The sequence below is a fragment of the Arthrobacter sp. AFG20 genome, assembly GCF_002892795.1.
In the GTDB taxonomy this organism is placed as follows: Bacteria; Actinomycetota; Actinomycetes; order Actinomycetales; family Micrococcaceae; genus Arthrobacter.
This window is the reverse complement of the sequence record NZ_PJMC01000007.1, coordinates 56361-166655: the sequence shown is the minus strand read 5'-3', so window position 1 is coordinate 166655 and position 110295 is coordinate 56361. Positions and strand designations below refer to the sequence as shown.

The 110295-nt window shown below is 66.7% G+C and carries 112 protein-coding genes, 1 pseudogene and 1 riboswitch (2 of these 114 running past the window's edge); of the genes and pseudogenes, 66 read left to right on the top strand and 47 right to left on the bottom strand.

Annotation, left to right across the window (positions count from 1 at the left end; translation table 11 throughout):
* From CXZ05_RS10635 to CXZ05_RS10605, 7 genes are all read left to right on the top strand, one after another.
* Nucleotides 1–126, top strand: partial view of an ABC transporter ATP-binding protein gene (locus CXZ05_RS10635; protein ID WP_102972572.1) — the 3' end only. 819 nt of this gene lie to the left of the window's left edge; only the last 126 of its 945 coding nucleotides appear in the window; its start codon lies off the left edge, out of view; its stop codon occupies nt 124–126.
* Between the two features lie 4 nt (nt 127–130).
* Nucleotides 131–1009 (top strand): ABC transporter, encoded by an 879-nt coding sequence (locus CXZ05_RS10630; RefSeq protein WP_102972571.1) that lies wholly within the window; start codon nt 131–133, stop codon nt 1007–1009.
* A 19-nt stretch (nt 1010–1028) separates the two neighbouring features.
* Complete coding sequence (locus CXZ05_RS10625) at nt 1029–2387, top strand: sensor histidine kinase (RefSeq protein WP_180987354.1); 1359 nt, start codon at nt 1029–1031, stop codon at nt 2385–2387.
* A 49-nt stretch (nt 2388–2436) separates the two neighbouring features.
* On the top strand, nt 2437–3162 hold the full coding sequence (locus CXZ05_RS10620) for a response regulator transcription factor (RefSeq protein ID WP_180987353.1): 726 nt from the start codon (nt 2437–2439) through the stop codon (nt 3160–3162).
* A gap of 74 nt (nt 3163–3236) precedes the next feature.
* The gene (locus CXZ05_RS10615) at nt 3237–4106 is read left to right on the top strand and encodes an intradiol ring-cleavage dioxygenase (protein ID WP_102972569.1); all 870 of its coding nucleotides are present in this window, start codon (nt 3237–3239) and stop codon (nt 4104–4106) included.
* Between the two features lie 21 nt (nt 4107–4127).
* Nucleotides 4128–5462 carry a M18 family aminopeptidase gene (locus CXZ05_RS10610; RefSeq protein ID WP_102972568.1) on the top strand — a complete coding sequence of 445 codons (1335 nt, stop codon included), beginning with the start codon at nt 4128–4130 and terminating at the stop codon, nt 5460–5462.
* Between the two features lie 242 nt (nt 5463–5704).
* Nucleotides 5705–7138, top strand: a complete 1434-nt coding sequence (locus tag CXZ05_RS10605) for an amino acid permease (protein WP_102972567.1) — start codon at nt 5705–5707, stop codon at nt 7136–7138.
* An 85-nt stretch (nt 7139–7223) separates the two neighbouring features.
* Here the strand turns inward: CXZ05_RS10605 and CXZ05_RS10600 are convergent, their stop codons facing one another.
* The gene (locus CXZ05_RS10600; protein WP_102972566.1) at nt 7224–7559 is read right to left on the bottom strand and encodes a YnfA family protein; all 336 of its coding nucleotides are present in this window, start codon (nt 7557–7559) and stop codon (nt 7224–7226) included.
* A 117-nt stretch (nt 7560–7676) separates the two neighbouring features.
* On the opposite strand from CXZ05_RS10600, the gene CXZ05_RS10595 reads away from it, so the two are divergent.
* The 5 genes from CXZ05_RS10595 to rplI all read left to right on the top strand — a co-directional run bounded on the left by CXZ05_RS10595 (nt 7677) and on the right by rplI (nt 12183).
* Nucleotides 7677–10175 carry a hypothetical protein gene (locus CXZ05_RS10595; RefSeq protein WP_102972565.1) on the top strand — a complete coding sequence of 833 codons (2499 nt, stop codon included), beginning with the start codon at nt 7677–7679 and terminating at the stop codon, nt 10173–10175.
* A gap of 224 nt (nt 10176–10399) precedes the next feature.
* A complete protein-coding gene (gene rpsF, locus CXZ05_RS10590; protein ID WP_102972564.1) occupies nt 10400–10705 on the top strand; it encodes a 30S ribosomal protein S6 in 306 nt (101 codons plus the stop codon).
* Nucleotides 10706–10760: 55 nt separating this feature from the next.
* Nucleotides 10761–11342, top strand: a complete 582-nt coding sequence (locus CXZ05_RS10585; RefSeq protein WP_102972563.1) for a single-stranded DNA-binding protein — start codon at nt 10761–10763, stop codon at nt 11340–11342.
* Nucleotides 11343–11472: 130 nt separating this feature from the next.
* Complete coding sequence (rpsR, locus tag CXZ05_RS10580) at nt 11473–11712, top strand: 30S ribosomal protein S18 (protein WP_003800144.1); 240 nt, start codon at nt 11473–11475, stop codon at nt 11710–11712.
* A gap of 18 nt (nt 11713–11730) precedes the next feature.
* Entirely contained in the window at nt 11731–12183 is a 453-nt protein-coding gene (gene rplI, locus CXZ05_RS10575) for a 50S ribosomal protein L9 (RefSeq protein WP_102972562.1), read from the top strand.
* Between the two features lie 122 nt (nt 12184–12305).
* Here the strand turns inward: rplI and CXZ05_RS10570 are convergent, their stop codons facing one another.
* Complete coding sequence (locus CXZ05_RS10570; protein ID WP_102972561.1) at nt 12306–12728, bottom strand: DUF1801 domain-containing protein; 423 nt, start codon at nt 12726–12728, stop codon at nt 12306–12308.
* 108 nt (nt 12729–12836) lie between these two features.
* On the opposite strand from CXZ05_RS10570, the gene CXZ05_RS10565 reads away from it, so the two are divergent.
* Nucleotides 12837–13463, top strand: coding sequence for an FMN reductase (locus CXZ05_RS10565; protein ID WP_102972560.1), 627 nt, complete (start codon nt 12837–12839; stop codon nt 13461–13463).
* A gap of 37 nt (nt 13464–13500) precedes the next feature.
* Complete coding sequence (locus CXZ05_RS10560) at nt 13501–13863, top strand: zf-TFIIB domain-containing protein (RefSeq protein WP_102972559.1); 363 nt, start codon at nt 13501–13503, stop codon at nt 13861–13863.
* 23 nt (nt 13864–13886) lie between these two features.
* Here CXZ05_RS10560 and CXZ05_RS10555 read toward each other — a convergent pair whose 3' ends face one another.
* Nucleotides 13887–14453 (bottom strand): hypothetical protein, encoded by a 567-nt coding sequence (locus tag CXZ05_RS10555; protein WP_102972558.1) that lies wholly within the window; start codon nt 14451–14453, stop codon nt 13887–13889.
* A 2-nt stretch (nt 14454–14455) separates the two neighbouring features.
* The gene (locus CXZ05_RS10550) at nt 14456–14866 is read right to left on the bottom strand and encodes a hypothetical protein (protein ID WP_102972557.1); all 411 of its coding nucleotides are present in this window, start codon (nt 14864–14866) and stop codon (nt 14456–14458) included.
* A gap of 717 nt (nt 14867–15583) precedes the next feature.
* Here CXZ05_RS10550 and dnaB point away from each other — a divergent pair.
* A complete protein-coding gene (dnaB, locus tag CXZ05_RS10545; protein WP_102972556.1) occupies nt 15584–16966 on the top strand; it encodes a replicative DNA helicase in 1383 nt (460 codons plus the stop codon).
* Between the two features lie 10 nt (nt 16967–16976).
* Here dnaB and CXZ05_RS10540 read toward each other — a convergent pair whose 3' ends face one another.
* Nucleotides 16977–17951: an acyl-CoA thioesterase gene (locus CXZ05_RS10540; protein ID WP_102972555.1), complete on the bottom strand. Its 975-nt coding sequence runs from the start codon at nt 17949–17951 to the stop codon at nt 16977–16979.
* Between the two features lie 271 nt (nt 17952–18222).
* On the opposite strand from CXZ05_RS10540, the gene aztD reads away from it, so the two are divergent.
* Entirely contained in the window at nt 18223–19485 is a 1263-nt protein-coding gene (gene aztD, locus CXZ05_RS10535) for a zinc metallochaperone AztD (RefSeq protein ID WP_258006538.1), read from the top strand.
* 187 nt (nt 19486–19672) lie between these two features.
* On the opposite strand, the gene CXZ05_RS10530 is transcribed toward aztD, so the two are convergent.
* Nucleotides 19673–20107, bottom strand: a complete 435-nt coding sequence (locus CXZ05_RS10530) for a DoxX family protein (RefSeq protein WP_102972554.1) — start codon at nt 20105–20107, stop codon at nt 19673–19675.
* 157 nt (nt 20108–20264) lie between these two features.
* Between CXZ05_RS10530 and CXZ05_RS10525 the strand changes: the two genes are divergently transcribed.
* The 3 genes from CXZ05_RS10525 (at nt 20265) to CXZ05_RS10515 (ending at nt 22779) form a co-directional block, all read left to right on the top strand.
* The gene (locus CXZ05_RS10525) at nt 20265–21617 is read left to right on the top strand and encodes an MATE family efflux transporter (RefSeq protein ID WP_102972553.1); all 1353 of its coding nucleotides are present in this window, start codon (nt 20265–20267) and stop codon (nt 21615–21617) included.
* Between the two features lie 48 nt (nt 21618–21665).
* Nucleotides 21666–22259, top strand: a complete 594-nt coding sequence (locus tag CXZ05_RS10520; protein WP_102972552.1) for a hypothetical protein — start codon at nt 21666–21668, stop codon at nt 22257–22259.
* A gap of 112 nt (nt 22260–22371) precedes the next feature.
* Nucleotides 22372–22779 carry a hypothetical protein gene (locus tag CXZ05_RS10515; RefSeq protein WP_102972551.1) on the top strand — a complete coding sequence of 136 codons (408 nt, stop codon included), beginning with the start codon at nt 22372–22374 and terminating at the stop codon, nt 22777–22779.
* A gap of 46 nt (nt 22780–22825) precedes the next feature.
* On the opposite strand, the gene CXZ05_RS10510 is transcribed toward CXZ05_RS10515, so the two are convergent.
* The gene (locus CXZ05_RS10510; RefSeq protein ID WP_102972550.1) at nt 22826–23371 is read right to left on the bottom strand and encodes an ABATE domain-containing protein; all 546 of its coding nucleotides are present in this window, start codon (nt 23369–23371) and stop codon (nt 22826–22828) included.
* Nucleotides 23372–23474: 103 nt separating this feature from the next.
* On the opposite strand from CXZ05_RS10510, the gene CXZ05_RS10505 reads away from it, so the two are divergent.
* Complete coding sequence (locus CXZ05_RS10505; RefSeq protein WP_258006540.1) at nt 23475–24503, top strand: DMT family transporter; 1029 nt, start codon at nt 23475–23477, stop codon at nt 24501–24503.
* A 93-nt stretch (nt 24504–24596) separates the two neighbouring features.
* Here CXZ05_RS10505 and CXZ05_RS10500 read toward each other — a convergent pair whose 3' ends face one another.
* Nucleotides 24597–24866 carry a WXG100 family type VII secretion target gene (locus CXZ05_RS10500; RefSeq protein WP_102972548.1) on the bottom strand — a complete coding sequence of 90 codons (270 nt, stop codon included), beginning with the start codon at nt 24864–24866 and terminating at the stop codon, nt 24597–24599.
* Nucleotides 24867–25075: 209 nt separating this feature from the next.
* Between CXZ05_RS10500 and CXZ05_RS10495 the strand changes: the two genes are divergently transcribed.
* A complete protein-coding gene (locus tag CXZ05_RS10495) occupies nt 25076–25348 on the top strand; it encodes a DUF2277 domain-containing protein (protein WP_102972547.1) in 273 nt (90 codons plus the stop codon).
* Between the two features lie 11 nt (nt 25349–25359).
* Here the strand turns inward: CXZ05_RS10495 and CXZ05_RS10490 are convergent, their stop codons facing one another.
* The 4 genes from CXZ05_RS10490 to CXZ05_RS10475 form a co-directional block, all read right to left on the bottom strand.
* Entirely contained in the window at nt 25360–27711 is a 2352-nt protein-coding gene (locus tag CXZ05_RS10490; RefSeq protein WP_102972546.1) for a cation-translocating P-type ATPase, read from the bottom strand.
* Nucleotides 27712–27768: 57 nt separating this feature from the next.
* On the bottom strand, nt 27769–27999 hold the full coding sequence (locus CXZ05_RS10485) for a heavy-metal-associated domain-containing protein (RefSeq protein ID WP_102972545.1): 231 nt from the start codon (nt 27997–27999) through the stop codon (nt 27769–27771).
* 59 nt (nt 28000–28058) lie between these two features.
* The gene (locus tag CXZ05_RS10480; protein WP_102972544.1) at nt 28059–28415 is read right to left on the bottom strand and encodes a metal-sensitive transcriptional regulator; all 357 of its coding nucleotides are present in this window, start codon (nt 28413–28415) and stop codon (nt 28059–28061) included.
* A gap of 284 nt (nt 28416–28699) precedes the next feature.
* Nucleotides 28700–29206, bottom strand: a complete 507-nt coding sequence (locus CXZ05_RS10475; RefSeq protein WP_102972631.1) for a universal stress protein — start codon at nt 29204–29206, stop codon at nt 28700–28702.
* Nucleotides 29207–29383: 177 nt separating this feature from the next.
* Here CXZ05_RS10475 and CXZ05_RS10470 point away from each other — a divergent pair, with 177 nt between their 5' ends.
* Nucleotides 29384–29584: a hypothetical protein gene (locus CXZ05_RS10470; protein WP_102972543.1), complete on the top strand. Its 201-nt coding sequence runs from the start codon at nt 29384–29386 to the stop codon at nt 29582–29584.
* 41 nt (nt 29585–29625) lie between these two features.
* Here CXZ05_RS10470 and CXZ05_RS10465 read toward each other — a convergent pair whose 3' ends face one another.
* The 4 genes from CXZ05_RS10465 to CXZ05_RS10450 all read right to left on the bottom strand — a co-directional run bounded on the left by CXZ05_RS10465 (nt 29626) and on the right by CXZ05_RS10450 (nt 33535).
* The gene (locus tag CXZ05_RS10465) at nt 29626–31029 is read right to left on the bottom strand and encodes an alpha/beta fold hydrolase (RefSeq protein WP_219726544.1); all 1404 of its coding nucleotides are present in this window, start codon (nt 31027–31029) and stop codon (nt 29626–29628) included.
* A gap of 79 nt (nt 31030–31108) precedes the next feature.
* Complete coding sequence (locus CXZ05_RS10460; protein WP_102972541.1) at nt 31109–31813, bottom strand: DUF2306 domain-containing protein; 705 nt, start codon at nt 31811–31813, stop codon at nt 31109–31111.
* 113 nt (nt 31814–31926) lie between these two features.
* The gene (locus tag CXZ05_RS10455; RefSeq protein WP_102972540.1) at nt 31927–32856 is read right to left on the bottom strand and encodes a DUF4389 domain-containing protein; all 930 of its coding nucleotides are present in this window, start codon (nt 32854–32856) and stop codon (nt 31927–31929) included.
* 97 nt (nt 32857–32953) lie between these two features.
* Nucleotides 32954–33535, bottom strand: a complete 582-nt coding sequence (locus CXZ05_RS10450; protein WP_180987352.1) for a DUF4386 domain-containing protein — start codon at nt 33533–33535, stop codon at nt 32954–32956.
* Nucleotides 33536–33620: 85 nt separating this feature from the next.
* On the opposite strand from CXZ05_RS10450, the gene CXZ05_RS10445 reads away from it, so the two are divergent.
* The 4 genes from CXZ05_RS10445 to CXZ05_RS10430 all read left to right on the top strand — a co-directional run bounded on the left by CXZ05_RS10445 (nt 33621) and on the right by CXZ05_RS10430 (nt 36426).
* Nucleotides 33621–34295 (top strand): TetR/AcrR family transcriptional regulator C-terminal domain-containing protein, encoded by a 675-nt coding sequence (locus tag CXZ05_RS10445; RefSeq protein WP_102972539.1) that lies wholly within the window; start codon nt 33621–33623, stop codon nt 34293–34295.
* A 340-nt stretch (nt 34296–34635) separates the two neighbouring features.
* Nucleotides 34636–34923 (top strand): hypothetical protein, encoded by a 288-nt coding sequence (locus CXZ05_RS10440; protein ID WP_102972629.1) that lies wholly within the window; start codon nt 34636–34638, stop codon nt 34921–34923.
* Nucleotides 34924–34998: 75 nt separating this feature from the next.
* Entirely contained in the window at nt 34999–36129 is a 1131-nt protein-coding gene (locus CXZ05_RS10435; RefSeq protein ID WP_102972538.1) for a sialidase family protein, read from the top strand.
* A 9-nt stretch (nt 36130–36138) separates the two neighbouring features.
* Nucleotides 36139–36426: a MoaD/ThiS family protein gene (locus tag CXZ05_RS10430; protein WP_102972537.1), complete on the top strand. Its 288-nt coding sequence runs from the start codon at nt 36139–36141 to the stop codon at nt 36424–36426.
* A 5-nt stretch (nt 36427–36431) separates the two neighbouring features.
* Here CXZ05_RS10430 and CXZ05_RS10425 read toward each other — a convergent pair whose 3' ends face one another.
* Nucleotides 36432–36668, bottom strand: a complete 237-nt coding sequence (locus CXZ05_RS10425; protein WP_102972536.1) for a hypothetical protein — start codon at nt 36666–36668, stop codon at nt 36432–36434.
* Between the two features lie 160 nt (nt 36669–36828).
* Nucleotides 36829–38058: an ROK family transcriptional regulator gene (locus CXZ05_RS10420; RefSeq protein ID WP_102972535.1), complete on the bottom strand. Its 1230-nt coding sequence runs from the start codon at nt 38056–38058 to the stop codon at nt 36829–36831.
* Between the two features lie 152 nt (nt 38059–38210).
* On the opposite strand from CXZ05_RS10420, the gene CXZ05_RS10415 reads away from it, so the two are divergent.
* A complete protein-coding gene (locus CXZ05_RS10415; protein ID WP_102972534.1) occupies nt 38211–41357 on the top strand; it encodes a glucan 1,4-alpha-glucosidase in 3147 nt (1048 codons plus the stop codon).
* On the opposite strand, the gene CXZ05_RS10410 is transcribed toward CXZ05_RS10415, so the two are convergent.
* The 8 genes and pseudogenes from CXZ05_RS10410 to CXZ05_RS10375 all read right to left on the bottom strand — a co-directional run bounded on the left by CXZ05_RS10410 (nt 41354) and on the right by CXZ05_RS10375 (nt 49031).
* Entirely contained in the window at nt 41354–42208 is an 855-nt protein-coding gene (locus CXZ05_RS10410; protein WP_102972533.1) for a fumarylacetoacetate hydrolase family protein, read from the bottom strand. The genes CXZ05_RS10415 and CXZ05_RS10410 overlap by 4 nt on opposite strands.
* Before the next feature lie 111 nt (nt 42209–42319).
* Nucleotides 42320–43105, bottom strand: coding sequence for a 2-keto-4-pentenoate hydratase (locus CXZ05_RS10405; RefSeq protein WP_102972532.1), 786 nt, complete (start codon nt 43103–43105; stop codon nt 42320–42322).
* A 13-nt stretch (nt 43106–43118) separates the two neighbouring features.
* Complete coding sequence (locus CXZ05_RS10400; RefSeq protein ID WP_102972531.1) at nt 43119–44699, bottom strand: aldehyde dehydrogenase (NADP(+)); 1581 nt, start codon at nt 44697–44699, stop codon at nt 43119–43121.
* 69 nt (nt 44700–44768) lie between these two features.
* The gene (locus CXZ05_RS10395; protein WP_102972530.1) at nt 44769–45185 is read right to left on the bottom strand and encodes an ester cyclase; all 417 of its coding nucleotides are present in this window, start codon (nt 45183–45185) and stop codon (nt 44769–44771) included.
* Complete coding sequence (locus CXZ05_RS10390) at nt 45182–45739, bottom strand: flavin reductase family protein (RefSeq protein WP_102972529.1); 558 nt, start codon at nt 45737–45739, stop codon at nt 45182–45184. The genes CXZ05_RS10395 and CXZ05_RS10390 overlap by 4 nt, the downstream gene beginning before the upstream one ends.
* A 29-nt stretch (nt 45740–45768) precedes the next feature.
* Nucleotides 45769–46221, bottom strand: coding sequence for a flavin reductase family protein (locus CXZ05_RS10385; protein WP_258006537.1), 453 nt, complete (start codon nt 46219–46221; stop codon nt 45769–45771).
* A gap of 109 nt (nt 46222–46330) precedes the next feature.
* Nucleotides 46331–47593 (bottom strand): annotated as a pseudogene (locus tag CXZ05_RS10380) (flavin monoamine oxidase family protein); the annotation flags it as partial.
* Between the two features lie 40 nt (nt 47594–47633).
* A complete protein-coding gene (locus CXZ05_RS10375; protein ID WP_102972528.1) occupies nt 47634–49031 on the bottom strand; it encodes an LLM class flavin-dependent oxidoreductase in 1398 nt (465 codons plus the stop codon).
* Between the two features lie 300 nt (nt 49032–49331).
* Here CXZ05_RS10375 and CXZ05_RS10370 point away from each other — a divergent pair, with 300 nt between their 5' ends.
* The 4 genes from CXZ05_RS10370 to CXZ05_RS10360 all read left to right on the top strand — a co-directional run bounded on the left by CXZ05_RS10370 (nt 49332) and on the right by CXZ05_RS10360 (nt 52690).
* On the top strand, nt 49332–50693 hold the full coding sequence (locus CXZ05_RS10370; protein WP_258006536.1) for an MFS transporter: 1362 nt from the start codon (nt 49332–49334) through the stop codon (nt 50691–50693).
* Nucleotides 50694–50819: 126 nt separating this feature from the next.
* Nucleotides 50820–51623 carry an HpcH/HpaI aldolase/citrate lyase family protein gene (locus CXZ05_RS10365; RefSeq protein ID WP_180987351.1) on the top strand — a complete coding sequence of 268 codons (804 nt, stop codon included), beginning with the start codon at nt 50820–50822 and terminating at the stop codon, nt 51621–51623.
* Nucleotides 51624–51638: 15 nt separating this feature from the next.
* Entirely contained in the window at nt 51639–51770 is a 132-nt protein-coding gene (locus CXZ05_RS23690) for a zinc-binding dehydrogenase (protein WP_374754646.1), read from the top strand.
* Between the two features lie 98 nt (nt 51771–51868).
* A complete protein-coding gene (locus CXZ05_RS10360) occupies nt 51869–52690 on the top strand; it encodes an IclR family transcriptional regulator (RefSeq protein ID WP_102972526.1) in 822 nt (273 codons plus the stop codon).
* 42 nt (nt 52691–52732) lie between these two features.
* Here CXZ05_RS10360 and CXZ05_RS10355 read toward each other — a convergent pair whose 3' ends face one another.
* Together CXZ05_RS10355 and CXZ05_RS23095 are read right to left on the bottom strand one after the other, a co-directional pair.
* Nucleotides 52733–52972 (bottom strand): hypothetical protein, encoded by a 240-nt coding sequence (locus CXZ05_RS10355; RefSeq protein ID WP_146033083.1) that lies wholly within the window; start codon nt 52970–52972, stop codon nt 52733–52735.
* A 19-nt stretch (nt 52973–52991) separates the two neighbouring features.
* The gene (locus CXZ05_RS23095; protein ID WP_180987350.1) at nt 52992–53165 is read right to left on the bottom strand and encodes a hypothetical protein; all 174 of its coding nucleotides are present in this window, start codon (nt 53163–53165) and stop codon (nt 52992–52994) included.
* A 394-nt stretch (nt 53166–53559) separates the two neighbouring features.
* Here CXZ05_RS23095 and CXZ05_RS10350 point away from each other — a divergent pair, with 394 nt between their 5' ends.
* Nucleotides 53560–53832: a hypothetical protein gene (locus tag CXZ05_RS10350; protein WP_102972524.1), complete on the top strand. Its 273-nt coding sequence runs from the start codon at nt 53560–53562 to the stop codon at nt 53830–53832.
* Nucleotides 53833–53952: 120 nt separating this feature from the next.
* On the top strand, nt 53953–55719 hold the full coding sequence (locus CXZ05_RS10345) for an alpha-glucosidase (RefSeq protein WP_102972523.1): 1767 nt from the start codon (nt 53953–53955) through the stop codon (nt 55717–55719).
* A 6-nt stretch (nt 55720–55725) separates the two neighbouring features.
* On the opposite strand, the gene CXZ05_RS10340 is transcribed toward CXZ05_RS10345, so the two are convergent.
* Nucleotides 55726–57420, bottom strand: a complete 1695-nt coding sequence (locus CXZ05_RS10340) for an alpha-amylase family protein (protein ID WP_102972522.1) — start codon at nt 57418–57420, stop codon at nt 55726–55728.
* Complete coding sequence (locus CXZ05_RS10335; protein WP_102972521.1) at nt 57417–58388, bottom strand: TIGR03885 family FMN-dependent LLM class oxidoreductase; 972 nt, start codon at nt 58386–58388, stop codon at nt 57417–57419. Before CXZ05_RS10335 ends, CXZ05_RS10340 begins: the two co-directional genes overlap by 4 nt.
* 122 nt (nt 58389–58510) lie before the next feature.
* Here CXZ05_RS10335 and CXZ05_RS10330 point away from each other — a divergent pair, with 122 nt between their 5' ends.
* The gene (locus CXZ05_RS10330; RefSeq protein ID WP_102972520.1) at nt 58511–59578 is read left to right on the top strand and encodes an ATP-dependent DNA ligase; all 1068 of its coding nucleotides are present in this window, start codon (nt 58511–58513) and stop codon (nt 59576–59578) included.
* Between the two features lie 151 nt (nt 59579–59729).
* On the opposite strand, the gene CXZ05_RS10325 is transcribed toward CXZ05_RS10330, so the two are convergent.
* Nucleotides 59730–61049 (bottom strand): MFS transporter, encoded by a 1320-nt coding sequence (locus CXZ05_RS10325; protein WP_102972519.1) that lies wholly within the window; start codon nt 61047–61049, stop codon nt 59730–59732.
* 221 nt (nt 61050–61270) lie between these two features.
* Here CXZ05_RS10325 and CXZ05_RS10320 point away from each other — a divergent pair, with 221 nt between their 5' ends.
* The 12 genes from CXZ05_RS10320 to CXZ05_RS10265 all read left to right on the top strand — a co-directional run bounded on the left by CXZ05_RS10320 (nt 61271) and on the right by CXZ05_RS10265 (nt 73010).
* Nucleotides 61271–62101, top strand: a complete 831-nt coding sequence (locus CXZ05_RS10320) for an IclR family transcriptional regulator (RefSeq protein WP_180987349.1) — start codon at nt 61271–61273, stop codon at nt 62099–62101.
* Nucleotides 62102–62260: 159 nt separating this feature from the next.
* Nucleotides 62261–63142: a shikimate dehydrogenase gene (locus CXZ05_RS10315; RefSeq protein ID WP_102972518.1), complete on the top strand. Its 882-nt coding sequence runs from the start codon at nt 62261–62263 to the stop codon at nt 63140–63142.
* Nucleotides 63142–65070, top strand: coding sequence for a bifunctional sugar phosphate isomerase/epimerase/4-hydroxyphenylpyruvate dioxygenase family protein (locus tag CXZ05_RS10310; protein ID WP_102972517.1), 1929 nt, complete (start codon nt 63142–63144; stop codon nt 65068–65070). The genes CXZ05_RS10315 and CXZ05_RS10310 overlap by 1 nt, the downstream gene beginning before the upstream one ends.
* A 46-nt stretch (nt 65071–65116) precedes the next feature.
* Nucleotides 65117–66019: a protocatechuate 3,4-dioxygenase subunit beta gene (gene pcaH, locus CXZ05_RS10305; protein ID WP_180987348.1), complete on the top strand. Its 903-nt coding sequence runs from the start codon at nt 65117–65119 to the stop codon at nt 66017–66019.
* A complete protein-coding gene (gene pcaG, locus CXZ05_RS10300) occupies nt 66012–66602 on the top strand; it encodes a protocatechuate 3,4-dioxygenase subunit alpha (RefSeq protein ID WP_102972516.1) in 591 nt (196 codons plus the stop codon). Before pcaH ends, pcaG begins: the two co-directional genes overlap by 8 nt.
* On the top strand, nt 66599–68116 hold the full coding sequence (locus CXZ05_RS10295; RefSeq protein WP_102972515.1) for a lyase family protein: 1518 nt from the start codon (nt 66599–66601) through the stop codon (nt 68114–68116). Before pcaG ends, CXZ05_RS10295 begins: the two co-directional genes overlap by 4 nt.
* The gene (locus tag CXZ05_RS10290; RefSeq protein WP_102972514.1) at nt 68109–68927 is read left to right on the top strand and encodes an alpha/beta fold hydrolase; all 819 of its coding nucleotides are present in this window, start codon (nt 68109–68111) and stop codon (nt 68925–68927) included. Before CXZ05_RS10295 ends, CXZ05_RS10290 begins: the two co-directional genes overlap by 8 nt.
* Entirely contained in the window at nt 68924–69376 is a 453-nt protein-coding gene (gene pcaC, locus CXZ05_RS10285) for a 4-carboxymuconolactone decarboxylase (RefSeq protein WP_102972513.1), read from the top strand. Before CXZ05_RS10290 ends, pcaC begins: the two co-directional genes overlap by 4 nt.
* Nucleotides 69377–69454: 78 nt before the next feature.
* Complete coding sequence (locus CXZ05_RS10280) at nt 69455–70675, top strand: thiolase family protein (RefSeq protein WP_102972512.1); 1221 nt, start codon at nt 69455–69457, stop codon at nt 70673–70675.
* 3 nt (nt 70676–70678) lie between these two features.
* A complete protein-coding gene (locus CXZ05_RS10275; protein ID WP_102972511.1) occupies nt 70679–71368 on the top strand; it encodes a 3-oxoacid CoA-transferase subunit A in 690 nt (229 codons plus the stop codon).
* A 1-nt stretch (nt 71369) separates the two neighbouring features.
* The gene (locus tag CXZ05_RS10270; RefSeq protein ID WP_102972510.1) at nt 71370–72053 is read left to right on the top strand and encodes a 3-oxoacid CoA-transferase subunit B; all 684 of its coding nucleotides are present in this window, start codon (nt 71370–71372) and stop codon (nt 72051–72053) included.
* A 117-nt stretch (nt 72054–72170) separates the two neighbouring features.
* Nucleotides 72171–73010 carry an IclR family transcriptional regulator C-terminal domain-containing protein gene (locus CXZ05_RS10265; RefSeq protein WP_102972509.1) on the top strand — a complete coding sequence of 280 codons (840 nt, stop codon included), beginning with the start codon at nt 72171–72173 and terminating at the stop codon, nt 73008–73010.
* Nucleotides 73011–73029: 19 nt separating this feature from the next.
* On the opposite strand, the gene CXZ05_RS22835 is transcribed toward CXZ05_RS10265, so the two are convergent.
* Entirely contained in the window at nt 73030–74277 is a 1248-nt protein-coding gene (locus CXZ05_RS22835; RefSeq protein ID WP_146033082.1) for a hypothetical protein, read from the bottom strand.
* Between the two features lie 179 nt (nt 74278–74456).
* Between CXZ05_RS22835 and CXZ05_RS10250 the strand changes: the two genes are divergently transcribed.
* The 6 genes from CXZ05_RS10250 to CXZ05_RS10225 all read left to right on the top strand — a co-directional run bounded on the left by CXZ05_RS10250 (nt 74457) and on the right by CXZ05_RS10225 (nt 80924).
* The gene (locus tag CXZ05_RS10250) at nt 74457–75743 is read left to right on the top strand and encodes a Re/Si-specific NAD(P)(+) transhydrogenase subunit alpha (protein ID WP_102972506.1); all 1287 of its coding nucleotides are present in this window, start codon (nt 74457–74459) and stop codon (nt 75741–75743) included.
* Nucleotides 75743–76093, top strand: a complete 351-nt coding sequence (locus tag CXZ05_RS10245; RefSeq protein ID WP_102972505.1) for an NAD(P) transhydrogenase subunit alpha — start codon at nt 75743–75745, stop codon at nt 76091–76093. The genes CXZ05_RS10250 and CXZ05_RS10245 overlap by 1 nt, the downstream gene beginning before the upstream one ends.
* Nucleotides 76090–77463, top strand: coding sequence for an NAD(P)(+) transhydrogenase (Re/Si-specific) subunit beta (locus CXZ05_RS10240; protein ID WP_102972504.1), 1374 nt, complete (start codon nt 76090–76092; stop codon nt 77461–77463). The genes CXZ05_RS10245 and CXZ05_RS10240 overlap by 4 nt, the downstream gene beginning before the upstream one ends.
* 118 nt (nt 77464–77581) lie before the next feature.
* Nucleotides 77582–77782: riboswitch (cyclic di-AMP (ydaO/yuaA leader) on the top strand.
* A 3-nt stretch (nt 77783–77785) separates the two neighbouring features.
* Nucleotides 77786–78712, top strand: a complete 927-nt coding sequence (locus tag CXZ05_RS10235) for a LysM peptidoglycan-binding domain-containing protein (RefSeq protein ID WP_102972503.1) — start codon at nt 77786–77788, stop codon at nt 78710–78712.
* A 257-nt stretch (nt 78713–78969) separates the two neighbouring features.
* On the top strand, nt 78970–79383 hold the full coding sequence (locus CXZ05_RS10230) for a nuclear transport factor 2 family protein (protein WP_102972502.1): 414 nt from the start codon (nt 78970–78972) through the stop codon (nt 79381–79383).
* Nucleotides 79380–80924 carry a cytosine permease gene (locus CXZ05_RS10225; protein ID WP_102972501.1) on the top strand — a complete coding sequence of 515 codons (1545 nt, stop codon included), beginning with the start codon at nt 79380–79382 and terminating at the stop codon, nt 80922–80924. Before CXZ05_RS10230 ends, CXZ05_RS10225 begins: the two co-directional genes overlap by 4 nt.
* 20 nt (nt 80925–80944) lie before the next feature.
* Here the strand turns inward: CXZ05_RS10225 and CXZ05_RS10220 are convergent, their stop codons facing one another.
* A complete protein-coding gene (locus CXZ05_RS10220; protein WP_102972500.1) occupies nt 80945–81856 on the bottom strand; it encodes an ArgP/LysG family DNA-binding transcriptional regulator in 912 nt (303 codons plus the stop codon).
* A 69-nt stretch (nt 81857–81925) separates the two neighbouring features.
* Here CXZ05_RS10220 and CXZ05_RS10215 point away from each other — a divergent pair, with 69 nt between their 5' ends.
* Nucleotides 81926–82531, top strand: a complete 606-nt coding sequence (locus tag CXZ05_RS10215) for a LysE/ArgO family amino acid transporter (RefSeq protein WP_102972499.1) — start codon at nt 81926–81928, stop codon at nt 82529–82531.
* A 51-nt stretch (nt 82532–82582) separates the two neighbouring features.
* Here CXZ05_RS10215 and CXZ05_RS10210 read toward each other — a convergent pair whose 3' ends face one another.
* On the bottom strand, nt 82583–83932 hold the full coding sequence (locus tag CXZ05_RS10210) for a PLP-dependent aminotransferase family protein (RefSeq protein ID WP_258006535.1): 1350 nt from the start codon (nt 83930–83932) through the stop codon (nt 82583–82585).
* Nucleotides 83933–84095: 163 nt separating this feature from the next.
* Here CXZ05_RS10210 and CXZ05_RS10205 point away from each other — a divergent pair, with 163 nt between their 5' ends.
* From CXZ05_RS10205 to CXZ05_RS10195, 3 genes are all read left to right on the top strand, one after another.
* Nucleotides 84096–84992, top strand: a complete 897-nt coding sequence (locus CXZ05_RS10205) for a dihydrodipicolinate synthase family protein (protein ID WP_102972497.1) — start codon at nt 84096–84098, stop codon at nt 84990–84992.
* Nucleotides 84993–85003: 11 nt separating this feature from the next.
* Nucleotides 85004–86251 carry an MFS transporter gene (locus tag CXZ05_RS23400; RefSeq protein WP_258006534.1) on the top strand — a complete coding sequence of 416 codons (1248 nt, stop codon included), beginning with the start codon at nt 85004–85006 and terminating at the stop codon, nt 86249–86251.
* Between the two features lie 133 nt (nt 86252–86384).
* A complete protein-coding gene (locus tag CXZ05_RS10195; protein ID WP_102972496.1) occupies nt 86385–87302 on the top strand; it encodes a diacylglycerol kinase family protein in 918 nt (305 codons plus the stop codon).
* A 6-nt stretch (nt 87303–87308) separates the two neighbouring features.
* On the opposite strand, the gene CXZ05_RS10190 is transcribed toward CXZ05_RS10195, so the two are convergent.
* From CXZ05_RS10190 to CXZ05_RS10170, 5 genes are read right to left on the bottom strand one after another with little or no spacing between them, the layout of a single operon-like run.
* Nucleotides 87309–88037, bottom strand: coding sequence for an aspartate/glutamate racemase family protein (locus tag CXZ05_RS10190; RefSeq protein WP_102972495.1), 729 nt, complete (start codon nt 88035–88037; stop codon nt 87309–87311).
* Between the two features lie 9 nt (nt 88038–88046).
* Nucleotides 88047–89468: an amidohydrolase family protein gene (locus CXZ05_RS10185; protein WP_102972494.1), complete on the bottom strand. Its 1422-nt coding sequence runs from the start codon at nt 89466–89468 to the stop codon at nt 88047–88049.
* A gap of 49 nt (nt 89469–89517) precedes the next feature.
* A complete protein-coding gene (locus tag CXZ05_RS10180) occupies nt 89518–90330 on the bottom strand; it encodes an aspartate/glutamate racemase family protein (RefSeq protein ID WP_102972493.1) in 813 nt (270 codons plus the stop codon).
* Nucleotides 90327–91037 (bottom strand): GntR family transcriptional regulator, encoded by a 711-nt coding sequence (locus CXZ05_RS10175; RefSeq protein ID WP_258006533.1) that lies wholly within the window; start codon nt 91035–91037, stop codon nt 90327–90329. Before CXZ05_RS10175 ends, CXZ05_RS10180 begins: the two co-directional genes overlap by 4 nt.
* A 39-nt stretch (nt 91038–91076) precedes the next feature.
* Nucleotides 91077–92435: an MFS transporter gene (locus tag CXZ05_RS10170; protein ID WP_102972491.1), complete on the bottom strand. Its 1359-nt coding sequence runs from the start codon at nt 92433–92435 to the stop codon at nt 91077–91079.
* Between the two features lie 269 nt (nt 92436–92704).
* Here CXZ05_RS10170 and CXZ05_RS10165 point away from each other — a divergent pair, with 269 nt between their 5' ends.
* Entirely contained in the window at nt 92705–93688 is a 984-nt protein-coding gene (locus CXZ05_RS10165; protein WP_102972490.1) for an aldo/keto reductase, read from the top strand.
* A gap of 120 nt (nt 93689–93808) precedes the next feature.
* Nucleotides 93809–94342: an HPP family protein gene (locus CXZ05_RS10160; RefSeq protein WP_102972489.1), complete on the top strand. Its 534-nt coding sequence runs from the start codon at nt 93809–93811 to the stop codon at nt 94340–94342.
* On the opposite strand, the gene CXZ05_RS10155 is transcribed toward CXZ05_RS10160, so the two are convergent.
* The gene (locus tag CXZ05_RS10155; protein ID WP_258006532.1) at nt 94290–95255 is read right to left on the bottom strand and encodes an amino acid-binding protein; all 966 of its coding nucleotides are present in this window, start codon (nt 95253–95255) and stop codon (nt 94290–94292) included. The two genes, CXZ05_RS10160 and CXZ05_RS10155, sit on opposite strands and share 53 nt — an antisense overlap.
* Nucleotides 95256–95563: 308 nt before the next feature.
* Between CXZ05_RS10155 and CXZ05_RS10150 the strand changes: the two genes are divergently transcribed.
* Together CXZ05_RS10150 and CXZ05_RS10145 are read left to right on the top strand one after the other, a co-directional pair.
* Nucleotides 95564–96481: a hypothetical protein gene (locus tag CXZ05_RS10150; protein ID WP_308410999.1), complete on the top strand. Its 918-nt coding sequence runs from the start codon at nt 95564–95566 to the stop codon at nt 96479–96481.
* 165 nt (nt 96482–96646) lie between these two features.
* On the top strand, nt 96647–97723 hold the full coding sequence (locus tag CXZ05_RS10145; RefSeq protein WP_102972487.1) for an FUSC family protein: 1077 nt from the start codon (nt 96647–96649) through the stop codon (nt 97721–97723).
* Nucleotides 97724–97742: 19 nt separating this feature from the next.
* Here the strand turns inward: CXZ05_RS10145 and CXZ05_RS10140 are convergent, their stop codons facing one another.
* Nucleotides 97743–98204: a hypothetical protein gene (locus CXZ05_RS10140; RefSeq protein ID WP_102972486.1), complete on the bottom strand. Its 462-nt coding sequence runs from the start codon at nt 98202–98204 to the stop codon at nt 97743–97745.
* Nucleotides 98201–100639 (bottom strand): molybdopterin oxidoreductase family protein, encoded by a 2439-nt coding sequence (locus tag CXZ05_RS10135; RefSeq protein ID WP_102972485.1) that lies wholly within the window; start codon nt 100637–100639, stop codon nt 98201–98203. Before CXZ05_RS10135 ends, CXZ05_RS10140 begins: the two co-directional genes overlap by 4 nt.
* 170 nt (nt 100640–100809) lie before the next feature.
* On the opposite strand from CXZ05_RS10135, the gene CXZ05_RS10130 reads away from it, so the two are divergent.
* The 3 genes from CXZ05_RS10130 (at nt 100810) to CXZ05_RS10120 (ending at nt 103964) form a co-directional block, all read left to right on the top strand.
* The gene (locus CXZ05_RS10130; protein ID WP_102972623.1) at nt 100810–101559 is read left to right on the top strand and encodes an IclR family transcriptional regulator; all 750 of its coding nucleotides are present in this window, start codon (nt 100810–100812) and stop codon (nt 101557–101559) included.
* 130 nt (nt 101560–101689) lie between these two features.
* A complete protein-coding gene (locus CXZ05_RS10125; protein WP_102972484.1) occupies nt 101690–102874 on the top strand; it encodes a 4-hydroxybenzoate 3-monooxygenase in 1185 nt (394 codons plus the stop codon).
* Between the two features lie 58 nt (nt 102875–102932).
* Nucleotides 102933–103964: an FAD-dependent monooxygenase gene (locus tag CXZ05_RS10120; protein WP_102972483.1), complete on the top strand. Its 1032-nt coding sequence runs from the start codon at nt 102933–102935 to the stop codon at nt 103962–103964.
* 41 nt (nt 103965–104005) lie between these two features.
* Here the strand turns inward: CXZ05_RS10120 and CXZ05_RS10115 are convergent, their stop codons facing one another.
* From CXZ05_RS10115 to purB, 4 genes are all read right to left on the bottom strand, one after another.
* Complete coding sequence (locus CXZ05_RS10115; RefSeq protein ID WP_102972482.1) at nt 104006–104440, bottom strand: acyl-CoA thioesterase; 435 nt, start codon at nt 104438–104440, stop codon at nt 104006–104008.
* Nucleotides 104441–104514: 74 nt separating this feature from the next.
* Entirely contained in the window at nt 104515–105018 is a 504-nt protein-coding gene (locus tag CXZ05_RS10110; RefSeq protein WP_102972481.1) for a GNAT family N-acetyltransferase, read from the bottom strand.
* A gap of 104 nt (nt 105019–105122) precedes the next feature.
* Nucleotides 105123–105788 (bottom strand): histidine phosphatase family protein, encoded by a 666-nt coding sequence (locus CXZ05_RS10105; protein ID WP_102972480.1) that lies wholly within the window; start codon nt 105786–105788, stop codon nt 105123–105125.
* A gap of 130 nt (nt 105789–105918) precedes the next feature.
* Nucleotides 105919–107361 carry an adenylosuccinate lyase gene (gene purB, locus CXZ05_RS10100; RefSeq protein WP_102972479.1) on the bottom strand — a complete coding sequence of 481 codons (1443 nt, stop codon included), beginning with the start codon at nt 107359–107361 and terminating at the stop codon, nt 105919–105921.
* Between the two features lie 205 nt (nt 107362–107566).
* Here purB and CXZ05_RS10095 point away from each other — a divergent pair, with 205 nt between their 5' ends.
* Entirely contained in the window at nt 107567–107911 is a 345-nt protein-coding gene (locus tag CXZ05_RS10095) for a hypothetical protein (protein WP_258006531.1), read from the top strand.
* Between the two features lie 74 nt (nt 107912–107985).
* The gene (locus CXZ05_RS10090; protein ID WP_258006530.1) at nt 107986–109449 is read left to right on the top strand and encodes a PE-PPE domain-containing protein; all 1464 of its coding nucleotides are present in this window, start codon (nt 107986–107988) and stop codon (nt 109447–109449) included.
* On the opposite strand, the gene CXZ05_RS10085 is transcribed toward CXZ05_RS10090, so the two are convergent.
* The gene (locus CXZ05_RS10085) at nt 109403–109831 is read right to left on the bottom strand and encodes a phage holin family protein (protein ID WP_102972477.1); all 429 of its coding nucleotides are present in this window, start codon (nt 109829–109831) and stop codon (nt 109403–109405) included. The two genes, CXZ05_RS10090 and CXZ05_RS10085, sit on opposite strands and share 47 nt — an antisense overlap.
* Nucleotides 109832–109890: 59 nt before the next feature.
* Here CXZ05_RS10085 and CXZ05_RS10080 point away from each other — a divergent pair, with 59 nt between their 5' ends.
* Nucleotides 109891–110295, top strand: partial view of a histidinol-phosphate transaminase gene (locus CXZ05_RS10080; RefSeq protein ID WP_102972476.1) — the 5' portion only. The gene runs 714 nt beyond the window's last position; the window shows 405 of its 1119 coding nt (coding positions 1–405); it begins with the start codon at nt 109891–109893; its stop codon lies off the right edge, out of view.

Below are 110295 nucleotides of genomic sequence, written 5' to 3'. Positions count from 1 at the left end.
TACGAACTCACCCCGCTCCAGGCAAGCCTCGAAGAGGCCTACATGGAGCTGACCAAGGACGAGGTCGAATACCACTCGCTGATCACCACGGGAGCCCCGGTTTCCGCCCAGTCCGGAGGCAACTGACGCCATGAGCACATCGACTTCCACCCAGCCTGCCGCCGGTCCCGGCCGCGCCGCCGCCCGCAATGCAGCAAACCCGGGGCCCGGCCCAAGCTTCTTCCGGGTCCTGAATTCGGAATTCATCAAGTTCCGCACCCTCCTGTCCACCATGATCCTGCTCGCCTCGACCGCCGTCGTCATGGTTGGCTTCGGCGCCCTGTCCGCCTGGGGAACAGGGCAGTTCGCGGATCAGGCGGCCTCCGACCCCGGGGCGGCAGAAGCCATCGCTTCACAGGGCGGCGACCTCGCCGTCTCGGTCCCCACCTCCGGCGCGGCCTTTGCGCAGCTGATCCTGGGCTCGCTGGGCGTCCTGCTCATGAGCTCGGAGTTCACCACCGGCATGGCCCGCTCGACCTTCGCGGCAGTGCCCAAGCGGCTCCCGGCGTTCATCGCGAAGCTTGTGGTGGTGGTGGTCAGCGCCTTTGTCGTGACGGCGGTGTCCACCTACGTCGCCGGCCTGGTGTCGGTGCCGATCCTGGACAACTTCGGCCTCAAGCTGGACCTCGCAAGCTCGCAGTCGGTCAAGCTGCTGCTCGTCACCGGCGGCTACGTGGCCGCGGTGGCCGCCATCGGCATGGCACTCGGCACGCTGCTCCGGAACTCAGCTGGCGGCATCATGGCCCTCGTGGGCCTGTTCTTTGTGGCGCCGATCGCGTTCCAGCTCATTCCGGGCGAGTTCTTCGAGGAGGCCCGCAAGTACCTCCCCGGAAACACGATCACCCCGTTGACCGCCGTGGAGCACGTCCCGGACACGCTCGAAGTCTGGCAGGCGGCCCTCGTACTGGGCGCCTGGGTGGTGGTGCCGGTGGTCCTGGCCATGATCCTGCTGAAGAAACGGGACGTCTAGCCGCACTGCGGTTCTGCCCATGATGAATGCTGTTTCCGTGAAGGACGCGCCAGCCACCCCGGCTGACGCGTCCTTTGCCGAGCTTGCTGCCCGACGGCGGGGCCGGGTCCGGCGCTACCTGTACCGGCGTCCGCGGGTCATGGATGCCGTGGTGGTCGCCTGCTATGCGGTGCTGGTGGTGCCCACCGTGATCAACGCAGTGCATGCGGGCAGGTGGGCCGCGATCGGGCTGCTTGCCACCGTTGCGCTGTCCCTGTTCCTGCGGCGCCAGCGTCCGGTGGCCGTGGTGGTGTTCATCGCGTTGGCTGAAGTTGGCGTGACCCTGCTTCATCCGTGGGGATCCAACGTGTCGGCAGGGCTGTGGTTCTCGCTCTACGCCGTGGCCGTGGTGCACACGCGCCGCTTTGCCCTGGTCACGATGGCAGTGGCCTCAGCGCCGCTGGCAATGCTGTACTTTCTGGCCGCGGTGGGGCCGCTCGAGCGGGAACTGCCCAGAACTCCCTCCTCGCCCGAGGAGTTCCGCCTCGTAACCAGCATTGCGGCGGGCACCAGCATCGTATTCTCCAACATCATCGCCACGGGAATCGGCATCTCCGTCCGGCAGCGGCGCGAGCACGAGCAGGAAACTGCAGCGTGGGCGGCCCAGGCCGCCCGTCTGGGGTCGGTCAACGAACGCAACAGGATTGCCCGGGAGATGCACGACGTCGTGGCCCACTCGCTGACTGTCATGGTGGCCCTGTCCGACGGTGCCGCCGTCGTGGTCCGCAGGGATCCGGAACGCGCAGCGGAGGTCCTGGCGGAACTGTCCCGGACGGGCCGCAGCGCACTGGCGGACATGCGGCGGGTGCTCGGGGTCCTGCGGGATGACGCGTCCGCCGGCCAGGCGACCCGTGAGCCGCTCGCGGACGGCGCCAGCTTCGGGAAGCTGCTGGACGGCTTCCGGACCGCGGGACTTCCGGTCCATTACTCGCACGCCGGCCCGGCGCTGCCGGAGGACGTGGCCTTGCAGCTGACCGTGTACCGGATCGTGCAGGAATCGCTGACCAACGTGCTGCGCCATGGCCGGGCGCTAAGCCGGGTGGACGTGCTGGTGGTGCGCGAGGATTCCACGGTCACCATTGAAGTGCACGACGACGGCCGGGGCACCGTTGACGCCGTCACCCCCGGCGGGGGCAGCCCGGGCGGCGTCCTTGCTGCCGCACCGCTCGGGACAGGACAGGGCCTGACGGGGATGAAGGAACGGGCCGGAATCTACGGCGGTACGGTGGAGGCAGGCCCTGCCGCCGGCGGCGGCTGGCGCGTGCGGGCTGTCCTGGCACTGAACGGCGGCACGCTGAACGGCAATATGCAGACCGGCACAACGCCGGCGGCACGCTGACCGGCAGGATGCGGGACGGCTACTTGGAGAACGGCAAATGGGGGAACAAATGAACGAGTCCGGACGTCTCCGGGTCCTGCTGGCGGACGACCAGCCGCTGCTGCGGATGGGTTTCCGGCTCATCCTGGAGGGTGAGGACGGCCTCGAGGTGGTGGGTGAGGCCTCCGACGGGGCCGACGCCGTCCGCCAGGTGCGCCGGCTCGATCCTGACGTCGTGCTCATGGATGTCCGCATGCCCACGCTTGACGGGATCGAGGCTACCCGGGCCATCACCGGTTCAGGCTCGCGCGCCAGGATCATCATCCTGACCACCTTCGACCTGGACGAGTACGCCTTCGCCGGTCTCCAGGCCGGCGCCTCGGCCTTTCTGCTCAAGGATGTGGCACCCGCCGAGCTGGTGCAGGCCGTGCGGGTGGTGGCCAGTGGGGACGCCGTCGTGGCGCCCCGGGTCACGCAGCGGCTGCTTGACATGTATGTGCGCGGGACCGGGCCCGCCGCCGCGCCGGATGGTCCGGGCAGGGTGGCCCCGCCGGTGGCACCTGCTCCGCGTGACCCGCTGCTGGAGGACCTGACGCCCCGGGAAACCGAGATGCTGGAAGCGATGTCCGAGGGGCTGTCCAATGCAGAGATCGCGCACCGCTATTTCCTGTCCGAGGCCACCGTGAAGACCCACGTGCGGCGGATTCTGACCAAGCTGCACCTCCGCGACCGCGTCCAGGCCGTGGTGTACGCGTACGAAACAGGCCTGGTGACCCCGAGCAACCCCGACTACTGAAACCGGCTGCTCCCCACAGCTTCCACACAGGGAGGCCCTATGCAGGCCATAGCCGGCTGGAGTTGGATGGTGCCATGACAACCGCACCCCGCATCCCCGACGGACAGCAGCCACCGCACGAGCCGCATCCCAACCATGACCGCGGGCTCGAATTCGATCTTTCGACGCTTATGTCGCGACGCTCGCTGGGCATGTTCCTCGGCGCCGGCACGGCGGCCGCGCTGGCGGCGTGCACGCCCGGCGGGCCGTCATCGGCACCATCAGCAACTGCCTCGGCTTCAGCGTCCCCCACCGTGACCCGGGCGATTGCCGAGTGTGGCGTGGAAATACCGCAGGAGACGGCTGGGCCGTACCCCGGCGACGGCTCCAACGGGCCGAACGTCCTGGAAGCCTCCGGTGTGGTCCGGCAGGACATCACCTCAAGCTTCGGCACGTCCACCACGAAAGCAGACGGTGTGCCGCTGACTGTCACGCTGACCCTGCTCGACAACGCCAACGGCTGCGTTCCGCTGGCCGGCGCGGCGGTCTACGCCTGGCATTGCGACAAGGAGGGGCGGTACTCGCTCTACGATTCGGGGCTGGAGAACGAGAACTTCCTCCGCGGCGTGCAGGAGGCAGACGCTAATGGCCAGGTCACCTTCAAGACCATTTATCCTGGCGCGTACAACGGCCGCTGGCCGCACATCCACTTCGAAGTGTTCGAGTCCATGAACAACGCCACGGCAGCCGGGCAGGTGCTTACTGTCTCGCAGATCGCCCTGACAGACGCCGCCTGCCGGGAGGTCTACGCCTCCGCTGGCTACGAAACCAGCGCACGGAATTTCCCCAACACCACGCTGCGGTCGGACAACGTGTTCGGCGAGGACGGCGGCATCTACCAGCTGGCCGCCATGTCCGGTGCCGTCTCCGGCGGTTACACGGCAGGGCTGAACGTCACCGTCTAGCGCGGCGCTAGACTCGGAGCCATGCCTCTCCATTCCTCCGCTGCAGAGCACATCCGGGACCTGGGCGACTACGTCAGCGCCTCGCCGTCGAGCTTTCATGCCGCCCACGAAGGCGCCCGGCGCCTGGCGGAGGCGGGGTTCACCGGCCTGGATGAGCTGCAGCCCTGGGAGGCCACGGCAGGAAAGTTCTACGTCATCCGGGACGGTGCGCTCATCGCCTGGGTCACGCCCGGGGATGCCGGGCCCACCACCGGCTTCAACATCCTGGGTGCCCATACGGATTCGCCGTCATTTAAGCTCAAGCCCAAGCCGACCACTGGCCGCTTCGGCTGGCTACAGGCCGGCGTGGAGGTTTACGGCGGCCCGCTGCTGAACTCGTGGCTGGACCGGGAACTGCAGCTGGCCGGGCGGCTCGTGATGCTCGATGACACGCAGCACCTGACCGCCACCGGCCCGCTGCTGCGCTTTCCGCAGCTGGCCATCCACCTGGACCGGGCCATGAATGAAGGCCTCACCCTTGACAAGCAGCAGCACATGAACCCGGTGTTCGGGCTCGGTGATCCCGGCGGGGAGGACCTGCTGGCGGTGCTGGCCCGCCGCGTCGCCGGGGATGGAGTGCCTGTTGATCCGGCCCGGATCGGCGGGTACGACGTCGTCATTGCGGACACTCAGCAGCCTGCGGTTTTCGGGGTCAGGAGTGAGTTCTTCGCCTCCGGACGCCTGGACAACCTCTCCGCGACGCACGCGGGGATCACGGCGCTGATCGCGCACGCTGACGCTTCCGACGGCGGCCCCGAGGCTTCAGGGGGAACCGCGCCGATTGCAGTGCTCGCCGCCTTCGACCACGAGGAAATCGGTTCGGCGTCCCGGTCGGGGGCGTGCGGGCCGGTGCTTGAAGACATCCTGGTCCGGATCTCGGACGGGCTGGGCGCTTCGGTGAGCCAGCGGCGTCAGGCGTTCGCGGGGTCGTTCTGCGTTTCCGCCGACGCCGGTCACGCCGTCCACCCCAACTATGCCGAACGGCACGACCCCGTCAACCGCCCTGTCCTCAACGGCGGGCCGCTGCTTAAGATCAATGCCAACCAGCGGTACGCCACCGACGCTACCGGGGCTGCCCTCTGGGCGCGGCTGTGCGGTGAGGCCGGGATTCCCTACCAGGAGTTTGTGTCCAACAACGTGATGCCGTGTGGTTCCACCATCGGCCCGCTGACGGCCACCCGGCTGGGCATCAGAACAGTGGACGTGGGCGTACCCCTGCTCTCAATGCACTCGGCCCGGGAGCTTTGCGGCGTGGAGGATCCGCACCGCCTTGCCCGGGTGACTGAGTTGTTCTTTGGAGCCGCAGCGCACGCCTAGCGCACCCGTGACAGATTTCAGGCCGGTTACGAAAGTGCCTTGCAGGCACCGTTTGTTGTCTGTTGGGGTGCATGGCTGGAAGTGTGCCTGTTTTGGATTGCCGTAAACTGTAGCTTTGCACAGCCCGGACCAGCCCCCGGCTCCCTTAGTGTGAAACGCACAGTGTGGTCCCCGGCACAGTCTTCACCCTTTGCCGCCGGCCACCGCCCAAAACCTGCAATCAAAACGAGGATGGCGCAGCCATGCACGCTGACCAACAACTGTCGAAATCCCTAAAGCCCCGGCACCTGTCGATGATCGCCATTGCCGGTGTCATCGGCGCCGGTCTGTTCGTCGGCTCCGGCGCGGCCATCCAGCAGGCCGGTCCCGGCATCCTGCTTGCCTACATGGCCGCGGGCATCGTGGTCATCCTCGTCATGCGGATGCTTGGCGAGATGGCGGCCGCGAACCCCGAGACCGGATCCTTTTCCACCTACGCCGACAAGGCACTGGGCCGCTGGGCCGGCTTCAGCATCGGCTGGCTCTACGCGTGGTTCTGGATCATCGTGCTGGGCATCGAAGCCACAGCCGGTGCCGCGATCATGCACCGCTGGGTACCCGGCATCGACCAGTGGGTCTGGGCCCTGGCGCTCATGGTCCTGCTCACGCTGACCAACCTGGGCTCGGTGAAGTCCTACGGGGAGTTCGAGTTCTGGTTTGCCTCCATCAAGGTCACGGCCATCATCCTGTTCCTCCTTTTCGGCGTGGCAGCGATCCTCGGCCTGGTTCCGGGCGTTCCGGCGCCCGGCCTGAGCAACCTGACTGGCAACGGGGGTTTCCTGCCCAACGGCCCGGGAGCCGTCCTGGCCGGAATCCTCGTGGTGGTCTTCGCGTTCTTCGGTGCTGAGATCGCCACCATCGCAGCCGGTGAATCAGAAAACCCGGTTGAAGCGGTCAAGAAGGCCGTGAAGTCCACGGTCTGGCGCATCCTAGTCTTCTACATCGGCTCCATCGCGATTGTTGTCACGCTGCTCCCCTGGAACTCCGCCAACGTGGCCAAGAGCCCGTACGTCGCGGTCATCGAGCTGTTCGGCATCCCCGGCGCGGGCACCATCATGGACGTTGTGGTGCTGACCTCGGTGCTGTCCTGCCTGAACTCGGGCCTCTACACGGCCAGCCGCATGCTCTTCTCGCTCTCGCAGCGCGGGGACGCCCCGAAGTCCTGGACCCGCATCTCCAAGCGCGGCGTGCCCGCCGCAGCTGTGCTGGCCTCCACCGTGGTCGGCTTCATCACCGTCGGACTGAACTACATCGCCCCGGACACGGTCTTCCTGTTCCTGGTGAACACCTCCGGCGCCATCGCGCTGTTTGTCTGGCTGGTCATTGCCGCGTCCCAGCTGGTGCTGCGCCGCCGGATGGGGGCTGCGGCCAAGGACCTGTCGCTGAAGATGTGGTTCTTCCCCTACCTCACGTGGCTGGCGATCGGCAGCATCGTGGCGTTGATCATCGGCATGGTGATCCTGGATTCCACCCGCGAGTCGCTCCTGCTCTCCGTTGCCCTGGCCGCCGTGGTGGTCGGCATCGGTGTGTGGCGCTACCGCAAGGGCGGCGGTCCGGGCCGGCCTGGGGTGCCGGCAGCCTCCGAGACGTCCGCAGAAACCGCTGATGCAGGCGTGGGGTCCGGCGCGGCGTCGTAATCACGCCCCCACTCTGCGCACCTTGATGAACCATCCGCCCGGTCGGCCGTTTACGGCCTGACCGGGCGGATGTCTTCGTTCCGGGTCAGCCCTGCCTGGGCGCGAACATGATGACGGCGACGCCAACGAGGCAAACGACGGCTCCGATGAGGTCCCAGCGGTCGGGCCGGAAACCGTCCAGAAGCATGCCCCACACCAGGGAACCGACGATGAAGACCCCGCCGTACGCCGCCAGGACCCGGCCGAAATGGGCGTCCGGCTGGAATGCGGCCACAAAGCCGTAGAACCCCAGCGCCACGATTCCGAGTCCCGCCCACCACCACGCCTTGTCCTCCCGCACGGCCTGCCAGATCAGCCAGGCTCCGCCGATCTCCGCCATGGCAGCCAGGGTGAAAAGGAGCACGGATTTCAGAATCGTCATGGCTCCAGTATTCCGCGCCGGGAGTTGTCCACAGCCCCGGGTCATATGACTGGCGCCGCCGCCGGATTCCCCCTAGATTCACAGCATCAGTGAGAGTCCGACAGAAATCTGGGGAGAATGTCGCAACAACCGCCTGTTTCCGCGCCCGCCGTGCCCGACCTTCCGGCGCATCAACCTGGAACGCCACCCGGTCCGCGACCGGGCAATTCATTTTTCGATTTCCGCCTGCTCTGGACCGGCGCTGCCGCTGCGGCTGCCGCCTACGCCGCGGTGTACCTGTTCAGCCTCGCAGCCGTACTGCTGTCCCTCGCAGGCATTGCCGCCAGCCAGGGCAACCCGATTCCGGCTCTGGGCGGAGCAATTGCCGCGGAGCAGGCACCGGACGCCTGGTCGCAACTGGGCCAGCTAACCGCCCAGTTGGTGGCGATGGCGCATTTGGGCAGCGCGGGTACTGCCGTGGCAGGTGTCGTGCCCTTCCTTGGGGCCGTCCGGGGTGAGGGCCACCTCCATGCAGTCCCGGTGGCGGTGCTCCTGATCAGCGCTGTGGGCATCTATCTGGCAGGCCGTTTGGCCGAACTGCGGTTTCCATCCGCCGGCCGGCCGCAGCTTCTGCTTCAGTCCGCGGTCAGCGGCGCCGTTTTCGCGCTGCTGGTCAACGGTGTAGCCGCGGCCGCTGCCGTCCGTTTCCCCCCTGGGGGCGGATTCAGTGTCGATCCCATTTCAGCCGGCGGATGGTCGGTTTTGGTCGCCTTCCTTCTTGCTGCAGGACTGTCTGTACTGTCCCGGAACGCCATATATGCGCGGCGCGCGCCGTTCGCCGGCGCATCGCTCCTTCGCGGAAAACTGAACCTGCCGCTCGCCGCCGTCGCAGTACACACGGCAGTTTTTTCGGTCATCGCCATCCCCGCGGCATGGATCACCGCCGCCGTCTCCGGCGGCTGGGCGGCCCTGCTCTCAGGTCCGCTGCTGATGGGCAATGCGGGCGGGTACGGCCTTGTGGCCGGCCACCTCGGAGGCCTTCACGTGCTCTCGGAAACGACGGCGATTTTCGGCGCACAGGAGAGCCGGAACGAGGACCAGACAATCTACGGATTCGGTGCTGACGCAGCAGGAACGGACGCCGCGGTCGCTGCGTGGGCGGCGCTGGCATTGGCATTGGTCTGTACGGTCATTTCCGGCCTTTGTGTTCTGCTGCGCAGGGGACCGGTTTCCAACAGTGACCTCCGGTCGTGGGCGCCCGTGCCCGCCGGCTTCCTCCTTCTGGGACTGCTGCTGCTGCCTCTCCTGACGGTCCGCGCAGACTTTGATGCACCGGGACTCGCTTCCGGTCAGTACGTCCTGGCACCGGCGTGGTGGTCGCCGGCCGTCTTCCTCGCCTGGGGGCTGCTGGTTGAGATTTCGGCGCGCTTTCTGGCGCCCTATCTGGTGCCGGTGCTGCCGGCCAGGCTGCAGCGCGTGCTCCGCGTCCTGCCCGCCAGGCCTCAGGGAAGCCAGCCGGGTGCAGCCGGAGCACCGGTCCCTGTCACGTCCGGGGAAGGTCCGGCGGCCGCCGGGCCGGCTGCAATTGGCCCTGCCGCAACCCCTCCTGCTGAACGGCAGCTTACGGCCAAGGGCAGGAGGCGCCTGCTGGTTTCAGCCGCCATCGTTGGTGCGGTCGCGGTGCTCGCGGTGGGGTCGGTGGTCACGGTCAACGCGGTCAAACCGGGTCCGGACCAGCCGGTGAAGGACTACGCCCAAGCACTCGTTGACGGCGATGCGCGGAAAGCCCTGGAAATTTTGGATCCCGACGTGCCCAATGAGGAGCGGGTTCTCCTGACCAATGAGGTTCTCGGCGCTGCGGCGAACCGCATTGACGGCTTCTCGATTATTTCCACCAGGATTTCCGGTGACTCGGCGCAGGTCCGTGCCGAACTGAGGCAGGGAGGGCGCAAGTACGAGCAGACGTTCGCCCTCGTCAAGAACCAGCCCGAGCTCGTGGACGACCATTGGAAGCTTGAGGCGTTCCCTCTGCAGCAGGTCAATGCCTCCGTCGATGTTCCCCTGGCGGCCGTCTCGGTCAACGGAGTAACTGTCCCCGCGGGTCAAAATGAAGTCACTGCTTTCGGCACAAACATCAGTCTCCCTGCGTTTCCCGGTTCCTACTCGGTGGGTCTTCCGGACAGCGAGAAGTACCTCTCAGTCGAGGACCAGCAGGTAGTGGTCTCGGGCGGCTCGCTGCCACAGGCGCCGGAGACGGCCAGGCTCACGGTGAAGGCCTCGGATGCGCTGGTGGCGGAAACGTCCCGCCAGGTGGCTGCCGCCCTCGCCGCCTGCGAGAAATCCACGGACATTGAACCGGAGGGCTGCCCGTTCTCACGGTTTGCTTTCGGCGATGTCCGGAACGTTAAGTGGTCGATCACTGCCGACCCGGACTACGGGCTTAGCCGGTCGTTTGACGGCACCTGGCGGCTCAGCGGGGGTAAAGCCGGCGAAGCCACGGTGAGCTACGAGAGGAATACCTCCTTCAGCAAGACAGACCCCGAGTGGGAGAAGGAGACCGACCAGATGCAGTTCTATGTCAGAGGCAACGTCTCGGTCGATTCGGACAAGGTGCTGGTGAGCCTTTCGCGCTTCTGACGCCCCGGTTTTCCACATAGCCGGACCCGCACTTCCGCCCCAGCCTTCAGTGCTCATAGCCTTGGAGCTGTCCGAATCGCAGAAACCCTTCCCGATGCACTAGGATAGTGAAGTCTGTGCTGCGCCCTGGTCCTTCTTTGGCCACGGGCGTGCACGGCATCGCAAATGAACCTCCTGTTACGGAAATACCGTAACCGCTTAGCCCAAAGGAGGTGGGTTCACATATGCGTCCTTACGAATTGATGGTAATCATCGACCCCGAGGTCGAAGAGCGTTCCGTAGAGCCGTCGCTTCAGAAGTTCCTGAACGTCATCACCAACGATGGTGGAACCATCGAAAAGGTTGACATCTGGGGCCGTCGCCGTCTGGCTTACGACATCAAGAAGAAGTCCGAGGGTATCTACGCCGTGGTGAACTTCACCGCGACACCGGCTACCGCCAAGGAACTTGACCGCCAGCTGGGTCTCAACGAGACCATCATGCGCACCAAGATCACCCGCCCCGAAGAGCAGAAGGTTGTTGCTGAGTAATTTCAGCTATCAACTTTCATTCTTTACACCGCAGGAACGAACAAGGAGGCAGTAGATGGCAGGCGAAACCACTATTACGGTCATCGGTAATCTCACCAATGACCCCGAACTGAGGTTCACACCGTCAGGTTCGGCAGTAGCGAACTTCACCATCGCGTCCACGCCTCGCACCTTCGACCGCCAGTCCAATGAGTGGAAGGACGGGGAAACCCTGTTCCTCCGCGCTTCGGTCTGGCGCGAGGCAGCAGAGAACGTCGCCGAGTCCCTCACCAAGGGCACCCGCGTGATTGTTTCCGGCCGCCTGAAGAGCCGTTCCTACGAAACAAAGGAAGGCGAGAAGCGCACCGTTATCGAGCTCGAAGTCGACGAAATCGGCCCGAGCCTGCGTTACGCCAATGCCAAGGTCAACCGCACCCAGCGCTCCGGCGGCCAGGGCGGATTCGGCGGCGGCAACAGCGGCGGATTCGGTGGCGGTGGATTCGGTGGCGGCCAGGGTGGAAACCAGGGCGGCAACACCGGAGGAAACTGGGGCGGCAACCAGCAGCCCGCAGCGCAGGAAGACCCCTGGGCCACGCCCGGAGTCAGCAATGCGGGCGGCGGCTGGGGCAACGGCCCGGATTCCGAACCTCCCTTCTAAACAACAAACATAAGGTCCGGCGCAGCATCCGGCAGAGCGTTCCATATGGCACTCTCCGAGCAGGCCGCGGTCGGACCACCACCATCCCGTGGATCACGATTCACGGGCTCCCTAGAATAGGAGCTCCACGATGGCTAAGGCTGAACTCCGTAAGCCCAAACCAAAGTCCAACCCCTTGAAGGCCGCTGACATCACTGTCATCGACTACAAGGACGTAGCATTGCTGCGCAAGTTCATCTCCGACCGCGGAAAGATCCGCGCCCGTCGCGTCACTGGCGTTACGGTGCAGGAGCAGCGCAAGATCGCCCAGGCAATCAAGAACGCCCGCGAAGTTGCCCTGCTGCCCTACTCCGGCGCTGGCCGGGGCTAAGGAAAGGGATTAACTAACATGGCAAAGCTCATTCTGACCCACGAAGTAACCGGTCTCGGTGCTGCTGGCGACGTTGTCGAGGTCAAGGACGGTTACGCACGTAACTACCTGCTGCCCCGCGGTTTCGCCCTGACCTGGTCCAAGGGTGGCGAGAAGCAGGTTGAGTCCATCAAGGCTGCCCGCGTCGCCCGCGAGCACGCTTCCCTGGAAGATGCTCAGAAGCAGGCCGCCGCTCTGTCCGCCAAGCCGGTCAAGCTGGTTGTCAAGGCCGGCGAAAGCGGTCGCCTGTTCGGCACGGTCAAGCAGGCCGACGTCGCCGACGCTGTTGAGGCCGCAGGCCTTGGCAGCATCGACAAGCGCAAGGTTGAACTGCCGGCTCACATCAAGTCGGTTGGTTCCTACCAGGCCAACGTCCGTCTGCACGACGACGTTGCCGCTGTGATCGAACTCGACGTAGTCGCAGGCAAGTAGTAGGTCCGGCGTTTGCCGGATCTACTTCGCAGTCCTGAACTGCTGACGGCCCCCGTCGTCGGATTCCTCCGGGAAGCCGACGGCGGGGGCTTCGTCATTTCCGGCAGGTTTAGGCCGGCGGCCTACGGTTGGTGCAGGACCGTGGTGCAGTAGCGGTAGCCGATGCTGATCAGCTCGGCCAGCACGGCTTCTTCGACGTCAGCCAGCTTGTTGATATAGAGGCAGCCGGCGCCGGTCTTGTGTTTTCCCAGACGGTCGAGGAGCGCGGCCGACTCCGGCGCATTCGTCAGGCCGTACAGCGAGAGGCTGGCCTTGCGGGGAGAGAACCCCACCGCCGCAGTGTCCCCTTCGCGCCCGGTGGCGTACTTGTAGTGCACCTTGCCGAATCCGACGATGGTGGGACCCCACATCTCAGGTTCCTGACCCGTCAGTTCCGCCATGAGGGTACGCAGCCGCAGGGCGTCGTGCAGGCGCACAGGGTGCTCCACAGCCGCGATGAAGTCGTCCGCTGAAACCCCTGTCACTTGTGTCTTGTTTTCCGCCATGGACGCAGTGTACCGGGCGGTTTACCGTGTGGCGGAATAAAGGGCGGACCTGCCCGGTTGAGTGATTAGATGCAAATGCATATACAGCGCCAATCAGAGGAGACCGCCATGGAGACCCGCCGCATTACCGTTCTGTCCGCCGGACTGGGAGTGCCGTCGTCGACCCGCCTGCTGGCCGACCAGCTGGCCGCCGCCGCCACGCGGGAGCTGGCTACCGCCGGCTACGAGGTGACCACCGACGTCGTGGAGCTCCGCGACCTGGCCGTGGACATCGCCAACAACTTCGTCACGGGTTTTGCCCCACCCCGGCTGGCAGAGGTGATCGCCGGCGTCGAGGCCTCCGACGGCATCATTGCGGTCTCACCGGTGTTCAGTGCATCCTACAGCGGCCTGTTTAAGTCCTTCATTGACGTCCTCGACCCCAAGTCATTGGACGGCAAAGCGGCCCTCCTGGCGGCCACCGGCGGAACGGACCGCCACCAGATGGTGCTCGACCACGCCATGCGCCCGCTCTTCAGCTACCTCCGCACGCGGACCGCCGCCACGGCCGTCTTCGCCGGGCCCCAGGACTGGGGAAACACGGACGACGGCGGTACCCCCCTTTCGGTGCGGATAGAACGGGCGGCTGCCGAGTTCAGTCAGCTTTTGGAAGGGGGCCAGCCAGGCCCCAAACCCGCGCTGCTGGAGTCACTGCCCTTTGAACAGCTGCTGGCCGGGATCTCAGGCGGGCGGTAACGCGAACTAATCGCAGCACCCGCTCGTTGTGCCGGGCATGAAATGTCCCATTGATTCTTCAGACTTGGTCATGAGCGAACGCAGCGGCGTGGAAATTGACTACTGCCCGCAGTGCCGGGGTGTGTGGCTGGACCGCGGTGAACTGGACAAGATCATCGACCGCGTCAACACCGGGGCGCCGGCGGCACCTGCCGCGCCCGTTCCCCCTGCAGCGGCGTCACCTGCGCCTGGCACGGCACCTCCGCCGCTGTACCGCAACTTTGAACCGCGGCGTGACGAGCTGCGGCGGGACCAGCCGCGCCACGACGACCGGAACTACGGCAAGGGATACGACCGCGACTATGACCGCCGCCGCCATAAGAAGAAGGAAGGCTGGCTGGGGGATCTGTTCGACTTTTGAGTGGCTCCGGGCAGCGGCGGTAATTAGTCGTCCAGCAGGGCGATAAATTCGCGCGCCTGCTTCATGGTGATGTCCGAGTGCCGGGTCAGCGCAGTGGCAGCAGCTTCAACGTTGCCGCTCTTGGCGAGTGTGCGGATGCGGCCGTAGATCTCGTCATTTAGCATGTTGCTGCTGACCTCCCGGGTGACATCGCCCTTGCTGGCTATGGCCCGGTACCGGTACGGGAACCGCTGCGGTGGCTCGTCGTCGTCCTCGGGTTCGCTGGGTTCCTGGGCCGGCGAGCGGAAAGACTGCGGGTGGGCCGCCAGCGCGGCTACCGCGTCCCGTGATGCGCGCAAGCCCTGCCCTGACACCTCGTAGAACAGCTTGATCGCAGCCATGGCCTGGCCCTGGGCGATGAGCGCGTACAGCCGCCGGTGTTCATCCTCGGACAGCTTGGCTGCGGCTTCCCTTGCCAGCTCGGCGGACTCCACAGGCGGTTTGGCCGGTTCCCTGACCGTGCGCCGGCGATGGCCCAACGCACGTGCCGTGAGTGCCACGGCCACAGCAACGGCCACGAGGATCAGGAAGGGGATCAGGAGCGATTCCATTGTTACAGCCGATCTACATATTGCTTGGCGGTCAAAAGGTTGGAGTGGGTGGCCTGGCGCAAAAGCCTGATGGCCTGGAGCTTCTGCCCGTTGCGCACCAATGTCTGCAGCTGCAGCGCCAGCTGCGGGTCCAGCGTGCCCCCGGTCGCAAGTGCCGCAGGATGCTGGTTCTGCTGCTGGATCTGCTGTTGCCGGTTCTGGCTCGGCAGGGCCGCAGCCTCCAGGCGTGCCCGCGCCGCCATGGCTGCCTGAACCTGAGCTGCGTAGTGGGCTTGGGAACGCCTTGCCAGATCCAGCTGGTAGCGGTCCGCGTCGGACATGCCCCCGTCACGCGGCTTCAGTGCCGTAGCGAGAGCCCAGAGGGCTGCGGCAAGGATAAGGGCAGGAACCAAGACTGTCAGAACGTCGCCCATACCTAGAGCTTAACGCCAGATCCGCGTTATCCACAGCATATGCCCGGCTACGCATGGTGCGTTCCGCCCGTGATGCCGGTCATGACCCCGGACAGCAAGATTCATCCGTGCGGCATGCATATGGGAACGGACTCGGACATATGCCGGTGACCCGTATCACAGAATGGGTATGTAGGGGGCGAAAACGCCCTCTGGCGCTGGAATTACCGGCCGGTATCCCCAGCGGTCGCTTACGGCTGTGGATGAAGGTATGCGCAAAAGTTTAATTAGTCCACAGGAAAATGAGAGCGTTTCCCCAGGTCAGACCGCATATAAGCCGAAAAGAAAATTTCTATCCACAGCTTCCCCCACAGGCTGTGCACAAGCAGCAGTATCTTGTGCACAGGTTATCCACAGAGGTGCGAAACTGCGGGCTTTGTGAGTGGGCAGGCGGGCGCTAACGTAGCGGAGACACCCCATTCGGGTGAGTTTTCCCTTCCGGCCTGACGACCGGGGCCAGCCGAGAGCCGGACTCCGGGTGATCAGTCCTGCCCTGTGGAAAACCTGTGGATGAGGCGTCGCCAACGGTTCAATGGCCCGGACCGAAGAATGTCAGGGCCTGCTGGTGTAGTTGCATTAGCCCGGGCAGCAGTTCCGCTGCGCGGCACACCCGCGGCACACGGCACACGCGCCGCAGTCCTCCTGCACGGACTGCGGACACAATGGAGGACGGCAGCTTTGTCAGTTACGCACCTGGACTCAATCGAAGGTACCCGCGAATCCGAAGGCAGCCGTAAGCCTCCCCAGGACATACCGGCGGAGCAGTCCGTCCTGGGCGGCATGATGCTCTCCAAGGACGCCATTGCGGACGTGGTTGAGATCCTGCGCGGGCAGGACTTCTACCGCCCGGCCCACGAAACCATCTATGAGGCCGTCATCGACCTCTACGGCCGCGGAGAACCCGCAGATGCCGTCACGGTGTCGGATGAGCTGACCAAGCGCGGGGAGATCAACCGGATCGGCGGACCGGCCTACCTCCATGAGCTCATTCAGACGGTACCCACAGCCGCGAATGCAGGCTACTACGCCGAGATCGTCGCCGAGCGGGCCGTGCTCCGGCGGCTGGTCAATGCCGGCACCAAGATCGTGCAGCTCGGCTACGGCCAGGACGGCGAAGTCGAAGACCTGGTCAACCAGGCCCAGGCGGAGGTCTACGCGGTCGCCGAGCGCCGCACCGCGGAAGACTACGTCGTCCTGAAGGACGTCATGGAGTCCACGGTGGATGAGATCGAGGCCTCCGGCCACCGCGGCGAGGGCATGGTGGGCGTTCCCACCGGCTTCTACGAGCTGGACGAGTTGACGCACGGGCTGCATCCGGGCCAGATGATCGTCATTGCCGCCCGCCCTGCCGTGGGTAAGTCCACCTTCGCGCTGGACTTTGCCCGCTCGGCTGCCATCAAGAACAACCTCGCCACGGTGATGTTCTCCCTCGAAATGGGCCGTAATGAGATCGCCATGCGCCTCCTTTCGGCCGAGGCCACCATCGGCCTGCAGGACCTCCGCAAGGGCACCATCAAGGACGAGCAGTGGTCCAAGATCGCCACCACCATGGGGCGCATGAATGATGCCCCGCTGTTCATTGACGACAGCCCCAACATGTCCCTCATGGAGATCCGCGCCAAGTGCCGCCGCCTCAAGCAGCAGCACGACCTCAAGCTTGTGATCCTCGACTACCTGCAGCTCATGAGCTCGGGCAAGAAGGTGGAGTCCCGCCAGCAGGAAGTCTCCGAGTTCTCGCGTGCGCTGAAGCTGCTGGCCAAGGAACTTCAGGTCCCCGTCATTGCCCTGTCGCAGCTGAACCGTGGTTCTGAGCAGCGGCAGGACAAGCGACCCATGGTCTCCGACCTGCGTGAATCGGGGTCCATTGAGCAGGACGCCGACATGGTGATCCTGCTGCACCGTGAAGACGTCTATGACAAAGAGTCTCCGCGCGCCGGCGAGGCGGACATCCTCATCGCCAAGCACCGTAACGGCCCCACCAAGGACATTGTTGTGGCCTTCCAGGGCCACTACTCGCGGTTCGCCAACATGGCGGGGGATGCCGGAGGCGGCGGCTTCTAGGCTGCCGGTGTTAGCCCGGCTGTGACTGCAGGAGATGGTTGGGCAGCCTGTTCCCCGGGGCTGCTGCCCTGATCTCCAGGAGCTCCCGCGCATGGGCGTGGAGCCGCTTGTCCTCCTCGGACGCGGGGGTCCATGCAGGGATGGGGACGGAGGTGCCCTCGGCGTCGCGGGCGACCATCACGGTGAGGCAGTAGGTGGTCAGGTTCAGTTCACGGCCCTTGGGGTCCCCGGAGCGGACGTGTACGGCAATGTGCATGCCCTTGGTGCCCGTGTAGACGAGCCGGGCCTCCACCTCCACCACGTGCCCAATCAGCAGCGGCCGGTAGAACCGGACTCCGCCGGAGAAGACAGCCACCGTGTCCCGGCCGCAGTAGCGTGAGGCGCACACATATGCGGCCTCATCGATCCATTTCATGACGATCCCGCCGTGGACTTTCCCGCCCCAGTTCACGTCCGTTGGGGCCGCCATAAACCGTAGGACGACGCGCTCCGCGGTGCCGGCATCGGTATATTCCTGGGCGCTCATGGCTTCGACGATCTGTTCTCGGATACCGATCCGTGCCAGGGCGTGGTCCCGCTGTTCCAGTTCTTCCGCCGTTATCGGCTCGAACTGCTTTACCGGGATGGGTTTCCCGTCCTCGCCAACCGCCACGAAGATCACCATGCACTGGCTCCGCATGGTGGCCGGCCCGCCCTTGGGATCCCCGGAGGAGACCACCGTCCGGATATGCATGGAGGAGCGGCCCGTATAGACGATGGTGGCGGTGACCTCCACCATGTCGCCGATGTTCACCGGATCGGCGAAGTGGATGTTCCCCACATAAGCGGTGACGCAGTAGGACTTGGCCCAGCCCACCGCGGCCGCATAGGCCGCCTTGTCCACCCACTCGAGCACCGTTCCCGCGTCAACGGAGCCGCTGTGGCCCACGTCCATGGGGGCGGCAAGAAAGCGGAGGGTTACGGAGTTGGCGGCAGTCTCGCTCATGGTCGCAGTTTACTGACCGCAGTCCTCGGGGCAGATCCCGGCCTTCACAAACGCCATCCCGCACGCCATAAGGCCGGCGGCCTGTGCATCCGGCGTCATGAACGGGGGAGGAGTGGTCAGAACCCTATTAATAATGATTATCATTAGTGCCATGCTCTCAAGACGACATGTTCTTCCTGCCCGACCTACGACCAGCCGGCGCGGCCGCATGAACGCATCCATCGCCAGGCCCTTCACTCATCCGTTCACAAGGCCGCACACAGTCCGGGTGGTGGCAGCCTGCGGAGCTGCCCTCCTCCTCTCTGGCTGCGCAGGAAGCCCCGGTCACGAGGCGGCCGACGGTCCTGCCGGCACTTCCCAGAACGTCGAGACCGCAGAACCCGCGGAACTTCGCGCCCCCAAACCACGCCTCACGTACAGCTACGCGGGCGGCATCGGAGTGCTGGACGCCGGGACCCTCGAGCATGTGGCGGACGTCGAGCTGGATGGCTACAACCGCATCAGCCCGGCCGGGGACGGCCGCCACGTCCTGGTGGCGGCGGATGACTCGTTCCGTGTTCTGGACGCCGGCGTCTGGACCGATCGGCATGGCGATCACGGCCACTCCTACGCCGTCAGGCCTACGCTGACGGATTACGCGTTCGAGGCGAGCAAGCCCGGCCATGTGGTGCGGCATGCCGGAAGAACTGTCCTGTTCAGCGACGGGTCCGGCAAGGTGGAGTCCTTCGAGTCGGCCACCCTGAACGAACTGTCGGCGGACGGCCTTCCGGAGACGGTCACCTACACGGCACCTGAGGCCCACCACGGCGTAGCGGTGGAGCTGGAGGACGGGAAGCTGCTGGTAACCGTGGGCGACGAGGACGCGCGCAACGCCGTGGCATTGCTCAGGGAGACCACGGATTCAGGCCGCAGGGAGGCTGGTCCGGACCGCAAGGAGATCCTCCGCAGCCAGAACTGCCCCGGCGTCCATGGCGAGGCAGTGGCCGGCGAGGGCACGGTGATCTTCGGATGTGAGGACGGGATGCTGGTTTTCAAGGACGGCAGGTTCTCCAAAATCTTCAGTCCTGACGCCTATGGCCGGATCGGCAACCAGGCAGGCTCGCCGGCGTCGCCCGTGGTGCTGGGGGACTACAAGGTGGACAAAGACGCGGTCCTGGAGCGGCCCACCAGGATTTCGCTGGTGAACACGGAAACCAAGGCAATGAAGCTGGTGGACCTCGGTACGAGCTATTCATTCCGGTCGCTGGGGCGCGGGCCGGCCGGGGAAGCGCTGGTCCTCGGCACGGACGGCGCGCTGCACGTCCTCAACCCGGTGACAGGCGCCGCCGTGTCCACCATCCCCGTCGTTGCCGCCTGGCAGGAGCCGGAGGCGTGGCAGGACCCGCGGCCTACCCTGTACGTCGTGGGCTTCACCGCCTATGTAACCGAGCCGGCAACGCGGAAACTTCACGCCGTCGACCTGAAGACGGGCAAGACCGTCCGCACGGCAATGGTCGCGCACACTCCGGATGAACTGACGGGTGTCACCGGCTGACCGCCTGACCGGCTGACTACCTGACCGGCTGACTACCTGACCGGCTGAATCAACAACAACCGGACAAGAATCAAAGTAAACAGCAAAACGACGGCGGCCGCCCACCGTGCACCGAAGTGCCGGGCGAGCAGCCGCCGTCGTTTCCTGCACAGTCACCGCTCTGGAGCGGTGCTGCGTTCAGGGAAGGCTACGCGAGAACCTTAAGCTTGGAATTGCTGCGGCCGAACAGGGCTGCATCCGCCGAGAGGCAGCCGGCTCCGGCAAGGGCGATGGCCGCTGCCCCCGCTGCGAGCAGGAGAACCAGCTCGTAGCCGCCGGTGGCGACAAAGACTCCGGCCGAGGCGTGGACCAGGAAGAGGGCGCCAAGCATGTCCAGGGTGAGCAGGGCAGCGAAGACGCGTGTCAGCACGCCGAGGATGAGGGCGATGCCGCCCACCAGCTCCAGGGTGGCGACGACCGGGGCGGCGACCTCAGCGGCCGGAACCCCCATCGTGGCGAAGGATGCCTGCGTCCCGGCGATGGTGAATTCGCTGAACTTCTGCCAGCCGTGCGCGGCGAAGAGGAATCCCGTGATGACTCGCAGGATCGTCAGGGCTGTGGTGGTCTGGGTGGACTGGTTCATGGAGATTCTCACCGTTCGGTTCGATTGGGGGTTGTCTCTTTTGGGCACGCGGTCCGGAGCGCGTCGGGTGAAGCTTCCCTTCCACTGTCCCGAAGTTTTGTTGAAGTGTCAACTAATGTGTCGCGGTTAACTTTTATGCGGCGGCTAGGCTGAAGCCGTGCCCCCATCGCCTTCCGCCGCCGTTTCCACCCCAAAGCCCGGTAGTCACGGCCGGGAAATCCTCCGGCTAGCCGTTCCCGCCTTCGGCGCGCTGATCGCCGAACCGCTCTTTCTGCTGGCCGACTCGGCCATTGTGGGGCACCTGGGTGTTGCCCAGTTGGCCGGTGTGGGGCTGGCCTCGGCGGTGCTGCACACCGCGGTGGGGCTGATGGTTTTCCTGGCGTACTCCACCACCCCTGCCGTGGCCCGGGCAGTGGGTGATGGCCAGATCGGAAGGGCCCTTGCCGCCGGGCGCGACGGCGTCTGGCTGGCCCTGTTGCTCGGGACAGCTCTGGCGCTGGCAGGGTTCCTCGCCGCGGAGCCGCTGATCGGGCTCATGGGGCCGAGTCCGGAGATCCGCACCTTCGCCGTGGACTACCTGCGCTGGTCCATGCCCGGGCTGGCAGCGATGCTGCTGATCTTCGCCGGCACGGGCGTGCTGAGGGGGCTGCAGGACACCCGGACGCCGTTGGTGGTGGCCACGGTGGGTTTCACGCTGAACATCGTGCTGAACCTGGTGCTGGTTTACGGACTCGGACTGTCCGTCGTCGGGTCTGCGGTGGGAACCAGCATCGCGCAGTGGGCCATGGCCGCGGTGTATCTGGTGATGGTGCAGCGCAATGCCCGTCACCACGGCGTCAGCCTGCTCCCCGACTGGCATGGGATCCGGGCCATGACCAGGGTGGGCTCCTGGCTCATGCTGCGGACCCTGAGCCTCCGCATTGCCATCCTCGCCACCGTTCTCGTGGTCACAGCCCAGGGTGCCGTGAACCTGGCTGCCCACCAGCTGGCCATGACAGTCTTCACCTTCCTTGCCTTCGCGCTGGACGCCCTGGCCATCGCTGCCCAGGCGCTGATCGGCAAGGAGTTGGGAGCCTCCAACCCCGGCAAGGCGCGGATCCTGACCCGGACCATGATCCGCTGGGGTACCGGCTTTGGTGTGGTCACCGGCGTGCTGCTCGCCGTGGCGGCTCCTTTCGCAGGAGCCCTCTTCACGCCCGACGCCGGCGTCCAGTCGGTCCTGACCGCGGCACTGTGGGTACTGGCCGCGGGCCAGCCCCTGGCAGGGTACGTGTTCGTCCTCGACGGGGTGCTGATTGGCGCCGGCGACGCGAAGTATCTGGCGATTGCCGGCGTCGTAAATCTTGCGGTGTACCTTCCGCTGCTGCTGGCGGTGCCGCTGGCCGGTGCCGACGGCGCGGCGGCGCTCGTTTGGGTGTGGGTGGCCTTTTCGCTGGGCTACATGTGCGCCCGCGGCCTGACTTTGGGGCTGCGGGCCAGGACGGACCGCTGGATGGTGCTCGGCTCATAGCCTGCGGCCCGGATTCGCAGGCACAGCCTGGCACACTAAACTGGAGCGGTGACTTCCCCCGCTACCCCTGCTGAATCCGACGTGCCTGCCCCCTTGGCGGAGCTGTGGAAGCCCGCCCTGCTGCGGGCTGCCGCCGCGCTGGTGTTCGGTGCCGTGACCGTGTTCTGGGCGGCTCCTTCCGTGACCGGAATGTCGCTCGCGGGCGGGGTGTACCTGCTGGCCACCGGCCTGACCCTGCTGTGGGGCATTCCGCTGACCGGTTTCCGCCGCGAGGCGCCTGCCGGCCGCATTCTTTCCGCCGCCGGAGCTGCCCTGACCGGTGCCGGTGTGGCCCTGCTGTTCCTGCAGGGCAGCCTGGTGTTCGCCGTTGTTGGTGCTGTGGGGCTGGCCGTGGCGTCGGCGTCCGAGCTGTACCTGGGCATCAGGTTCCGCGGGCGGCATGTCCTGGCCCGCGACTGGCTGGCATCGGGAATCATCGGGCTGGGCACGGCCGGCATCCTGCCGTTCTTCGTGGGGCTTGGTCCGCATGCGCTGCTGGGCGTTGCCGGCGGCGGCGCCATCATCTCGGGCGTGCTCTGGATCCTGGCAGGCCTCTCGCTCCGGCACGATGCGCGGGCGGCCGCGTCAAAGGCCGTAAACTAGTACCAAGGGTTCTACTCCTTGTAGAACAGCCTTTGGCTACCAGGACCCTTCAGGACCAGCACACAGCACAGCGGGCAGGCCGCATCGCGCCGCCCGCACGGGAGGAATCACCTTGGCACACCAGAAACCAGGAGAACCGCGCAATCTGCGGACCTCGGTCAAGGGACCGCTGATGTTCTCCGCCTTCTGGGCTGTGGTGGCGTTCGTCGCGGTGCTGATCTTCGCCTCCGGCGGCAGTGCCCGGTCGCCGCGGTTTGACCTGGCCTTCATTGCCGCCGGCATCGCCTTCATTGTCACCCTCGTCATCGCCGCGATGCTGTCCATGAGCTACAAGGACAACGCCGCCCACCTGGGTAAAGGCTCCGGGGTGAACCTGAGCTCGGCCCGGAAGTCCTCGCAGGGACACGGCGGCCATGGGACCGGGGGAACCCAGCGCGAGGGAACCCAGCGCCGTCCGGATGCCCCGGGTGCTGGTACGGCCGGAACCGGCGAGTCCGGGCCCGACGGCGGGGCCTCCTAACGCCCGACGGCAGGTAGCGGCGGATGTATATTATCCGCGCCGCGCCTTACTCCCCGCTGGCGCGGCGCGCACGGTAGGCCGCGACATGCGCGCGGTTGGCGCAGTTTCCGGTGTCGCAGTACCGCTTGGACCGGTTGCGGCTGAGGTCAAGGACCGCCGCGTCGCAGTCATCGGCGGCGCATACGAGCATGCGGTCCATCTCCTTGCTGCGGATCACGTCCACCAGCGCCATGGCGGCTTCGGTGCCCATCCTGTCCGCCAGCGGGGCATCGTGCGTGGTGGCATGCAGGTGCCAGTCCCACTGGTCGTGCTTGAGGAGCTGGGGGAGTGCGCGGGCTTCCCGCAGGAGCCGGTTCACACTGGCCACGGCCGTATCCTCGTCGGCGGTCCACAAAGCTGCCAGTTCTGCGCGCAGTGCGTGGACGCTGGCCAGTTCGGCGGCGTCGTGGGTGCGGGAGCCGGTAAAGCCTTCCTGCCGCAGGAACTCGTCGAGGTCCTCCACCGTGGCCAGGCCTTCCTCGCCGTTGGCGGCAGAGTTGATGAGGTTCACCACAAAGCGCAGTGAGAGTTCCGTGTCAGGGGCAAAAACCACCTTGACTCCTTACAGTGCGGGGCGTAATGTCAGGACCAATACCCCACTTTACTCCTGACGGGAGGCCTCCGTGCCCGCATCGAACCGCCGCGTCAACACATCGCTGGTTTCTAGGGCTCCGGCAGCCGTCACGGCCCCGGCCTCCTCGGCAAAGGCCTCCGGCTTCCTTGCGTCAGGACTGGGCATCGCCCTCTTTTCGTCTGCCGTCTTCGGGCTTTCCGGCTCCTTTGCCAAGTCACTGCTGGAGACCGGCTGGACGCCCGGGGCAGCCGTCACGGCCCGGCTGACCGCGGCCGCACTCATCCTTGCCATCCCTGCTGTTACGGCGCTTCGCGGGCGCTGGAGCCAGCTGCGGTCCAACGGGGTCACGATCGTGCTGTTTGGCCTGATCGGTGTTGCTGCATGCCAGCTGTTCTACTTCAACGCCGTGGCCCGGCTGTCCGTTGGTGTGGCGCTCCTGCTCGAATACCTCGCCCCGGTGTTGATCGTCCTGTGGCTCTGGGTGGCCAGCCGGAAGCGTCCCCGCCCCCTGACAATCGCGGGGACGCTGCTGTCCCTGGGCGGTCTCGTCCTGGTACTGGACCTCACCGGCACGGTGAAGGTCGACGCCGTCGGTGTGTTCTGGGGCCTCGCGGCTGCCGTCTGCTTGGCCATGTACTTCTTCATCACGGCCAAGCAGAATGACACCCTGCCGCCCATCGTTCTCGCATCGGGCGGGCTGCTGGTGGGCGCCGCGGTGATGTGGCTGACGGCAGCCACGGGACTCCTGCCCATGGCCATCAGCACGGCCGACACGGAACTAGGCCCGTGGACCACCCCCTGGTGGGTTCCGCTGTGCGGCCTCGTGCTGCTGGCCACCGTGCTGGCCTACGTCTCAGGAGTCATGGCTGCACGCGCACTCGGCTCCAAGGTGGCCTCGTTCGTATCCCTCACTGAGGTCCTGTTCGCCGTGATCTGGGCCTGGCTGTTGCTTGGCGAACTGCCCGGCCCCATCCAGCTCCTCGGCGGCGTGCTGATTGTAGGCGGGGTGCTGTGCGTCCGGCTGGATGAGCTCCGGGGAGCCAAAGCGGAGACCCAGGCAGCGGTGACCGGACCGCTTGACCATGCGAACGACGTCGAACCCGTACCCTGAGCCTCCAATAACGGGCCAGTCTTCAGCAACAGACCGCTTAAATGCCGGAGGGCCGGACGCGTGCTGCGTCCGGCCCTCCGGTGCGTTCCCGGTCTAGCCCTGGGAAGCGTCGGACTGCTGCTGGGCGTTGCGCGTTGCCTGCTGGCCCGCCTCTTCCAGAGCCTGCGCCACCCTGGCCAGGGCCGGAACATGCTCGCTCTCCCACTTGCCGCGGAATGCTACCGCGTCCGGGCCCATCCATTCCGTGTTCGTGAGCGCGTTTGACAGCAGGTTCCGCTGCCTCTGGATTTCAGTCGAACCAGCATTGAGCTGCCTGCTCAAGTTCCTCAGCTGCTCAACGTCTGCACCCCACACATTTGCCATTAGATATCTCCTCTAATCAACGGACCCGATCCAGTCGGCATCCCCAGCGGCCTCCGGCTCGTCCGGAAGATCCATTGCCTCAAAACTATCCTTTAGCCCGAAACGGCGTCGATGGGCAGCGCTCCCCATGCAGTCCTACCCATGGGCTGTGCCCTCCCGCGCGGGGCGAAAGGGTCGATCCTCGGCGCTCCAGAGCCTAGCATGGGGGTATGTGCCGGAATATCCGTACCCTCCACAACTACGAACCGCACGCTACGTCCGCGGAAATCCACGCCGCCGCGCTGCAGTACGTGCGCAAAGTGAGCGGCAGTACCAAGCCGTCGAAGGCGAATGAGGAGGCGTTTGAGCGCGCCGTGCACGAGATAGCCCACGTGACCCAGCACCTGCTCGACTCCCTCGTTACCCATGCTCCCGCAAAGGACCGTGACGAGGAGGCGGCCAAAGCGAAGGCCCGCTCGGCCGTCCGCTTCGGTACGGCCTAGCGGGCCGCAGACTACCGGCCGAAGCCGCGGAGCCTAAGCGAGTTGGCCACCACCAGCACCGAGCTCGCTGCCATGGCCACGCCTGCGATCATCGGATTGAGCAGGCCGAGGGCCGCCAGTGGAATGCCCATCGCATTGTAGAAGAAAGCCCAGAACAGGTTGGTCTTGATGGTGGCCAGGGTGCGGCGGGACAGCTCGATCGCGGTGGCCACCTGCCCTAGGTCGTTGCCCATCACGGTCAGGTCGGCGGCTTCGATCGCCACGTCCGTGCCGGAGCCCATCGCGATGCCCAGATCCGCCTGCGCCAGGGCCGCGGCGTCGTTTACGCCGTCTCCTGCCATGGCTACGGTCGCGCCGCCAGCCTGCAGTCGGCGGACCGCTTCCACCTTGCCCTCGGGCAGGACGCCGGCATAGACATCGTCCGCAACGATTCCGACGGCGGCCGCCACCTGGGCTGCAACTGCGGCATTGTCGCCCGTGAGCAGCATGGGCCGCAGGCCCAGGGCCTTGAACCGCGCGACGGCTGCCGCCGATCCCGCCTTGACCGTATCCCGTAGCTCAACAACGCCGGCAGCCTCGCCGTCCACTGCCACCCAGATGGCCGTGGCACCGGACTCCTCCGCGGCGCGGAACACCTGATCCTGCGCCGGCGTCAGCTCAACGCCGTTGTCCCGCAGCCATCCGCTGCGGCCGGCGACCACGAGCCGGCCCTCCACGGTTCCCACCACTCCGCCGCCGGGTGCGGACCGGAAGTGGACGACGGCGGGCAGGCGGGCGCCGTCGTCCGTTGCAGTGGCGTTGCGGCTGGTGGGCGACGGCTGTCCCATGGCGGGCACGGCGGACCGTGCGGCGGCGACGATCGCGGCGGCGATCGGATGCTCCGACGCCGACTCGACCGCACCGGCCAGCCGCAGGACTTCCGCCTCGCTGAACGGGGCGAACGCCGCGGTTGCGACAACAGACAGCTGGCCGCTGGTGACGGTTCCGGTCTTGTCCAGCAGGATGGTGTCCACCGTGCGGGTGTCTTCCAAAACGTGTGGGCCCTTGATGAGGATGCCCAGCTGCGCGCCGCGGCCGGTGCCGGTCAGGAGACCCACGGGGGTGGCCAGGCCAAGGGCGCAGGGGCAGGCGATGACCAGCACGGCGACCGCGGCCGTGAAGGCCGCGCGAAGCTCCGGACCTGTGGCGTCCGGCCCGGCCGCAAGCAGCCAGCCGGCGAACGTGAGGACGGCGATGGCCAGGACCACCGGCACGAATACTGCGCTGATCCGGTCAGCAAGCCGGGCGATCGGCGCCTTTCCAGTCTGCGCCTGGGAAACGAGCCGCCCCATCTGGGCCAGGGTAGTTTCGGCGCCGACGCGCGTGGCCCGGACCAGCACCCGGCCGGATGTGTTGATGGTGGCACCGGTGACAAGGCTGCCCGGACCGACGTCCACGGGAACCGATTCGCCGGTGACCAGCGAGGCGTCCACTGCCGAGGCACCGTCCACCACCACTCCGTCGGTGGCGATCTTTTCGCCGGGGCGGACCACGATCAGGTCCCCGACCGCCAGCCGGCCTGCCGGGATCTTCACCTCGGCGCCGTCCTGCAGGATGGTGGCGTCCTTGGCGCCGAGATCCAGGAGGGCCCTGAGCGCGTCACCGGCCTTCGCCTTGGCGTTCGCCTCCAGGTACCGGCCCAGCAGAAGGAACGTGGTGACCACGCTGGCCACCTCGAAGTACAGGCCGCCGGAACCCGCGCCGCCCATCTGCTCCATGCCGGGGTGTTCGGTCAGTCGGGGGTCGGCGAGGAGTTGCCAGGCGGAAAACAGATAGGCAGCGATGACTCCGAGCGATACCAGGGTGTCCATGGTGGAGGCGAAGTGGCGGGCGTTGATGGCGGCCGCCTTGTGGAACGGCCACGCCGCCCAGCTGATAACCGGCAGCGCCAAGGCGCCCGCCACCCAGCCCCAGTTGGGGAACTGGAAAGCCGGGAACATCGAGATGAGGAACACCGGCACGGCCAGGACCGCCGCGACGAGCAGGCGCGGCTTCAGCTCTGATGCCTTGCCGCCGTGCGCCATATGGTCTTCGTGGTGCGGGGCGGCGTCAGCCAGGGTCCCGTCGTGGTCCTCCTCGGTGACCGTTTTGATCCTTGCCTTGTAGCCGGCTGAGGCTACCTGGTCTGTGATCTGTTGGTCCGTGATGCCGGCCGGAACGGTCACATGCGCTGTTTCCAGGGGGAGGTTGACGGTGGCCTCGACGCCTTCGAGCTTGGCGAGCTTCTTTTCCACCCGGTTCACGCACGACGCGCAGGTCATGCCCTCGACGTCGAGTTCAATCACCCGGCTGGCGGAGGCTGCGGAAAGGTGTTCGGTGCCCATGACTGGTCCTTCTCTGGTCGTGCTCGATTTTGGGTGCCCGGTACGAATGGGAGCGGGTCAGGCCTCGTTGGCCACCACCAGGTAACCCGCCTCGGCCACTGCCTCGCCGATTTCGGAGGGGGAGAGCTTCTGCGTGGAGGTAATGGTGACGGTCGAAACACCGCCGGCGTTGAGGTCGATGTCGATCTCCTCGACGCCGGCCAGAGACTCGAGCTCCTCGCTGACGGCCGATACGCAGTGCCCGCAGGTCATGCCGGAGACGTGGACTTTGGTGGAGATGATGCTCATTGCTGACTCCTAGTTGGTGTGACGACGGGGTTGGTCGGCTGGTGGGTGGTGGTTTGCGGCTAGCGCAGCAGGCGCCCGATGGCACCCGCCGCCTCCTTGACCTTGAGGTCGATGGCTTCAGCCCGCAGGTCAGGATCAGGTTCAGAGGCCGCCCCGACTACACAGTGGCCTATGTGTTCTTCCACAAGGCCCAGGCTGACGGCGTGCAGGGCCTTGGTCACGGCCGCGACCTGCGTCAGGATGTCGATGCAGTACTTGTCTTCCTCAACCATCCGGGCGATGCCACGGACCTGTCCCTCGATCCGACGGAGCCGGCGCAGGTACGCATCCTTGTCCGCGGTGTAGCCGTGCTGCGGGGCCTCCGCAATCGCTTCTTCGTTGGGCGCCGTCGGCGTCCGTCCTCCGGAAGTTTCCATGAACCCAACATATACCCCTAGGGGGTATCAGTCAAGGGTGGTACGGCAGGTAAACGGGGGGTGCGGGCAGTTGTGGCACGGGCGGGAATGCTTGAGCTCCCGGAGGTATTTGGGCACAAAAAAGCTCCGGAGCGCGTTATTGGGGGATACGCACTCCGGAGCAGTCTTTGGGCGGGCCTTTATCGGCCTGCCTGATCAGCTTACTTGCCGGTAGCCAGGTTGGCCACCACCTCGAATAACTACTTTCGCTTTACTTTTCTGCGGCCGCCTTGGGTCCCTACTGGCTATTCGGCCCGGTCCTGGTGTGCGGCCATTCGGAACGGGACCACCAGCACGGGACGGCTTTGATGGTGGGTGAGCCAGGCGGCCACGGAGCCATTCAGGAGTTCCGTGATCCGGTGCCCGAAGCCGCGCTCCGGCGTGCCCACGATGATCATGGGAGCATTGACTTCCGAGGCCAGCCTGCCGAGGGCCCGGGCGGGATCCCCGGCCAGCGTGCGCAAGGTCCATGCCGGCCCGCCGTCCTGTATGGCCGAGCCGATGGCCGACTTCAGTTCCGCGGTTACGGAACGGATGTCGTCGTCGTCCCTGTCGGGATGCAGGGAAAGCCGGTGCGCAGAGCGCGCGGGATCCCACTCAACCAGGTAGCTTGCCTCGTCCACGTAGGCGCACAGCATCGGGGTGGACAGCTTTTGGGCCAGGGTGACGGCGGTCTTGAGGACCTCCGGATGCTGGCCGGGAATCATGCCCACTAGGAGGGGAGGCGGGCCGCTGAAATGCTCTGCATCCATGATCAATTGTGTGCCTGCGGCATCAGGAAAGACCAGAGCCTCCGCGGCCTTCGGCCCAGCTCAGCGGCAGTTTTCAGCCCTGCGGCACGGCTGCTGTCCGGTGTAGACGAGTGCTGATTTTCCCTTGTATCCCGGCCGCGGCGAGCCTAGCGTGGAAACGTAGAAAGGCGGCGTCCCATGCAGATTTACATGTGGTGGCTTGATCTGGATCTGAAAAGCAAGGAATGGCTTCGCGAGAACCTGCGGGCCGGCGACGTTCCGCTGTTCGTGATGCAGGGGATTGCCGAGGCGGGAGGTCCGCATCCGGATACGCCGCAGGCAGTCCTGACCGAAGCCGAGTGGGATTTCATCGAGACGCAGTCTGAATTTGTGGACTGACTGATCCGCCGATACGTGGGCCGGTCAGGCCGCGCCCGGGATCATTCGGCCAGCGGTTTTGCGTTTCGGACGGACGCGACGACGTCGAGGATTGATCGAGTCGTGATTGCGGCAGCGTCCTGGTCCGCGACCAGCGCTTCGTGGCTGGCCCAGTCAATAGTTTTGTGAGCACTGTTTGTTGACAGGTTGGCCAGGGCCTTCTGTGATGCCTGGTGTCGAGTGTCGTTGCCGATACCGGCCGTCAGGACGGCCAGCGGTTTGTCAGCGAAGTCACGCAGTGATGCCGCTTCTTCCATTGAGGTGTTTGCCTGGAGGTACTCGTCGATCGTGCTGCGCAGGTTGATTGGGCTCGCGATGTTCGCGCGGACTTCCTCCCGGGACTGCTGGGGCAGGCTGGCGGCCTCGAAGGGGGCGTACAGCCGGCCCAGACCGAGTCGTGCCGAGGTTGCGATCAGCGTCGAGGCCCGGCCGAGGATGTCGTAGCTGCCCGCGCCGGCGGGTGGTGTTGTTCCGGGCTTGTCTGCCGGTGCCGGGTCAGTGGAGTCGATCAACACCATGCCCGCGACCTCGCCGGAGTACATTGCGGCGAAGGTGAGGACATAGAGTCCGCCGAAGGAATGGCCGGCCAGCACATAGGGTCCCGGGACGTTCCCGCGCTGCAGCAAGGTATGGAGGTCAGTGGCTATCTGCGTGGCGTCCTGGGCGGTACTGGCGGGTTCGCTCCAGCCCCTGCCTGCGCGGTCGTAAACGCAGACCCGGGTGTTCCTGGCCACAGCCGGGGCTATCCAGCCATGGTTCGAGGACATTTCGCCTGCGCCAGGTTGGAGAACGACGGTGGGGCTTCCTGAACCGGTACAGCTCAGGTGCAGGCTGTGTCCTCCGACATCGATCAGCTGGCCAGGCATTGGGTAAGCCTTGGCATCCGCCGCTGCACCCAAGATCTGGTAGCCGCCGCCGATTGACGCAAACACCAACATCGCCAGCACCGGGTAGACAAGCCAGGCTTTGCTTCGGCTATGAAGGTGTGTGCGGGCTTGGAGGAACATCCAGACCACCAATGCCAGCAGCGCGGGCGGCCATACCCAGGTGAGCACCCTGTCCACGGGAGCGCCGAACAACACCAGAAGAAGACCCGCGACACCCATGAACACCGCAGGAGCCGCGGCCCATCGCTGGGGCTGGCCAGTGAACCGCACCGAAAGGATGGCCAACATCGCCCACCCCAGTGCGAATCCACAGAGCACTGCACCCGTAACCTCGCTTTCCCGCGCCCGAATGAAGGGTGCGGCGACAAGGAGCAGGGCAGCGAGGAGCCCGGCGGCCAAGGAGCTGGCCACGACCGGGCCGATGCGCCACCTCGCCCCGGCGTCCTGGCGGGCCCGGCGTCCCGGGCCATTGCCCTCTGAGGCGGGGCTTGGGAGAGGCGATACAGGAGTGATGGCCACGGAGGGCTCGATTCATGTGGATAACAGATCCGCTGTTGCCGCCGTCAGATTGTGCAACTCGGCAAGCGGTCCGGATTACTCAAGATGCCCGGGCGGGGCGGAGGGTAGGGCGGGAGGTTCGAGTCGGTCCTTGGGAACGGCGGTAGATGAAGTATTCGGCCACCGCCAGGCTGATGACCCAGGATGCCCCAATCAGCAGTGCCCGGGTCAGCTCATCCACTGGTCCTATGAGCAGGATCCAGGGGATGGTTACGACGACGATGGTTCCCTGGGCAATGCCGATGGCGTAGGCCCGGGACATCCATTCACTGTGGCGGACGTAGTTCCGGCGCCGCACGGCGATGAATCCCAGGACGATGAACGCCACCATGGCGGAGCCGAAGATCAGTCGAAGGGCGAGAAGCAAAGGCCCGTCATGGGGTGGAAGGTCATAGAAGACCGCCATCCACAAACCCGACAGGGCGGCGAGCAGGCCGGTGGGGGCAAGGATGCGTCCGGCAATTTTGTGCCAGCTGAGGCTGCCGCGTTTGCCGCGGCGAAGCGAAGGGACGAACTGAAAAGCCCCGAGCACCAGGTACACGGTGACGGCGGGGATATGGATCAGCACGGGGATGGGCGAGTCGAAGAACCGGGCGTTGTCGGGGGTTATCTGACCTCCGGTCAGCTCGGTCACGCGGACTGCACCGGCGATCACCGGGACGAGGCTAAGGAGGATCAGGGCGGCGGGCACGAGCCACCGGGCGCGGGGCCTTGGGCGGGAGCGGGGAAGAGTTTCGGGCGTCATGATGTCACCTTTTTGGTGGGTGCGCTCTCACGCACCCACCGTGGTTGAGCCAGTTCAGGGATCCCAGAGCCCTGCCCATTGGATGGAAACAGGCGCGGCGTAGCCGCTGGGCATCATGCAGGCGTGGGCGATGCTGCCGGATTCGGTGCAGGATCGAGTGGGCCTTGGTCGAGTCGGAACGGCGGGTACTTGTCACTCATTAGGGCCGCGTACGTGACGGTCCGGACAGTCCAGCGGTTGATGCCCATCAACAGGTCGAAGATTCCAAGGCGGTAGACGCCGGTGAAGAGCAGGATGACGGCGGCGAAGCACACGAGCAGGCTGAGCAGAGAAATGCTCGCCGTTGATGAGGACGTCAGGCTTCCGCTGAGGGCTGCGACGATGAGCAGCTGCGGCAACGCAAACAGCCAGGACTTGAACAGTACCTTCCAGTGGGAGAGCTTCACCGGGTAGGCAACGTCCAATTCTGCCGGATAGTCGCTGCGGGCGAGGGTAAAGGGCGGATAACGGTCTGTCCCAAGAACGCCGTAGGCATAGAACGAGACGCGCCAGTTCCAGCGGAGGACTCCGACGGTGAATTGGAAGAGCGACGCCGGATAGCGGCCGGTGAACAGGATCGCGAAGCCCGCTGCAACCGTCACGACGAGGAAGGCGATCCACAGCAGGGCCAGGATGATGTAGTGGGGGATGACGAGGATCCATTTGACCAGCCAGAGCCATCTCGACAGGCCGGGGTCAAGGTGTCCGCTGATTTGGGATGGCTCGTTTCCGACCCGGTCGGCTTCCTGGGAGGCACCGGGCGCGATCCCTCTTCCCAGGCCTGCAGCCCCCAGGATGATCAGGAGCAAGGAAGCCCCGATCATAAGCAGGGAGGTAGTGAGACCGTCCCGTCCTAAGGGGAAGGAACGGTAGGCAGACAGCAGCCCTGCAGCGGCTAGTCCGAGAAGGACCCCCACCATTAGGACGGCCATGGGCAGGGCGGGCATCCTGGCTGCTGGTGAGTCGGGACCGCGGGGAGAATTGCCGGACAGCGACGTGGACATGGCTTTCTTCTTTCATGAAGGGCTAAGGGTTGGAGGGGGAGCTGGAACTGGAGTATCGCCTTCTAGGGACCGGTATGCGGGCCGTCGTCCAAGTCGGTCATGCGGGAGCCGTGACCGCGATGGCCGCGGTTGACGCGAAGCCGCGCGCGATGAGCCAGATGGCGAAGAAGATCTCGAACAGGCCCCCGGGAACGGATGCGACGAGGCCAGCGCCGGCGACTTCGCTGAGTTCGAGGAAGCAGCCGGCCGCGAACGATGCGTAGCCGACGAATCCCCAGACCGCGAGGAACCGCGGCACGAGGCGTGAGCGGTAGAGCGCTACGCAGAAGAAAAGGCTTCCGACACCGAGACCGGCCATCGCAATGTTGTACGCGAGGAAGTTGATGTTGCCGAATCCGGCGAGCAGGGCGATCGCGCCGACCGCGAGGAACGCGCCCTCGAAGATCCGGGTGGCCAGGTAGCCGACGGCGACCGCTGCCGCGTGCGGGCGGAGGACCGGCAGCATAAGGGCACCGACGGCGACAACGGCAACCGAATTGAGCAGCATCATCACCGCGCCCGTGGTGAGGAGTGCGCTGGGGGAGGCGGTCGCCGCGATGGAAGTTCCGATGCCGTAGAGGAAGAAGCCGGCGAGCATGAGCGTGCCGACGGCCCGGGCGGTTCTGCGTGCGCTGATCATAGTGAGTCCTGTCGCGGAGCCAATGCTAACCGTACGGCGTAAGGTCGGATAGCTCGACCGTACCATACGATGTAAGGTATGGTCTATGGCGAAGTCAAAAACCAGAGAACCGGTTAGCCGGGAGCGGGCCATCCGGGTGGCGGTGACCCTCGCCGATGCCACCGGCATCGAGGCGCTGAGCATGCGCAAGCTCGCCACGGAACTCGGCATCGAGGCGATGTCGCTCTACTACCACGTCAAGAGCAAAGACGACATTCTCGACGGGATGCTCGATGTCGTGTACTCCGAGTTCTCGACGCCGCGTGCCGGTGACGAGTGGCGGACGGCCATGCACGAGCGAGCGGAGTCGATGCGCAGGGTATTGGCGCAGCATCACTGGGCGATCAGCATCAAGACCCGAACCTCGCCGGGACCGGAGACCCTCGGTCACCTCGACTCCGTGATCGGCTGCCTGCGCGCGGCAGGGTTTTCGATGCCCCTGGCCGGCCATGCCATGTCGATTCTCGACAGCTATGTGCACGGCTTCGCGCAGCAGGAGGCGTCGCTGCCTCTCGACTCGTCGGGCGACATCGGCGGCGCGACGAAAGACGTCAAGGCACAGCAGGAGCAGATCACGCAGGCTTTCCCCAACCTTGCCGACATGGCGGTCAGCCTGATCCTGCAGCCGGGCTACGCCTACGGCCACGAGTTCGACTTCGGGCTGAAGCTCATCCTCGACGGCATCGCAGCGGCGCAGGCCGTCGAGACGGCAAATCCATGACATCCCTCGCCAGGATTCCTGCGCAAAAACCCACCTATCCAGAGCACTTCGAGCGCCATCCCAATCCGGAAGTGTCGCATCTACCTACAACTTTTCAAGACACTCCTCTCAAGCTCAGGTGTGCCGGTCGAGGCCGGCCGGGACGCACCGCCGAAGACGCCGCCCGGCTCCTGGGGGTGGACAACACCGTCGCCGTCATCCCCGGCCCTACTCCGCAGACTACCGATGACCAGGCCAAGCAGTGGTTGTATTCATCACACGTTCGCCGTGCCGTCTCCGTGACAGCGGGTCTGCGTCGCATACTGGTCTCATGGGGATGCAAGGCGCAGGAGGATCAGTGGTGGAAACCTTGAAGAGGGTGGTGCGGAACGAGTACTTTCCGGCAGCAGCCGTGCTGACGCTGGTGGTGCTCTTCTGGGTCGCGGGCCTGTTCGGCGGCCTGTCTCTGCTGAGCCGGAGCCAGCCGCCGATCGCCACGCTGACATGGCTGCTGTTCGTTTACGCCGCCGCCGTCCTGACGCCCCTTGCCGGAATCCTGGCAGCGGCCGACCTGCTCCGCCGGTGGTGGCGAAACCGCCGTGCCGCGAAAGGTCGCACCGCCAAAGCCGGTGCGAGGATCGGGTCCTAGCTCCGGCCCGGGCAGCGAATCCAGGCAAACCCGCGGGGGCCCAAACCATTGCAGCCCCTTCGCCGGAGTGGTTGCATGGGGTGCATGACTGCCTCAGAGAGTTTCGTTTTAGCGATCGGGACCAAAAAAGGCCTCTGGCTGGCCACCAGCCAGGACCGGAAGCAATGGTCCTTCTCCGGCCCGCACTTCCTGATGAGCGAAATACCGAGCATCGGAATTGACACGCGGGACGGCCGCACACGCATCATGGTGGGGGTGCGGTCCGAGCACTGGGGCCCCTATGTTGCCCACTCGGATGACCTCGGTGCCAGCTGGACCGAGCCCGAGCAGGGTGCCATCAAGTTCCCGGAAGGCACCGACGCCGCGGTGGAACGCATCTGGCAGATCTATCCCGACGCCGAATCCCGCCCGGGGGTGGTCTGGGCCGGTGCGGAGCCGATTTCGGTGTGGAAATCGACCGACGGCGGCGAGCACTTCGAGCTGAACCGCGGACTGTGGGACCACCCGCACCGCAGCGAATGGGGTGCAGGATATGGCGGCGCGGCCGCCCACTCGATCGTGGTCAACCCCTCCGGGGACAACGTGCACGTCGCCATGAGCACGGGAGGCGTCTACCGATCGCTCGACGGCGGGACGTCCTGGGAGCCGCGGAACAAAGGCATCTCCGCCTACTTCATGCCCGATCCGAACCCGGAGTTCGGCCAGTGCGTGCACAAGATTGCGGCGGATGCCGCCGTCGACGGCCGCCTTTACGCGCAGAACCACCACGGCGTGTACCGGACCGACGACAATGCCGAGAACTGGGAATCGATAGCGGAGGGCCTGCCGGCCGATTTCGGGTTCGTCATGCTGACGCACCCCAGGCGTGCAGGAACGGCCTGGGTTGTTCCCCTGAAGGCCGACGGCGAACGCATCCCGCCGGACGGAAAGCTCGCCGTGCACCGTACCGACGACGCCGGGGCCACGTGGAAGCGTCTGGACTCCGGGCTGCCGCAATCAGAATTCAACGCGGTGCTCCGTGACGCGGCCTCCGTGGATTCCGCCGAACCCGCCGGGGTGTACTTCGGAACGCGCGGCGGCGCGGTGTATGCCAGCGCCGACGAAGGTGAAACCTTTGCGGAGGTGGCATCCCACCTGCCGGATGTGCTGTGCGTCCGCGCTGCCGTTGTGGCCGGCGCCCCAATTACGGCGGGGTTTTCCGCATGAGGATGTGCAGTGGCTGAGATCAGCGTGGTTCTTCCCAGTGTCCTCCAGCCCCTCGCCGGCGGGCAGTCCATACTGACTACACCCGCCGACGCGGCGGTGACTGTGGGTTCGTTGCTGGATTCCGTGACCGGGACCTACCCGGTGCTCGCCAGGCGGCTGCGGGACGAGACAGGTGCGCTCCGCCGCTACGTGAATATTTACGTGAACGGTGAGGAGGTCCGGCGTCTCCGCGGCCTGGAAACGGAAGTTTCTGCCGGCCAGGAAGTGCTGATTATCCAGTCCGTGGCCGGCGGTTAGCTGGCTCAGGCGACGCGCCACACGCTGCATTCGTCCGTATTGATGGCCTTGCGCATGCCCGAGTGATGATCCATGATCCACACGACGCCGATGCCTGGGGCCGTCTCCTGGACGCTGCCGCGGCGGACGATAACGTCGTCATAGCTGGGGCCCACGGACAGGCGGGCCTCGATCTCGTCGCCGCGGTGCAGCTGGTCCAGGGCACGGACCCGGGTGATGTGGGGTTTGGCTTCCTTCAACATGGCGTGGCCTCCTGAGCTGGAGCTGGTGCCTGCAATTGCCGGCACAACCAAGTGTGGCGTGGCATTGTTGCGCACGTGTTTCCTGCCCGTTAGCGCCCGGTTAGTTTCCGGCGCCGAGGCGGTTTGCGCACCCGGGCACTGGCTCCGCGATCCTGGCCGTTCAGCCGAGGAGTGATTCGAAGGCGTGGTCCAAGGCGGTGCGGACGGCGCCGACCAGGGCGGAATGGTCCCCCAGGGTGGAGGCGGCCAGCCTGGGCCGCGCCGAGTTCAGCTGGCCCAGCTGCTGCTCGAACACGGGAAGCAGCACATCCCCGGCGCCTGCGGGCCCGCCGGCCAGGACCAGCAGCTCGGGATCCAGCAGCGTGCTCACCACGGCTGCGGCCCGTGCCGTCCGGTCCATCACCACGGCCACCACTTCGACGGCGGCGGGGTCGCCGCGGCGGGCGGCCTCCACTACCATCTCCGCCGTCACGTCCTCCGGCCGCCGGCCGGCAAGTTCCACGAGGACGCTTTCGCCGGCGGCAACAGGTCTGTCACCGGCGAGGATCTCGGCAGCGGCGATGGCACCAAGCTCCCGGCACATGCCCCCGATGGCGTCCGTGTTGCCGACGCCCTCCACGAGCTCCAGGAAGCGCATTTCACCGGCCGCCCCGCCGCCGCGGATCAGCCGTCCGCCGAGGCAGATGCCCGCACCCAGACGCTCACCGGCCAGCAGGACCACCACGTTGTCCACGCCCTGCGCCGCCCCGCACCAGCGCTCCGCCAGGACTGCAAGGTTGGCGTCATTGTCCACCAGGAGCGGCCACTGGAAGTCCGGCTGCAGGGCAGTCCTCAGGTCCAGTGCGGCCATGCCGGGCAGGTAGGATTCGAGGGCCACGGCATGCCCGTCGTCGGTGACCGGCGCCGGTATGGCCATGCCCGCGGCCAGCACCTGACCGGCATCCAGACCTGCCTGATCGAGCAGTTCCTGCATGATCCGCCGGGCAATCTGCACACGTTCCAGAGCCCCCACGTGCTCATCCCGCCACGGCCGTGTTGTTTCCACAATGATCCGCCCGCGGAGATCGGCCAGGCAGCAGGAGACCTTGGTTGCGCCGAGGTCGATGCCGACCACGAAGGCGGCACAGGCGTTCAGGGTGTACCGGCGGGACGGCCGGCCGCCTGGCTGTGTGCCGGTCGCGGCCGGTGAGGCCGCCCCTCCCGTTTCCAGCACCCAGCCTAGACCGATGAGCTCGTCGCACACCGAGTGCACAGTCGGCCGGGACAGGCCGGTCGCCGCGATGAGGTCGCCCGCGGTCAGCTCGCCTGCGGAGACCATGGCCTGCAGCACGGCTTCCGCGCTGATCCGGCGCAGGACCGGGGCGGTGGCGGCTGTTCGCTTCGCCGTCATTTTTCCCCACCCCTTGACGCGCAGACAATTGCCCTCCCATACTAGCTGGCAGTGGTTTATTAAAGTCCTTAATAAACTACAGCAGTTCGAGCCGAAGGTTGCTTGGGGGCCCTTCCGCCGGATATTCCCGCACCCCGAATCCGAGGAGAGCAATGAAGCAACGCCTCACATCCGCCTGCACTGCTGCCGCCCTGGCGGTGGCAGTCTCAGCGCTGGGCCTAAGCCCCGCCTTCGCGGAAGCCACCGACCCGCCGGGTTCGCCCGGCGCCGCCGCCACCTGGACCAAGGGGGACAAGGAAGGCGTCGGCACTTCGCTTAGTCCAGCTTCGAAGGTCTGGTACACGCTGACCGAAGGCACCATGAGCGAGGTGTATTACCCCCGCGCCGACACGCCCAACACCCGGGAACTGCAGTTCGCCGTCAGCGACGGCACCACCGCCCAGCGCGAGAGCGAACAGAGCACCCGCACGGTGGAACTCGCCGACCCCAAGGCGCTCAGCTACCGGCAGACCACCACGGACAACGCCGGCCGGTGGCGCCTCACCAAGACCTACGTCACCGATCCCCAGCGCTCCTCCGTGATGCTCGGCGTCACGTTTGAGGTGCTCGACGGCGGTGCGTACCAATTGTTCGTCCTCTCGGACCCCTCGTTGGCGGGAACCTCCGGGGGAGACTCAGGCAGCACTGCCGACGGCGCACTCCTCGCCTCGGACCTCGCGGACAGCACCACACCCGTGGCCACCGCGCTGGTTTCCTCAGTGGGCTTCGGCGCCATGTCCAACGGCTATGTAGGAACCAGCGACGGCTGGACCGACCTGGCAGCGGACGGCCGGCTGGAGACCGCGTCAGCAACTGCTGGCCCCGGCAACATCTACCAGACCGCCCAGATTCCGTTGGCGGCAGGCGGGAAGACCGAATTCTCGCTGGCCCTGGGCTTCGGCACCGAACCAGCCGAGGCATTGGCGACGGCACAGGCGAGCATCAAGGCGGGTTACAAAAAGGTCAGCAAGAGCTATGCAGGGGAGTGGAAGAAGTACCTGAACTCCCTCAACCAGCCCGCCAAGTCCCTGGCGGGTGACCTCCGTACGCAGTACGACGTCTCACTCATGACCGTAAAATCCCACGAGGACAAGACCTTCCCCGGCGCCTTCATCGCGTCGCTGACCATCCCGTGGGGCCAGGCGGCAAGCGCCGAAACCCACCGCGAGGGCTACCACGCCGTCTGGGCGCGCGACATGTACCAGTCCGTCACCGCCCTCCTGGCTGCCGGCGACGAGGAAGCGGCCCGCCGCGGCGTCGAGTGGCTGTTTAAGTACCAGCAGCAGCCGGATGGCCACTTCCCGCAGACCTCCCGCGTGGACGGCACCATCGGCCAGAACGGCATCCAGCTCGACGAAACAGCCTTCCCCATCCTGCTGGCCAACCAGATCGGCCGCACCGACGCCGCCTTCTACCGGAACGAGCTCAAGCCCGCCGCTGATTACCTGGTTGCGGCCGGTCCCAAGACGCCGCAGGAACGGTGGGAGGAGACCGGCGGGTATTCGACCTCCACCCTGGCTTCCCAGATCGCGGCGCTGGCCGCCGCAGGGGACATCGCTGGGAAGAACGGCGACGCCGGTTCCGCCGCCATCTACCGCGCCACTGCGGATGCATGGCAGCGCAGCACGGAGAAATGGATGTTCACCACCAACGGCCCGGTGGGCGACGGCAAGTACTACCTGCGTATCAGCGCCACGGGCAGCCCGAACGACGGCTCCGTCCGTGACTGGGGCAACGGCGCCGGAGTCCACCCCGAAAACGCGGTTCTGGACGGCGGCTTCCTGGAGTTCGTCCGGCTCGGCGTGAAGGCACCGTCCGACCCCTATGTGGCGGACTCCCTGGCCGAGACCGACGCCTCCATCTCCCAAGAAACCCCGGGCGGGCGCATGTGGCACCGCTACACCTACGACGGCTATGGCGAAAAGGCCGACGGCTCGCCCTGGGACGGCACCGGAATCGGCAGGCTCTGGCCCCTCCTTAGCGGTGAACGCGGCGAGTATGCCCTCGCCAATGGCCAGGACGCAGTTCCGTACCTGCAGACCATGCACTCGGCCGCCAACGCCGGCTACATGATCCCCGAGCAGGTCTGGGACCGGGACGAGCCCACCTCATACGGCCATGAACTGGGCCGCAGCACCGGATCGGCGTCGCCACTGTCCTGGGCGATGGCGCAGTACGTCCGGCTGGCCGCAGGCGTCAAGGCGGGCAGCCCCGTGGAAACGCCGGCCAACGTCGCTGCACGCTACGCAAGCGGAGTTCGGCTCTCAAGCCCGGAACTCACTGTTACCGCACCGGAGGCGCTGACGACGGCGGACTCAGCCACCGCCGTCGTCCGCGGAACCACGAACGCCGCCAAGGTGTACGTGTCCGTGAACGGGACGGCCACGGAAGCGCCCGTAACTGACGGGACGTTCACCCTCGACGTAGCGCTCACCGGCGACAAGAACAACATCGTCGTCGCGGCGGTCGCGGCAGACGGCGGCACCGCCGTCGAGGACCGGACCGTCCTTTACTACGGCAGCCGCATCGGTGCGCTCAGCGACCCTGCGGGCGATGACAACGGCCCCGGAACGTACAAGTACCCGACCAACAGCGCCTACGTTCCTGGTGCCTTCGACCTGACGGGTGTGGAGGTCTACGACTCCGGCGACGGCTACGCTTTCGTTTCCACGATTGCCGGCGACGTGACCAACCCGTGGGGCGGGCAGGCCATCTCGCACCAACGCATCAACATGTACCTGGGCAAAGGCGAGGGCGGGGCCGCTCCGGGCTTGCCCGGCACCAACATCAACGTGGAGCACGCCTGGAACTCGGTCATCGTCACCGACGGCCGGTTCGACGGCGCCGGAGTTTACGCCCCGGACGGCACACGCACCTCGGCCGTCTCGCTGATGGCCGTGCCCGAAGCGCATCAGATCGTGACCCATGTGCCCAAGGCGGCACTCGGCGGGCTGAACCCCGCGACGGCCCGGATGTCCGTGGCCATGTTCGGCAACGCCGAGGCCAGTGAGGGCATCGGTAACGTCCGGCCCGTCTACGACGGCGCTTACTGGGAAGCGGGAGATCCGTCCTGGATCAAGGAATGGCGCTTCGGCGGCGGAGCGGGCGTCTTCGACGGTGGCCTCCCCGCGAGGGACACGGACACCAGGGACCCCAACGCGCTGGACATCCTGGTCGGTGAGGGCCAGACCCAGTCAACCGTGCTCGACTGGCGTGCAGGCTCGCCTGTGGTCGTGCCGATGCTGGGCCTCCGGCCTTAGGAGGCGGCCTGCATCCGGTGGCGCATTTGGCCGACGCCGCGCATGTACGTGACGAGTTCGTCTCCCGGGGCGAGGAACCGCTGGGGCACCCGGCCGACTCCGACTCCGGGAGGCGTGCCCGTGAAGATGACGTCCCCGGGGAACAGCGGCGTGACCTTGGACAGGCGGGCGATGATCTCGGGAACGGGGAAGACCATGTCCGAGGTGTTGCCCTTCTGGACCTCCTCGCCGTTGATGGCGCAGCCCAGTTCGATGCTGTCCGGGTCCTCGAACTCGTCCGGGGTGACCAGCAGCGGACCGACCGGCCCGAAGCCGGGGAAGGACTTGGCAAGGCTGTACTGCGGCGCCGGGCCGGCCGATTGCATGGTGCGTTCGGACAAGTCCTGCCCGATGGTTATCCCGGCGACGTGGCTCCATGCCTTGTCCGCGGGGATGTGGGAGCCGCCGCGGCCGATAACTGCCACGAGCTCGACCTCCCAGTCCACGGTCCCGGGCGGGAGGGTGACGGTACCGTACGGTCCGGTGAGGGAGCTGGCAAACTTTGTGAAGACGGTGAGGTCCTCGGGTACCGCGAGCGAGGCTTCCGCGGCGTGGGCGGCGTAGTTGAGCCCGATCGCGAACACCTGGCGCGGCTCTGGTGCCGGGTTGCCGAAGTCTTCGGGCGGGACTTCAGCCAGGGGCTTCCCGGGCGTGCTTTCGAGCGTGCGGGCGTACTCGAGGAGCCCATCCCAGCGTTCGTAGCACTCCTGGATCGAAGGACTGAAGCGGCCACCCGACTCCTGCGAGAGATCGATGACTTCATTGTTCGGCGTGACGAGTGTCAGCCGGTTCGCGATGTTGGCCAGGCGCACCGTTTGTCCTTTGGATGAATGGCTCGGTTGGGTCAGTTTGCGCCGCCGCGCCCCGGCCCGGAGATGGGCCGGGGAACGCCGGCTTGTTTCTTGGCGGGTTCGAATCTTTGGCTAAGGCGCTACATCGAATTCGATGGTGCCCCAGCCTTCGAAGGTCCCCGACCAGCGGCCGGCTTCGTTCATGGGGACAGCCTGCAGGCAGCTGCCGGGCAGGATGACCTGTCCGGGTTCGAACTCGACGTCGTAGTCCGCGAGTCGGTTGACGAGCCAGGCGACGGCGGCGAACGGGTTGCCGAGGATGTTGCCGGTGGTGCCCGAGATGACTTCCTTGTCGTTGAACCGCAGGGCGCCGCGGGTATCCCGGAGGTCCAGGTCGGTGACCCGCCGCGGGGTGCCGCCGAGAATGATGGCGCCAGTGGAGCCGTTGTCTGCCAGCGTGTCCGGAAGTCCGATCGCCCAGTCCTTGACCCGGGAGTCAATGATTTCGATTGCCGGCAGCGCGTAGTCGATGGCGTTGATGACGTCGGCGATGGTGGTGTTCCGGCCGCCGAGGCGCCCGCGCAGGACAAACGCTGGCTCAAGTTCCACGAAGGGCTCGATGAACGCGCTCCGCTGCAGGGTAGTGCCCTCATAGGCGAAGGTGCTGGCCAGCAGGTGCCCGTAGTCCGGCTGGTCCAGGCCGAAGGCGTCCTGCATGACTTTGGCGATGTTGCCGAGCTTGTAGCCGACCAGACGGTCACCGTTTTCGACGGCGTGGCTCACGTTGAGCTTCTGCACCTCGAATGCGGCATCGGCGTCCAGTGACGGCCAGGTTTGGGTGGGCGCTGCGATCGGTGCGCCCTGCAGCCGGGCGGTGCGGAGGGTGTCCGCGATGTCTTCAAGGGTGATGGTTGGCATGGAAAGTCCTAAGTTAGTTGTGGTCGGGTTGGCCGTCGACGAGCCGATTGACCTGCCAGGGGTTGGCGTCCTGCAGCGGTGCCGGGCGGAGCTGCTCGGGGAAGTTCTGGTAGGCGACCGGGCGCAGGAACCGGTTGATCGCCAGAGTGCCCACCGACGTGGTCTTCGAGTCGGAGGTTGCCGGGAACGGTCCGCCGTGGACCATGGCGTGGCCCACTTCCACGCCGGTGGGCCAGCCGTTAATGATGATTCTGCCGACCTTGCGCTCGAGTGCGGGAATGAGCGGCGCGACAGCGGAGTAGTCGTCCTCGGTCACGTGCAGCGAGGCGGTGAGCTGTCCCTCCAGTTTCCCGGTGGCCTCGACCAGGTCCTCGACGCCCTTGTAGCGGACCACCAGGGACGCGGCACCGAAGATCTCCTCGTGCAGGACAGGGTTGGTGGTGAAGACGTCCAGGTTTGCGGTGAAGACCGCCGGTGCCGGGGAGTTCTCGTCCGGGCCTTTCGTGCCGCGGCCGAGGACTTCGACGTCGGAGGCTGCCTCCAGTGCGTCGTGACCGTGCTGCCAGGCCGAGGCGATGCCCCCGCTGAGCATGGTCTGCCCGGAAAGCTGCGTGATGGCGTCGGTGACGCCCGCGGCGAACCGGTTTCCGGCGTCGCCGGCGGGAACGAAGACGAGCCCGGGCGAGGTGCAGAGCTGTCCGGAGCTGCCGGTGACGGAGGTGACGTACTGCTGGGCCAGGGCTTCAACGTCCCCGTTCAGCGCGCCGGGGAAGATGTAGACCGGGTTGATGGAGGACATTTCGGCGTAGACCGGGATCGGTTCCGGCCGGGCCGCTGCGGTGCGCATCAGAGCCGTGCCGCCGGCGCGGGATCCGGTGAAGCCGACCGCCTTGATGGCGGGGTCGGCCACGAGGGCCTGGCCGATGCTCGCCCCTGAGCCGTAGATCAGCGAGAAGACGCCGGGGTGCAGGCCGAGGTCGCGGACGGCCTTGGTGATGGCCCGGCCCACGAGCTCGGCGGTGCCGGGGTGGGCATTGTGTGCCTTGACGATCACTGGGCAGCCAGCCGCGAACGCGGAGGCGGTGTCGCCGCCGGCGACCGAGAAGGCCAGCGGGAAGTTGCTGGCACCGAAGACGGCCACGGGACCGAGCGGGATCTGGCGCTGCCGTATGTCGGCGCGGGGCAGGGGCGCCCGGTCCGGGATCGCAGGGTCGATGCGGACGCCGCGGAAGTCCCCCTGCCGAACGACGTCGGCGAAGAGCCGCAGCTGTCCGGTGGTGCGGGCGCGTTCGCCCTGCAGGCGCGCGAGGCCGAGTCCGGTTTCGGTGGAGGCCCGCTCGATGAGTTCATCACCGATGTCCTCGATGTTCTCCGCGATTGCTTCCAGGAAGCGTGCGTGCCGTTCCGGTTCGAGGGTGCTGAAGGAGTCGAAGGCGTCAGCGGCCGCGTCGGTGGCGATCTTGAGCTGCTGCTCGCTGATCAGCGTGTAGGCAGGTTCCAGCTGTTCGTTGGTGGCCGGGTTGATCCCGTAGGCGGTGCCGCTGGTACCGGGGGCGGCCTCGCCGGCGATGAGGGAATGTCCTTGAAGTGTCATTGTGCGCCCTCCTGGGCGGTGTAAGTAGGTACGGACGGTGTTGATGGGTGGTCTTCCCGGGCAGTGCCGTTAGGCGCCGCCTGCTCCCAAATGCCAGATGCCGAGGGCGGAGAGGAGTTCGCGCGGGTCCCAGATGACCCATTCCTCCGCGAGCTTGTCTCCGTCGAATTGGAGGAAGGACGCGCCGGTGACGGTGATGCGGCGCCCGGTGGCGGGAACGTCCATGAATTCGCCCTGGTGCGTGCCCGTGGTTTGCCAGTGGACCGCCACTTTTGCGCCGTCCTCGATGATGTCCAGGATGTCGGTGCCCGAATCCGGAAATGCAGTGTGCATGGCCTCAATGGTTTTGCGAAGGCTGGCGTAGTCCTCGCTGCCTGACTTTGAGCGGCGGACGTAACCGGGCGCGAGGAGCTGCTCGAACGCGGTCAGGTCTCCGTCCCCCCAAGCGCCGTTCCATGCCTTGAGAATGGTGTCGCGGCGGCTCATGATGCGCTCCTCGTTGCTGTTTCGGCAGGTGCCGGGATGTCGATGGGCTGGTACTGGCCGAACTTGCCGGCCCGGAACAGCAGGGCGTCCCCGGTTCCCTCGCTCATGTTCGTCACGGAACCAACCACCATGTAGTGGTCGCCGACGACGACCTCAGCAGTGACGATGCAGTCGATGTGGGCGGTGGCACCGTCCAGATGCGGGGTGCCGAGGGGACCGGGGGTGCTGGGCAGGCCTTCGAACTTCTGCGGTCCCTTGCGGGACAGTGACCGGCAGATGCTGATCTGGTCATCGGAGAGGATGTTGGCGGTGAATTTCTGGAGTTTGCGCAGCTTTGGCCAGCTGGAGGAGGACTTGTCCACGCAGAACATGACCAGCGGCGGCTCCAGCGAAAGGGACTGGAAGGTGCCGACGACGAGGCCGAGTTTCTCGTTGTCGTCGTTGACGCCGGTGATGGCCGTAACGCCGGTGGGCAGCTTGCCCAGGATCTGGCGGTAGTAGGCGGGGGTGATGTCGGCCACGGGGGTGGCGGCCGGAGCGGGGGTGATATCCATGTCAGTGTTCCTTGATCAAGTGAATTGGATCAGGCGACTTCGCGGAAGCTTCCGAAGCGGCCACCGTGGAAGATGAGGGGAGCGCCCTCACCGGGCGTCATGTCCAGTACGCTGGCGATGACGACGACGTGGTCCCCGGCCGTGAACTGCTGTTCAATGCGGCAGTCGAACCAGGCAAGAGAACCGGAAATGTGCGGGGTGCCCCACACTGATTCGGACCAGCCCACACTGCTGAGCTTGTCCGCGCCCTTCGCCGAGAGCGCACGGCACACCTGCTGCTGGTCCTCGGCGAGCAAGCTGACGCTGAAGGTCGCCGCTTCGGAGATCTTGGGCCAGCTGGCCGAAGAGTGCATCACGCTGAATGTCACCAGCGCCGGCTCCATGGACAGCGAGGCGAAGGTTCCCACGATCATGCCGTTCTGGGCCCCGGTGACCGGGTCCGTGGAGCAGACCGCGGCAACTCCGGTGGGCAGGTGCCGCATGACGGCACGGTAGGTATCGGAGCTGACGGGCCGCGTGGCGAGTGCGGGAGCGCTCATGACTTTCCCCCAAGACGGCGGCGGCCTTCAGTTCTGCGTGGATGTTGCGGCCGGCGCGCAGGCCACTTTCGATGGCGCCGTCGAAGAAGCCGGCCCAGATGTTCGCGGTGTCGCTGCTGGCGAAGTGCAGTGCGCCTTCGCTGGCCTGCTGCGCGGCGTGGTACTTGGTGAGCTGGCCGGGGCGCTGGATCTGCCAGGTCTCCTCGGCGTAAGGGTCCTCGCCCCATTTGTGTCCGGTGACCTCGAGGACTTCCAGGTCGTCGCGCCACACCTTGATGGCTTCCTGGACCTGCACGGGGTCGGTGACGTCGATGCGGTTCGCGTCGGCGCCGAAGCCGACCAGCACGGCGTCGTCTTCTCCGACGAACTCGGTGCGGATCACGGAGAGCGGCTTGTCCTGTGCGGAATAGGCGAAGAACGGCTTGATGGGTCCCTTGACCCGGATCCAGGCCTTGACGCCCTGGGATGCGGTCCTTTCCCGGCTGGGGGCGAGCTTGCCCTCGGACAGGGCGGGCTGGACGTCAAGCTTGTGCAGCACGTTCTGCGGCAGTGTAATGACCACCTTTTTGGCCTGGATTTCCCGGCCGTCGCCGTACGTGATGATGGCGCCGTCGCTGCTGTGGCGGACGGAAGTGACCGGGGTGTTGAGGCGGATATCGGCGGTGCTGTCCCCGGCGATGGCGTTGGCCAGCCCGTCGTTGCCGTCCTTCAGCCGGTAGATCGCGGAGGCCTCGTGCATCAGGTGCCAGTGCCCGGACGATCCGGCGGTCCAGCGCAGCGCGTTGACGTAGGCGCACTGGTCCAGGGGAGCGTTGAAGTGGCCCACCCAGGCGGCCTCGTTCGCGTTCCGCTCATCCTCGGAGAGATCCAGCTTGTCCAGCATTTCCTGCAGGTTGTACTGATCCACCTCGGCGAGGTTCTCCACGGTCAGCGGTGCATCCGGGCGGGGCAGCCACTTCACGGTGTCTTCGAGCAGCCGGGTCATGCCGGGATCGATCAGCTTCATGAAGTCGTCCAGGTTGCCGCGGCGTACTTCGTTGCCGGCCAGCCAGTAGGTTTCCTCTGAGCGCGGACCGCGGGAGACCTCGAGGCCGTAGCGGGTGACCTCGGCCCAGACGTGGGGCTGGGTCCAGTGCAGCCAGTTGCCGCCGAGCTCCAGGTTCTGTCCCAGCCGGCGCTCGGTGTACAGGCGGCCGCCCAGACGGTCGCGGGCTTCGAGGACAACCACGTTGTGGCCGCGGTTGCTGAGCTCGCGGGCGGTGACGAGGCCGGCGAGACCGGCGCCGATGACGACTACGTCAGTCTGTTCAGTCATTGAAGTATCTTTCGTTGATGTATCTGCTGTGGGGCAGCGCTTAGCGGGTTGCTTCGCTCAGGTGCTTGGCACGCTCTGCCGTGGCCGGGTGGCCATCCAGGGTGTACTTCTGGCCGAAGAGCTTTTCGCGCAGGGTTACCGGTTCCTGGTCCTCGCTGCGTTCCGGGGCCACCAGGCCCTGGTCGCGAAGTTCCGGCAACGCCAGTTCGATGAACTCCTCCCAGCCCCCGGGCTTGGTGATGTAGCTGAGGTTGATCCCGTCGATGTCTGCCTCGTCGCGCCAGCGGCGCAGTTCGGCTGCAACGGTTTCCGGGGAGCCGACGATCGTGGCGCCGGTGCCACCGACGGCCAGGTACTCGGCGATCTGGCGCGGCGTCCATTCCCGGTCCGGGTCCGCTTTGGAAAACATGTCCACCATGGACTGCCCCGCTTTCGTTCCAACGGACCGCAAGGGGGTATCGAGTTCGTATTCGGACATGTCGATTCCGGTCCAGCCACTGAAGCGGGCCAGGATTCCATCGATGGGTGCGTTGTCCACGGCCTGCTGATACTTGGCCTGGGCTTCCTCATCGGTGGGTGCAACCACCACGGTGAGCAGGATGACCACCTTGACGTCCCGGGGATCGCGGCCGGCATCCGCCACGGCCTGGCGGAGTTTGGCTACGGTGCGCTTGGCCCCGTTAACGGAAGTGCCTTGGATAAAAACGGCCTCGGCGTGCTTGCCGCCGAACTCCATGCCCCTGGAGGAAGAACCCGCCTGGAACAGCACCGGGGTGCGCTGCGGGGACGGCTCGCAGAGGTGGAATCCGGGGACCGTGAAGTGCTCCCCGGAGTGGTTGATCGGGTGCACCTTGGACGGGTCGATGTAGGTTGCGGACTCGGCGTCGCGGACCACTGCGTCCTCTTCGAAGGAGCTCTCCCAGAGTTTATAGACGACGTCCATGTACTCGTCGGCGAGGTCGTAACGCTCTGCGGGGGTGAGCTGCTGCTCCTTGCCGAGGTTGCGGGCGGCGGCCTCCGAGTAGGAGGTCACGATGTTCCAGCCGACACGGCCGGACGTGAGGTGGTCCAGTGAGCTGAACTTGCGGGCCAGCAGGTAGGGCGGCTCATAGGTGGCCGACACGGTTACGCCAAAAGTCAGGTGCTTGGTGACGGCGGCCATGCCGCTGATCAGGACCGTTGGGTCGTTGATCGGGAACTGCGCGGCATCGCGCAGGGCAGCGTCCCCGTTTCCGCGGAAAACATCGTGGTAGCCGACGTTGTCGGCGAAGAAGATCCCGTCGAAACCGGCGTTTTCCAGCGTCTGTGCGATGCCCGTCCAGTACTGGAGGTCCGTGTATCGATGGCCTTGATCGCCTTCGGCCCGCCAGGAACCGGAGGTCAAGTGGCTTGGGGCAAAGACGTCAAAAGCGAAAAGGCTCAGTGGTGCGTTTTTCATGGCAGCGGTGCTTCCTTGGACTCGTGCCTGACAAGGCGACAACTTCGGTGACGTTCATAAGATGAACACTGCGTTCAATTTAGAATGTAAGCCAGCTCACTGTCAAGGACCTGTTTATTAGCTCGCAGGATTACATGGCTCCTATTGACACCGCGTGTGGCGCATGCCATATTTTTGACCACGGCGTTCGAAAACTGAACGAACCGGACCTGGCTCTATAGCCCTCCCCAACCGCCGCCGTGCTGATACCGCCGGCGCTCCTCCCCGTTCGAATTGGCACGATCTACAAGGAAGTCCATCGTGAATACACCTGTTACACCGGCCCCCGGGCCGTCGCTGCAGTCCTCGGCAGCAGAGGATCCGCGAAAGAAACGGTTCCTGTACAAGCTCAGCGCGGTGATCGCCGGTGGCATGTTCATCGACGGCTTTATTCTGGGTGGAATCGGGCTCGTCATGCCGGCGCTGACGTCGGACCTGAGCCTGTCTGCCACCTGGCAGGGGCTGATTGGCGCCTCGGCCCTGATCGGCATCTTCTTCGGCGGCCCCATCGGCGGCTACCTGGCCGACAAGATCGGGCGGAAGCCGATGTTCATCGTCGACCTCGCCGTCTTCCTGCTTGGCTCCGCCGCGCAGTTCTTTGTCGCAGATGAGTGGCAGTTGTTCCTGATCCGCCTGCTCATGGGTATGGCGATCGGTGCCGACTACGCAATCGGCTGGCCGCTGCTGGTCGAGTTCTCCCCGGCCAGGCTGCGGGGCAAGCTCATGGCCTTCCAGGAGGTGGCCTGGTACGTCGGCTACCTGCTCTCCTACGCTGTGGGCTACTACATGTCCACGGCGATCCACGTCGACTGGCGGATCATCCTGGGCATGAGCACCGTCCCGTCCCTGATCGTTTTCCTGCTCCGGCTTGGCTCGCCCGAATCGCCCCGCTGGCTGATCAGCAAGGGGCGGGTTGAGGAGGGCATGGCCGTGGCCCAGGAGTACATGGAAGAGGCCGACGTCCGCGACCTGGCCTACGAGAAGACGGAGAAGCCCGACTTCCGCAAGCTGTTCTCACCGCAATACCGCAACTCGACGATCTTCGTCTGCATGTACTGGGTCTGCAATGTCACCCCGTACTTTGCCATCGCCACCTTCGCTCCCATCGTGCTCCAAAGCCTCGGCGTTGAAGATGGCCTGACCGGAGCCTTGCTGCTCAACGGCGTAGTGGTGGCGGGCTCCCTGGCCGCGATGTTCCTGATCGAAAAGGTGGGACGCCGCAAGCTGTCCATCCCGCCGATGTGGATTGCCGCCGTCGCCCTGGTGGTCATCGGCCTGTTCTCCCACGTCTCGCCGATGGTTATCCTGGTCAGCTTCATCGCCTTCTCCTTCTTCAACGCCATCTCCACGGCCCTGACCGGCGTCTACCCCGGCGAGGTCTTCCCCACGGAAATCCGCGGGGCCGGCGTGGGCTTCGCCACCGCGTTTTCACGGATCGGTGCCGCGGCGGGAACGTTCATCCTCCCGATGTCCGTCGATGGCCTGGGCGTGGGAGCCACGATGCTGATCGCCGCCGGCATTTGTGTGTTGGGCGCCGTCATCTCCCAGTATCTGGCCCCGGAAACCAAGGGCCTCAGCCTGAGCGACACCTCAGCGCCACTGGCCAAAGCGGGCGTGAAGTAGTACGGCGGCTCCCCGGGCCGCATGAACGGAAAGGGCGCCCTGGCCGGACTTTGCGCCGGCAGGGCGCCCTTCCGCGGGCAGCGCATGTGCGCCACGCACGCACCTCACAACAAGGAGAACCAAGAAGTGAAGATTTACGGTGAGAGTGAACGCAACACCGGCCTGCCGACGCCGCGTCTGACCCTCGACGACGGCAGGACCCACCCGGGTGCCTGGGTCAGTTTCCGCGATCCGGCCGTCGTCGACACTTTGGCTGCGGAAGGGTTCGACTGGATCTGCATCGACGGCCAGCACCGAGGCCCGGAAACCCATGAGATGCAGCCGCTGATCGAAGCTGCCCACCTGTTCTCTGTCCCGTCTATCGTCCGCGCACCTGGCCACGACATGGGAATCATCGGCCGGATCCTCGACTCGGGTGCCGGCGGGATCATCTTCCCGACCGTTGAGACTGCGGTATCGGCAGCGTCACTCATCGCCGCCTGCCGCTTCCCGTCCCGCGGAAACCGCAGCTACGGTCCGACCCGCCGCAGCCCGCGGTACCCGAAGCCTGTTCCGGGCAACCCGCAGGACGACACCCTGTGCATCCTGATGATCGAGACAGCCGGCGGCCTGGCGAACCTCGACGAGATTCTCGCGACCGGGCCGGACGGAATTTTTGTGGGACCTTACGACCTGTCCCTCAGCCTGGGCATCACCCTGGAGGAACTGACCGGCGAAGGGCAGGACGGGATCCTGGCCGACATCGCCCGCCGCTGTACGGCAGCCGGTGTCACGCCCGGCATCTACACCGGAGAGCCGGAGCTTTCCGAAAGGATGGCTGCCCTCGGATTCCGCTTCATGCCGACTGCCTCTGACACCGGGCTGCTGGCTGTTGCGGCGCGCAACGCGGTTTCCGCATCGCGGCGGCCTGCAGCAAGCGTCATGAACTGAGCAGCATCATGTCCTGTGTCATGCGAATCGCCCGGGCGGGAGGTCCGGGGTCAGCATCGGCGCCTGTTACCCCTGGAACAAGCCGCTGACGCTCACGCAGCGATCGAGTCACGGGCAACCACCGGCAAGGTCATCCTGCTCCCTTAGCTCAGGGCTGAACGCCCCGTTCGTTAATTGAAAGGGCATAGGATGGTTGTCGACAGCACGGGCCAGGGGCCCTGAGCTAACTCGAACCGGGAGCAGGCATGGCGGCGGGACGAAGCGCAGCAGAAGCAGACGAAGCACAGGGAACCGACGCGACGACTGCCGATGAGTCGGTAGACCTGACCAACAAGTCCGTCATCAAGGCCACTGTCCTGCTAAGTGAACTGGGCCGTCACCGCCAGGGCATCACCGTCACGGAACTGGCACAGGCCGTGGGCATGACCCGCCCGACGGCCTTCCGCCTGCTTCTGAGCCTGGAACAGACGGGCTTTGTGGACCGCGTGGACAACCGCTATCTGCTGGGCTGGCAGGTGGCCAGGCTGGGCAGGCTCGCCGACCCCTACACGGGGGCTGCTGCCAGGATCCAGCCAATCCTGGACGAATACGCCGCGAAGCTCAAAGAGACCATCAGCTTCGCCATGGTCCGGAGTGAAACGTCCTACGATGTGATCGCCGAAGCCTCGGGCTCCCGCTACCTGAACGCCACCCACCTGTACGTCGGCGGGAACTACCCCGCGCATGCCAGTGCTACGGGGAAACTCCTGCTTTCTGAGCTCAGCGATAAAGATATTGCCTCGACGCTGCCTGAGAAGCTGGAGTCCTACACCGCCCGCACCATCACCAACCGGAAGGCGCTCCTGCGAGAGATCCGACAGGTCCGAGAACAGGGCTATGCAGTCATTGATGAGGAGCTTGAAGAGGGTCTTTTCGCCGTCGCCTACCCTGTCCGTGACACTGCAAACGGACTGATCGGCGTGCTCGCTGCCCAGGGACCCGCCCAGCGGCTCAAATCGGACCGGCTGCCCGGGGTTGTCGATCAACTGCGTAAGGCCGCCGCCGACGTCGCGAAGGTTTTGTCCTAGCTGCTGCCCACACGCCCGATGGCGATACGTCTGCTGTAGCGATCAGGTGTTCGCCATGGCGATCAGGTGTTCACGCGAGGGGTATTTCCACTGCACGTAGTGGACTGGGAGGCCAGCGCGTTCAGCCACCAGGCCATGGGTGACACCGTCCGGGCCCTCGCTGCTGCTCACCTCGGTGATGCAGGCGATCAGGGCTGCGGTTCGCCTTTCATTGCGCGCCCGGAGGATGTCCGCCACCTGCTTAGGGGTCTTACGCCTTGCCTTTTGTCGCCAGTGTGTCATGTCCTTCCTCTGAGGGGAACTAGGAGGCGGTAGGGCCTTCAACGTACAGGCCGGCCCACGGGGTGCAGGTCAGCACATCGGAGCCCATGGACTGCTGGGCCGTGGGGCTCACCTTGCCAGCCAGCCTGCGCCCGGCGGTGGGGCGGTCGGAACGGGCGAACGCGATGAGAAGGATGCGGTGAAAGGTGCTCATGATGGGTTCCTCGCGGACTGCTGGGGGAACCAGGGGTTCCCGCGGGTGAAGTTTCGGATACCGGAAAGCCGCCGTTGGCCGACCGACACGACGTGCAGGTTATGAATTGCTTTTGAACGTGACGTTCATTTACTGAACGTAGCTCCATTGTGGCCTCTGTCACGGCATCTTGCAAGGGGGGCTGTTTGTGGCGCCAGTCGGAATGCTCCAGCGCGCGGCAGAAATGTGTCCGCGGCCGTCTTTGCAGCCATTGCGCCAGAAGGTGAGCCGTGCCACAATAGGAGTCGTTCATAGGTTGAACGTCGCGTTCAAGATTTGAACAGTAAGATTTTTACAGGACAAGGTCGGCCGGATACGCAGATGTACCGGACGGCAAGGCAGAAGGGAAGGAACCATGTCCATCTCAGTAGGTCACCGAGCAATTGCCAGCGCCTTCGGCTGGGGGCACGGCCCCTCCCGCCGCACCGCCACGCCGTCGCCCGCTACAACGACGGCGGCGGCACAGTCCGCCGTCCAGCCCGCCGCCGTCGAACTCGGCGAACTGGTGTGCTCCCCGTGGGAAGGCCTCTACCTCGCACAGGCCAACCCGGTGGCCGCGCGCGAAAACGAGGCCACAACCCGTCAGCAGCTGGACTCGTTCCTCAATAGCCTGATGTACGGCGAATAGGCACCAAGTACGCGTAGCGGAAAGCACACCAATCCAGACAAGCCATTGACCGCCGATTCTTCTGGAACAAGACTTTCAGTGGGCCAGCAGCCCGCTACCGTCGACCAGGAGGAGCCAGCGATGACCACCCAGGAAACCGAGGCAGAAGCGGCCTACCGGGCCGGCCGGGAATGGTTCAAGAGCGCGGTGGTGTACCAGATCTATCCGCGCAGCTTCGCGGACTCCGACGGCGATGGCATCGGCGACCTCCGCGGGATCATCGGCAAGCTGGACTACCTGCAAAAGCTGGGGGTCGACGTCGTCTGGCTGTCCCCGGTGTACCGGTCACCGCAGGATGACAACGGCTATGACATCAGCGACTACCGCGACATCGACCCCGTGTTCGGCGACCTGGAGACCCTCGACGAACTGCTGGACGGCCTGCACTCGCGGGACATGAAACTGGTGATGGACCTCGTGGTCAACCACACCTCGGACGAGCACCCGTGGTTCGTGGAATCCCGCTCCAGCAAGGACAACCCGAAGCGGGACTGGTACTGGTGGCGGCCGCCGCGTGAAGGCCGTGGGCTGGGAACAGCAGAACCAGGCACACCCGGCGCTGAGCCCAACAACTGGGGCTCTGCCTTCTCGGGGCCGGCCTGGGAGTACGACGCGGAGACAGGGGAGTACTACCTGCACCTGTTCTCCAGGAAGCAGCCGGACCTCAACTGGGAAAACCCGGAGGTGCGGGCAGCCGTTTACGACATGATGAACTGGTGGCTGGACCGGGGCGTGGACGGCTTCCGGATGGATGTCATCAACTTCATCTCCAAGGAGCAGTCGCTGCCGGACGGTCCGCAGGCCGAAGGGATGCTCTACGGCGACGGCGGCCCGTACTTCATCTGCGGGCCGCGCATCCACGAGTTCCTGCAGGAGATGCACCAGGAGGTTTTTGCGGGCCGGGACAAGGACCTGCTGACCGTGGGTGAGATGCCGGGCGTCACCGTCGAGGACGCCGCCCTGTTCACAGATCCCGGCCGGCGGGAGGTGGACATGGTGTTCCAGTTTGAGCACGTGGCCCTCGACCAGGAGGGCGGCAACAAGTGGCGGCCCAAGAAACTGCTGCTTACCGACCTCAAAAAGTCTTTGGGCCGCTGGCAGGAAGGGCTCGCCGAGAGCGGCTGGAACAGCCTCTACTGGGGCAACCACGACCAGGCCCGCGCCGTGTCCCGCTTCGGCGACGACGGCCAGTACCGGGAGCTGTCGGCGAAGATGCTGGCCGCCGTCCTGCACCTGCACCGCGGCACGCCGTACGTCTACCAGGGCGAAGAGCTGGGCATGACCAACATGGCGTTCGGCGCCATCAGCGACTACCGGGACATCGAAGTCCTCAACCACCACCGCGAAGCCACCACGCACCTGGGCCGCACCGACGCGGAGGTCCTCGCTGCCCTGGCGCCGCTGAACCGGGACAACGCCCGGACGCCCGTGCAGTGGGACGCCAGCCGGCATGGCGGCTTCACCACCGGTGCGCCCTGGATTGCCGTGAATCCGAACGCGAATAGGATCAACGCCGCGGCCCAGGTTGACGACCCCGGGTCGGTCTTCAGCTTCTATCGCAAGGTGATTGCCTTCCGGCACTCGGATCCCGTGGTCGCGTACGGGGATTTCAGCATGCTGCTGCCCGGCGACGAACACGTCTACGCGTTCAAGCGCTCGCTTCCGGACGCGGAGCTGCTGGTCCTTGGCAACTTTTCGGGGACCAACCGGACAGCTGGGATCGACGACGGCACCGGGTTTGACGCGGGCTCTCAGCTGGTGCTGGGCAACTATCCGCCGGACGCCGGCGAGGTGCAAACCTTCGACCTGCGCCCGTGGGAAGTGAAGGTCTACCGCCGGAACGTGTAGCGCAGCTTAGGGCGCCAGGCGGTCGCCGGGCCGGTGGACGCGGAACCAGCGGTAGCCGTACCGTCCCAGCTCAACGGTGAACCCGCCGTCGGCCTCCAACGGAACGTTCCCGCCGTCGAACAGATCCAGCAGGATGGCGTCCCTGAAAGCCCGCGGCGGACTGTCCCCGGATCCGACGTTCGCGGCGACCTTGACCGGAGCCTCGCCGAAGTTGTGCAGCAATACCACGGTGGCCTCCGCTGAGCTGCAGCGGTGCGCAAAAACGGCCGGCTCCGGCTGCTCCAGGACGGCGAACTCGCCCCAGCCGAGCTCCGGTGATTCCCGGTACCGCTGAATGAGCGCGACCATGAAGTTCCACAGCGACTCCGGGTCCCGTTTGGCGCTGGCCGCGTTGACCTTTTCCGGGCCGTACTCCCCGCGGACCAGCGGGACCACCAGCTCGGACACCTTCGCGCTGGAGAAGCCGCCGTTCTTTTCGTCGTTCCACTGCATGGGCGTGCGGACGGCGGCGCGGCCCTTCTGCCGCAGGTCCTCGCCCATGCCGATCTCCTCGCCGTAGAAGAGGACCGGTGTGCCGGGCAGGGAAAACATCAGCGAGTAGGCCATCCGGATCCGGTCGGGGTCGCCGTCCAGCATCGGCGGCAGCCGGCGCCGCAGTCCCCGGCCGTAGAGCTGCATGTTCTTGTCCGGTCCGAAGGCGGCGAAGACCTCTTCCCGCTCCCCGTCGCTGAGCTTGTCCAGCGTGAGTTCGTCATGGTTGCGCACGAACATTGCCCAGTGGTTGTCGGGATGCAGCCGCGGACGCGTTTTCAGCGTCTCGGCCAGCGGACGGGCATCCTGCCTGGCGAGCGACAGGTAGATGTGCTGCATGGACATGAAGTCGAACTGCATGTTCAGCTCGTTGCCTTCGGCGCCGCCGAAATACTCCAGCTGGTCCTTGTACGGCAGGTTCACCTCGCCCAGCAGCACCGCACCACCGTTGCGCCGGTTGACGAAGCTGCGCAGGGCGCTGAGGTAATCGTGCGGGTCGATGGTGGCCGCCTCGTCCTTGGGCGCGCCGCGGGTCTCCAGGAAAAACGGCACCGCATCCAGCCGGAATCCGTCCAGCCCGAGCTCCAGCCAGAGGCCCATGGCCTTGGCGATCTCATTACGGACTTTGGGGTTGGTGACGTTGAGGTCCGGCTGGTGCTCCATGAACATGTGCAGGTACCACTCGCCGGTGGCGTCGTCCTGGGTCCAGATGGAGGTCTGCTCGCCCGGGAACACCACTTCCGAGGACGTGTCCGGCGGCGGGTCGCTCCGCCAGACGTAGTAGTCCCGGTACGGGTTGTCCACGGATTTGCGGGCCTCGACGAACCAGGGGTGCTGGTTGGAGGTGTGGTTGACCACGAAGTCCGCGATCACCCGGATGCCACGGTCCTTCGCGGTGCGGATGAACTCCACAAAGTCGCCCAGCGTGCCCAACCGGCGGTCGACGTCGAAGAAGTCCGTCACGTCGTACCCGTCGTCGCGGTCCGGGGACGGATAGAAGGGCATAAGCCAGATACAGTTCACACCCAGCGCCGCCAGGTAGTCCACGCGCTGGGTCAGGCCGTTGAAATCGCCGGTGCCGTCGCCGTCGTGGTCAAAGAAGGTCTCCACGTCCAGGCAGTAGACGACGGCGGTTTTCCACCACAGGTCCGATGTCTCCGCAATGTTCATGCCACCGGCACCTTCCGCAGCTGCGGCAGGACACTGTCCGCGAAGGCGTCGATAAACGGTGCCTGGTCCTGCCCCACGAAGTGCAGGTACAGCTCGTCGAAGCCGAGGTCCAGGTACTCGCCCAGCCACTGCACGTGGCGGTCCAGGCTGGCGGAGACGTTCACCGATTTCCGGACCTGCCCTTCCCCGACGTCGGCGCTGACGCCGTCGAAGTGCGCCGCCGTCGGCAAGTCCCAGGGGATGGGCGGGGCGAAGACATTCGAACTCCACTGGTCCAGGGCAATGGCGACGGCGTCTTCCTCCCGGGGCGCCCAGGACAGGTGGATCTGCAGTACGGCCTTCCCCTTGCCGCCTTCGGACCGATACGCCGCCAGCATTTCGGTGAGTTTCTCGGCCGGCTGGTTCACCGTTACCAGGCCGTCAGCCCAGCCGGCGGCCCGCCGAGCTGTTTCCACGCTGATGGCTGGTGCGATCAGGGGCGGCGGCGGCGAGGGCACATCCCAGATCCGCGCCTGCTCCACGGTGACCAGGCCGTGGTGGGTGACTTCCTCGCCGGCGTGCAGCCGGCGGATGACGTCCACGCACTCCTCCAGCCGTTGCTGGCGGGTCTCCTTGAGCGGCCAGGGGTCGCCGGTGACGTGCTCGTTCATGTTCTCGCCGCTGCCCGGGGCCATCCAGAACCGGCCGGGGAACATGGATGCCAGCGTGGCCGAGGCGTGGGCGATGATGGCCGGGTGGTACCGCTGTCCCGGCGCGGTGACCACGCCGAAGCGCAGGCTGGTGCTGGCCAGGGCAGCGCCGAGCCAGGACCACGCGAAGCCCGAGTGCCCCTGCCGCGCCGACCACGGTTCGATGTGGTCCGAGCACATGGCGGCGTCGAAGCCCGCCTCCTCGGCGAGCCGGACGTCCTTCAGGAGCTGGCCGGGGCTGATCTGTTCGTGCGATGCGTGGAAACCGATAGCTGCCATCGTTAATGTCTACCGGCGGGCGGGAGCCCTGTCGAGGGTGGGGGCTAGTCGAGGTGGGCGCGGCGGGAGTGGTCCGGTCCCGGGGGTAGCGTCCGGCAAGGTCCCGGGCAAGAATGGGGCCTATGCAGCTGCCGGTCATGCCCCCTGTCGCCCCCATGCTGGCCAAATCGGTCGGCGCCATCCCTGAAGGCCGCCTGAGTTACGAGCCCAAGTGGGACGGATTCCGCTCCATCGTCTTCCGGGACGGCGACGACGTGGAGATCGGCAGCCGCAACGAGAAGCCGATGACGCGCTACTTCCCCGAACTCGTGGAGGCGCTGAAGGCCAACCTGCCGCCCAAATGCGTGCTCGACGGCGAGATCATCCTGGTGGGCTCCTCCGGCGACCGGCTGGACTTCGATGCCCTGCAGCAGCGGATCCATCCCGCTGCCAGCAGGGTCAAGATGCTCTCGGAACAGACGCCGGCGAAGTTCGTGGCCTTCGACCTGCTCGCCCTCGGCGACGAGGACTTCAGCGGCCGTCCGTTCGCCGAACGGCGCGCGGCCTTGGAAGAGGCGTTTGCCTCAGCCGGCGCCCCGGTTCACCTGACCGCCGCAACACAGGATCCGGAGCTGGCCGGAAAATGGTTCCACCAGTTCGAGGGCGCCGGCCTGGACGGAATCATTGCCAAGCCGCTGGACGGGCCATACCAGCCGGACAAGCGTGTGATGTTTAAGATCAAGCACGAACGGACCGCGGACTGCGTCCTGGCCGGCTACCGCGTGCACAAGAGCGGCCCGGACGCGATCGGCTCGCTGCTGCTGGGTCTGTACAGGCCCGACGGCGAACTCGCCAGCGTAGGTGTGGTGGGCGCCTTTCCGATGAAGCGGCGCAAGGAGCTTTTCGAGGAGCTCCAGCCCCTGGTCACCAGCTTCGACGAGCACCCGTGGGCCTGGGCCAAGCAGGAGGACGGCACCCGGACACCCCGCAACGCGGAGGGAAGCCGGTGGAGTGCGGGCAAGGACCTGTCCTTCACGCCGCTCCGGCCGGAGCGGGTGCTGGAAGTGAAATACGACCACATGGAAGGTGAGCGGTTCCGCCACACGGCGCAGTTCGTCCGCTGGCGGCCGGACCGGGACCCGGAGTCCTGCACCTATGAACAGCTCGAGGAACCGGTGAAGTTCGACCTCGCCGAGGTGCTCGCCACCTGAGGGCCAGTTAAAGCCCGACAATGGCCCGCCGTCGTGACCTTCTTTAAGCCCAAAATCGGCCCAAAACGCGGCGACCCGCCGGTCGTGACCCGGTTTGGGGAGCAAACGGGGTCACGACGGCGGGTCGCGCCTGGGGCAGGCGGACTGCGGGCTACTTGAGCCCGAGCTCCTTGGTGGGAACCTTGAAGGTCTCCTTTGCCGTAAAGGCGGAGACGGCGGCGATGACGCAGATGACCGCGGTGAAGATGCTGATCTGCACCCAGCCGCCGGGCTTGATGCCGCCCATGGCCGCGACGATGGCAGGGGCGAAGCCGGCCATGAGGAAGCCGAGCTGGGTGCCGATGGCCAGGCCGGAGAAGCGGACCTTGGTGCTGAACATCTCGGCATAGAAGGACGGCCAGACCGCGTTCGAGGCTGCGTAGCCACAGGAGAAGAAGACGATGGCGGCCACGAACATCAGCGGCACGTTGCCGGACTCAAGGCTCAGCAGGAACAGCGGGGCCAGCGCCGCGCTGGACAGGGCGCCGTAGATGAACACGGGCTTCCGGCCGATCCGGTCCGCCAGCTTGCCGAACAGCGGCTGGGTGCCCAGTGCAACGAGGTTGGCGCCCACCACGAGCCAGAGCGTGGTGGTGCCGTCCACGCCGGCAACGGTCTTGGCGTAGCTGATGGCGAGGGTGCCGAACACCGTGGAGACGGCGGCGATGAAGGCACAGCAGATGACCCGGAGGACGTCGCGCCAGTGGGCCTTGAGCAGGTCGGCCACGGGCAGCTTGGCGATCTGGGCTGACTTCTGGGCGGCTTCGAAGGCCGGCGGCTCGTGCAGGCTGCGGCGGATGAAGAAGGCAACAATGACAACCACGGCGCTGAGCCAGAAGGGGATCCGCCAGCCGATGCCGTACTTGAGCTCGTCGGGCAGCGCGAGCACCGGAATGAAGACGAGGGCCGCCAGGATCTGGCCGCCCTGCGTGCCGGTCAGGGTCCACGACGTGAAGAAGGAACGCTGGTTGTCCGGAGCGTGCTCCAGCGTCATGGAGGATGCGCCGGCCTGTTCACCGGCCGCGGAGAGGCCCTGGCAGAGGCGGGCCAGCACCAGCAGGGCCGGAGCCCACCAGCCGACGGTGTTGAAGTCCGGCAGGCAGCCGATCAGGAAGGTGGAGGCGCCCATGAGGACCAGGGTGAACATGAGGACCTTGCGCCGGCCCACCCGGTCACCAAAGTGTCCCAGGACAACGGCGCCGATGGGCCGCGCGATGTAGGCAAAACCAAACGTCGCAAAGGACATGATGGCGGCGTTGGCGTCGGCGCTCGGGAAAAACACGTGCGGGAAGATCAGTGCGGCTGCCGAGCCGAAGATAAAGAAGTCGTAGTACTCGACGGCGCTGCCGAGGAAGCTGGCAAGGGCTGCCTTCTTCGGTGTCCCGGCCGGGGCAACAGTGCCCGGCGCGGCGGACGGAATGGTCTGGCTCATGGTGTTCCTTCAGGGGGACGACGTTGTCGCGGGATAAATCAGGTCGCGGCCGCCGTCCTTGTTGGGAGGGGGCGGTGGAGGTCCTTGGAAGACCCGGACTTAGTAGCCACATGGTGAGAGCTACTTGTGCGATACAGCAATGATGGCTGTGAGGACAGTCACCTGTCAAGAAACCTGCTCACGATCTAGAAATAGCTCTCACATTGTGGCAACATCGACTTATGAGTGTGAAGGAAGCCACAGGCGAAGACGCCTCCGCAGATACCCCCGTTGAAGCAGCAGCACCCGCCAAGGGGGAGCCCCGCACCGACATGGTGGGCAAGGCCCTGGGCCTGCTGGTGCTGCTGGGGGATGAGCCCCGCGGAGCCAGCGCGGCAGAGATTTCCCGGCGCGCGGACCTTCCCTTCAGCACCACCTACCGGCTCCTCGGCTCGCTCACCCGCGATGGGTTCGTGGACTACGAGCCGGACGGCCGCCGGTACCACCTCGGCCTGCGCATCTTCCAGCTGGGCCAGCGGGTCTCCAACCACCACGGCTTCGCCGGCACGGCGCTGCCCATCCTGCGCCGCGTCACAGAGCAGACGGGGGAAGCCACCATCCTCTCCGTCCGCGACGGCATCCACCACCTCACGGTGAACAAGGTGGACGGCCCGCAGACCTTCCGCGTGACCAGTGACCCCGGGTTTCTCGGCGCGCTCCACACCACCTCCGTCGGCAAGGCGCTCGTCGCGTTCGCGGAGGATGAGGACCGCGAACGGCTGCTTGAGGAGCTTCCGCTGGAGCCGCTGACCACCCTGTCCATCACCGACCGGGACGCCTTCCGCGCCGAGATCGAGAAGGTCCGGCGGCAGGGATACGCGGTCATGGATGAGGAAAACGAGCTGGGCATGCGCGCCATAGCCGTGCCCGTCTTCAACTCCCAGGGCGTCGCTTTTGCGTCCCTGGCCACCGCTGCTCCGGTGTTCCGGCTCAGCATGGAGGCGATGGTGGCGCTGGTTCCGCTCCTGCAGGCGGCCGCCGTCGAGCTTTCCGCCCGGCTGCCCCAGCGCTAGAGTCGCGCCGGCAGTGCTGCCCAAAGCCACCTTGTTCGTATCTAGAACAAAAGTGCATCATATGAACTTTTCCTGTACTGTTATCCGTATCACCCGGCCAGCGTGGGGCGCAGCAGGCGCCCAAGCCGGTCGAGTGCCGTTGTCAAAGGAGCCGCACGCATGAGCAATCGAACCGAGTCCTACCTCATAGGACTTGTCGGGGACGGCGTGATGCCGTCGCTCTCGCCCCCCATGCACGAGCGCGAAGGCGACGTCCAGGGCGTCCGCTACCTGTACCGGCCCATCGACCTGCACGAGCTCGACCTGCCGGCCACCGCCGTCGGCGACCTGCTGCAAAGCGCCTACCGGATGGGCTTCAACGGGCTGAACATCACGCACCCGTGCAAGCAGCTGGTCCTCCAGCACCTCGACGAGATCGCCCCGGATGCCGAACGCCTGGGCGCCGTCAATACCGTGGTGATCCAGGACGGCCGGTTCATCGGCCACAACACAGACTTCTCCGGCTTTGCCGCCGCCCTCGCCTCCGGACTTCCGGACGCCCAGCTGGACCGCGTGGTGCAGCTGGGAGCGGGCGGCGCCGGATCCGCCGTCGCCTACGCCCTGCTCACGGCCGGCGTGCAGACGCTGGAACTCGTGGACATGGATCCGGCGCGCTGCGCCGAACGCGCCGCCGAACTGGCCGGCTTCTTCCCGGACCGCACCGTCACCGCACGCACGACGGCGGAGCTGCCGCAGCTGATGCCCGCCGCTGACGGGCTGGTGCACTGCACCCCCGTGGGGATGGCCGCCCACCCCGGCACCCCGCTGGACATGGCCCTCGTGGAGCCCCGGCACTGGGTGGCGGACATCGTCTACCGCCCCATCGAAACCGAGCTCGTCCGCGAATCGCGGGCCAAGGGCTGCCAGGTGCTGGACGGCGGGCGCATGGCCGTGGGCCAGGCCGCCGACGCTTTCCGGATCTTCACCGGGCTCGAACCAGACGCCGAACGGATGCGCTCGCACTTCCTGGAGCTCATCGCCGCGGAAGGGGTGGCCGTCTGATGCGCACCGGAATCGCCACCGTTTGCCTCTCCGGCACGCTGAAGGAAAAGATGCAGGCCTGCGCCATAGCGGGCTTCGACGGCATCGAAATTTTCGAACAGGACCTGGTCACCTCGTCGCTGAGCCCCGAGGACGTTCGCAAGATGGCCGCGGACCTGGGCCTCACGCTGGACCTCTACCAGCCGTTCCGGGACTTCGACAGCGTGACCGAGGACCTGCTGGCAGCAAACCTCCGCCGGGCCGAGGCCAAGTTCCGGCTCATGTCCCGGCTGGGCATGGACACCATCCTGGTCTGCACCAACGTTGCCACCGCCACGATCGACGACGACGAGCTCCGCGCCGCGCAGCTCGCCGCCCTGGCTGACCTCGCGGGCGAGCACGGCGTCAAGGTCGCCTACGAGGCCCTCGCGTGGGGCAAGTACGTCAACGACTACGAGCACGCCCACCGCCTCGTGGAGATGGTGGACCATCCCAACCTCGGCACCTGCCTGGACTCCTTCCACATCCTGTCCCGGGACTGGGACACTGCGCCCATCGAGGCCATCAGCGCGGACAAGATCTTCTTCGTGCAGGTGGCCGACGCCCCCAAGCTCTCCATGGACGTGCTCTCCTGGAGCCGGCACTACCGCGTCTTCCCGGGCGAGGGCCAGTTCGAGCTCGCCAAGTTCATGGGCCACGTGGTCCGCGCCGGCTACACCGGGCCGGTCTCGCTGGAGGTCTTCAACGACGTCTTCCGCCAGTCCGACGTCGAACGCACCGCCGTCGACGCGATGCGCTCGCTGATCTGGCTGGAGGAGCAGAGCGCCAAGTGGCTGGACACGAACGCGCCGGCCGTCAGCGGTGGTGCCACGGGCACTGTTGCTGGTGGTCCTCCGGCCCGTGCCCGCCGTCGTTATCCCATGGAACTGGCCACGCTGCCGCAGGTGGCAGAGCCCGCCGGCTTCAACTTCGCCGAGGTCAAGGCCGCGGACACCGGAGTGCTGGAAACCGTCCTCGGCCAGCTCGGCTTCGAGTTCAACGGCCGCCACCGCACCAAGGACGTCCAGCTCTGGACCATGGGCCACGCCCGGGTGATCATCAACGAACAGGCCCCCGAAGCCGCCGAACCGGCCATCGCCGCCCTGGGGTTCGACGTCGACTCCCCGGTGATTGCCTCGGCCCGCGCCCAGCAGCTCAAGGCCCCGGTGGTTCCCCGGAAGAGCCAGGCCAACGAGGAAGTGTTCCAGGGCTTCGCCGCCCCCGACTCCACGGAGATCTTCCTGTGCCAGGGCAGCCCGGACGGTACCGCCGCCTGGACGCGTGAGTTCGGTGAGGGGCTCGAGGTACCTTCCGGCGCCCGGACGGCGGTGATCGACCACGTGAACCTGGCCCAGCCGTGGCAGCACTTCGACGAGGCTGTCCTCTTCTACACGAGCGCACTTGCGCTGGAGCCGCAGCCGTACGCCGAGGTGGCCAGCCCCAGCGGCCTGGTCCGGTCCCAGGTCATGCAGACCTCGGACCGGGACGTGCGCCTCGTCCTGAACCTGGCCCCGGTCATCCAGCAGGACGGCGCGGACCCGGGGACGGCCCCACGGAGGACCTACCAGGAGCACATCGCCTTCGCGGTGGATGACCTGGTGGCCACCGCCCGCGCCGCGCGCGACCGGGGGCTGGCCTTCCTGCAGATCCCGGAGAACTACTACGAGGATCTGGACGCCCGCTTCGACCTCGACCCCGGTTTCCTGGACACGCTCCGGGACCTCAACCTGCTGTACGACCGCGACGCCGACGGCGAGTTCCTGCACTTCTACACCGCCACGGTGGGCAGCGTGTTCTTCGAAATGGTGGAACGCCGCGGCAACTACGACGGCTACGGGGCGCCCAACGCACCGGTGCGCCACGCCGTCCAGTACGACCACCTGCACGACCTGACCCAAACCAACCACTGATTGCCCAACCACAGATTGCCCAACCACAGATTGAAAGGAGGCTGCTGTGCCTGAAGACGTGAATCTCGCAACCTACAACGCCGACGCGCTGACCGAGGACCTGTCGGACGCAGTACCCGCAACCCCAGCCGCCCCGATGGCCGCCCCGGCAGAGAAGCCCCGCGTGGAAACCCAGCAGGATCTCAGCGCGGAGATCAAGGCCCTCGGAGACGCCTACGCCCGGGCTCTGAAGGACGGTGCTGCGCCGGAAATCCAGCCGCGCCTGGACTTCGCGCCGTACCGCAGCAGCCTCCTGCGCCACCCCACCAAGAGCCTGCACCATGCGGACCCGGAGACCATCGAGCTGTACTCCCCGGCGTTCGGCCACCAGGACGTCCACGCCCTGGAATCGGACCTGACCATCCAGCACAACGGCGAACCGCAGGGTGAGCGCATCATCGTGGCCGGCCGTGTGCTCGACGGCGACGGCCGGCCGGTTGCCGGCCAGCTGGTGGAGATCTGGCAGGCCAACTCCTCCGGCCGCTACATCCACAAGCGCGACCAGCACCCCGCGCCGCTGGACCCCAACTTCACCGGCGTGGGCCGCTGCATCACCGGCCCGGACGGCTCCTACCGCTTCACCACCATCAAGCCGGGCGCCTACCCGTGGAAGAACCACCTCAACGCCTGGCGTCCCGCGCACATCCACTTCTCGCTGTTCGGGCAAGAGTTCACGCAGCGGATCGTCACCCAGATGTACTTCCCCGGCGACCAGCTCTTCCCGCTGGACCCGATCTACCAGTCGATCGTGGACCAGGACGCCCGCGACCGTCTCGTGGCCACCTATGACCACGACCTGACCGAGCCCGAATGGGCGCTGGGCTACAACTGGGACATCGTCCTGACGGGTTCCAAGCGGACCTGGACCGAGAACGAGGCGCTGGGCGCGGAAGGCGATGACCATGAGTAACTCCACCAAGCTTGTTCCCACCCCGGGCCAGACAGTGGGCCCGTTCTACGGCTACGCCCTGCCCTACGACAAGGACCGCGAGCTGCTGGCGCCCGGATCCCCGGGGTCCATCCGCCTGCAGGGCACCGTCTATGACGGCGCCGGGCACCCGATTCCGGACGCCATCCTCGAGATCTGGCAGCCGGACTCCGAGGGCAACATCGTGCACCGGACCGGCTCCCTGGTCCGCGACGGCTACACCTTCACGGGCTTCGGCCGCAGCGCCGTCGGCAACAGCGGTGTCTACACCTTCACCACGGTCAACCCGGGCCCCACCGAACCCGGCGCTGCACCCTTCATCTCCGTCGCGGTCTTTGCCCGCGGCCTGATGAACCGCCTCTTCACCCGCGTTTACCTGCCGGAGAACGAGGAGGCACTGGCCAAGGATCCCCTGCTGTCGTCCCTGGACCCCGAGCGCCGCAAGACGCTGATCGCACGCCGTGACGCCGACGGCGGGCTCACCTGGGACATCCGCCTGCAGGGCGAGGGCGAAACCGTCTTCCTCGACTTCGAGGGAACCGGAACCGGGGGCGCCGCAAAGTGACCGGCTTCCAGGCAGCGGGCGCCGGCGGGCTTCACGGCGATGCGGCGCTCTACGGCGACGTTGGTCTGCTGAGCCCTGTGTCGGCGTCGCCCCTCGTGGCGGCACTGACCGGCGACCGGGCCGTCCTCGCGGCAATTCTCGCCGTCGAGGCCGGCTGGGCCGCGGTGCTGGAGCAGCATGACCTCGCTCCCGCCGGTTCCGCTGCCGTGGTGGCCCATGCTGCCGACGCCTCCCGGTACGATCTTGCCGATATTGCCAGGCGCGCCCAGGGCGGCGGAAATCCGGTGATCCCGCTGCTGGCCGACCTCCGGGCCCAGGTCAAGGCGCTGGACACCGCCGGCGCCGGTGTCGGTGCCGCGAAGGCAGTGCACACCTCGCTGACCAGCCAGGACGTGCTGGACACGGCCCTGATGGTGGTGGCCCGCAACACGGTCGAGGCGCTGCTCGCCGACGTGAAAGGCACGACGGCGGCGCTCGCCCGCCTGGCGGAACAGCATGCGGACACGCTGTGCGTCGGCAGGAGCCTGACCCAGCATTCCCTGCCGTTCACGTTCGGGCTTCGGGCGGCGCAGTGGTTCCACGGGCTGGCGGCCGGAGCGCGCCGGCTCGAGGCACTGGAGCTGCCGGTGCAGTTCGGCGGCGCGGCGGGCACCCTGGCCGCCGGCACGGTACTCACGTCAGGTTCCACCACGGACCCCTTCGCACTGTCGGACGCACTGGCCGGCCAGCTGGGGCTCACCGCCGCGCCGGCACCTTGGCACACCAGCCGGCCGGCAGTGACGTCGCTGGGCGACGCCGTGGCCGCGGTGGTGGACGCGCTCGGCAAGATCGCCGCGGATATCCTGTTCCTGAGCCGTCCTGAGGTGGCGGAAGTGGCAGAGCCCCGCGCGCCTGGCCGCGGTGTTTCCTCGGCCATGCCACAGAAGCAGAACCCCGTGCTGTCTGTGCTGGTCCGCAGCGCCGCCCTGCAGGCGCCCGGCCTGGCTGCGCAGCTGCACCTTGCCGCGGCCACCTTCAACGACGAACGCCCCGACGGTGCGTGGCACACCGAATGGCCGGCCCTGCGCCAGCTGCTCGCACTGGCCCTCGGTGCCGCCGGCCACATGCGGGAACTCGCGGAGGGGCTGCAGGTCTTCCCCGACGGCATGCGGCGGAACCTGGACCTGTCCGGCCCGCTGCTGCTCAGCGAGGGCGTCTCCGCCGCGGTGGCACCGCTTCTTCCCGCTGGCGGAAATGGCACCCCCGGAGCCGGCCTGGACGGCAAGCAGCAGCTGCAGGCCGTCGTCGACAAGACCCTGCAGGAGCCGCCGGCCGAACAGGCCGCCACCTACCGCCGGTTGCTGCGCGAGGCCGTCCCCGTGGACAGGCTCTCCGACGCCGAGCTGGAGGAGCTGCTCAACCCCGCCAGCTACCTCGGGCAGGCAGCCGAGATCTCGCGGCGGATCCTGGCGGCTTTCCCGGACTTTGCGCTTACTTCAACCGAACCAGACGGAAACGGAGATTCCCGTGGCTAAACCAGCAGTGAAGGCAGTGCTGCTTTCCCCCCAGCGCGCGCTGGGGGACAAACCGCTCCTGATCGTCGGGCCGTCGCTCGGCACCTCCTCGGTGCTGTGGGGCCAGGTCGGCTCGCTCCTGGGCAATGATCTCGACGTCGTCGCCTGGGACCTGCCCGGACACGGTGTCTCAGCCGCCGCCGCCGCAACGTTCAGCGTCGCGGACCTGGCGGACGCCGTCGTCGAACTCGTCGACTCGATCGCCCCCGGCGAGAAGTTCCACTACGCCGGAGTGTCCCTGGGCGGGGCCACCGGCCTGCAGCTGGGCATCAAGCACGGCGACCGGCTCAAGAGCCTCTCCGTGCAGTGCTCCGGCGCCAAGCTCGGCACCCCCGAGGGCTGGCTGGAACGCGCCGAGACCGTGCGCACCCAAGGGACGCCGGTGATGATCCAGGGCTCAGCCGAACGTTGGTTCGCGCCCGGGTTCATGGACCGCGAACCGGAATTCAGCAGCCGGCTCCTGCACTCCCTGCGGGACGCCGACCGCTTCAGCTACGCCTTCTGCTGCGAGGCCCTGGCCGCCTTCGACGTGCGCGACCAGCTCGGCAGCATCACCGTCCCGACGCAGGTGGTGGCGGGTGCGCTGGACGGGGTGGCCCCGCCGTCGTTCGCCGAAGAGGTTGCCGCCGGCATCACCGCCGGCGGCGGCACCGCCTCAGCAGCCACGCTCGAGGGCGTGGCACACCTGGCGCCCGCCGAGGCACCCGCCCACGTGGCCGAGCTGATGCGGAGCCTCATTTCCTGGACCGAAACCCGCGGAGGAGCGAAATGAGCCGCGACCAGCGCAACGGGGTGGTCCAGCCGGATGCCACCAGCCAGGACATTTACGACGGCGGCATGGTGGTCCGGCGCGAAGTGCTCGGCGACGCGCACGTCGACCGGGCCAACGCCAAGAAGGACGCCTTCACCGAGGACTTCCAGGACATGATCACCCGCATCGCGTGGGGCGGCATCTGGACCCGTCCGGGCCTGCCGCGCCAGATGCGTTCCGCCGTCACCATCACCGCCATGGTGGCGCACGGGCACTGGGAAGAACTGGCCATGCACATCCGCGCGGCCATCACCAACGGACTCAGCAGGGACGAGATCAAAGAGATCCTGCTGCAGACCGCCATCTACTGCGGGGTCCCCTCCGCCAACACCGCCTTCAAGACGGCCCAGCAGGTCTTCCATGACATGGACAGCACCGGGTCCGACAACACCCCCACCACACCCAACTAGGTAGCAGCAGATAGCGTTCTGAGCCCTCATAACGCCCTGAAGTGCTACCCAGTCGGGCCCAGAGAATTCGAGGAATTCATGAACCAGGCATTTGTATACGACGCCGTACGCACGCCGTTCGGAAAGTTCGGCTCCGGCCTCGCCGGGGTCCGGCCCGATGATCTTGCCGCGCATGTGATTAAGGAATCGGTGAAGCGTGCTCCGGGCTTGGATCCGGAGCGGATCGATGAGGTGGTGTTCGGCAACGCCAATGGCGCGGGCGAGGAGAACCGCAACATCGCCCGGATGGGCACGCTGCTGGCCGGGCTGCCGGTCTCGATCCCGGGCACCACGGTGAACCGTTTGTGCGGTTCGTCGCTGGATGCGGCGATTATTGCGTCGCGGCAGATCAACGCCGGCGACGCGGACGTGGTGCTGGTGGGTGGTGCCGAGTCGATGTCGCGGGCGCCGTGGGTGCTGCCGAAGACGGACAAGCCCTACCCGGCCGGGGACATGACCCTGGCGTCGACCACGCTGGGCTGGCGCCTGGTGAACAAGGCGATGCCCAAGGAGTGGACCATCTCCCTGGGCGAGGCCACCGAGCGGCTGCGCGAGAAGTACGGGGTGACCCGGCAGCAGCAGGACGAGTTCGCGGCTGCCTCGCACAACCTGTCCGCCGCTGCCTGGGACGAGGGGTTCTACGACAACCTGGTGGCTCCGGTTCCGGGCACCGACCTGGTCCGCGATGAGGGCATCCGCCCTGGTTCGTCTGCGGAGAAGCTCGCGGCGCTGAAGACCGTCTTCCGCTCCGAGCCGGAAGGCGCCGAGGTGGGCGGCACCGTGACCGCCGGGAACGCCTCCCCGCTGTCCGACGGCGCGTCCGCGGCCTGGATCGGGTCCGAGAACGCGTCGTCGATCCTGGGACTGGAGCCGCTGGCCCGCATCGCCGGGCGCGGAGCGCACGGCAACGACCCCCAGTTCTTCGGTTTCGCCCCCGTGGAGGCGGCGAACAAGGCCCTCGCGAAGGCGGGCATCGGCTGGGACCAGGTGGGCGCCGTCGAACTTAACGAAGCGTTCGCCGCGCAGTCCCTGGCGTGCATCAACGCCTGGGGGATCGACCCGGGAATCGTGAACCGGCACGGCGGTGCCATCGCGATGGGCCACCCGCTGGGCGCCTCCGGTACCCGCATCCTGGGCACCCTCGCGCGGAGCCTGCAGGCCTCCGGACAGCGGTGGGGCGTCGCCGCGATCTGCATCGGCGTCGGCCAGGGCCTCGCCGTCGTCCTCGAAAACGTAACTTCTTCTAATGGAAAGGCGTAGGCGATGCTGAATTTCGTTGACACCGTCGGGGCGGCCGTCGCGGCCGTCAAGGACGGCTCCACCGTGATGATCGGCGGCTTCGGCAACGCCGGCCAGCCGTTCGAACTGATCGACGCGCTGCTGGACAGCGGCGCCACGGACCTGACAGTCGTGAACAACAACGCCGGCCAGGGCGACCAGGGCCTGGCGCTGCTCATCAAGGAAGGCCGGGTCCGCAAGATGATCTGTTCCTTCCCGCGGCAGTCCGACTCCTGGCACTTCGACGCCAAGTACAAGGCCGGCGAGATCGAGCTGGAACTGGTCCCGCAGGGCAACCTGGCCGAACGCATCCGCGCCGCCGGGGCCGGCATCGGCGGCTTCTTCACGCCCACCGGGTACGGCACCATGCTGGCCGAGGGCAAGGAAACCCGGATCATCGACGGCCGCGGCCAGGTGTTCGAGACACCCATTCACGCCGACGTCGCGCTGATAAAGGCGCTGAAGGCCGACGGCGTCGGGAACCTGGTCTACCGCAAGACGGCCCGGAACTTCGGCCCGATCATGGCCGCCGCGGCCAGGCACACGATCGTGCAGGTGTCCGAGATCGTGCCCACCGGTTCACTGGACCCGGAGAACATCGTGACCCCCGGCATTTACGTCAACAGCATCGTGAAGGTGGCCTCGGCCGCCGGCACCGCAGAACAGGTGGCCTGAGATGAGCCTTGTAGAAACGTCCATCCAGACGTCCGAAACGCCGCTGGGACGCGACGACCTCGCCCGCATGGTGGCCCGGGACATCAAACCGGGGTCCTTCGTGAACCTGGGCATCGGCCAGCCCACCCTGGTCTCGAACTACCTGGTGCCGGAGCAGAACATCACGCTCCACACCGAAAACGGCATGCTGGGCATGGGTCCGGTGGCCACCGGGGACCAGATCGACGGGGACCTCATCAACGCCGGCAAAATCCCCGTCATCGAACTCCCGGGTGCGTCCTACTTCCACCACGCCGACTCGTTCGCGATCATGCGCGGCGGGCACCTGGACATCTGCGTCCTCGGGGCGTTCCAGGTCTCCGCGACCGGCGACCTCGCCAACTGGCACACCGGCGCGCCGGACGCGATCCCGGCCGTGGGCGGCGCGATGGACCTCGCCACCGGAGCCAAGGACGTGTTTGTGATGATGACCCTCCTGACCCGGGAAGGCGCGTCCAAGATCGTGGAAGCCTGCACCTACCCGCTCACCGGGGTGGGCTGCGTGACCCGCGTCTACACCGACAAGGCAGTCTTCCTCACCGGCCCCGACGGCGTCCGCGTCCGCGAAACCTTCGGCTGCAGCCTCGAGGAGCTCCAGGCCCTGGTCCCCGTCCCCCTCACCGCAGCCCCCGCCGTCGAGCACTGACTAGCGCGAACTGGCAGCAAATGACCGCAAACTCGGATTTTGACGGAATTAGCTGCCAGTTCGCGCGTGTGAGGCGGGGCCGGAAGTGTCCGTTCGCGCCGATTAGGATTGGTAACCATGACCGACGCAGCAGCAGGGACCACGCCCCGGGCGGGTCGCCCGTCGAAGGACGGCGCGACGCCGGCGGCCAGTGACCAGTATGTGCAGTCGCTCGCGCGCGGGCTCGCGGTCATCCGCGCCTTCGACACCGAGCATGCGGACATGACGCTCACCGAGGTCGCCGCCCGCACGGATCTCACGCGCGCCACGGCCCGGCGCTTCCTGCACACGCTGGTGGAGCTCGGCTACGTGCGGACCGACGGCAAGACCTTCGCGCTCACGGCCCAGGTGCTGCAGCTCGGCTACGCCTACCTCTCCGGTCTCTCCCTGCCGCAGCTGGCGCAGCCGCACCTGGAGGAGCTGTCGCTGAAGCTGGGGGAGTCGACGTCGGCGGCGGTGCTGGACGGGACCGATATCGCCTATATCGCCAGGGTTACCACGCGCCGGATCATGACGATCGGCATCACGGTGGGCACCAGGTTCCCCGCGTATGCGACGTCGATGGGCAGGGTGCTGCTCGCCGGCCTCCCGCCGGAGCAACTGAAGGAATACCTGGCCGTGGCGGAGATCAAGCCCCTCACTCCGCGTGCGGTCGGCACAGTGAAGGACCTTTTGGCCGTCCTCGATAAAGTCCGGGCCCAGGGCTGGTGCCTTCTGGACCAGGAGCTCGAACTGGGGCTGATGTCCGTGGCCGCGCCTGTTTACCACGGCACGAAGGTGGTGGCCGCCGTTAACGTTTCGCTGCAGGCACAGTCCGTGGCCGCCAAGCCCGACCGCGATGCCTACCTCGAATCCGTGCGGAAGGAAATTGTCGCCACGGCGGAACGAATCTCTACGGACTTCTCCAGCGGGCGCTAGCGGACTTTTCTGTACACAGTCAGCCCTTCATCAACGTTGCCCGTGCCTTGTTCATGAATGCGATTCTGTCTCCTCTGAGCCGAAATACTGCAGAGAGGAGCAGATTTATATAACCATGGCCGACCCAGTCTGAATCATCTTCCAGTACTTTTTCGATGGATTTCCGGTCCAAGGGGACGAAAGTCAGCTTGTTCGTTTCCCAGTCATCCGGGGCCACTCCAAGTTTCCGAGCTCCCTGAATAACCGCGTTTGTCCATTTGGTCTGGGTTAGATTCACATGGCCCAACAATGCCCACTCGTAACGGGTCACGTCGCATATCAGACTGTGGAATGTGATTCTACTCCGCATATCCGGCTCTTCGCTTAAGTCCATTCCGAGCTCCTCCTCGATTCCTCTAAGGGCCGTCAAGTAAGGGTCGGGCAAGTCCGTTTTCGGATCGATATCAGCCAGGGCCATGCCCTCGTTCACGGATATATGCCGGAGGTTTTTTGCACTGCTGGCTCTGGCGCTTCGTTGCGTCAGCAAGAGGTGATCATCGGCAGTCTCGACGGTGAGATTGATACCGAACGAGTTGGAGAGGCCGGGGAGGACATCTCGCAGATCTTCTGCTTCAAGGTCTTGGCCTGCGCCGAAGCCCTTGTAGTGCCCTTCCCATGCGGAAGCTATTACCTGAAATGTCGCATAATCCGTGACGCCGTATCCGAGGTCAAGTGTTGGCTCTTCATGATTGCCCGTCCGAGAGACTCTTATCCGTCGAAGGGCTACCTTTTCGGCGTTCCAAGACTCTGCTGCGGAGTCCAGTTCCAGCCGTTTTGCTTCGATCGCCTCGTGAAAGCTAGCCGACGCAGCAGGCTGAAGCGGCGTCCTGAGCTTGCTGATGAGGCTCGGAGCGGGCTGATCGGGGACTCTGCTCGCAGTGAGGTGGCCGGCTGCGAATCCGCTCGGCGCGAATTGCCGAACGTAGATTTGGTGCTTGGCAGCACCAACGGCGAACGTTTCAGCGCCACCGATAAGTTTCTCTTCCCGGAGACGCCGACGGCGCCGGTGCATTCTTCCAAATGAAGCGTGCCAGAGCGGCTGGATAACCCGTCCTGAGACGTTGAGGAACTTTTCCGCGCCTATTCCGGCCGCAGCGCTTAGAAACGTGGTCAGCCAATAGGACCAAACTTCGGAAACCCAATCGAACATTGCCCCAGCATATGGGACTTGCCGCATCAACTCGGGCCTCAAGGCCCGATTTGCGGTGAATCCCCCAATGGCTTCCATAGATCCAGTGTGAGGGGGCTGACAGTATTCGTTACCAACTCGATGGGTCACCCTCCCGCCACGCGCCCGTGGGCCATAGACTCTAGCCAACTACGTGCAGCAGTGCCGCTCCGTGAGTCCGGTCCTCGGGCCGGAAAAGAGCAGAAGCGCCGCTGCACCCGTTGGAAGGGAAGTGGCGGGTGAAGCTGGGGATAGCGCGGGAGCGCCGGGAAGGCGAACGGCGGGTCGCTGCGACGCCGGAAACCGTAAAACAGTTGGCCGGACTCGGACTGGAGGTGCTGGTCGAATCCCGGGCGGGTGTCTCGGCCGGGCATGCCGACGACGAATACCGCCAGGCCGGCGCCCAGATCGTTGCCGACCTCGATCCCGCCGCGCTGGATATCCTCGCGCACGTCCGTCCGCTGGAACTTCCGGCGGCGACAGCCCTGAAGCGCGGTGCCGTCACCGTGGGCCTGGCCTCGCCGTCGTCCGAACTGGCCACGGTCAGGGCGCTCGCCGAAGGCGGGGTCACGTCCTTCGCGCTGGAACTCGTGCCGCGCATCTCCCGTGCCCAGTCCATGGACGCCCTCTCCTCGCAGGCCCTCGTGGCCGGCTACCGTTGCGTCCTCGAAGCCGCCATCCGCCTGCCCCGCTTCTTCCCGCTCTACATGACCGCCGCCGGAACCGTCCCGCCCGCGCGGGTGCTGGTGCTCGGCGTCGGCGTGGCCGGGCTGCAGGCGATCGGAACGGCGAAGCGGCTCGGCGCCCGCGTCTCCGCCAACGACATCCGGCCGTCCTCCGCGGAAGAAGTCACGTCCATGGGCGGCACCTTCATCAAGCTGGATTTGGAGACCGCAGAGGCGGCCGGCGGGTACGCCCGCGAGCTCACCGCCGACCGCGGCGCCCTGCAGCGGCAGCTGCTGGCACCGCACGTCGCCGATGCCGACGTGCTGATCACGACAGCGGCGGTTCCCGGCAGGCACGCCCCGCTCCTGGTGACCCGCGAAATGGTGCAGGGCATGCGCCCGGGGTCCGTCGTCGTCGACCTCGCCGCGGAGTCCGGCGGCAACGTCGAGGGGTCCGTAGCCGGCCGCGACATCCACGTCCCCACCGCCGACGGAAAGGGGACCGTCACCGTCGTCGGGCTCAAGGACGCGCCGTCCGCCATGCCCACGGACGCCTCCCGCCTCTACGCGAAGAACGTGGCCAACCTGCTGGCGCTGATGACGCGGGACGGGACGGTGGCCCCGGATTTCGACGACGACGTGATAGCAGGTGCGTGCCTGACGCACGACGGCGTGGTGCGGCACCCGCCGACGGCCGAGGCCCTCGCGGTGCTCACCCGGGAGAACGCGCCGGACGGCGCGTCAGGCGAGCCGCCACGGGGTGCGCCCGAGGAGGACACTGCCGACGAGGCGGACAGCGAACTCGCCGATGAGTTGGCGAACGGGCCAGTGAAGGCGTCGGAAAACGAAGGGGTGGTCTGATGGACGGCATCAGCCTGCTGACCATCACCGTGCTTGCGGTGTTTGTCGGCTTCGAAGTGGTGTCGAAGGTTTCCAGCACGCTGCATACGCCCCTGATGTCCGGTGCGAACGCGATCCACGGGATCATCCTGGTGGGCGCCATCATCGTCGCCGGCCAGGCCACGCACCCCTGGGTGCTTGCGGTGGCGCTGCTGGCGGTGGTGCTTGCCACGGCAAACCTGGTGGGCGGCTTTGTGGTGACGGACCGCATGCTCGAGATGTTCCGCGGCCGCAAGCCGGATAAACCGGCCAAGCCAGGTGCAGGCGCCACGCAAGGTGAAACCAAGGAGAACACGGAGGCCACTCGGTGACCCTCCTCGACCCCAACGTCACCGCGCTGCTCTACCTCGCCGCGGCCGTCTTCTTCATCCTGGCGCTGAAAGGCCTCAATTCCCCGCGCACCGCCCGCCGCGGCAACCTCATCGGCGCCTTTGGTGCGCTGGTCGCCGTGGTCACTGTCTTTTTCTCCACCCGGCTGGACAACGTCCCCCTGATCCTTGGGGCCATTGTGGTCGGTTCCGGTGTGGCCGCCCCCGTGGCCAGGCGCGTCAAGATGACCCAGATGCCGCAGCTCGTTGCGCTCTTCAACGGCGTGGGCGGCGGCGCCGCTGCCCTCGTGGCGCTGCTGGAACTGCCGCATGCGGAGGACGCCTGGGTGCGTGTCGCCGTCGTCTTCACGCTGCTGGTGGGGGCGGTGTCCTTCGCCGGTTCCGCCGTGACGTTTGCGAAGCTGCAGGAGCTCATGACCACCCGCCCCGTGGTGTTCCCCGGCCTGCCGGTGCTCATGGGCGCGGTGCTGCTCGCAGCGGTGGGCGCGGCTGCCGCCGTCGTGCTTGGGGGTTCGCTGGTCCTGGCCCTCCTGCTCCTGCTGCTGGGCCTGGTGGCAGGCGTGCTGCTGGTGCTGCCGGTGGGCGGCGCCGACGTGCCGATCGTCATCTCGCTGCTCAACGCCTTCACCGGTCTGGCGGTTGCGGCGTCGGGCCTGGTGCTGGGCAACGTGCTCCTGGTGGTGGCCGGCACGCTGGTGGGGGCGTCGGGCACCATCCTCACCCGGGCGATGGCCGCAGCCATGGGCCGCAGCGTGGCCGGCATCCTGTTCGGCGCGTTCCGGGGAGGTTCGACGGCGGGATCCACCGCCGTGAGCGACCGTCCGGTCCGCTCGTCCAGCCCGGAGGATGTGGCCGTGCTGCTGGGCTACGCGCAGCGCGTGATCATCGTTCCCGGCTACGGGCTCGCCGTCGCGCAGGGACAGCACACGGCGGCAGAGCTGGCTCAGGCCCTGGAGGCCCGCGGAACCCGCGTGGACTTTGCCATCCACCCCGTGGCGGGGCGCATGCCCGGGCACATGAACGTGCTCCTCGCCGAGGCCAATGTGCCCTACGAGTCGCTCAAGGAAATGGGTGAGATCAACTCCGAGTTCCGCACCGCCGACGTCGCGCTGGTCGTGGGCGCGAACGACGTCGTGAACCCCGCCGCCAAGACCACCGCCGGCTCGCCGATCTACGGGATGCCGATCCTCGAGGTGGCGGACGCACGGCAGGTGGTGTTCCTCAAGCGCTCCATGCGCCCCGGGTTCGCGGGGATCGAGAACGATCTCATGTTCGAACCGCAGACCACGCTGCTGTTCGGCGACGCCAAGGAGTCCCTGACGAAGGTGCTGGGCGCGGTGAAGGCCCTGTAGGGTGCAGCATCCGGGGGTTGTCCACACGCTTTTCGACACACCCTCGTTACTGAAATGTGACTTCTGGGGCATGAGTGCGATAGCCTCGGCCGGTGCCCTGGTTCCGCTCAGGGCATTCCCGGGCAGAATGCCGAGCCCTGCCGCTGACCGGGATCCGTTCGCTATCACAACAGGCAGGGACGGGGGAACCACCTTTGTACCGGCCTTGCGAGTCAAGGCCTAGGGGTTAAGTCCAGACGCTCCGCCTAGCGGCGGGCAGGACCGGGTGACTCCCATCCGAACCCGACAGCTCACCCCGCAGGCATGGGAGAGGCAATCCACCATGTCACGTAAGTTCACGCCCGCGCGCCACCGCGCCACCCCGACGACGTCCATCGCTTTGCAGGGCCTGTCGTATTCCCTGAAGTCCAACGCCGCCTCGGTTGCCAAGCCGGCGGCCGCCGCCGCCGTCGCTTCCGGGCTCCTTTTCGGCGCCGGAGCACCCGCGCACGCAGGTGCCTACGCTCCGGAGACGCCGGACGCTGCCGCTGTGCAGTCCGCCGCCGGCCAGGCGCTGGCGGCACCTGCCCAGGCAGTCCCCGCCCCGGCAGCCCCCGCGCCGGCAAGCGGAGGATCTGCTGTTGCCGGTGCGTCGCACACCGTTGTGCCCGGCGACACCCTTGGTGCCATCGCAGCACGCCACGGGGTCAGCCTCGATACGCTTCTCGCGGAGAACGGCCTGTCCCTGGCGTCTGTCATTTACCCCGGTGACCAGATCCTCATCCCGGGACCGGGTGCAGTCCCCGCAGTGCCTGCGGCTCCGGCCGCACCGGCCGTGCCCGAGGTTCCTGCCGCTCCGGCAGTTCCCGCGGCGCCGGCACCGGCAGCCCCCACCGGCATGGGGATCTACAACGCCTCCGCCTCGATAACACCGGCAGCTGCAACCCAATCAGCCAGTGGCGTGGGCGGAGCAATTGTGGCTTCTGCCCGGGCGCAGCTCGGTGCCACCCAGGATTGCACCATCCTGGTGGAACAGGCCCTTCGCTCTGTCGGTAAGTCCGTCGGCGACCTGGCGCCCGCGCAGTTCTACCAGTACGGCACTCCCGTCTCCGCGCCGCAGCCCGGCGACCTGATGATCAGCGCCGGACACGTCGGCGTCTACATTGGCGGCGGCCAGGCCATCAGCAGCGGCATGAACGGTGTCAACGAAACCATCGTGCACCCCGCCTCCTGGCTCACCGGCTCCACTTACGTGCGGGTGAACGCGTAACAAGGGCGTCCGCCTAATAGGCGGAGCGGTTCACACAGCAGCGGCGGGTGCATCAGCACCCGCCGCTGCTGTCTGTTGTGGCCCAGCTGGTAGGCGGGTATGCCTGGAGACGACGGGATCGGCAGGTAATAAAATCACTGTGGAGCAACATTTGTTGACTCGCAGATACTTGACCGGGTTAACTGGCAGCCTGGCCGGATGTGAGGTGGGACACGTCACGGCGGAAACTTTGTAAGCAACGCCGAGAGCGAGTTCCCGTGGACCTAATCACCGCCCCCGAGGTTGTGTCAGCAGCGCAGAAGCTGATGACCGCCTTCGCCGCCACCGACACTGACGTCTACTTTGACTGTTTCACCCCTGACGCAACTTTCCTGTTCCATTCCCACCCGGACCTCCTCACCTCGCGCGGAGAATACCGCGCATTGTGGCAGCACTGGCTCGAGGAAGGTTGGCGGGTCGCAGAGTGCGCAAGTTCCAATCCGCACATCCAGATCGCTGGCCCATGCGCCGTGTTCAGCCATGATGTCCAAACCGTCGTCGATGTTGCTGGCACAAGAGAAACCCTTCACGAGAGGGAGACCATCATTTTCACCAGGACGGAGTCTGGCAGCGTGCTCGCCGTTCACGAGCATCTCTCTCCGGCACCTGCCAGCTCAAAGGCAAACTCATGACAAACGACAAAGCCCCTGCTGTGACTGAAGTCGAAAAGCATGGCATCGAACCGATCCCCGCCGCCGACAGGACCGCAAAGCCGCTGGACCTGTTCCGGCTGGTGTTTGGCGGCGCGAACACCTTTGCCACGGTGGTTCTGGGTTCGTTTCCGATTCTCTTTGGGCTGTCCTTCAAGGACGCCTTGCTGGCGACGGTCCTGGGTGTGGTGTTTGGCGGCCTGATACTGTGCCCAATGGCCGTTTTCGGCCCGACCAACGGAATGAACAATGCCGTTTCGTCGTCCGGACATCTGGGCGTGCACGGCCGGGTCGTGGGATCCTTCTTGTCGCTCCTGACGGCGTTCGCGTTCTTCTCCATCTCCGTGTGGAGTTCAGGTGACGCGCTGGTAGGAGGGGCCAACCGCCTCATCGGCCTACCTCAAAATGCAGTGACGCTAAGCGTCGCCTATGGCCTCTTTGCTGTCCTGATCCTGACTGTCTGCATCTACGGGTTCCGTTTCATGCTCTGGGTCAACAAGATCGCGGTGGTAGCGGCCTCCCTGCTTTTCCTGCTCGGCATCGTCGCCTTCGCGGGCACATTTGACGCATCCTACGCCGGGACATTTGGACAGGGAGCGGGCCCCGCTACGGACGCCCTGTTCTGGCCGTCCTTTATAGGATCGGCACTGATCGTCATGTCCAACCCGATCTCCTTTGGCGCGTTCCTGGGCGACTGGTCGCGGTACATCCCGGCTGAGACGCCGAAGCCAAAGGTCATGGCTGCTGCCTTTCTCGCCCAGGTGGCTACCCTGGTACCGTTTGGCTTCGGGCTGGTCACGGCCACCATCATTGCCACCGAGGCGCCGGCGTTCTTTGAGAACTCTGACTACGTGGGCGGGCTCCTGGCCGTTTCCCCTGCCTGGTACTTCCTGCCGGTTTGCCTCATAGCCCTGGTAGGCGGAATGTCCACGGGTACAACCGCCCTTTATGGGACAGGCCTCGACTTCTCCAGCGTCTTTCCCAGGTTCTCCCGCATTCAGGCGACGTTGTTCATCGGGTCCATCGCCATCATCTTCATCTTTGTGGGCCGCTTCGCTTTCAACATCGTGCAGAGCATCTCTACGTTCGCGATACTCATCATTACCTGCACCGCTCCCTGGATGATCATGATGATGATCGGATACCTGACGCGGCGGGGCTGGTACGACGCCGATTCCCTCCAGGTCTTCAACCGCCGACAGGTTGGCGGCCGCTACTGGTTCAACCACGGGTGGAACTGGCGGGCGATGGGCGTCTGGATCTTCTCGGCAGTCATGGGAATCATGTTCGTGAACGTTCCGAACCAGTTCGTAGGCGCCCTTGGCAACCTCGCGGCGGGGGTGGACCTGAGCATCCCCGTTTCCATTGGCCTGGCCGCAGTTCTTTATCCTTCGGTGCTGTGGCTGTTCCCGGAACCCGCCGACGCCTATGGCCCGGCCGGACCAAGGTTCGTCAGGGCAGCGGCGCCGAAGAACATCCCGATCGTTGACGAGAGGAAAGATCTCGAATCCGTGCTGTCCTAACGGCCCTGCCGCACCGAAAACTAGTTTCGCTGCGGCAGCGTCTGGGCGGCGCGGACGACGGCGTCCGTCACCTCCGTGAGGCCCGGCGAGTCCAGCGTCCACACCTGCCAGTAGAGCCGCAGGTCCTCGCTCCATTCCGGGTCCAGCTCAACGAGCGAGTTCTCGGGATCCTGCTGGTCCGGCACCATGCCCCAGCCCAGGCCCGCGTGAATCGACTCGACGAACTGCACTGAATCGGGCATGAAAAGCTGCGGGGGCGTGGCGTCCGGCGCGATGCGCGCGAGGACAGCGAGCTGGTGCGTGTCCTTCCGGTCGTACTGCATGACAGGGGCGACGGCGAGGGCCTCCGGCGTCGGCCCGTCGGGGAACCAGCGGGCCACGAACTCGCGGGACGCCTTGGCCCGGTACACCATGGTGCCGAGCGGGCGGAGGGTGCACCCCTGCACCGGCCGGGGATCCGCGGTGATTGCTCCGACGGCGTCGCCGGACCGCAGCAGGTCGGCCGTCGAGTGTTCGTCGTCGCGCAAGAGCTCAAGGGCCACGCGGCCGCCGAGCGCAATCTCCCGATATGCCGCCGGCAGCCACGTCGCGATCGAGTCCGCGTTGGCCACGATGGGTACCCGCAGCCGCTCGGCGCTGGGCGGCGGCGCGTCGCCGCCGCCGTCCCCCTCCTTGCCCGCCGGCCCCCGCAGGGCAAGGACCGCCTCGTCGGCGAGGAGCAGGAGCTGGCGCGCGGAACGGAGGAGCTGTTCGCCCGCCGGTGTAGGCCGGACCGGCTTGAGGCGCCGTACCAGCACGCTGCCCACGGAGCGTTCGAGTGCCTTGATCCGCTGGCTCACGGCGGAGGGGGTGAGGCGGAGTTCCGACGCAGCGGCGTCGAAGGTCTCGTGGTCAACGACGGCGGCCAGGGCCCTGAGCTGGTCGAGTTCCATAAAGATATTCTAATGGAACTGCAGAAAAACTGAATTGCTTTTCAGATTTTGCAGCCTTACCTTCGAAGAATGCTTCCCTTTCTGACCGGCCTCGGAGCCGGCCTTAGCCTCATTGTCGCCATCGGAGCGCAGAACGCGTTCGTCCTGCGGCAGGGCCTCAAGCGTGAGGGTGTCCTGCCGGTCGTCCTGGTGTGCCTCCTCAGCGACGCGCTCCTGATCCTGGCCGGCGTCGCGGGGATCGGTGCGCTCATCCAGGGCGCACCGGTGCTCCTCGCCGTAGTGCGTTGGTTCGGTGTCGCGTTCCTTCTCGCGTACGGGGTTTTCGCCGCGCGGCGTGCCTTGCGGCCCGGGGCGCTTAAGGCGGCGGATTCTCCCGGCAGGGGGACCGTCTGGTCAGCCGTACTCACCGCCGCAGCCATCACCTGGCTCAACCCCCACGTGTACCTCGACACGCTGGTGCTGCTGGGCTCGCTCGCCAACTCCCACGGTGATTCGGGGAAATGGCTCTTCGGGGCTGGAGCCGCCGCCGGCAGCGCCGTCTGGTTTCCCCTCATTGGCTACGGGGCACGCGGGCTTAGCGGCTTTTTCGCGCGGCCGGCGTCGTGGCGCATCCTCGACGGCGGCGTGGCACTGCTCATGCTCACCCTGGCCGCCATACTTGCAACCGGACACTGACGCTCACAACTAAAGACCGATGGCTCCGCCGCCAGCAGCCGCGGCAGCTCGTTACCCGCTGTCGCTGGCCATTCGATCGAGTATCCCGGCGATGATGTCCAGTGCACGGGCAAGCTGCAGATCGGTCGGGGCGCCGTACCCGATGACCAGGCCGTTTTCCGGTGTCCGTTCTGCAAAGTAGCTTGCCAGGGTCACCACCCGGACCCCCAGCGCGAGTGCTTCCTTGGCCAGACGCTCGGCAGGAATGTTCGACTGGAGCCGGAGGACGGCGTGCAGGCCGCCGTCCAGGGCCGCCAGCTGGACGTCAGCCCGCCCTCCGAGGCGGTCGAGCAGCAGTTCCCGGCGGTGCGCGTACTGGCGCCGCGCCCGGGCGATGTGCCGTGCCAGGCCGCCGCCGGCGATGTAGTTGGCCAAGGCAGACTGCAGTACCCCGGGAACCGGTGTGCCGAGGTCAAGCCGTGCGTTCTTGAGGCGCTGCCCTGAGGCGCCGCGGACCACGAGATAGCCGCACCGCAGCCACGGGCTCAGCGACTTTGAGAACGTGCCCACCAGGACAACGTCGGCAGCGGAGGGCAGCGAGGCCAGGGCGGGCAGCGGCATCCGCCGGTGCCGGAACTCGCTGTCATAGTCGTCCTCCAAGATGACCACGCGGTTGGCTTCAGCCCAGGCCAGCAGAGCCAGCCTTTCCTTCACCGGCATCCGGCCGCCCAGGGGGTACTGGTGGCTGGGAGTTACCAGGATGGCATCAGGGCGGGGAGCAACGGCCGCAAGCTGCGCCGCTTCCAGCCCGTCGTCGGCAACCGGAAGGGTTTCCACCGCAGCTCCCGCCGCAGAAAGCACCCGCCTGGCCGTGGGATAGCCGGGGTCCTCCATCAGCACGCGGGGGCGGTCCGTCTGCCCGCGGAGTGCCGTGACGATCAGCTGCAGGGCGTCGCTGGTACCGGCCGTGATGACGACGTCGTCGGCACTCACCGACAGTCCGCGGGACGCGGCGAGGTGCTCGGCCACGGCAGCGCGAAGGTTCGGAGTTCCCAGGGCGGCCGGAAGCTCCACTTCCACCGGCTCGGCCACGGCCTTCCGCCACGCGGCCCGCCAGTCGCTGTCACGGAACGGGGCGCCGGACGGCCGTCCCGGCGTGAGGTCGATTGTTGGCGATTGCTCCCTGCCGGATGCCGCCTGGATGCCTTCGGAAGCCATGCCCCGGCCGTCAGAACGTACCGCCACGCGGGTACCGGCCGAGCCCCGGCTTTCCAGGTACCCCTCGCCGGCAAGCTGCTCGTAGGCGCGGACCACCACTCCGCGGGAGACTCCCAGTTCGGCGGCAAGACGCCGCGATGCCGGGAGCGTGTGGTCCGGCCTCACGGTGCCGTCCAGGATGGCTTCCCGGAGGCGGCCGACCAACTGTGCGGCAAGCGGAATGCGGCTCTGCTGGTCCAGAGCCAGCGGCAGTTCGGCTTCGATGTTGGTCCTCCTGAATTGTGGATTCTTGGATCTATGTTAGGACCAACCTGCCTGTGAGCATGTAGGGAGAAACCAAAACTGAACTAAAGAAAGGACGCCCTTCATGTTTAAGGGTCTTTGTGCATTTCCCCTGACTCCGCTCGCGGGGGATGACGTCGACGAAGCCGCACTGGTGCGGCTGATCGCACGGTGCGTCGATGCCGGCGTGGACTCCGTCGGTGTGCTGGGTTCGACCGGCATCTACACCTACCTGCTGCGGCAGGAACGCCGCAAGGTGGTGGAGGCCGCCGTCGAAGCTGCCCAGGGAACACCCGTGGTGGCAGGTGTCGGTGCGATGCGCACCCGCGACGTGCTGGGTTGCGTCGAAGATGCCCATACTGCGGGCGCATCCGGCCTGCTGCTGGCGCCGGTGTCGTATCAGCGGCTCACCGAAGAAGAGGTCTATGGCCTCTACCGCGAGGTCTCGTCCGCGTCCGATCTGCCGATCGCCGTCTACGACAACCCGGCCACCACGGGGTTCACCTTCTCCGAAGAACTCCATGGCCGCATCGCCAAACTTCCGGGCATCGCATCGATCAAGTTCCCGCCCCCGGCACCGGGCCAGGCCGCCGAGCGAATCGCCCGGCTCCGGGCGGCAATTCCGGGGAGTGTCTCCCTGGGCATCAGCGGCGACTGGGCCGCAGCGGAGGCATTGCTCGCCGGCTGCGACGCTTGGTATTCGGTCATCGCTGGCCTGTTTCCCAAGACGGCCAGGGTGATTGTAGATCTTGCCCGGACCCGCCGGACCGGCCAGGGCGACCTGGCGCTGGAAGCATCTGCCGCGCTGGAGCCCGTGTGGGCGCTCTTCCGCACATACGGGAGCCTGCGGGTCGCTGCCACTATGGCCGAAGTGCTGGGCTCCGTGGAGTCACCGTGCCTGCCCCGCCCACTGAAAAGCCTGGACGGTGAGGGCCTCGCCCGGGTCCAGGAAGCCCTGCGTCTCAGCGGCCTGGGCGCCTGAGCAGGTACGGCATGGGTAGCCTGAACCTCGGTACCTTGGAGCAAGAAGATCCAAAGAAACAGGGACCGGACCCGGCCCGGGCCGGCGGCGGATTAGCCCGCTACGTGGCGGCGGCGACGCTGGCGCGCACCGCGGACGGCGGAGCCGTAGTAGCGATCGTCCTCATGGTCACAACAGGCGGGGGGCCGGGCTGGCTTGCCGGCCTGCTCGGTGCCTGCATCACCGCACCGCACCTGCTGGGCCCGCTGGTGGCACGGAGCCTGGACTCTTGCCGCGACGGCCGCGTCCTGATTGCGTGGGCGTGCGTCGTCCACGGCGCCACCCTGGCGGCCGCGGTGCTGCTTTACCCGCTGACGTGGCCGGCGGTGACGGGCATTCTGCTGGTGGTTTCGGGACTGGTCGGGCCGCTGCTGACCGGCGGCATCAGCAGCCGCCTTCCGGCGATCGCCGGCCCGGACCGGGTCAGCCAGCGCCGTGCCCAGGGCTGGGATGTGGCCACCTACGGAATCGGCGGGACCATCGGCCCGAGCGTCGTGGCCGCCGTCTCCGCCTGGGCCGGACCCACTGCGGCCGCGCTTATCCTGGCGGGGGCCACATTCGTGGCTGCCGCCGTCGTTCGATTGCTGCCCTACGTTCCTCCCGCAGCGGGGGCCGCCGAGGTTCCGAGGCCGGCCCAGACCCTGCGGCTCATGGCTGTCACGGGCCGCCTTCGGAGGATGCTGTACCTGACCATCACGGTGGCGTTCTCCGTTGCGGCACTCCCCATCGCGGCCGTCGCCTCCACCGCCGTGTTCCAGGTACAACCGGCAGCTGCGGGCGTTCTGACGGCAGCTTACGGACTGGGCGGCCTGGCCGGTTCGGCCGGAGTAATGTGCCGTCCGTTGCGGGGCGACGCGGACCGACTGGTGACGCGGCTCGCGGGATTGGTCGCCGCGGCGCTCGCGGTGGCTGCCCTGTCCGCGTCCTTTGCGCCTGCTGTCGCCGCATACGCAGCCGCTGGGGTCATGAATGCGTACTTCTTCGCTGCGACCCTCGCTGCCCGGAGCGAGTTTGCCCCGCCGCAGGTTCGGGGGCAGGTGTTCGTTTGGGTTGGTGCCCTCAAAATCGCCGCCGGGTCCGCCGGAACAGCCGCGGCTGGCGTCGTCATAACAGGGGAGCCGCAACTTCCCCTGTTCCTTGCCGCCGCACTCATCCTGGCCAGTGCCGGGGCATCAGTCCTGGACCGCCGCGGCGCCGGCAGGCTGAAGACGGCGCGCTGAGGGTCGCCGGCTGCGCGCCGATCGCCTTCGCAAGTATCAGCCGGATTGATAGGTTCGTGCCCATATCCCGGGAACGCGGCTACGATTTGAGTTCCGGGGCTTTCGGGCCCGCCCGCCGCAGCCGAAGGACACCATGACCGCCCAGAATGCTTCCTCGCCGCCACGGGCCGCCGTGGTGGTCAACCCCGCCAAGGATGTTGGCGCCGACCTCCGCGCCTCCCTCATCCGGCTGTGCGACACGCAGGGCTGGGCCGAACCGCTGTGGCTGGAAACCACCGTTGAGGACCCGGGCGTGGGACAGGCCCGCGAGGCGCTGAAGGCGGGCGTCGACGTCGTTATTGCCGCCGGCGGCGACGGTACCGTGCGGTGCGTGGCTCAGGCGCTGGCCGGCACCGATACGCCGATGGGGATGGTGCCGCTGGGGACGGGTAACTTGCTGGCCCGGAACATGGGTGTGGATATCTCCGACCCCGTCTCCGCCGCGTACGACGTCCTGAACGGCACCGTCCGCACAATTGACGTCGCCAGGAGCACCTTTGACGGGTCCGACGACGAGAACGTCTTCCTGGTGATGGCCGGCGTGGGCTACGACGCCGCGATCATGGCGGACACGGTGGACGCATTGAAGGACCGCATGGGCTGGCTCGCCTACGTTGAGGCCGGCATCCGCAAGCTGCCGGGCAAACCCGTCAGGGCCACCGTCACGGTGGACGGCAAGCACCCGGTCAGGCGGCGGATCCGCAGTGTCATGGCCGGCAACTGCGGCCGGATCATGGGCGGCATCGAGATTTTCCCCGAGGCGAAGATCGACGACGGCATCCTGGACCTGCTGATCCTGGCCCCGCGCGGCCGGTTCGGGTGGCTCGGCGTGGCGGCAGGCATCTTCGGCCGCAGGAAGAACGAAAAGGAATCCGCGGAATACTTCCAGGGCAAGAAAATCGAGGTGACCTTGGAGCACGAGGAAGAGTTCCAGCTCGACGGCGACCACGTGGGCACCGTCAAGAGCCTGTCCATCTGGGTGGAGCCCGGGGCGCTCAAAGTCCGGATGTAGCTACCGTCAGTCCCCGAGGAGCCTGCCCCACCTTGGTGCGAGCAAGGGGGAGCCGGCGAGCTTCAGGCAGTGCCACAGCGTCACAGCAACCGAGTCCAGGACCGGTACGCCCGTGCGCGCCTCGATTTCTGCCGCAATGTTGGCGCCGTACAGGTTGGTGCAGAGATAGATCAGCGCATCCGGAGCGTCGGCCGCGAGCTCCAGGGAGCCGGGACGCATTTCATCGTCGGTGACCCGGCCGAAGGACTCGTTGTCGCTCAGGCCCAGGCAGCGGTGGCTGACGGTTTTGATGCCGTCCCGCTCATAGGACTTGATGATGGCCTCGTTGACGTCCTCCGTATAGGGCGTGAACAGCCCGATCCGCTCCGTGCCGAAGGACCGGAACGCCTCGAGGTAGGCGAGCGTGGACGTCGTGGCGGGGATGCCGGTGGCGTCCGTGATTTCAAGGACAAGGTCGCGGTCGTGCCCGGACCCCAGCCACGAACCCGAGGTGCCGTTCCAGGCGATCACGTCCACGTCCGCCGTCGCCAGCAGCCTGGCGGCCTCGCGCATGACGGCGGGGTCGAACTGCCTGTCTGAGGAATCGTCCAGCGCAATCCGGGTGACCGGGATCCGGGTGAAGTGGATGGTGACGTCGGTGCGGTCGCCCAGGATGCGGTAGCTCTGCGGTTCCAGGCAGGTGTTGGAGGACGGCACGATCATGCCGATCCGGGTTGGACGGGTTGGAGAAGTCATCACGTGCTCCTAGAGGGTCGCGGCGGACAGGTCGGCAGCGGCGGCAAGGTGTTCCCGGAAACCGTTCCGGGAAACGAAGCGGCCCACGGCGCCGGGATCGTGGAAGCCCTCCCGGTCCAGCACCACGCGGCCTGCGGAAACCACGACGGCGGGCCAGCCGGCCAGCGTGCGGCCGTCGAAAGGCGAGAAGTCGGTGCCCATGTGCAGCGCGCCGCCGTCCACCGTCCTGTGTTCGGCAGGATCGAAGAGCACCAGGTCGGCGTCGAAGCCCTCGGCGATGGAGCCCTTGCCGGGCAAGGCGTTGATGCGCGCCGGTCCGGCGGAGAAGACCTCCACGAAGTCCTCCACGCTGCTGCCGGATTCAGCCATCGCCGTGAACGTGACGGGCATGCGGGTTTCCACGCCCGGGAGGCCGTGCGGCATGGCGCGGACGTCGTCGGTGCGTTCCCGCTTCTGGGTCAGGTCGTAGCAGGAATGGTCAGAGGAGACGGTGTGGATGGCGCCGCCGGCCAGCCGCTCCCTGAGCGCTGCGACCGTTTCCGGGCTGCGCATCGGTGGGCAGCAGGCGTACCACTCCGGGAAGGCTGAACCGTACACGGTGTCATCGAGCGTGAGGTAGTGCGGGCACGTTTCCGAGTAAGCCTCCTGGCCGCGGGCACGGGCCTCGGTGACCAGGTCGACCGCCCCTGGCGTGGACTGGTGGACGAAGTACACCGGGGCCATGGTGTACTGGGCCATGGCGAGCGTTTCCTTGACCGAGATTTCCTCGGCCAGCTCCGGACGCGTGCGGTGCAGGTGCTCGATGCCGATCCTGCCGTCGTCGGCGTGCTGCGCCGTGCAGTCCGCGATGATGGGGTCGTGCTCGGCGTGGATGTAGGTGAGCCCGTCCAGCCGGACCATTTCGCGCATCACCTTCAGGATGGTGTCCCCGTCCGCCATGGTGGTGCCGCGGTTGGTGGTGTACATCTTCACGGAGCGGACACCCTCGGCGGCGAGCTGTTCGAGCTGCCACGGCACGGTCTCGTCCCAGCTGACCACGGACCCGTGCAGTGCCACGTCACAGCGGGACTCCTGCGCCAGCTCCTTCTTGTTCAGCACGGCCGCCAGCGGGGTTTCGCGGGCGTCACGGGGAATGCCGAAATCGATGATAGTGGTGGTGCCGCCCCACAGGGCAGCGGTTGAGGTGGTCCGGTAATCGTCCAGGGTGCGGAACCGGCCGGTCACCTGGGCCACGTGGCAGTGTGCGTCCACGCCGCCGGGGATCACCAGCTGGCCGGTGGCGTCGACGGTGCGTTCGGCCTCGGGTACGGGCTCTGCAGCGTCGACGAGGTGGCTGATCGTGCCGTCCACCACGATGATGTGGGCGCGCCGGCGGCCAAAACTGTTGACCACGGTGCCGTTGGCGATGACGAGTTCGGGAATCTGGGACATCGTCGTCCTCCTGACTGGGAAGCTGATGGGAATGGGGGAGTTGCTGGGACTAATTGGGTGCGGGCGCCGCGGCGTTCGACGCCGTCTGGGCGGCGGTCAGGGCGGCGTCGAGGTTTTCGGACAGGCCCTTGCGGGCCTTGACCGGCGGCGGAGCGAACGCGCCGGCCCGGTGCGGGCCGGACTGGAGCCCCACCACGGCCTCCGCCATCCGGATCCCGGCGGAGATGCCGTCCACCACGGGAACGGGGATCTGCCCCCGGAGTTCGCGGGCCAGCCCCGCCAGGGGCGCCCCGGCGAGGACGACGACGTCGGCGCCGTCCTCCGCGACGGCCTGCCGGCTGAGTGCCAGCAGGGTTTCCTGGAAGTCCTGCTGCACCGAGCCGATGGCGTTCAGGGACTCGTTGATGGAGCGGATGGAGGCCAGCCGTCCGCCGAGACCGAACCGCTCCACACAGTCCAGGTACCACGGGCGGATCCGGTCCGAGATGGCAATGATGGAGAACCGGTGCCCCTGCAGCGCAGCGGCGCAGAGGGCTGCCTCGGTGATGCCGATGACGGGAACGTCGGCGAGTTCCTTCAGGGCCGGCATCCCCGGGTCCCCGAAGGCGGCGACCACGACGCCGTCAATGGGACCGGCGGCGCTGCCGTCGGCTGGGTTGCCGCCGGCGGTGTGTTCGGCAATGATCTCGGCGACGGCGCCGGCCGCGATGAGGGATTCAAAGCGGGTTTCGATGTATTCGACGCCGTGACCGGCCGTGCGGACAACCAGGCTGGTGCCCGGGGAGGCGGAGCGCCGGGCCTCGGACTCGATCAGGGCGGTGACGTCCTCGCTGATGTTCGGGTTGATGACGAGAAGTTTCATTTTTTCTTCCGGTGCAGGGCTGGTTCCGTTTTCTGGAAGTCGTCGGGGAACTGTTCGCGGTATTTGCCGATGTGCGACGCGGACTGGGCGGCGGCCCGGTCGGGGTTGCCGCTGGCGATGGCCTCGTACAGGTCCCGGTGTTCCTGGATCAGTTCGGGCAGGTCGCTGACGTGGCGGAACAGCCAGTGCATGCGGCCCTGCAGGGGTTCCAGCGCGGATTTGAGAAAGTTGTTGTCGGCGATCCGGGTGATGGCGTCGTGGAATTCGCTGTTGGCGCGGTGTGCCTCGATGACGGCGCCCTTGGCGAGGCAGCGGTCGGCCTCGTCCAGCAGCCCTTTCAGGCGGTCGAGGTCCTCAGCCGTGGCACGGGTGGCGGCGAGCCGGCAGGCCAGCACCTCCAGTGACTGCCGGACGTCGAAGAGGTCCTCGACGTCCTTGGGGCTAAGGGTGCTGACTTCCGCGCCCCGCGCCCCGCGGTCGCTGATGAGCCCTTCCTGGCGGAGCATCCTCAGCGCTTCCCGGACGGGAAGCCGTGAAACGTTGAACTCAGCGGCCAGGTCGCGTTCCACCAACCGGGTGCCGGGAACGTAATGCCCCTCGAAGATCCGGGTGCGGAGCGTGTCCCGGACGGCCTCGCGGAGGGGGCGTTCCTTGTCCTGGGTCTCTTCTGCGGTAAGCATGGTGCTCCATTCGGATTCTTGTGACATTGCGCTCCCGGCCGGCGGGAGTTGGGCTTGCTGCCCAGCTTAGACAGGCAGCCGCTTGTTGTAGTTCAGGGTGAGCACGGAGACCCCCATGATGATGGCGGATCCCACGAAGTAGAGCAGCGCCCAGGTATAGGAGCCCGTGGCGCCCACGATCAGGCCGACGGCGATCGGTGTGACAAATCCGGAGATGTTGCCGCTGAAGTTCATGGCTCCGCCGAGGACACCGGCGTTGGTGCGGCCGCCCAGGATGGACGGGATGCTCCAGAACAGGCCCACCCAGCGGAGGAAGAACATCACCACGGAGAGAAGGACGACGGCGGTGGTCGGGTCCGCAACGACAGTCACCCCGATGAGGCCACCCACCACCACGACACTGGAGATGCCCAGCAGCGTCCGCATGACGCGGTTGGCGGAGGCGCCGGACGCGCGCCACTTGTCGGCGATGGTGCCGCCCAGGATCTCGCCGACGAAACCGGCACCGAAGATCACGAAGGTGGACCAGCCGATGGTTTTCAGGTCGAAGCCCTTGGCCTGGGCCAGGTACAGCGGGCCCCAGGTGAGCAGGCCGTAGAACACGCCGTTGAAGCCCAGCCAGCCAAAGCACATGGCCCAGAACGAACGGAACTTCAGATAGGGGAGCAGCGCGCGCTTGCCCTTGCTGCCGTCGAGTTCCGCCTCGGCGTCTTCGGCGGCGTGGGAGGCCTCGATATATTCGGCCTCGGCCGTGTTGACGCCGCGGTGCTGGCGGGGATTGTCGCGGACATACCACCAGACGGCCAGGCCCATGAGGACGGTGGCGGCACCGGCGATGACGAACGAGCTGCGCCAGCTGCCTGTGGCGGCGATGAGGCCGGCGATGAGGATGCCGCCCAGTCCGGCGCCGAGGGGAGCGCCGGCGTCCAGGATCGTGGCGCCGCGGCCACGCTCCGACTTGTGCATCCAGATGGCGTTCAGCTTGCCGCCGGCCGGCATGACGCCGGCCTCGGTGACGCCGATGCCCAGCCGGGCGATGAACATGCTGAGGAAGCCGCCGGCCATGCCGGAGGCGGCGGTGGCGGCACCCCAGCCCACGCAGGAAGCGGTCATCACCTTGCGCGGACCGAACTTGTCGATCAGCAAACCGACCGGGATCTGCATCAGGGCGTAGGTCCAGAAGAACGCGGAGAGCAGGAGGCCCACGAGCTCCGGGGCGAGGTTGAATTCTTTCTGGATGATGGGCAGCGCCACCGAGATGGAGCCGCGGTCGATGTAGTTGACCGAAACCAGGACGAGCAGCAGCAGGAACAGCTTCCAGCGGACGTTGGTGCGTCGTTGCACGCCGTCCTTGCCGGGCTTGGTACCGCGGGATTCTGGGGATTGGGCCTGGATTGTCACTGCTTCAGTATCTGGGAGAGACACAGCTTCTCCTTAGTGGGAAGGGTGCGGACATTGGATGGGGGATGAAATGGGGCGGTGCGGCCGCGGTTCGGCGGGAGTTTTTGGGCCGGCGGTGTTGGTTTGCGCCGGCGGAACAGTCCTGCCTTTTGGGATCCCGTTTTGGGATCCCAAATTCAAGATAGGTGTGGCGCGGGACACTGTCAAGGGTTTTCGGGGAAGATGGCCGTGGCCCGCGAAAAAACGAATTGTGACTCTGGGCCGGACGGCAAGACATCGAAAGGGAGAACCGAATGAAGACGGTGCGACTTGGAAACTCCGGGCTGGAAATCAGCGCTGTTGTCCTGGGCATGATGAGCTACGGCGATCCGGAAAAGGGATCGCACGGGTGGAGCGTGGGACTCGATGAGGCCAGGCCGTTTGTGCGGCGCGCCTACGAGGCCGGGATCACCACCTTCGACACCGCAAACGTGTACTCGGCCGGCTCGAGCGAGGAGATCACCGGCACCCTGCTCAAGGAACTGGCCCCCCGTGAGGAGGTCCAGATCGCCACCAAAGTCCACGGCCGGATGCGCCAGGCCCGCAACGGGGGTGGCCTCAGCCGGGCCGCGATCATGCACGAGATCGACGCATCCCTCACCCGGCTTGGCACCGACTACGTGGACCTCTACCAGATCCACCGCTATGACCCGCTGACCCCGGTCGAGGAGACGATGGAGGCCCTGCACGACGTCGTCAAGGCGGGGAAGGCGCGGTACATCGGGGCGTCAAGCATGTGGGCCTGGCAGTTCGCCCGGATGCAGCATGCGGCGGAACTGCATGGCTGGACCAGGTTCGTGTCCATGCAGGACCAGTACAACCTCCTCGAGCGGGAGGAGGAACGCGAAATGCACCCGTTCTGCCAGGCCACGGGTGTGGGCGTGATCCCCTGGAGCCCGCTGGCGCGCGGAAACCTGACCAGGCCCTGGGGTGCTGCGGGGTCCGGGACCCGGAAGGACACGGACGAGTTCGGCAAGGGCCTGTACAGGCAGGACGAGGACGCGAACAGGGCCATCGTCGACGCAGTCGCCGCCGTGGCCGACGAACGTGGCGTGCCGATGGCGCAGATCGCCCTGGCCTGGAGTGCAGGCAAGTCCGCCGTCACCGCCCCCATCATTGGGGCGACGAAGGAACGCCATATCGACGACGCCGCTGCCGCCGTCGGGATTGCCTTGACCGACTCGGAGGTCCGGCGCCTCGAAGAAAGCTACACGCCCCGCTATCCGTCCGGTTTCTGACGGGCCCGCATTCGGTCAGGGCTGCGTCCCGGTTGGTGAACGCGGGTAAGCCGGTGGCTGAGGGGTACGGGTAACCACAACACCGGATGCAGGGCGTTGAGGGACTCGGGAGGATCGGCGATGGCACAGGCTTCGTTGCTGGAGCGAATGAAAGGTCAATGGCACGGGCTTGGGGCCGGTGTGTATGCGGCTGCCCTGGTGATCGTGGTCCTGGGAGTCTGCGGCGTCGTCGGCGTTCTCCTCCACCTCCCCTGGCTTTTTCCCAGCCTTGGTCCTACGGTGATGCTGTTCTTCGAATCTCCTGAGCAGGAGGCCTCGAGGCCGGTCAACGCGCTCGCCGGCCACGGCGCCGGACTGCTGGCGGGCGCCGTGTGCCTTTACGCCTTCGGATTACAGGACCAGCCCTCGGCTCCCGTGGGTGGACTGACGCCGCTGCACGTCGTCAGCGGAGCCCTGTCGGTGGCGCTGACCACGCTGGCGCTGTCATGGATTGGCATGCCTCATCCGCCGGCGGGAGCGACGACGCTGATCATCAGCCTCGGCATCCTCACCACGCCGGTTCAGTTGGTGTCTGTCGCTGCGGCGGTTGTCATGACCACTCTCATCGGCTGGGGGCTGAACCTGCTGCTGGGGACCCGCCCGGCCCCGAAATGAGCCCGGATTCCGGTTCTGCTCCGGATTCCGGTTCTGCTCCGGATTCCGAGGCGTCCCCGGATCCCTGAGCGTCCCGGTGCGCCAGGATTTCGGCGAGCTCCGCGAGCCGGTGGGCGCGGGCTGATTCGGCCGGCGTGAACGGTTCGCCGGGACGGAAGAAGGTGATGGGTCCGTGCCAGGCGGTGGGAATCTTCAGGATGGTGCCGGCGTCGTTCGTTTCACGGGCGTTCGTTTGGGTGTGGCGGGCTGACTCACTGCCGGGCTCGAGGATCCTGGCGGACAGCAATTCCGCCACTGCCAGCGGGAGCTCCGCGGGAGTGGCGGCGATCCGGGCGGCCAGGCTCAGGGCCTTGGTCTGCCCGTCGGCCATGGCCAGGGCGGTGGTGGGCCAGACCTGCGCGCTCCGTCCGCCGCCGTCCGTCAGGGCCTCCAGCAGCTGGCGCTCGCTGACCTCGCCGGGGGCGGACAGCACGAATTCGTCCATCACCCCGCCCCGGACGGGATGAACGTGGATGCCCAGGATGTTGGTGTCCAGCAGTGCCAGGGACCTGGTGATCCGCTTGAGGGAGCCGGGTTCGTCGCGGAGCACCGTCCTTGCACGCCACAGGGCGGGCGCCGCGCCAAGGCGGCGGCGGTGACGGAGCGCGGGTGCGTGGAGCCACCGCCGCAGGATCCGCGCGGCGGAGGGCTCGGCCACCCAGATCACCAGGACGGTGGCCGTCAGTGTCAGGACCAGCACCTTGGCCAGATAGGGCAGCTGCGTCTGCACCACCAGCGCGTGCACCAGCAGTTCGATCGGGAGCATGACGGCGACATTGGCCACCGTGAGTCGTGTCTTGGTGGGCTCGGGCATCTGCCCGCAGACTTCACAGCTCAGTTCGGCCGCGGCGGGGTTCGGCTTGTGGGGCTTCATGCTCCCAGCCTGCCCGGCAGCTGTTACAGGGGTATTGCCCCCGCGTTCCGATCCCGCGAACCATCCCGGACGGCTGGAGTTTTTGTCCAGATAATGGCCTCTGATGGGGCATTTGCGGCGAATACGTGCACAAAAACTCCCGCTCTTTCCGCGCTATGGCCAGCCTTCGGCCCGGTACCTACACTGAAAAGACCATCGTGCGGCGCGACCGTACTACGGCCAGCTCGCACGGAAAAAGTCCAAGTCCGGAGAGCAACATGAGCCTCAGTACGAGATGTTCAGGTAGTAAAGCACGCCGTGGAGCCGCCGTGGGATTTATCGCCCTTGTGGCATTACTGGCTCCGGCGCCGGTGGCCACCGCTGACAGGCAGCAGGACGAAGACCGCCGCAGTGTGATCGTCCTCCCCGGCGCCAAGGGAGCCGAAGGCATCACCGCAGGCGAAGGCAGCACGTTCTACGCCGGCGATCTCGTGACGGGCGACATCTTCCGGGGAGATATCCGCAAAGGCACCGCTAAGAAATTCATTGACGTCCCCAACGGCAGGATGGCCGTGGGCATGAAGGCCGACACACGCAATGACCTCCTCTTCGTGGCGGGCGGCCCTGCGGGAACGGCCTACGTCTACGACACCGATGACGGCAAGACCGTCAAGACCTACCAGCTGACCACGAAGGAGGCCTTCATCAACGACGTGGCGCTCACGGACCACGGCGCCTGGTTCACGAACTCGCGGCGGGGTGAGCTGTACTTCATTCCGGTGGACGACGACGGCGACCTCGGCACTGTGCGGACGCTGGCCCTGAAGGGTCCCGCGGCGGATACCAGCAAGCAATTCAACCTCAATGGCATCGCCTATTCACGCGACGCCCGCCGTTTGGTGGTGGCCCACTCGGGTAACCAGGCCCTCTACACCGTCAGCCCGCGGACTGGTGCCAGCGCCGAGATCAAGGGCGTGAAGGTGCCCAACGTCGACGGCGTCCTGGTCAAGGGCGACACCGTCTGGGCCGTGCAGAACATGTCCAACCAGATCAGCAGGCTCCGGGTGAACTTCCACGAATCAACCGCGAAGCTGCGGGAGGTCATCACCAGCCCGCACTTCAACATCCCGACGACGGCCGCCCTCTTCGATGACACCCTCGCCGCCGTCAACGCCAAGTTTGGAGTGCCGAACGCCAAGACCTTCGAAGTGGTCACTGTGGACGCCCACACCAGCGCCACCAAGTAGGCCCACTAACTAGGCCCATTCAGTAGGCCCGGTCAGGGAGACGAACGCAACAGGACAGGAGGCGGCCTCCACGGGAAAGGCGGGGGCCGCCCCCGTTAAGCTGGTAACCGGACGCCAGTGCCGCCGTCGTCAGTTCCAAACTGCAACGAAAGGCGCGAATCCCCCGTGAAGCTGCTGGCCGAGATGTTCACCCTTGCCCCGGCAAACAAGGATCATCACGTCGCCGTGCGGTGCGCCGTGGGCGTCTTCGTGCCGCTGATCACCCTGGTGCTGCTGGGCCGCCTGGATCTGGCGATCTTTGCCTCGTTCGGCGCATTCACCGGCATCTACGGCCGCGGCGAGCTGCACCGCAAGCGGTTCTTCATCCAGGTCCGTGCGGGTGCGCTCATGCTGCTGGTGATCCTGCTGGCCACGCTGACCGCCCGCGCGGTGCACGCCGGCGGCCTGTCCCAGGCGGCGAGCACCTGGCTGCAGGTGCTGGCCACCACCCTCGTGGCCGGCGGCTGCTCCCTGGTGATCGCGCGGTGGCGGCACCGGCCGGCCGGCTCGCTGTTCCACATCTTCGCCTTCGCGGCGATCGCGTCCATCCCCAGCCAGCCGCCGTTGTGGCAGTGCATGCTGGTATCCGCCCTGACCACGCTCTTTTGCCTGGCCGTCGGGCTGTCCTCCCGGGTGCTGCGGAGCCACCGGACCCCGTGGGAGATGCCCCCGCCCGTGCGCCTTACCGGGGAAGAGAAGCGGGCGGCCGGGCTCGAGGCGCTGGGCTACCTCGTGGCAGCGGGGCTCGCCGGCACCCTCGCCACCCTCGTAGGCCAGATGCTCGGCTTCGGGCACAACTACTGGGCCATGGTGGCGGCCGTGGTTCCGCTGGTGGGCCGCACCACGCGGCACCGCATCGCCCGCGGCGTGCAGAGGATCATCGGAACCGTGCTGGGCCTCATCCTCCTCGCGGGCATCCTGCTGCTGCAGCCCGTGCCGTGGCAGACGGTCCTGGTGATCGCCATCTGCCAGTTCGGCGCCGAGCTCTTCATCGCCCGGAACTACGTGCTGGCCCAGGTCTTCGTGACGCCGCTGGCCCTGACCTCCACGCTGCTCGTCTCCCCGGCCGCACCCGGCATCCTGCTCCGGGACCGGATCGTCGAGACGGTGATCGGCGCCGCCGTCGGAATCGCCGTGGTGCTGGCCCCCGCCGTGTGGTCCCGGATGGCGCGGCGGACCTCTGCGGGGGCGCCGGCGCGGTAGGGCGCTATTCAGCCACGGTTCACTCAGCGACAAGGAGCGCCTGGGGTGCGGCCTGCTTCATCCTGGTCTGCAGCCAGCGGATTTCCAGCTCCGAGTCGCCCTCACACTGCTCCACGACGCCCTGGAGTTCCTTGTCCCGGTCACCCTTGGCGGCCTGACCCACCATCATCCACGTGACATCGATGTGATTGACCAGCACGTACAGGTCCTGCAGGTCCAGCATCAACGCCAGCGGCCCGGACCGGACCTCCTTCACCCCGTTGGCTGTCAGCCGGTGCTCCTCCTCACCCTCGATGTCCTCGCCGTAGCGGTCGATGACAGGCTTCAGCGCCTCCCGGTGCGCGTCGCACTTCTTTGCGAACGTCTGCAGGATGTAGTGCACGTCGGGCTCGTCGCCGTGGCCGTCCGCCACCACCCGGAATGACGACGCGAGCGTGGCTTCCGCTTCGTTCAGGAGGCCGATGTAGACGGGAAGTCTCATCGCCGGGCTCCTGTCGCGCGGCGGGAAGCGGTGGTGTCCGGGGCCTTCGACGGGCCGTCACCGCTGCGCAGCTTTTCCACCCGGACGGCGGCGTTCTTGAACAGTGGCTGCTTGGACACCGGGTCCCATTCGGTGATGGTGAGTTCGTTCGCGGCCCGGTGCCGGCCGCCGTCGGCCTTAACAACGACGGCGGGATCCCCGGTCCCGCTGCCGGCGGCAGCGCCGCCGTCGGACGTGTCCCAGTAGCCGTAGTGGAACGGCGCGAAGACGGTGCCCGGGCGGATGTCGCCGATCCGGACCGGTACTTCGAGGCTGCCGCGGCGGGAGGTCACGCGGGCGATGTCCCCTTCCTGGCAGCCGACGCGCGCGGCGTCCTCGACGGACATCTCGATCCACGGCTCGGGCGCGGCGGCGTTGAGCCGGCGGCTGCGGCCGGTCTTGGTGCGGGTGTGGAAGTGGTACGCCGTCCGGCCGGTGGTGTAGCGCAGCGGGTAGTCGGCGTCGGGTTCCTCGTGCGGCGGGGTGTAGTCGAGGGCCTTGAGCCAGGCCTTCCCGGGTTCGACGGTTGCCTTGTACTCGGTTTCGCCTGTGGTGGCGCCGGTGAGGAGGTCATGGCCGAAGGACTCGCAGTACTCCGGCGCGGTGGGGAACTCGCCGTCGGTGTACAGCCGCTCGGTGCCGCCGGGCTGCGCCTCGGTGCACGGCCACTGGATGCCGCTGCCGCCCCTGAGCTTGTCGTAGCTGAGGCCCGTGTAGTCGCACGGGCGGCCGCGGGAACATTCCTTCCACGCCTCGAAGCCGTCCTCGGGGCCGGACCAGTCCAGCAGGGGCTGCCCGTCCTTGTCCGTGAACCCCATCCGGCGTGCGTAGTCGAGGAACACGTCGAGGTCGCTCCGTGCCTCGCCCGGCGGATCGACGGCCTTCTCGGACAGGTGGACGGTCCGGTCAACGTTCGTGAAGGTGCCGGTCTTCTCGCCCCAGGCAGCACAGGGAAGGACGACGTCGGCATACTGCGCCGTTTCGGTGAGGTAGATGTCCTGGACCACCAGGAACAGGCTGTCCTTGTCCAGGATGTGCCGGATCCGTTCCAGCTGCGGCATGGACACGGCCGGGTTGGTCGCGGAAATCCACAGCAGCGCGATGGATCCCTGTTCAACGTAGCGGAAGATCTGCAGGGCGTGGGTGGGCGGGGCCCAGTGCGGAATGACGCCGGGGTCCACGTTCCACAGCCGGGCCAGCTCCTGCACGTGCCGGGGGTTCTCCCAGTTCCGGAAGCCCGGCAGGTCGCCGTCGGCCCCGCATTCCCTGTTGTTCTGGGCGGTGGGCTGGCCGTTCATCTGCAGCAGGCCGCAGCCGGGCCTGCCCAGCATGCCGCGGAGCAGGTGGAGGTTGTTGACCTGGCACGCCGACGCCGTCGCGTGAGCCGACTGGTAGAAGCCCTGCAGCACCGTGGAAAGCACCCTGTCTTCGGTGCCGAAGATCTCCGCCGCACGCCGCACGTCGGCAGCCTGCACGCCGCAGGTTTCCGCCACCTTCTCCGGGGTCCACGGCTCCACCACGCTGCGCAGCTGGTCCACGTTGGCAGTGTGCTCCGATATGTAGTCCTCATTGATCCAGCCGTTGGCGAAAAGCTCGCGGACCAGGCCGTTCATCAGCGCCAGGTTTGTGCCCGGATGAACCGCCAGGTGCACGTCTGCACGGCGGGCCACCTCCGTATCGCGCGGGTCGACGCACACGAGCTTCGGCGGGTTGGGCCCGTCCAGTCGGTCCAGAACGCGCGCCCACAGCACCGTCTGCGTCTCCGCCATGTTGTGGCCGTAGAGGAAGACGGCGCTGCACTCATCGACGTCCGTGTAGCTGCCGGGCTGGCCGTCGGCACCGAAGGATTCCTTCAGCGCCGCCGCCGCCGTGGCGGTGCACAGCCGCGTGTTGCCGTCCATGTGCGGAGTGCCGATCCCGGCCTTGCCGAGAATGCCGAGCGCGTAATACTCCTCCAGGAACAGCTGCCCGCTGGTGTAGAAGCCGTGGCTGAGCGGGCCCTTGCTGGCCAGAAGTTCCTTGCTGCGCTCCACGATGCGGCCCATGGCGGTGTCCCAATCCGTCTCCACCAGCTCGCCGTCCACCCTGATCAGCGGGCGGGTCAGGCGGTCCCGGTGCTCTTCGCCCTGCCAGCTGCCGTAGAGGCCTTTCGGCCCGAGCCTGCCGCGGTTCACCCGGTCTACCCCGCGGCCGCGGATCCCCACCATTTTCCCGTCCTTGACGGCAATGTCGCAGCCGCAGCCGTTGCTGCACAGGACGCAGGCCGACTGCACCCAGCGGTCCACGTCGGCGTCGGCCAGCCCCTCGGCCAGGACCTGATCCACACGCTCGGGCCACACCTGGCCGCTTCCGTGCGGTGTCCGTTCGCCCCAGATGTCCGCGATCCGGTCCGTCATGGGTCAGCCTCCATGGGTGGTAAGTGAACTTACTGTCCTTAGGTTACCCGCAGCCGTCGCCAGCGGAAGTGGCTGGCTCATGAGCGTCCGACGGCGGCCTCCCGGCCGCGTGCCCCGCGGCCGGGTGTAATCTGGGACAACTCAGACCATTCAATGGAAGCGCGGATGTGGTGGCCAATTCAGTTTCCGGGGATTCGGTGGTAGACCGCGTGGTGCGCGTCATCGCGGCGTTCCCGGCCGGAGTCACCGTGCTGCAACTGTCCGACCTCGCGGAGCGCGCAGGCCTTCCCCTGACCACCGCCCACCGCCTGGTGCGGCAGCTGGCCACGCACGGGCTCCTGGAAACCGGCCCGGGAGGCTCGGTGCGGCTGGGCCTGCGGCTGTGGGAGCTGGTGAACCGCAATTCCCCCACGCTGGCCTTGCGGCAGGCAGCCATGCCTTTCATGGAGGACATCCAGCATGTGCTGAACCAGAACGTGAATCTTGCGGTGCTCGATGGCTGGGAAGCGCTCTTTGTTGAGCGGCTGTCCCGCCGCGGATCCGTGGCCAACCGGGCGCAGGTTGCCGGCCGCATGGACATCCACGTGTCGTCGGCCGGACTGGCTCTGATGTCGCATCAGCCAAAGCCCGTCCAGGCCGACTACCTGGACCAATTCGCGGATCCTGCCGGAAAGGTTGGCCGAGACGAAGTGCGCGCCTTGCTGGCCGAGGCCGCGAACCAGGGCTTCGCCGAACTGGCGGGCGTCATTGATCCGGACACCTGGGGTATCGCCGTTCCCGTGCTGGACGGCCAGAAGCGGGCGGTGGCGGCGATCGGCGTCGTGGTTCCCCTGCGGGAGATGCGCATGCAGGCGCTGGTTCCGGCGCTGCAGACTGCGGCGCGAGGCATCGCGCGGCGGCTGGCAGAAGGAGCCGCCTAGGTCTTCCGCAGCGGCGTGCTTCCATTCAGCGGAATTGATGTAACGCCAACCACACTCCCCGGCGCACACTGTTAGCCAGCAACCACCTTCAGCCCGGACCTCCGGGCCACGCAACGGAGCGAGGAACACCATGGCACGACAGATCATCACCACCCAGGTGGCCATCCTGGGCGCGGGCCCTGCGGGACTCATGCTGTCCCACCTGCTGGCCAAGGCCGGAATCGAATCCACAGTGATCGAAATCCGCAGCCGCCAGGAAATTTCCGAGACGGTCCGCGCCGGCATCCTGGAGCACGGCACGGTGAATATGCTCGTCGACGGCGGCGTGTCCGACCGGGTGCTGCGTGAAGGCGACCGCCACGACGGGATCGAGCTCCGGTTCAACGGCGAGAGCCACCGCATCGACTTCAAGGAACTCGTGGGGGAATCCGTCTGGCTGTACCCGCAGACCGACGTCTTCATGGACCTCGCCGCGCGCCGGGAGGCCGACGGCGGCGACGTCCGCTACAGCGTCACGGACACGGCCATCCACGGCATCGAGGACAAGCCCAAAGTCTGGTTCACTGACGCCGACGGCGTGGAGTACGAGCTCCAGGCCGACTTCATCACGGGGGCGGACGGCTCACGCAGCCACTGCCGCTTCCAGATTCCCGAGGCGCACCGCAAATGGTACTTCCACGAGTACCCGTTCGCGTGGTTCGGCATCCTCGCCGAGGCGCCGCGGAGTTCCGACGAGCTGATCTACGCCAATTCCGAGAACGGCTTTGCCCTCATCAGCCAGCGCACCGAGACCGTGCAGCGGATGTACTTCCAGTGCGACCCCAAGGAAAACGTGGCCGACTGGAGCGATGAGCGGATCTGGGCGGAGTTCCGCGGCCGGGTCAACGGCAACGGCTTCGAGCTGAAGGAAGGCCCGGTCATCGACAAGATGGTTCTGCCGTTCCGCAGCTTCGTGCACACGCCGATGCGGCACGGCAAGCTGTTCTTGGCCGGCGACGCCGCGCACACGGTGCCGCCGACCGGCGCCAAGGGCCTGAACCTGGCGATCCACGACGTGAAGGTGCTGTTCGAGGGCCTCGACAGCTACTACAACAGCGGCTCCACGGCTCTCCTGGATTCGTACAGCGACCGCGCCCTGGACCGCGTGTGGAAGGCCCAGCAGTTCTCCTACTGGATGACCACCATGCTGCACACCCCTGCCGATGCCGGCGACTTCGCCCGGGCCCGCCAGCTGGGCGAGCTGCACTCCGTCGTGTCCTCGCGGCACGGCCAGGCGTACCTGGCCGAGGCCTACACCGGCTGGCCGTCCGCCTAGCCCCCCGCAAGGGCGGCGCCCAACCCAGCGTCCCGCCGTCGGGCTTAAGATCGGGTCCATGGAAGCCATAACGATCATCGGCGGCGGCATCGCCGGCCTCGCGCTCGCGGCAGGCCTTGACCCGCAGCGCTTCGACGTCGCCATCCACGAGCAGCGGCCCGGTGTCCAGGGCGTGGAGACGTCGCTGGCCATGTGGGCGGAGGCGCAGGCAGCCCTGGCGGTCCTGGGGGTCCTCCCGCAGATCAGGGAAGCCGGCACGGCCCTCGGCGGGATGGCCCTGCGCAACGCCACGGGCACAGCCCTGGTGGCACCCGAGGTCCGCGGGGTCCGGGGCGTCTCACGGGCGGACCTCATCCGGATCCTCGACGCCGCCGTGCCCGCGTCCGTGCGCCGCGTCGAGGGCAGGGTGGACGATATCCCCGCTACCGGACCGCTGTCGTCAGGCCTGCTGGTGGGGGCCGACGGCGTCCACAGCGTGGTCCGCCGCTCATTCTGGGGCGCAAGGTCGCAGGCAAAGCTGACCCCCTATCTGGCCTTGCGGGGCGTCCTTCCCGTTCCCGTCCAAGCCGGCGCCGGCGGGGAATACTGGGGGCGCGGGCAGCTGTTCGGCATCGCGCCGGCGTCCGCCGGCCGGACCTACTGGTATGCCTCGTTCCGCTCAGACCTCGGGCCGGCGGGCGTTGATGCGGCCGAAGCGCTGAAGCAGGCAAGGGAGCGCTTCTCCGGAAGCGCGACGGCCGTCCGGACCGCGCTGGAGCAGGCCACACCGGACGCCACGCTGGCGCAGCGGATCTGGACCACGCCCAACCTCGGCAGCTTCGTGCGGCCGGGCGCCGTCCTGGCCGGCGACGCCGCCCACGGCATGACGCCGAACCTGGGCCGCGGCGCCTGCGAGGCGCTCGTGGACGCCGTCACGCTGGCGGAGCTTTTCAACGCCCAGCCGCCGGAAGACGCGCTCAAGGCCTACAACCGGCAGCGCGCCATCCGGACCCAGCTGCTTCGGCTGGCCTCCTCCGCCATGGCGGGCGTGGCAATGGCCGAACGGTCACAGCCGCTGCGCGACGGGCTGCTGAGGCTGGCTTCCCGTTAGCCCCCTGCCCTCCCGTTAAAGCCCGGACGATGGGCGCTGCGCTAGTCCTGCTGCAGCGTTTCGGTGAGGTGGTGCGTGGGGATGCGGTCGCGCTCATATGTGATTTCCGTGTAGCCATGCGGCTCCGGCTTGCCGGTGGAGCTGAGGTTCACGAAAACAATTTCCTCAATGGTGAGGATGCTCTGCCGGGTGATCATGTTCCGCACTTCCGCGCGCATGGTCATCGACGTGCGGCCGAAGCGCGTGGCGGTCAGGCCCATCTCAATGAGGTCGCCCTGGACCGCGGAGCTGACGAAGTTGATTTCGGAAATGTACTTGGTGACCGCGCGGCCGTTGCCCAGCTGGAGGATGGCGTAGATCGCGGCTTCCTCGTCAATCCATTTCAGCAGGCTGCCACCGAACAGGGTGCCGTTGGCGTTGAGGTCCTCGGGGCGAACCCACTTGCGGGTGCGGAACGTAATGTCTTTGGTTTCCATAGCGCGAGATTAGCCGACGGCGGCCTGCCCCACCGGAGTGTGACGGCCGCCGTCGGTCTGCAGAGATGGCCCGCTCAAGCCATGGCGGTGTGCGCCGCGCTGTGGCAATCGATCTTCTTTTCGAAGCAGTACGAGTACTCGACGCCGATGTAGGGACCGAAGTTGGGAACCGGATCGAAGCCGGCGCTCACGTAGAAGTTGCGTCCGTCAGTCTGCGCCGAGCCCGCCTCCGCAGTGATCCGGGTGATGCCCTGGGCGAAGGCCTCGGCCTCGAGGGCGGCCAGGATGGAACTCGCCACGCCTGAACCGCGGGTGTACGGGAGAACATAGAGGCGCTTGATTTCCGCCGTCTCGGAGTCGAGCAGCCGCAGGCCCCCGCAGCCCACCGGCTGGCCCGACCCCTTGTCGTAGGCCACGAGGAACACGGCCGTGTCCACTTCCGAGGGCTTGGGTCCCGGCTCATGGTCGGGGCACCCGAAGCGGGCGTCCAGTTCCGCCTGCTGTGCCGCGCGCAGATCCGCTCCCACAGGATTCGACCAGCTGACTTTCCGGATGTTGAGCCTGGGATTGGTCTGCATCTGTGCCTCGATTCGCCGAAGGGTTATGCGAATCAAGGCTAGAAGCGCGCCGTTACCGCGGTGTTTCCTGCTGGTAAGCGCCGTGGGAACACTTGGCGCCGGACCTAGCCCGTGCTCTTTCCCATCGGGTCCTCGGCGGTGGGGTCCGCCAGGGCAAGGCCGCCGACGGGGCTGGCGTCCCAGTGGATCAGGTTCCAGCCGGCCTCGGGGCCGCCCTCCAGCGCCACGATGCCGGTATTGGCGAGCACGTGCCGGGCGGCGAATTCCATGTCAATGTTGCCTGCCCGGTTGCCCGCCCAGACGCGGATCGCGGCGCCGTGGCTCACGACGGCGACGGTGCCTGTGCCGGCGGCTTCCGCGGTCACCTTGGCGATGGCGGCGTCATAGCGTTCGAAAAACTCGTGCCCGTTGGGCCCGGCGGGCATCCGGCGGTCGAAGTCGCCGTCGGTCCAGGCGAACACGGTGCTCATGTACCGCCGGTGGGACTCGTGGTCCGTCAGCTTTTCCAAGGCGCCCGCCTCGATCTCGTGGATACCGTCCAGGATCTCCACATCGAGGCCGAGCTCCCGGCTCAGCGGCTTGGCCGTGATCTGGGTGCGGACCAGGGTGGAGGCATACAGCGCGCTGATCGGCTCGTTCACCAGGGCCCGCGGCAGGGCCTCCGCCTGGCGCTCGCCCAGCTCGGTCAGGCCTGGGCCGGGGTGGGCGGTGTCGAGCTGCCCCAGCACGTTCCCGGGAGTTTCGCCGTGGCGGATGAGCAGCAGCCTCATGGTCTCGCGTTCCTTGTCGTCGTCGGGAAGGTGGGCGGGTCAAACCGCCGCAAAACGGGACCGCAGCCTTGCGGAAGCCGCCGGAAACAGAAGCGGCGCCGGGCAGCAAGGCCCGGCACCGCCGTCGTACTTATTTGAGGTGGTCCACCAGCTGGTCCGCGATGCCGGTGTACTTGCCCGGCGTCAGGGCGAGCAGCCGCGCCTCGGCCTCTGCAGAGAGGCCCAGGCTCTGGACGAACTCCTGCATCCGGGCGGCGTCCACGCGCTGGCCGCGTGTGAGGTCCTTGAGCCGCTCGTACGGGTTCTCCATGCCTTTGACGCCGGCGATTGCCTCCGCGCGCATCACCATCTGGATTGCCTCACCCAGGACTTCCCAGTTCGTGTCGAGGTCCCCGGCCAGCACGTCTTCGGCCACGTCGAGCCGCTCCAGGCCCTTGGCCACATTGGAAATGGCCAGCAGGGAGTGGCCGAATGCCACGCCGATGTTGCGCTGGCTGGAGGAGTCCGTGAGGTCGCGTTGCCAGCGGGAGGTGACAAGCGTGGAGGCCAGCACGTCCAGGAGCCCGGAGGAGATCTCCAGGTTGGCCTCGGCGTTTTCGAAGCGGATCGGGTTGACCTTGTGCGGCATCGTGGAGGAGCCGGTGGCACCTGCCACGGGAATCTGCGCGAAGTAGCCGATCGAGATGTAGCTCCAGATGTCCGTGCAGACGTTGTGCAGGATCCGGTTGAAGCGGGCGACGTCGGCGTACAGCTCTGCCTGCCAGTCGTGGCTTTCGATCTGCGTGGTCAGCGGGTTCCAGGTCAGGCCCAGCTTCTCCACGAACGACTTCGCGACCTGCTGCCAGTCCGCGCCGGGGACGGAGGCCACGTGCGCGGCGTACGTGCCGGTGGCGCCGTTGATCTTGCCGAGGTATTCGGTCCTGGCGACGCGCTCCAGCTGCCGGTTCAGGCGGTGCGCGATGACGGCGAGCTCCTTGCCCAGGGTGGTGGGCGTGGCGGGCTGGCCGTGCGTGCGGGACAGCATGGGAACGGCGCGGTTGTCCTCGGCCATCTTGCTGATCTGGGCCACTAGGGCACGGGCGGCAGGCAGCCACACGTCCTCCACAGCACCCTTCACGCCCAGGGCGTAGGACAGGTTGTTGATGTCCTCGGAGGTGCAGCCGAAGTGCACCATGGCGGTCAGGTTTTCGATGCCGATGGCGGGCAGGCGGCGGCCGATGTAGTACTCCACAGCCTTCACGTCGTGGACGGTGACGGCTTCGATTTCTGCCAGCTCGGTGACGGAGGAGGCATCGAATTCGGTGACGATAGCCCGCAGCTGCTGCTGCTGGTCGCCGGTCAGGGGGCCGGCGCCCGGGAGGACGTTGTCCCCGGTCAGGTGGATAAGCCATTCCACCTCGACGGCCACACGGTCACGGTTGAGGGCGGCCTCAGACAGGTAGTCAACGAGGGGGGCGACGGCGGACTTGTAGCGGCCGTCCAGCGGGCCGAGCGCGATTTGTTCCCCAGACGCGGCGAGGGCGAGGCGTCCGGAGGGCGTACGGGTGTCAGCTGTGGCGGCAGTTTCGGGCATGACCTGATTCTTTCATGAAGTTCTGTGCCCGCTGAAGCACGGGATTCCGTGTGACTTCTCCTCCACAGCCCCGGCCCCCCGCACTTCTCCACATGGATGACGCCGGCCGTTCCGTCGGCGGCAGACGGCACCTTAGCGTCGTGGGGAGGAAGCGAGGAAAGGGCTGACGCCGGAGCGCCGGCCCGCAGTGGATGGGGGTGTCCGAATGAGCGCCAGCGTGACAGCGATGAGCGCCAGCGTCACAGCGACAAACTCGAGCGTCACGGCGGCCGACGCCGCGGCATGTTCGTCGCGCAGTTTTGAAGTCCAGCTGTTGGCCGGGCGTATGGAGGCCTGTGCGGAACAGGTCGATGCCGTACAGGCCAGGCTTGCGCAGCTCCAGCTGATGGACTGGCAGTCGCCTGCCGGGCTGGCTTACCGGTCCAGCCTCCGGGTGCAGGCCGTTGCCCTGTGCCGGGCCCGGGAAGGAGTGCTTGTCGCCGCCCTCGCCCTGCGGCGGCACTCCGTCCGTGTCGCCGAGTCCGCCCTTCCCGCCGCCGGGGGCTACTGATGGCCGAGGCCGCGCCGGGCGGAGGTGGCGGGCAGCTACGCCCCCTCGAGCCGGCCTCCAACGCTGTCCTTTCCGTGCGTGGCGGAGTAGGCGGGATCTCCTTCCAGCTCGAGGAACTGGATTCGGGGGCGCGGGAGCTGGATGTGCTCGCTCGGGACCTAGCGGCTGTCGAGCTGGCTATCTACAGGATCTGGGAATCGCTGGGAAGCTACCAGCGGGACGATCCGGCCAGCGGTGCCGGGGCTCTCACTGCCGTTTGGGAAGGCCAGCGCTCCGTGGCGGCGGTGCGGGAGGAGCTGGAGCGCCTGGCCGGGGGTGTGCGCGCCTGCCAGCTCGAGTACAGCGCCGCCGAGACGGCAAACCGGCTCATGATGCAGCTCCACCTGGACACGCCCTGGTTGGCGGGGCGGCAGCTCTTCGACCTTGGGCTTTCCGGAGACGGGCGCCCGAACCGGGCCACCACCGAGGCGATCGCCTCGAGCGATCCCGTGGTGGCCGGGGTTTTCCTTGCGGCGCTCCTGGGAGTGCGGCTGAGCCCTATGGACGCCGCCGTGAAGATGGCACTGGCCGCCGGCATGACGGGCTCAAGCGTCCCGACCCTTGTGCGGATGCTGCTGGACCGCGTCCTGCCGGAGCTCCGGCCGCGGCCGGTGAGGGTTTTGAAGGAGGGCTCCCTGGAGATTGCCCTGGACGCGTCCCCGGCAGGCCTTCTTGCCCGGGCCGGGGAAGTGGAAGATGCTGGCCCGGGACAAATCGAGATCATCCAGACAACTGCCGGGGGACGGGACACGTTCATCGTCATCATTCCCGGAACCCAGCCTGGCAACACCGGCGGTCCGAACCCCTTCGACGAGGCCGGCATCGGCGAATCGCTGGGGTACGGGTCCGAGTACACGGCCGCAGCCATCCGGGCGGCCCTGCGCCAGGCAGGTGCTGAGGCCGGGGACCAGGTGGTGGCCGTGGGCTACAGCCAGGGCGGAATCCACGCGATGAACCTGAGCCAGGACAAGGCGTTCCTTGCCGAGTACCGCCTCAAGTACGTGCTGACCGCGGGATCGCCGGTCGGCGCCATAACTCCGGAGCCGGGCGTCAGCAGCCTGCATCTGGAGCACCGGCAGGACTGGGTTCCCGGCAGCGAGGGCCTTCCCAATCCGGACACCAAGGACCGGGTGACGGTAACCCTGAACGGCATGGTCAGGACGCCACCCGGTGAGGACTCCGGGCTCGGTCCCGGGCACAGGCTCACCAACTACGAGGCCGGGGCCCGGGCAGTCTCGGCGAGCCCGGATGCTTCGCTGGCGGCGTCCACTGCTGCGCTTGCCGGGGTGGTGGGTGCAGGGGGAACGGCCAGGGCCACCCGCTTCCAGCTGGTCCGTGCGCCAAAGCCGGCTGCGCCCGCGGTGCTGCCGCCACTGCCCGCTCTGGGCAGGACGATCCTTCCCGTCGGCGGGGGTGTCAGCGGTGGCGGAAACGCCGGCTTCGGCGGGGGTTTTAGCGGTGGCGGGCGCCGGGGAGCCGGTCTGCCACCAGTGAAATGACGGTGATGATGATGGCGGCCAGCACGGCGGTCCAGAAGAACGAATCGATGGTGAAATGCACGGGCGTGTAGCCGCTGATCCAGGAAGTGAGGTAGAGCATCGCGGCGTTGATCACAACGGTGAACAGGCCCAGCGTCAGGATGGTGATGGGCAGGGAGAGAAAGCTGACGATCGGCCGCACGAAGGCATTGACCAGACCGAAAATCAGTCCGATGAACAGGTACGCGAGGACGATGCCGGCGGCGTCGGTTCCCTGGTTCACCCCGGTCTTGGCTACAGCTTCCGTGGTGGCTGTGGTGGAGATATCCAGGCCGGGCAGAAGCCAGCTGGCGATCCACAGCGCCAGTCCGTTAATGATCACGCGCATGATGAAAGACCGCATGCGCCCATGCTGTCACACCGCAAGGCCGCGCAGGCAGCCAGGGGCATAGGCTAGGTGGCATGACTTCATCAGAGACTGTGGCGGGGGGCCTGAGGCCCCGACCGGTGGTTGACCGGCTGCCCCGCTATGCTGCAGGCAAGCCGCCCGCCGCCGTCGACGGCCTTGCCAGCTACAAACTGTCGTCCAACGAGAACCCGCTGCCGCCCATCCCGGCCGTGGTGGAGGCCATTTCCGCCCAGACCGACTTCAACCGCTACCCGGACCCGCTCAGCACCAAGCTGCGCACCGCGCTCGCCGGCTTCCTCGACGTCCCGGCCGAGGACATCGTCACCGGTGCCGGCAGCCTCGGCGCCCTCACCCAGCTGCTGACCACGTTCGCCGGCCAGAATGACGATGGCAAGCCCGACGAAGTGATCTACGCCTGGCGGTCCTTCGAGGCCTATCCGATCTGCGTGGGGCTGGCC

Excerpts from the sequence above, each read along its gene's own strand:
- CXZ05_RS10360 (WP_102972526.1), top strand. The coding sequence starts at position 51,869 with ATGGCGGCGGGACGAAGCGCAGCAGAAGCAGACGAAGCACAGGGAACC.
- CXZ05_RS10600 (WP_102972566.1), bottom strand. The coding sequence starts at position 7,559 with ATGACGATTCTGAAATCCGTGCTCCTTTTCACCCTGGCTGCCATGGCG.
- CXZ05_RS10135 (WP_102972485.1), bottom strand. The coding sequence starts at position 100,639 with ATGACGGACCGGATCGCGGACATCTGGGGCGAACGGACACCGCACGGA.
- CXZ05_RS10140 (WP_102972486.1), bottom strand. The coding sequence starts at position 98,204 with ATGAGACTTCCCGTCTACATCGGCCTCCTGAACGAAGCGGAAGCCACG.
- CXZ05_RS10435 (WP_102972538.1), top strand. The coding sequence starts at position 34,999 with ATGGGGTGCATGACTGCCTCAGAGAGTTTCGTTTTAGCGATCGGGACC.
- CXZ05_RS10400 (WP_102972531.1), bottom strand. The coding sequence starts at position 44,699 with ATGACACTTCAAGGACATTCCCTCATCGCCGGCGAGGCCGCCCCCGGT.
- CXZ05_RS10585 (WP_102972563.1), top strand. The coding sequence starts at position 10,761 with ATGGCAGGCGAAACCACTATTACGGTCATCGGTAATCTCACCAATGAC.
- CXZ05_RS10495 (WP_102972547.1), top strand. The coding sequence starts at position 25,076 with ATGTGCCGGAATATCCGTACCCTCCACAACTACGAACCGCACGCTACG.
- CXZ05_RS10405 (WP_102972532.1), bottom strand. The coding sequence starts at position 43,105 with ATGCCAACCATCACCCTTGAAGACATCGCGGACACCCTCCGCACCGCC.
- CXZ05_RS10160 (WP_102972489.1), top strand. The coding sequence starts at position 93,809 with ATGGCACAGGCTTCGTTGCTGGAGCGAATGAAAGGTCAATGGCACGGG.
- CXZ05_RS10320 (WP_180987349.1), top strand. The coding sequence starts at position 61,271 with ATGAGTGTGAAGGAAGCCACAGGCGAAGACGCCTCCGCAGATACCCCC.
- CXZ05_RS10490 (WP_102972546.1), bottom strand. The coding sequence starts at position 27,711 with ATGGGCACCGAACACCTTTCCGCAGCCTCCGCCAGCCGGGTGATTGAA.
- CXZ05_RS10195 (WP_102972496.1), top strand. The coding sequence starts at position 86,385 with ATGACCGCCCAGAATGCTTCCTCGCCGCCACGGGCCGCCGTGGTGGTC.
- CXZ05_RS10485 (WP_102972545.1), bottom strand. The coding sequence starts at position 27,999 with ATGAGCATCATCTCCACCAAAGTCCACGTCTCCGGCATGACCTGCGGG.
- CXZ05_RS10385 (WP_258006537.1), bottom strand. The coding sequence starts at position 46,221 with ATGCGGCACCTGCCCACCGGAGTTGCCGCGGTCTGCTCCACGGACCCG.
- CXZ05_RS10220 (WP_102972500.1), bottom strand. The coding sequence starts at position 81,856 with ATGGAACTCGACCAGCTCAGGGCCCTGGCCGCCGTCGTTGACCACGAG.
- CXZ05_RS10215 (WP_102972499.1), top strand. The coding sequence starts at position 81,926 with ATGCTTCCCTTTCTGACCGGCCTCGGAGCCGGCCTTAGCCTCATTGTC.
- CXZ05_RS10530 (WP_102972554.1), bottom strand. The coding sequence starts at position 20,107 with ATGAACCAGTCCACCCAGACCACCACAGCCCTGACGATCCTGCGAGTC.
- CXZ05_RS10325 (WP_102972519.1), bottom strand. The coding sequence starts at position 61,049 with ATGAGCCAGACCATTCCGTCCGCCGCGCCGGGCACTGTTGCCCCGGCC.
- CXZ05_RS10630 (WP_102972571.1), top strand. The coding sequence starts at position 131 with ATGAGCACATCGACTTCCACCCAGCCTGCCGCCGGTCCCGGCCGCGCC.
- CXZ05_RS10605 (WP_102972567.1), top strand. The coding sequence starts at position 5,705 with ATGCACGCTGACCAACAACTGTCGAAATCCCTAAAGCCCCGGCACCTG.
- CXZ05_RS10610 (WP_102972568.1), top strand. The coding sequence starts at position 4,128 with ATGCCTCTCCATTCCTCCGCTGCAGAGCACATCCGGGACCTGGGCGAC.
- pcaG (WP_102972516.1), top strand. The coding sequence starts at position 66,012 with ATGAGTAACTCCACCAAGCTTGTTCCCACCCCGGGCCAGACAGTGGGC.
- CXZ05_RS10425 (WP_102972536.1), bottom strand. The coding sequence starts at position 36,668 with ATGTTGAAGGAAGCCAAACCCCACATCACCCGGGTCCGTGCCCTGGAC.
- CXZ05_RS10335 (WP_102972521.1), bottom strand. The coding sequence starts at position 58,388 with ATGGCAGCTATCGGTTTCCACGCATCGCACGAACAGATCAGCCCCGGC.
- CXZ05_RS10205 (WP_102972497.1), top strand. The coding sequence starts at position 84,096 with ATGTTTAAGGGTCTTTGTGCATTTCCCCTGACTCCGCTCGCGGGGGAT.
- CXZ05_RS10625 (WP_180987354.1), top strand. The coding sequence starts at position 1,029 with ATGATGAATGCTGTTTCCGTGAAGGACGCGCCAGCCACCCCGGCTGAC.
- CXZ05_RS10480 (WP_102972544.1), bottom strand. The coding sequence starts at position 28,415 with ATGGAAACTTCCGGAGGACGGACGCCGACGGCGCCCAACGAAGAAGCG.
- rplI (WP_102972562.1), top strand. The coding sequence starts at position 11,731 with ATGGCAAAGCTCATTCTGACCCACGAAGTAACCGGTCTCGGTGCTGCT.
- CXZ05_RS10355 (WP_146033083.1), bottom strand. The coding sequence starts at position 52,972 with ATGACACACTGGCGACAAAAGGCAAGGCGTAAGACCCCTAAGCAGGTG.
- CXZ05_RS10165 (WP_102972490.1), top strand. The coding sequence starts at position 92,705 with ATGAAGACGGTGCGACTTGGAAACTCCGGGCTGGAAATCAGCGCTGTT.
- CXZ05_RS10280 (WP_102972512.1), top strand. The coding sequence starts at position 69,455 with ATGAACCAGGCATTTGTATACGACGCCGTACGCACGCCGTTCGGAAAG.
- CXZ05_RS10420 (WP_102972535.1), bottom strand. The coding sequence starts at position 38,058 with ATGACGGCGAAGCGAACAGCCGCCACCGCCCCGGTCCTGCGCCGGATC.
- CXZ05_RS10330 (WP_102972520.1), top strand. The coding sequence starts at position 58,511 with ATGCAGCTGCCGGTCATGCCCCCTGTCGCCCCCATGCTGGCCAAATCG.
- CXZ05_RS10450 (WP_180987352.1), bottom strand. The coding sequence starts at position 33,535 with ATGATCAGCGCACGCAGAACCGCCCGGGCCGTCGGCACGCTCATGCTC.
- CXZ05_RS10460 (WP_102972541.1), bottom strand. The coding sequence starts at position 31,813 with ATGACGCCCGAAACTCTTCCCCGCTCCCGCCCAAGGCCCCGCGCCCGG.
- CXZ05_RS10265 (WP_102972509.1), top strand. The coding sequence starts at position 72,171 with ATGACCGACGCAGCAGCAGGGACCACGCCCCGGGCGGGTCGCCCGTCG.
- CXZ05_RS10475 (WP_102972631.1), bottom strand. The coding sequence starts at position 29,206 with ATGGATGCAGAGCATTTCAGCGGCCCGCCTCCCCTCCTAGTGGGCATG.
- CXZ05_RS10500 (WP_102972548.1), bottom strand. The coding sequence starts at position 24,866 with ATGGCAAATGTGTGGGGTGCAGACGTTGAGCAGCTGAGGAACTTGAGC.
- CXZ05_RS10615 (WP_102972569.1), top strand. The coding sequence starts at position 3,237 with ATGACAACCGCACCCCGCATCCCCGACGGACAGCAGCCACCGCACGAG.
- CXZ05_RS10115 (WP_102972482.1), bottom strand. The coding sequence starts at position 104,440 with ATGGAAACCAAAGACATTACGTTCCGCACCCGCAAGTGGGTTCGCCCC.
- CXZ05_RS10395 (WP_102972530.1), bottom strand. The coding sequence starts at position 45,185 with ATGAGCCGCCGCGACACCATTCTCAAGGCATGGAACGGCGCTTGGGGG.
- rpsR (WP_003800144.1), top strand. The coding sequence starts at position 11,473 with ATGGCTAAGGCTGAACTCCGTAAGCCCAAACCAAAGTCCAACCCCTTG.
- CXZ05_RS23095 (WP_180987350.1), bottom strand. The coding sequence starts at position 53,165 with ATGAGCACCTTTCACCGCATCCTTCTCATCGCGTTCGCCCGTTCCGAC.
- CXZ05_RS10570 (WP_102972561.1), bottom strand. The coding sequence starts at position 12,728 with ATGGCGGAAAACAAGACACAAGTGACAGGGGTTTCAGCGGACGACTTC.
- CXZ05_RS10620 (WP_180987353.1), top strand. The coding sequence starts at position 2,437 with ATGAACGAGTCCGGACGTCTCCGGGTCCTGCTGGCGGACGACCAGCCG.
- CXZ05_RS10555 (WP_102972558.1), bottom strand. The coding sequence starts at position 14,453 with ATGGAATCGCTCCTGATCCCCTTCCTGATCCTCGTGGCCGTTGCTGTG.
- CXZ05_RS23400 (WP_258006534.1), top strand. The coding sequence starts at position 85,004 with ATGGGTAGCCTGAACCTCGGTACCTTGGAGCAAGAAGATCCAAAGAAA.
- CXZ05_RS10340 (WP_102972522.1), bottom strand. The coding sequence starts at position 57,420 with ATGAACATTGCGGAGACATCGGACCTGTGGTGGAAAACCGCCGTCGTC.
- CXZ05_RS10125 (WP_102972484.1), top strand. The coding sequence starts at position 101,690 with ATGGCACGACAGATCATCACCACCCAGGTGGCCATCCTGGGCGCGGGC.
- CXZ05_RS10390 (WP_102972529.1), bottom strand. The coding sequence starts at position 45,739 with ATGGATATCACCCCCGCTCCGGCCGCCACCCCCGTGGCCGACATCACC.
- CXZ05_RS10155 (WP_258006532.1), bottom strand. The coding sequence starts at position 95,255 with ATGAAGCCCCACAAGCCGAACCCCGCCGCGGCCGAACTGAGCTGTGAA.
- purB (WP_102972479.1), bottom strand. The coding sequence starts at position 107,361 with ATGCCCGAAACTGCCGCCACAGCTGACACCCGTACGCCCTCCGGACGC.
- CXZ05_RS10085 (WP_102972477.1), bottom strand. The coding sequence starts at position 109,831 with ATGCGGTCTTTCATCATGCGCGTGATCATTAACGGACTGGCGCTGTGG.
- CXZ05_RS10595 (WP_102972565.1), top strand. The coding sequence starts at position 7,677 with ATGTCGCAACAACCGCCTGTTTCCGCGCCCGCCGTGCCCGACCTTCCG.
- CXZ05_RS10180 (WP_102972493.1), bottom strand. The coding sequence starts at position 90,330 with ATGAAACTTCTCGTCATCAACCCGAACATCAGCGAGGACGTCACCGCC.
- CXZ05_RS10550 (WP_102972557.1), bottom strand. The coding sequence starts at position 14,866 with ATGGGCGACGTTCTGACAGTCTTGGTTCCTGCCCTTATCCTTGCCGCA.
- pcaC (WP_102972513.1), top strand. The coding sequence starts at position 68,924 with ATGAGCCGCGACCAGCGCAACGGGGTGGTCCAGCCGGATGCCACCAGC.
- CXZ05_RS10565 (WP_102972560.1), top strand. The coding sequence starts at position 12,837 with ATGGAGACCCGCCGCATTACCGTTCTGTCCGCCGGACTGGGAGTGCCG.
- CXZ05_RS10225 (WP_102972501.1), top strand. The coding sequence starts at position 79,380 with ATGACAAACGACAAAGCCCCTGCTGTGACTGAAGTCGAAAAGCATGGC.
- CXZ05_RS10315 (WP_102972518.1), top strand. The coding sequence starts at position 62,261 with ATGAGCAATCGAACCGAGTCCTACCTCATAGGACTTGTCGGGGACGGC.
- CXZ05_RS10190 (WP_102972495.1), bottom strand. The coding sequence starts at position 88,037 with ATGACTTCTCCAACCCGTCCAACCCGGATCGGCATGATCGTGCCGTCC.
- CXZ05_RS22835 (WP_146033082.1), bottom strand. The coding sequence starts at position 74,277 with ATGGAAGCCATTGGGGGATTCACCGCAAATCGGGCCTTGAGGCCCGAG.
- CXZ05_RS10445 (WP_102972539.1), top strand. The coding sequence starts at position 33,621 with ATGGCGAAGTCAAAAACCAGAGAACCGGTTAGCCGGGAGCGGGCCATC.
- CXZ05_RS10275 (WP_102972511.1), top strand. The coding sequence starts at position 70,679 with ATGCTGAATTTCGTTGACACCGTCGGGGCGGCCGTCGCGGCCGTCAAG.
- CXZ05_RS10560 (WP_102972559.1), top strand. The coding sequence starts at position 13,501 with ATGAAATGTCCCATTGATTCTTCAGACTTGGTCATGAGCGAACGCAGC.
- CXZ05_RS10185 (WP_102972494.1), bottom strand. The coding sequence starts at position 89,468 with ATGTCCCAGATTCCCGAACTCGTCATCGCCAACGGCACCGTGGTCAAC.
- CXZ05_RS10540 (WP_102972555.1), bottom strand. The coding sequence starts at position 17,951 with ATGAGCGAGACTGCCGCCAACTCCGTAACCCTCCGCTTTCTTGCCGCC.
- CXZ05_RS10120 (WP_102972483.1), top strand. The coding sequence starts at position 102,933 with ATGGAAGCCATAACGATCATCGGCGGCGGCATCGCCGGCCTCGCGCTC.
- CXZ05_RS10375 (WP_102972528.1), bottom strand. The coding sequence starts at position 49,031 with ATGAAAAACGCACCACTGAGCCTTTTCGCTTTTGACGTCTTTGCCCCA.
- CXZ05_RS10415 (WP_102972534.1), top strand. The coding sequence starts at position 38,211 with ATGAAGCAACGCCTCACATCCGCCTGCACTGCTGCCGCCCTGGCGGTG.
- CXZ05_RS10310 (WP_102972517.1), top strand. The coding sequence starts at position 63,142 with ATGCGCACCGGAATCGCCACCGTTTGCCTCTCCGGCACGCTGAAGGAA.
- CXZ05_RS10470 (WP_102972543.1), top strand. The coding sequence starts at position 29,384 with ATGCAGATTTACATGTGGTGGCTTGATCTGGATCTGAAAAGCAAGGAA.
- CXZ05_RS10175 (WP_258006533.1), bottom strand. The coding sequence starts at position 91,037 with ATGTCACAAGAATCCGAATGGAGCACCATGCTTACCGCAGAAGAGACC.
- CXZ05_RS10455 (WP_102972540.1), bottom strand. The coding sequence starts at position 32,856 with ATGTCCACGTCGCTGTCCGGCAATTCTCCCCGCGGTCCCGACTCACCA.
- CXZ05_RS10110 (WP_102972481.1), bottom strand. The coding sequence starts at position 105,018 with ATGCAGACCAATCCCAGGCTCAACATCCGGAAAGTCAGCTGGTCGAAT.
- CXZ05_RS10105 (WP_102972480.1), bottom strand. The coding sequence starts at position 105,788 with ATGAGGCTGCTGCTCATCCGCCACGGCGAAACTCCCGGGAACGTGCTG.
- CXZ05_RS10270 (WP_102972510.1), top strand. The coding sequence starts at position 71,370 with ATGAGCCTTGTAGAAACGTCCATCCAGACGTCCGAAACGCCGCTGGGA.
- CXZ05_RS10095 (WP_258006531.1), top strand. The coding sequence starts at position 107,567 with ATGAGCGCCAGCGTGACAGCGATGAGCGCCAGCGTCACAGCGACAAAC.
- CXZ05_RS10345 (WP_102972523.1), top strand. The coding sequence starts at position 53,953 with ATGACCACCCAGGAAACCGAGGCAGAAGCGGCCTACCGGGCCGGCCGG.
- CXZ05_RS10245 (WP_102972505.1), top strand. The coding sequence starts at position 75,743 with ATGGACGGCATCAGCCTGCTGACCATCACCGTGCTTGCGGTGTTTGTC.
- rpsF (WP_102972564.1), top strand. The coding sequence starts at position 10,400 with ATGCGTCCTTACGAATTGATGGTAATCATCGACCCCGAGGTCGAAGAG.
- CXZ05_RS10235 (WP_102972503.1), top strand. The coding sequence starts at position 77,786 with ATGTCACGTAAGTTCACGCCCGCGCGCCACCGCGCCACCCCGACGACG.
- CXZ05_RS10350 (WP_102972524.1), top strand. The coding sequence starts at position 53,560 with ATGTCCATCTCAGTAGGTCACCGAGCAATTGCCAGCGCCTTCGGCTGG.